Source organism: Mycolicibacterium tokaiense, from assembly GCF_010725885.1.
Taxonomy (GTDB): Bacteria; Actinomycetota; Actinomycetes; order Mycobacteriales; family Mycobacteriaceae; genus Mycobacterium; species Mycobacterium tokaiense.
Map to the genome: position 1 here is coordinate 4,094,237 of NZ_AP022600.1, position 113,566 is coordinate 4,207,802.

At 69.0% G+C, this 113,566-nt stretch carries 114 protein-coding genes (2 of these 114 cut by a window edge); 80 read left to right on the top strand and 34 right to left on the bottom strand.

The genetic code is table 11. The features are described from left to right. The 4 genes in view from G6N58_RS19940 to G6N58_RS19955 are tightly spaced (at most 14 nt apart) and all read left to right on the top strand, a layout consistent with a single transcriptional unit that may run on beyond the window. Positions 1–365, top strand: partial view of a VWA domain-containing protein gene (locus G6N58_RS19940; protein ID WP_115277551.1) — the final stretch only. It extends 601 nt beyond the left edge of the window; only the last 365 of its 966 coding nucleotides appear in the window; its start codon lies off the left edge, out of view; the stop codon is at positions 363–365. A gap of 12 nt (positions 366–377) precedes the next feature. Beyond that, entirely contained in the window at positions 378–1,316 is a 939-nt protein-coding gene (locus G6N58_RS19945; RefSeq protein ID WP_115277550.1) for a S1C family serine protease, read from the top strand. 14 nt (positions 1,317–1,330) lie between these two features. Beyond that, positions 1,331–2,890, top strand: a complete 1,560-nt coding sequence (gene ffh, locus G6N58_RS19950) for a signal recognition particle protein (protein WP_115277549.1) — start codon at positions 1,331–1,333, stop codon at positions 2,888–2,890. 2 nt (positions 2,891–2,892) lie between these two features. Next, complete coding sequence (locus G6N58_RS19955) at positions 2,893–3,960, top strand: amidohydrolase family protein (RefSeq protein WP_163908276.1); 1,068 nt, start codon at positions 2,893–2,895, stop codon at positions 3,958–3,960. Positions 3,961–3,983: 23 nt separating this feature from the next. On the opposite strand, the gene G6N58_RS19960 is transcribed toward G6N58_RS19955, so the two are convergent. The 3 genes from G6N58_RS19960 to G6N58_RS19970 form a co-directional block, all read right to left on the bottom strand. Further along, positions 3,984–4,790, bottom strand: coding sequence for a D-alanyl-D-alanine carboxypeptidase family protein (locus G6N58_RS19960; RefSeq protein WP_115281395.1), 807 nt, complete (start codon positions 4,788–4,790; stop codon positions 3,984–3,986). A 97-nt stretch (positions 4,791–4,887) separates the two neighbouring features. Then, entirely contained in the window at positions 4,888–5,784 is an 897-nt protein-coding gene (locus G6N58_RS19965) for a D-alanyl-D-alanine carboxypeptidase family protein (RefSeq protein WP_163908278.1), read from the bottom strand. A 46-nt stretch (positions 5,785–5,830) separates the two neighbouring features. Then, complete coding sequence (locus tag G6N58_RS19970; protein WP_435406130.1) at positions 5,831–7,372, bottom strand: diflavin oxidoreductase; 1,542 nt, start codon at positions 7,370–7,372, stop codon at positions 5,831–5,833. A 114-nt stretch (positions 7,373–7,486) separates the two neighbouring features. Between G6N58_RS19970 and G6N58_RS19975 the strand changes: the two genes are divergently transcribed. The 5 genes from G6N58_RS19975 (at position 7,487) to trmD (ending at position 9,972) form a co-directional block, all read left to right on the top strand. Continuing rightward, a complete protein-coding gene (locus G6N58_RS19975; protein WP_068916355.1) occupies positions 7,487–7,906 on the top strand; it encodes a nuclear transport factor 2 family protein in 420 nt (139 codons plus the stop codon). A gap of 156 nt (positions 7,907–8,062) precedes the next feature. Then, positions 8,063–8,509 (top strand): 30S ribosomal protein S16, encoded by a 447-nt coding sequence (gene rpsP, locus G6N58_RS19980; RefSeq protein ID WP_068916356.1) that lies wholly within the window; start codon positions 8,063–8,065, stop codon positions 8,507–8,509. Continuing rightward, positions 8,506–8,748: an RNA-binding protein gene (locus G6N58_RS19985; RefSeq protein ID WP_068916357.1), complete on the top strand. Its 243-nt coding sequence runs from the start codon at positions 8,506–8,508 to the stop codon at positions 8,746–8,748. Before rpsP ends, G6N58_RS19985 begins: the two co-directional genes overlap by 4 nt. A gap of 11 nt (positions 8,749–8,759) precedes the next feature. Beyond that, positions 8,760–9,281, top strand: coding sequence for a ribosome maturation factor RimM (gene rimM / locus G6N58_RS19990; RefSeq protein WP_115277547.1), 522 nt, complete (start codon positions 8,760–8,762; stop codon positions 9,279–9,281). 13 nt (positions 9,282–9,294) lie between these two features. Further along, positions 9,295–9,972 carry a tRNA (guanosine(37)-N1)-methyltransferase TrmD gene (trmD, locus tag G6N58_RS19995; protein ID WP_068916359.1) on the top strand — a complete coding sequence of 226 codons (678 nt, stop codon included), beginning with the start codon at positions 9,295–9,297 and terminating at the stop codon, positions 9,970–9,972. 1 nt (position 9,973) lies between these two features. Here the strand turns inward: trmD and G6N58_RS20000 are convergent, their stop codons facing one another. After that, the gene (locus G6N58_RS20000) at positions 9,974–10,918 is read right to left on the bottom strand and encodes a serine hydrolase (protein ID WP_163908280.1); all 945 of its coding nucleotides are present in this window, start codon (positions 10,916–10,918) and stop codon (positions 9,974–9,976) included. 336 nt (positions 10,919–11,254) lie between these two features. Here G6N58_RS20000 and rplS point away from each other — a divergent pair, with 336 nt between their 5' ends. The 11 genes from rplS (at position 11,255) to G6N58_RS20055 (ending at position 20,150) form a co-directional block, all read left to right on the top strand. Then, positions 11,255–11,596 carry a 50S ribosomal protein L19 gene (gene rplS / locus G6N58_RS20005; protein ID WP_068916361.1) on the top strand — a complete coding sequence of 114 codons (342 nt, stop codon included), beginning with the start codon at positions 11,255–11,257 and terminating at the stop codon, positions 11,594–11,596. A 61-nt stretch (positions 11,597–11,657) separates the two neighbouring features. Beyond that, a complete protein-coding gene (gene lepB / locus G6N58_RS20010; protein WP_115277546.1) occupies positions 11,658–12,506 on the top strand; it encodes a signal peptidase I in 849 nt (282 codons plus the stop codon). Continuing rightward, on the top strand, positions 12,507–13,223 hold the full coding sequence (locus tag G6N58_RS20015; RefSeq protein ID WP_068916362.1) for a ribonuclease HII: 717 nt from the start codon (positions 12,507–12,509) through the stop codon (positions 13,221–13,223). It abuts the gene before it with no gap. 43 nt (positions 13,224–13,266) lie between these two features. Continuing rightward, positions 13,267–13,572 carry a DUF2469 domain-containing protein gene (locus G6N58_RS20020; RefSeq protein ID WP_019346355.1) on the top strand — a complete coding sequence of 102 codons (306 nt, stop codon included), beginning with the start codon at positions 13,267–13,269 and terminating at the stop codon, positions 13,570–13,572. 108 nt (positions 13,573–13,680) lie between these two features. Next, complete coding sequence (locus G6N58_RS20025) at positions 13,681–14,058, top strand: YraN family protein (RefSeq protein ID WP_115277545.1); 378 nt, start codon at positions 13,681–13,683, stop codon at positions 14,056–14,058. Continuing rightward, positions 14,058–15,566, top strand: a complete 1,509-nt coding sequence (locus tag G6N58_RS20030) for a YifB family Mg chelatase-like AAA ATPase (protein ID WP_115277544.1) — start codon at positions 14,058–14,060, stop codon at positions 15,564–15,566. The genes G6N58_RS20025 and G6N58_RS20030 overlap by 1 nt, the downstream gene beginning before the upstream one ends. Then, positions 15,563–16,693: a DNA-processing protein DprA gene (dprA, locus tag G6N58_RS20035; protein ID WP_115277543.1), complete on the top strand. Its 1,131-nt coding sequence runs from the start codon at positions 15,563–15,565 to the stop codon at positions 16,691–16,693. Before G6N58_RS20030 ends, dprA begins: the two co-directional genes overlap by 4 nt. 33 nt (positions 16,694–16,726) lie before the next feature. Then, positions 16,727–17,398, top strand: coding sequence for a cytochrome b (locus G6N58_RS20040; RefSeq protein ID WP_115277542.1), 672 nt, complete (start codon positions 16,727–16,729; stop codon positions 17,396–17,398). A 56-nt stretch (positions 17,399–17,454) separates the two neighbouring features. Continuing rightward, complete coding sequence (locus G6N58_RS20045) at positions 17,455–18,300, top strand: siderophore-interacting protein (RefSeq protein ID WP_115281394.1); 846 nt, start codon at positions 17,455–17,457, stop codon at positions 18,298–18,300. A 62-nt stretch (positions 18,301–18,362) separates the two neighbouring features. Beyond that, positions 18,363–19,280 (top strand): tyrosine recombinase XerC, encoded by a 918-nt coding sequence (locus tag G6N58_RS20050; protein WP_115277541.1) that lies wholly within the window; start codon positions 18,363–18,365, stop codon positions 19,278–19,280. Positions 19,281–19,364: 84 nt separating this feature from the next. Beyond that, on the top strand, positions 19,365–20,150 hold the full coding sequence (locus G6N58_RS20055; RefSeq protein WP_232067939.1) for an alpha/beta fold hydrolase: 786 nt from the start codon (positions 19,365–19,367) through the stop codon (positions 20,148–20,150). On the opposite strand, the gene G6N58_RS20060 is transcribed toward G6N58_RS20055, so the two are convergent. Beyond that, complete coding sequence (locus G6N58_RS20060) at positions 20,134–20,625, bottom strand: murein hydrolase activator EnvC family protein (RefSeq protein ID WP_115277539.1); 492 nt, start codon at positions 20,623–20,625, stop codon at positions 20,134–20,136. The genes G6N58_RS20055 and G6N58_RS20060 overlap by 17 nt on opposite strands. Positions 20,626–20,913: 288 nt before the next feature. Between G6N58_RS20060 and rpsB the strand changes: the two genes are divergently transcribed. Then, positions 20,914–21,732, top strand: coding sequence for a 30S ribosomal protein S2 (gene rpsB, locus G6N58_RS20065; RefSeq protein ID WP_068916371.1), 819 nt, complete (start codon positions 20,914–20,916; stop codon positions 21,730–21,732). Between the two features lie 17 nt (positions 21,733–21,749). Further along, positions 21,750–22,565, top strand: a complete 816-nt coding sequence (tsf, locus tag G6N58_RS20070) for a translation elongation factor Ts (RefSeq protein ID WP_068916372.1) — start codon at positions 21,750–21,752, stop codon at positions 22,563–22,565. 94 nt (positions 22,566–22,659) lie between these two features. Here the strand turns inward: tsf and G6N58_RS20075 are convergent, their stop codons facing one another. Then, positions 22,660–23,364, bottom strand: coding sequence for a sensor domain-containing protein (locus G6N58_RS20075; protein WP_163908282.1), 705 nt, complete (start codon positions 23,362–23,364; stop codon positions 22,660–22,662). Positions 23,365–23,419: 55 nt separating this feature from the next. On the opposite strand from G6N58_RS20075, the gene G6N58_RS20080 reads away from it, so the two are divergent. The 6 genes from G6N58_RS20080 to G6N58_RS20105 all read left to right on the top strand — a co-directional run bounded on the left by G6N58_RS20080 (position 23,420) and on the right by G6N58_RS20105 (position 30,994). After that, complete coding sequence (locus G6N58_RS20080) at positions 23,420–24,826, top strand: amidase (RefSeq protein WP_115277537.1); 1,407 nt, start codon at positions 23,420–23,422, stop codon at positions 24,824–24,826. Positions 24,827–24,968: 142 nt separating this feature from the next. Further along, the gene (locus G6N58_RS20085) at positions 24,969–26,141 is read left to right on the top strand and encodes an ABC transporter permease (RefSeq protein ID WP_115277536.1); all 1,173 of its coding nucleotides are present in this window, start codon (positions 24,969–24,971) and stop codon (positions 26,139–26,141) included. Continuing rightward, positions 26,138–26,704 carry an FtsX-like permease family protein gene (locus G6N58_RS20090; protein WP_115277535.1) on the top strand — a complete coding sequence of 189 codons (567 nt, stop codon included), beginning with the start codon at positions 26,138–26,140 and terminating at the stop codon, positions 26,702–26,704. The genes G6N58_RS20085 and G6N58_RS20090 overlap by 4 nt, the downstream gene beginning before the upstream one ends. 7 nt (positions 26,705–26,711) lie before the next feature. Continuing rightward, on the top strand, positions 26,712–27,437 hold the full coding sequence (locus tag G6N58_RS20095) for an ABC transporter ATP-binding protein (protein WP_115277534.1): 726 nt from the start codon (positions 26,712–26,714) through the stop codon (positions 27,435–27,437). A gap of 42 nt (positions 27,438–27,479) precedes the next feature. Continuing rightward, positions 27,480–28,982, top strand: a complete 1,503-nt coding sequence (locus G6N58_RS20100; protein WP_163908284.1) for an APC family permease — start codon at positions 27,480–27,482, stop codon at positions 28,980–28,982. Beyond that, positions 28,979–30,994, top strand: coding sequence for a primary-amine oxidase (locus G6N58_RS20105; RefSeq protein ID WP_115277533.1), 2,016 nt, complete (start codon positions 28,979–28,981; stop codon positions 30,992–30,994). The genes G6N58_RS20100 and G6N58_RS20105 overlap by 4 nt, the downstream gene beginning before the upstream one ends. Here G6N58_RS20105 and G6N58_RS20110 read toward each other — a convergent pair. Genes G6N58_RS20110 through G6N58_RS20130 form a run of 5 tightly spaced genes read right to left on the bottom strand, consistent with a single transcriptional unit; the run spans position 30,991 to position 35,741 of the window. Then, on the bottom strand, positions 30,991–31,581 hold the full coding sequence (locus G6N58_RS20110) for an ABC transporter ATP-binding protein (RefSeq protein WP_115277532.1): 591 nt from the start codon (positions 31,579–31,581) through the stop codon (positions 30,991–30,993). The genes G6N58_RS20105 and G6N58_RS20110 overlap by 4 nt on opposite strands. Next, positions 31,578–32,342, bottom strand: coding sequence for an ATP-binding cassette domain-containing protein (locus G6N58_RS20115; RefSeq protein WP_115281392.1), 765 nt, complete (start codon positions 32,340–32,342; stop codon positions 31,578–31,580). The genes G6N58_RS20110 and G6N58_RS20115 overlap by 4 nt, the downstream gene beginning before the upstream one ends. Further along, complete coding sequence (locus G6N58_RS20120) at positions 32,342–33,163, bottom strand: ABC transporter permease (protein WP_115277531.1); 822 nt, start codon at positions 33,161–33,163, stop codon at positions 32,342–32,344. Before G6N58_RS20120 ends, G6N58_RS20115 begins: the two co-directional genes overlap by 1 nt. After that, entirely contained in the window at positions 33,160–34,164 is a 1,005-nt protein-coding gene (locus G6N58_RS20125; RefSeq protein WP_068916382.1) for an ABC transporter permease, read from the bottom strand. The genes G6N58_RS20120 and G6N58_RS20125 overlap by 4 nt, the downstream gene beginning before the upstream one ends. Continuing rightward, positions 34,161–35,741, bottom strand: coding sequence for an ABC transporter substrate-binding protein (locus G6N58_RS20130; protein WP_163908286.1), 1,581 nt, complete (start codon positions 35,739–35,741; stop codon positions 34,161–34,163). The genes G6N58_RS20125 and G6N58_RS20130 overlap by 4 nt, the downstream gene beginning before the upstream one ends. 204 nt (positions 35,742–35,945) lie before the next feature. On the opposite strand from G6N58_RS20130, the gene pyrH reads away from it, so the two are divergent. From pyrH to rlmN, 4 genes are read left to right on the top strand one after another with little or no spacing between them, the layout of a single operon-like run. Further along, complete coding sequence (pyrH, locus tag G6N58_RS20135) at positions 35,946–36,674, top strand: UMP kinase (protein WP_115281391.1); 729 nt, start codon at positions 35,946–35,948, stop codon at positions 36,672–36,674. 55 nt (positions 36,675–36,729) lie between these two features. Then, a complete protein-coding gene (gene frr, locus G6N58_RS20140) occupies positions 36,730–37,287 on the top strand; it encodes a ribosome recycling factor (protein WP_068916384.1) in 558 nt (185 codons plus the stop codon). 6 nt (positions 37,288–37,293) lie between these two features. Continuing rightward, a complete protein-coding gene (locus G6N58_RS20145; protein ID WP_115277530.1) occupies positions 37,294–38,163 on the top strand; it encodes a phosphatidate cytidylyltransferase in 870 nt (289 codons plus the stop codon). 41 nt (positions 38,164–38,204) lie between these two features. Then, positions 38,205–39,305 carry a dual-specificity RNA methyltransferase RlmN gene (rlmN, locus tag G6N58_RS20150; RefSeq protein ID WP_115277529.1) on the top strand — a complete coding sequence of 367 codons (1,101 nt, stop codon included), beginning with the start codon at positions 38,205–38,207 and terminating at the stop codon, positions 39,303–39,305. Positions 39,306–39,430: 125 nt separating this feature from the next. Here rlmN and G6N58_RS20155 read toward each other — a convergent pair whose 3' ends face one another. Together G6N58_RS20155 and G6N58_RS20160 are read right to left on the bottom strand one after the other, a co-directional pair. Then, positions 39,431–39,685 (bottom strand): DUF2631 domain-containing protein, encoded by a 255-nt coding sequence (locus G6N58_RS20155; RefSeq protein ID WP_068916387.1) that lies wholly within the window; start codon positions 39,683–39,685, stop codon positions 39,431–39,433. A 58-nt stretch (positions 39,686–39,743) separates the two neighbouring features. Next, positions 39,744–41,036: a cryptochrome/photolyase family protein gene (locus G6N58_RS20160; protein WP_115277528.1), complete on the bottom strand. Its 1,293-nt coding sequence runs from the start codon at positions 41,034–41,036 to the stop codon at positions 39,744–39,746. Between the two features lie 80 nt (positions 41,037–41,116). On the opposite strand from G6N58_RS20160, the gene puuE reads away from it, so the two are divergent. Then, positions 41,117–42,034, top strand: a complete 918-nt coding sequence (gene puuE, locus G6N58_RS20165) for an allantoinase PuuE (protein ID WP_115281390.1) — start codon at positions 41,117–41,119, stop codon at positions 42,032–42,034. Between the two features lie 83 nt (positions 42,035–42,117). Here the strand turns inward: puuE and G6N58_RS20170 are convergent, their stop codons facing one another. Further along, positions 42,118–42,699, bottom strand: a complete 582-nt coding sequence (locus tag G6N58_RS20170) for a fasciclin domain-containing protein (protein ID WP_163908288.1) — start codon at positions 42,697–42,699, stop codon at positions 42,118–42,120. Positions 42,700–42,934: 235 nt separating this feature from the next. Beyond that, on the bottom strand, positions 42,935–43,627 hold the full coding sequence (locus G6N58_RS20175; RefSeq protein WP_115281389.1) for a fasciclin domain-containing protein: 693 nt from the start codon (positions 43,625–43,627) through the stop codon (positions 42,935–42,937). A 185-nt stretch (positions 43,628–43,812) separates the two neighbouring features. Between G6N58_RS20175 and dxr the strand changes: the two genes are divergently transcribed. The 10 genes from dxr to G6N58_RS20225 all read left to right on the top strand — a co-directional run bounded on the left by dxr (position 43,813) and on the right by G6N58_RS20225 (position 54,459). Then, on the top strand, positions 43,813–44,988 hold the full coding sequence (gene dxr / locus G6N58_RS20180; RefSeq protein ID WP_115277527.1) for a 1-deoxy-D-xylulose-5-phosphate reductoisomerase: 1,176 nt from the start codon (positions 43,813–43,815) through the stop codon (positions 44,986–44,988). Next, positions 44,985–46,208: a M50 family metallopeptidase gene (locus G6N58_RS20185; protein ID WP_115277526.1), complete on the top strand. Its 1,224-nt coding sequence runs from the start codon at positions 44,985–44,987 to the stop codon at positions 46,206–46,208. The genes dxr and G6N58_RS20185 overlap by 4 nt, the downstream gene beginning before the upstream one ends. A gap of 27 nt (positions 46,209–46,235) precedes the next feature. Then, positions 46,236–47,393 (top strand): flavodoxin-dependent (E)-4-hydroxy-3-methylbut-2-enyl-diphosphate synthase, encoded by a 1,158-nt coding sequence (gene ispG, locus G6N58_RS20190; protein ID WP_068916393.1) that lies wholly within the window; start codon positions 46,236–46,238, stop codon positions 47,391–47,393. A 48-nt stretch (positions 47,394–47,441) separates the two neighbouring features. Next, complete coding sequence (locus G6N58_RS20195) at positions 47,442–48,296, top strand: GNAT family N-acetyltransferase (protein WP_115277525.1); 855 nt, start codon at positions 47,442–47,444, stop codon at positions 48,294–48,296. 55 nt (positions 48,297–48,351) lie between these two features. Beyond that, positions 48,352–50,166, top strand: coding sequence for a penicillin-binding transpeptidase domain-containing protein (locus tag G6N58_RS20200; protein WP_115277524.1), 1,815 nt, complete (start codon positions 48,352–48,354; stop codon positions 50,164–50,166). Between the two features lie 23 nt (positions 50,167–50,189). Beyond that, the gene (locus tag G6N58_RS20205) at positions 50,190–50,765 is read left to right on the top strand and encodes a DUF1707 SHOCT-like domain-containing protein (protein WP_068916396.1); all 576 of its coding nucleotides are present in this window, start codon (positions 50,190–50,192) and stop codon (positions 50,763–50,765) included. Positions 50,766–50,788: 23 nt separating this feature from the next. Continuing rightward, positions 50,789–51,652 carry a type I methionyl aminopeptidase gene (gene map, locus G6N58_RS20210; RefSeq protein WP_115277523.1) on the top strand — a complete coding sequence of 288 codons (864 nt, stop codon included), beginning with the start codon at positions 50,789–50,791 and terminating at the stop codon, positions 51,650–51,652. Further along, positions 51,649–53,148, top strand: a complete 1,500-nt coding sequence (locus tag G6N58_RS20215; RefSeq protein WP_115277522.1) for a cobyric acid synthase — start codon at positions 51,649–51,651, stop codon at positions 53,146–53,148. Before map ends, G6N58_RS20215 begins: the two co-directional genes overlap by 4 nt. Continuing rightward, positions 53,145–53,822, top strand: coding sequence for a hypothetical protein (locus G6N58_RS20220; protein WP_115277521.1), 678 nt, complete (start codon positions 53,145–53,147; stop codon positions 53,820–53,822). The genes G6N58_RS20215 and G6N58_RS20220 overlap by 4 nt, the downstream gene beginning before the upstream one ends. 70 nt (positions 53,823–53,892) lie before the next feature. After that, positions 53,893–54,459 carry an alpha/beta hydrolase gene (locus G6N58_RS20225; RefSeq protein ID WP_115277520.1) on the top strand — a complete coding sequence of 189 codons (567 nt, stop codon included), beginning with the start codon at positions 53,893–53,895 and terminating at the stop codon, positions 54,457–54,459. Positions 54,460–54,467: 8 nt separating this feature from the next. Here the strand turns inward: G6N58_RS20225 and ngg are convergent, their stop codons facing one another. From ngg to G6N58_RS20240, 3 genes are all read right to left on the bottom strand, one after another. Then, entirely contained in the window at positions 54,468–56,249 is a 1,782-nt protein-coding gene (gene ngg / locus G6N58_RS20230) for an N-acetylglutaminylglutamine synthetase (RefSeq protein ID WP_435406129.1), read from the bottom strand. Beyond that, the gene (locus tag G6N58_RS20235) at positions 56,246–58,051 is read right to left on the bottom strand and encodes an N-acetylglutaminylglutamine amidotransferase (RefSeq protein WP_115277519.1); all 1,806 of its coding nucleotides are present in this window, start codon (positions 58,049–58,051) and stop codon (positions 56,246–56,248) included. Before G6N58_RS20235 ends, ngg begins: the two co-directional genes overlap by 4 nt. A 183-nt stretch (positions 58,052–58,234) precedes the next feature. Further along, a complete protein-coding gene (locus tag G6N58_RS20240) occupies positions 58,235–59,803 on the bottom strand; it encodes an amino acid permease (RefSeq protein WP_115277518.1) in 1,569 nt (522 codons plus the stop codon). A gap of 166 nt (positions 59,804–59,969) precedes the next feature. Between G6N58_RS20240 and G6N58_RS20245 the strand changes: the two genes are divergently transcribed. The 10 genes from G6N58_RS20245 to G6N58_RS20290 all read left to right on the top strand — a co-directional run bounded on the left by G6N58_RS20245 (position 59,970) and on the right by G6N58_RS20290 (position 67,938). After that, on the top strand, positions 59,970–61,337 hold the full coding sequence (locus G6N58_RS20245; protein WP_068919756.1) for a glutamine synthetase family protein: 1,368 nt from the start codon (positions 59,970–59,972) through the stop codon (positions 61,335–61,337). Continuing rightward, entirely contained in the window at positions 61,324–62,073 is a 750-nt protein-coding gene (locus tag G6N58_RS20250) for a gamma-glutamyl-gamma-aminobutyrate hydrolase family protein (protein ID WP_068916403.1), read from the top strand. Before G6N58_RS20245 ends, G6N58_RS20250 begins: the two co-directional genes overlap by 14 nt. Continuing rightward, positions 62,070–63,428: an aldehyde dehydrogenase family protein gene (locus G6N58_RS20255; protein ID WP_115277517.1), complete on the top strand. Its 1,359-nt coding sequence runs from the start codon at positions 62,070–62,072 to the stop codon at positions 63,426–63,428. The genes G6N58_RS20250 and G6N58_RS20255 overlap by 4 nt, the downstream gene beginning before the upstream one ends. Before the next feature lie 2 nt (positions 63,429–63,430). Continuing rightward, positions 63,431–64,204: a 3-oxoacyl-ACP reductase gene (locus G6N58_RS20260; RefSeq protein ID WP_115277516.1), complete on the top strand. Its 774-nt coding sequence runs from the start codon at positions 63,431–63,433 to the stop codon at positions 64,202–64,204. 4 nt (positions 64,205–64,208) lie between these two features. Then, entirely contained in the window at positions 64,209–64,940 is a 732-nt protein-coding gene (locus G6N58_RS20265) for a FadR/GntR family transcriptional regulator (protein WP_115277515.1), read from the top strand. Between the two features lie 11 nt (positions 64,941–64,951). Then, the gene (locus G6N58_RS20270) at positions 64,952–65,281 is read left to right on the top strand and encodes an ArsR/SmtB family transcription factor (RefSeq protein WP_407664139.1); all 330 of its coding nucleotides are present in this window, start codon (positions 64,952–64,954) and stop codon (positions 65,279–65,281) included. 100 nt (positions 65,282–65,381) lie between these two features. Next, positions 65,382–66,065, top strand: a complete 684-nt coding sequence (locus G6N58_RS20275) for an energy-coupling factor ABC transporter permease (RefSeq protein WP_115281387.1) — start codon at positions 65,382–65,384, stop codon at positions 66,063–66,065. Continuing rightward, positions 66,062–66,418, top strand: a complete 357-nt coding sequence (locus tag G6N58_RS20280) for a PDGLE domain-containing protein (RefSeq protein WP_115277514.1) — start codon at positions 66,062–66,064, stop codon at positions 66,416–66,418. The genes G6N58_RS20275 and G6N58_RS20280 overlap by 4 nt, the downstream gene beginning before the upstream one ends. A 3-nt stretch (positions 66,419–66,421) precedes the next feature. Next, positions 66,422–67,198 carry a cobalt ECF transporter T component CbiQ gene (cbiQ, locus tag G6N58_RS20285; protein ID WP_068916409.1) on the top strand — a complete coding sequence of 259 codons (777 nt, stop codon included), beginning with the start codon at positions 66,422–66,424 and terminating at the stop codon, positions 67,196–67,198. Further along, a complete protein-coding gene (locus G6N58_RS20290; RefSeq protein ID WP_068916410.1) occupies positions 67,195–67,938 on the top strand; it encodes an energy-coupling factor ABC transporter ATP-binding protein in 744 nt (247 codons plus the stop codon). The genes cbiQ and G6N58_RS20290 overlap by 4 nt, the downstream gene beginning before the upstream one ends. A 20-nt stretch (positions 67,939–67,958) precedes the next feature. On the opposite strand, the gene G6N58_RS20295 is transcribed toward G6N58_RS20290, so the two are convergent. The 5 genes from G6N58_RS20295 to G6N58_RS20315 form a co-directional block, all read right to left on the bottom strand. Then, a complete protein-coding gene (locus G6N58_RS20295) occupies positions 67,959–69,338 on the bottom strand; it encodes an HNH endonuclease signature motif containing protein (RefSeq protein ID WP_163908292.1) in 1,380 nt (459 codons plus the stop codon). A 165-nt stretch (positions 69,339–69,503) separates the two neighbouring features. Next, positions 69,504–69,878, bottom strand: a complete 375-nt coding sequence (locus G6N58_RS20300) for an ArsR/SmtB family transcription factor (protein ID WP_264037758.1) — start codon at positions 69,876–69,878, stop codon at positions 69,504–69,506. A 19-nt stretch (positions 69,879–69,897) separates the two neighbouring features. After that, positions 69,898–71,313 carry a mycothione reductase gene (mtr, locus tag G6N58_RS20305; RefSeq protein ID WP_115277512.1) on the bottom strand — a complete coding sequence of 472 codons (1,416 nt, stop codon included), beginning with the start codon at positions 71,311–71,313 and terminating at the stop codon, positions 69,898–69,900. An 18-nt stretch (positions 71,314–71,331) separates the two neighbouring features. Continuing rightward, positions 71,332–72,327: an alpha/beta hydrolase gene (locus G6N58_RS20310; protein WP_115277511.1), complete on the bottom strand. Its 996-nt coding sequence runs from the start codon at positions 72,325–72,327 to the stop codon at positions 71,332–71,334. Between the two features lie 4 nt (positions 72,328–72,331). Continuing rightward, a complete protein-coding gene (locus tag G6N58_RS20315; RefSeq protein ID WP_163908294.1) occupies positions 72,332–73,267 on the bottom strand; it encodes a TIGR03564 family F420-dependent LLM class oxidoreductase in 936 nt (311 codons plus the stop codon). 88 nt (positions 73,268–73,355) lie between these two features. On the opposite strand from G6N58_RS20315, the gene G6N58_RS20320 reads away from it, so the two are divergent. From G6N58_RS20320 to G6N58_RS20360, 9 genes are all read left to right on the top strand, one after another. Continuing rightward, complete coding sequence (locus tag G6N58_RS20320) at positions 73,356–73,916, top strand: TetR/AcrR family transcriptional regulator (protein ID WP_163908296.1); 561 nt, start codon at positions 73,356–73,358, stop codon at positions 73,914–73,916. Between the two features lie 108 nt (positions 73,917–74,024). Beyond that, the gene (gene mqo / locus G6N58_RS20325) at positions 74,025–75,548 is read left to right on the top strand and encodes a malate dehydrogenase (quinone) (RefSeq protein WP_435406191.1); all 1,524 of its coding nucleotides are present in this window, start codon (positions 74,025–74,027) and stop codon (positions 75,546–75,548) included. After that, on the top strand, positions 75,545–76,015 hold the full coding sequence (locus tag G6N58_RS20330) for a GNAT family N-acetyltransferase (protein WP_068916416.1): 471 nt from the start codon (positions 75,545–75,547) through the stop codon (positions 76,013–76,015). Before mqo ends, G6N58_RS20330 begins: the two co-directional genes overlap by 4 nt. Next, a complete protein-coding gene (locus tag G6N58_RS20335; RefSeq protein WP_115277508.1) occupies positions 76,012–77,853 on the top strand; it encodes a magnesium chelatase subunit D family protein in 1,842 nt (613 codons plus the stop codon). Before G6N58_RS20330 ends, G6N58_RS20335 begins: the two co-directional genes overlap by 4 nt. Before the next feature lie 17 nt (positions 77,854–77,870). Next, positions 77,871–78,485, top strand: a complete 615-nt coding sequence (gene cobO / locus G6N58_RS20340) for a cob(I)yrinic acid a,c-diamide adenosyltransferase (RefSeq protein ID WP_115277507.1) — start codon at positions 77,871–77,873, stop codon at positions 78,483–78,485. A 4-nt stretch (positions 78,486–78,489) separates the two neighbouring features. After that, the gene (locus G6N58_RS20345; RefSeq protein ID WP_115277506.1) at positions 78,490–79,860 is read left to right on the top strand and encodes a cobyrinic acid a,c-diamide synthase CobB; all 1,371 of its coding nucleotides are present in this window, start codon (positions 78,490–78,492) and stop codon (positions 79,858–79,860) included. Beyond that, positions 79,857–81,077 carry a uroporphyrinogen-III C-methyltransferase gene (gene cobA / locus G6N58_RS20350; protein ID WP_115277505.1) on the top strand — a complete coding sequence of 407 codons (1,221 nt, stop codon included), beginning with the start codon at positions 79,857–79,859 and terminating at the stop codon, positions 81,075–81,077. Before G6N58_RS20345 ends, cobA begins: the two co-directional genes overlap by 4 nt. A gap of 82 nt (positions 81,078–81,159) precedes the next feature. Beyond that, entirely contained in the window at positions 81,160–82,731 is a 1,572-nt protein-coding gene (locus G6N58_RS20355) for an MFS transporter (protein WP_115277504.1), read from the top strand. 240 nt (positions 82,732–82,971) lie between these two features. After that, the gene (locus G6N58_RS20360) at positions 82,972–84,723 is read left to right on the top strand and encodes a proline--tRNA ligase (RefSeq protein WP_115277503.1); all 1,752 of its coding nucleotides are present in this window, start codon (positions 82,972–82,974) and stop codon (positions 84,721–84,723) included. A gap of 3 nt (positions 84,724–84,726) precedes the next feature. On the opposite strand, the gene G6N58_RS20365 is transcribed toward G6N58_RS20360, so the two are convergent. Continuing rightward, entirely contained in the window at positions 84,727–85,206 is a 480-nt protein-coding gene (locus tag G6N58_RS20365; protein ID WP_115277502.1) for a ferritin-like domain-containing protein, read from the bottom strand. Continuing rightward, complete coding sequence (locus G6N58_RS20370; RefSeq protein ID WP_232067940.1) at positions 85,203–85,721, bottom strand: hypothetical protein; 519 nt, start codon at positions 85,719–85,721, stop codon at positions 85,203–85,205. The genes G6N58_RS20365 and G6N58_RS20370 overlap by 4 nt, the downstream gene beginning before the upstream one ends. Positions 85,722–85,881: 160 nt before the next feature. Here G6N58_RS20370 and rimP point away from each other — a divergent pair, with 160 nt between their 5' ends. From rimP to G6N58_RS20405, 7 genes are all read left to right on the top strand, one after another. Then, entirely contained in the window at positions 85,882–86,427 is a 546-nt protein-coding gene (rimP, locus tag G6N58_RS20375; RefSeq protein WP_115277501.1) for a ribosome maturation factor RimP, read from the top strand. Next, on the top strand, positions 86,424–87,479 hold the full coding sequence (gene nusA / locus G6N58_RS20380; protein ID WP_068916425.1) for a transcription termination factor NusA: 1,056 nt from the start codon (positions 86,424–86,426) through the stop codon (positions 87,477–87,479). Before rimP ends, nusA begins: the two co-directional genes overlap by 4 nt. Positions 87,480–87,665: 186 nt before the next feature. Next, positions 87,666–87,896, top strand: coding sequence for a YlxR family protein (locus G6N58_RS30845; RefSeq protein WP_232068125.1), 231 nt, complete (start codon positions 87,666–87,668; stop codon positions 87,894–87,896). Positions 87,897–87,997: 101 nt separating this feature from the next. Further along, positions 87,998–90,811, top strand: a complete 2,814-nt coding sequence (gene infB / locus G6N58_RS20390) for a translation initiation factor IF-2 (RefSeq protein ID WP_115277500.1) — start codon at positions 87,998–88,000, stop codon at positions 90,809–90,811. Beyond that, positions 90,811–91,317: a 30S ribosome-binding factor RbfA gene (gene rbfA, locus G6N58_RS20395; RefSeq protein ID WP_068916427.1), complete on the top strand. Its 507-nt coding sequence runs from the start codon at positions 90,811–90,813 to the stop codon at positions 91,315–91,317. Before infB ends, rbfA begins: the two co-directional genes overlap by 1 nt. Then, the gene (locus G6N58_RS20400) at positions 91,292–92,293 is read left to right on the top strand and encodes a DHH family phosphoesterase (RefSeq protein WP_115277499.1); all 1,002 of its coding nucleotides are present in this window, start codon (positions 91,292–91,294) and stop codon (positions 92,291–92,293) included. The genes rbfA and G6N58_RS20400 overlap by 26 nt, the downstream gene beginning before the upstream one ends. Continuing rightward, positions 92,286–93,608 carry an MATE family efflux transporter gene (locus tag G6N58_RS20405; protein ID WP_232067941.1) on the top strand — a complete coding sequence of 441 codons (1,323 nt, stop codon included), beginning with the start codon at positions 92,286–92,288 and terminating at the stop codon, positions 93,606–93,608. The genes G6N58_RS20400 and G6N58_RS20405 overlap by 8 nt, the downstream gene beginning before the upstream one ends. Before the next feature lie 70 nt (positions 93,609–93,678). Here the strand turns inward: G6N58_RS20405 and G6N58_RS20410 are convergent, their stop codons facing one another. Genes G6N58_RS20410 through G6N58_RS20420 form a run of 3 tightly spaced genes read right to left on the bottom strand, consistent with a single transcriptional unit; the run spans position 93,679 to position 96,484 of the window. Continuing rightward, positions 93,679–94,491, bottom strand: a complete 813-nt coding sequence (locus tag G6N58_RS20410; RefSeq protein WP_115281382.1) for an ABC transporter ATP-binding protein — start codon at positions 94,489–94,491, stop codon at positions 93,679–93,681. 13 nt (positions 94,492–94,504) lie between these two features. Continuing rightward, positions 94,505–95,560, bottom strand: a complete 1,056-nt coding sequence (locus G6N58_RS20415; protein WP_115277497.1) for an ABC transporter substrate-binding protein — start codon at positions 95,558–95,560, stop codon at positions 94,505–94,507. Positions 95,561–95,596: 36 nt separating this feature from the next. Then, entirely contained in the window at positions 95,597–96,484 is an 888-nt protein-coding gene (locus tag G6N58_RS20420; RefSeq protein ID WP_115277496.1) for an ABC transporter permease, read from the bottom strand. A gap of 382 nt (positions 96,485–96,866) precedes the next feature. On the opposite strand from G6N58_RS20420, the gene G6N58_RS20425 reads away from it, so the two are divergent. The 3 genes from G6N58_RS20425 to G6N58_RS20435 are packed head-to-tail and all read left to right on the top strand — an operon-like array spanning position 96,867 to position 100,044. Next, the gene (locus tag G6N58_RS20425) at positions 96,867–98,033 is read left to right on the top strand and encodes a Gfo/Idh/MocA family protein (protein WP_068916432.1); all 1,167 of its coding nucleotides are present in this window, start codon (positions 96,867–96,869) and stop codon (positions 98,031–98,033) included. Beyond that, positions 98,030–99,217, top strand: a complete 1,188-nt coding sequence (locus G6N58_RS20430; RefSeq protein ID WP_163908298.1) for a dihydrodipicolinate synthase family protein — start codon at positions 98,030–98,032, stop codon at positions 99,215–99,217. The genes G6N58_RS20425 and G6N58_RS20430 overlap by 4 nt, the downstream gene beginning before the upstream one ends. After that, positions 99,214–100,044: a sugar phosphate isomerase/epimerase family protein gene (locus tag G6N58_RS20435; protein WP_115277495.1), complete on the top strand. Its 831-nt coding sequence runs from the start codon at positions 99,214–99,216 to the stop codon at positions 100,042–100,044. The genes G6N58_RS20430 and G6N58_RS20435 overlap by 4 nt, the downstream gene beginning before the upstream one ends. Before the next feature lie 3 nt (positions 100,045–100,047). Here G6N58_RS20435 and G6N58_RS20440 read toward each other — a convergent pair whose 3' ends face one another. Then, on the bottom strand, positions 100,048–100,800 hold the full coding sequence (locus G6N58_RS20440) for an enoyl-CoA hydratase (RefSeq protein WP_068916434.1): 753 nt from the start codon (positions 100,798–100,800) through the stop codon (positions 100,048–100,050). 43 nt (positions 100,801–100,843) lie between these two features. Here G6N58_RS20440 and G6N58_RS20445 point away from each other — a divergent pair, with 43 nt between their 5' ends. From G6N58_RS20445 to G6N58_RS20470, 6 genes are read left to right on the top strand one after another with little or no spacing between them, the layout of a single operon-like run. Continuing rightward, complete coding sequence (locus tag G6N58_RS20445; protein ID WP_115277494.1) at positions 100,844–101,116, top strand: DUF2277 domain-containing protein; 273 nt, start codon at positions 100,844–100,846, stop codon at positions 101,114–101,116. After that, complete coding sequence (locus G6N58_RS20450) at positions 101,113–101,658, top strand: DUF1802 family protein (RefSeq protein ID WP_115277493.1); 546 nt, start codon at positions 101,113–101,115, stop codon at positions 101,656–101,658. The genes G6N58_RS20445 and G6N58_RS20450 overlap by 4 nt, the downstream gene beginning before the upstream one ends. A gap of 44 nt (positions 101,659–101,702) precedes the next feature. After that, positions 101,703–103,292: a thiamine pyrophosphate-binding protein gene (locus tag G6N58_RS20455; protein ID WP_232067942.1), complete on the top strand. Its 1,590-nt coding sequence runs from the start codon at positions 101,703–101,705 to the stop codon at positions 103,290–103,292. A 41-nt stretch (positions 103,293–103,333) separates the two neighbouring features. Next, positions 103,334–103,987, top strand: a complete 654-nt coding sequence (locus tag G6N58_RS20460) for a DUF8713 domain-containing protein (protein ID WP_163908300.1) — start codon at positions 103,334–103,336, stop codon at positions 103,985–103,987. Positions 103,988–103,995: 8 nt separating this feature from the next. Further along, positions 103,996–105,009: a 3-oxoacyl-ACP synthase III family protein gene (locus G6N58_RS20465; protein ID WP_115277492.1), complete on the top strand. Its 1,014-nt coding sequence runs from the start codon at positions 103,996–103,998 to the stop codon at positions 105,007–105,009. Continuing rightward, positions 105,006–106,037 (top strand): pyridoxal phosphate-dependent aminotransferase, encoded by a 1,032-nt coding sequence (locus tag G6N58_RS20470; RefSeq protein WP_115277491.1) that lies wholly within the window; start codon positions 105,006–105,008, stop codon positions 106,035–106,037. The genes G6N58_RS20465 and G6N58_RS20470 overlap by 4 nt, the downstream gene beginning before the upstream one ends. Positions 106,038–106,090: 53 nt before the next feature. Here the strand turns inward: G6N58_RS20470 and G6N58_RS20475 are convergent, their stop codons facing one another. Genes G6N58_RS20475 through G6N58_RS20495 form a run of 5 tightly spaced genes read right to left on the bottom strand, consistent with a single transcriptional unit; the run spans position 106,091 to position 112,041 of the window. Then, positions 106,091–107,197 carry a methyltransferase gene (locus tag G6N58_RS20475; RefSeq protein WP_115277490.1) on the bottom strand — a complete coding sequence of 369 codons (1,107 nt, stop codon included), beginning with the start codon at positions 107,195–107,197 and terminating at the stop codon, positions 106,091–106,093. Beyond that, the gene (locus G6N58_RS20480; RefSeq protein WP_115277489.1) at positions 107,194–109,413 is read right to left on the bottom strand and encodes an MMPL family transporter; all 2,220 of its coding nucleotides are present in this window, start codon (positions 109,411–109,413) and stop codon (positions 107,194–107,196) included. The genes G6N58_RS20475 and G6N58_RS20480 overlap by 4 nt, the downstream gene beginning before the upstream one ends. 43 nt (positions 109,414–109,456) lie before the next feature. Continuing rightward, complete coding sequence (locus tag G6N58_RS20485; RefSeq protein ID WP_115277488.1) at positions 109,457–109,819, bottom strand: MmcQ/YjbR family DNA-binding protein; 363 nt, start codon at positions 109,817–109,819, stop codon at positions 109,457–109,459. A 3-nt stretch (positions 109,820–109,822) separates the two neighbouring features. After that, positions 109,823–111,430: a CocE/NonD family hydrolase gene (locus G6N58_RS20490; RefSeq protein ID WP_435406128.1), complete on the bottom strand. Its 1,608-nt coding sequence runs from the start codon at positions 111,428–111,430 to the stop codon at positions 109,823–109,825. 29 nt (positions 111,431–111,459) lie between these two features. After that, a complete protein-coding gene (locus tag G6N58_RS20495; protein WP_068916444.1) occupies positions 111,460–112,041 on the bottom strand; it encodes a DUF3558 domain-containing protein in 582 nt (193 codons plus the stop codon). 120 nt (positions 112,042–112,161) lie between these two features. On the opposite strand from G6N58_RS20495, the gene pptH reads away from it, so the two are divergent. After that, on the top strand, positions 112,162–113,124 hold the full coding sequence (gene pptH / locus G6N58_RS20500; RefSeq protein WP_068916445.1) for an ACP phosphodiesterase PptH: 963 nt from the start codon (positions 112,162–112,164) through the stop codon (positions 113,122–113,124). Next, positions 113,121–113,566 carry the 5' portion of a 4'-phosphopantetheinyl transferase PptT gene (gene pptT, locus G6N58_RS20505; protein WP_115277487.1) on the top strand. Its footprint extends 217 nt past the window's final position, so the window shows 446 of its 663 coding nt (coding positions 1–446); it begins with the start codon at positions 113,121–113,123; the stop codon falls past the right edge of the window. The genes pptH and pptT overlap by 4 nt, the downstream gene beginning before the upstream one ends.

The following is a 113,566-nucleotide window of genomic DNA, read 5'->3' on the forward strand; positions in this document are numbered from 1 at the left end:
TGTCCGACGGCAGCAACACCTCCGGCCGCGGCATCGACGAGGCGGCCTTGGCGGCGGTCGCCGCCGGGGTGCCGGTGTCCACCATCGCCTACGGCACCGAGAGCGGGATCCTCGACAGCGGCGGGTACGCGATCCCGGTGCCGGTGGACGCCCGCACCCTGTCCGAGCTGGCCGACGGCACCGGCGGCATCGCCTACACCGCCGAGAGCAGCGACGAACTCGAGCAGGTCTACCGCGACATCGGCTCGTCCATCGGGTGGCGCACCGAGTGGCGCGAGGTCACCCCGTTCGTCGCCGCGTTGGCGCTGGCCTTCGGCATCGTGGCCGCGGGGCTGTCCATGCGCTGGTTCTCCCGACTCATCTGATGAGGAGCCTCGATGTCTGAGTTCGATCTCGGAACCCGTCCGGCGGGGCCGGCCTTCCTGGCGCCGGGCAGCGTGCCGGTAGCCCCGCCCCCCGTCGCCCCGCCCCTGGTTCCCACCCGGATCGGGGGGATCGCCGCGGCCACCGCGGAAAAACAGAAGCCGGTGCCGTCACCCCTTGCGGCACCGGCGGCGCCCCGGCGCTCCCGCGCCGGTCTGGCCCTGCTGGTGACCGCCTGCCTGCTGGGCGGAGGGACCGCGGGCGCCGCAGCCGGGTTGTGGGCGGCGTCGCAGTTCGACGCGGGCATCACATTGCGTCAGAGCCCGCCGGTCGCCGCGCCGGCGGCCGCGGGTGCCGGGGCACCCGACGCCCAATCCGCCGCGGCCGCTCTGCTGCCCAGCGTGGTGCAGGTGGCGGCGGGCAGCAGCCGCGGATCCGGGTTCGCCATCGACGACCAGGGGCGCATCATGACCAACAGCCACGTCGTCGAGGGCTCCCAGCGGGTACTGGTGCGGTTGGCCGACGGCCGGCGCGTCGCCGCGCGGGTGGTGGGCACGGACCCTCAGATGGACGTCGCGGTGCTGCAGATGGCCGGCGACCCGCCGCCACCGGCGGCGCTGGGGATCAGCAGTGGCGTCGCGATCGGTCAGCCGGTGATCGCCGCGGGCGCCCCGCTGGGCCTGGCCAGCACGGTCACCGGCGGCATCATCAGCGCCGTGGACCGGACGGCGCGGCTGGGCCCGCAGCCGGAGCAGCTGTTGTTGCAGACCGACGCGTCCATCAACCCGGGCAACTCGGGCGGGCCGCTGGCCAACCTGGACGGTCAGGTGATCGGGATGAACACCGCGATCGCCACCGTCGGCGGCGCCGAAGCGGGGAACATCGGCATCGGATTCGCCGTGCCGATCGACCGGGCGATCGAGGTGGCCAGGCGGATCATCTCGGGGGGCTGACGTAGGCTTGCGCCGTGTTTGAATCCCTGTCCGATCGGCTCACCGGTGCGCTTTCGGGCCTGCGCGGCAAGGGTCGGCTCACCGACGCCGACATCGATGCCACGGCCCGGGAGATCCGGCTCGCGCTGCTCGAAGCCGACGTGTCGCTACCCGTGGTCCGTGCCTTCATCAACCGGATCAAAGAACGTGCCAAGGGTGCCGAGGTCTCGGGTGCGCTGAACCCCGCCCAGCAGGTCGTCAAGATCGTCAACGAGGAGCTGATCGGCATCCTCGGCGGCGAGACCCGCCAGCTGCGGTTCGCCAAGACCCCGCCGACGGTCATCATGCTCGCCGGTCTGCAAGGCGCCGGTAAGACCACCCTGGCCGGCAAGCTCGCCAAATACCTCAAGGGACAAGGGCATACGCCGTTGCTGGTGGCGTGCGACCTGCAGCGCCCCGGTGCGGTGAACCAGCTCCAGATCGTCGGACAACGCGCCGGCGTGGAGGTGTTCGCCCCGCACCCGGGCACCGCACCCAGCGCGCCGGAAACCGAGGGCTCGGGTCCCGGCGACCCGGTCTCGGTGGCCGCCGCCGGCCTGGCCGAGGCCAAGGCCAAGCACTTCGACGTCGTGATCGTCGACACCGCGGGCCGCCTCGGTATCGACGACGTGCTGATGGCCCAGGCCGCAGGCATCCGCGACGCCGTGCACCCCGACGAGACGCTGTTCGTGCTCGACGCGATGATCGGCCAGGACGCCGTGGCCACCGCCGAAGCCTTCGGGGCCGGTGTCGGCTTCACCGGCGTGGTGCTGACCAAGCTCGACGGTGACGCCCGCGGTGGTGCCGCGCTGTCGGTGCGTGAGGTCACCGGCGTGCCGATCCTGTTCGCGTCCAGCGGGGAGAAGCTCGAGGACTTCGACGTCTTCCACCCCGACCGGATGGCCAGCCGCATCCTCGGTATGGGCGACGTGCTCTCGCTCATCGAGCAGGCCGAGCAGGTCTTCGACGCGCAGCAGGCCGAAGATGCCGCCGCCAAGATCAGCTCAGGCGAGTTGACCCTCGAGGACTTCCTCGACCAGATGCTGGCCATCCGCAAGATGGGCCCCATCGGCAACTTGCTGGGCATGCTGCCCGGCGCCGGGCAGATGAAAGACGCGCTGGCTGCCGTCGACGACACCCAGCTGGACCGCCTGCAGGCCATCATCCGCGGTATGACGCCGGCCGAGCGCGCCGATCCGAAGATCATCAACGCCTCCCGGCGGCTGCGTATCGCCAACGGTTCCGGTGTGACGGTGTCCGAGGTCAACCAGCTGGTGGACCGCTTCTTCGAAGCCCGCAAGATGATGTCGCAGATGGCCGGCCAGATGGGAATGCCGTTCGGCCGCAAGGGAAATACTCGCAAGGCCGCCAAGGGCAAGAACAAACAGGCCGGCAAGAAGAAGGGTCGGGGTCCGACGCAGCCGAAGTCGCCGTTGGGCGCCGGTCTGCCGGGCGGCTTCCCGGATCTGTCGCAGATGCCCAAGGGGCTCGACGAACTGCCGCCGGGGCTGGCTGATTTCGACCTCTCGAAGCTGAAGTTCCCGGGGCAGAAGTAGTCGTGCAGCTGCACCTGCGGGGTGTTGAGCTGCCCGGCGGTGAGCCGGTGGACTGGTGGGTGGTCGACGGTCACCTGTCCGCGGAGCCGGTGGCCGGCGCCGAGACGATCTTCGATGGCGGCTGGATCATCCCCGGCCTGGTGGATGCGCACTGCCATGTGGGCCTGGGGCCGGGGGGTCCCACCTCCGCCGAGGAGGCCGTCATGCAGGCCGAGACCGAGCGCGGCGTCGGCGCCCTGCTACTGCGCGACGCCGGATCGCCCATCGACACCCGCTTCGTCGACGACCGCGACGACCTGCCCCGGATCATCCGGGCCGGTAAGCACATCGCCAAGCCCAAGCGCTACATCCCCGGCCTGCCCATCGACATCGAAGACGAGTCTCAACTGCCCGACGTGGTGGCCACGCAGGCACGCTTCGGCGACGGTTGGGTCAAGCTGGTGGGGGACTGGATCGACCGCGGTGTCGGGGACCTCACGCCGCTGTGGTCCGATGAGATTCTCACCGCCGCGATCGCCGCGGCCCACGCCGAGGGGGCCCGCGTCACCGCCCACGTCTTCGGCGAGGACGCGCTGCCCGGGCTGATCAAGGCCGGTATCGATTGCATCGAGCACGGCACCGGCATCACCGACGAGGTGATCGAGCTGATGCTGGCCCACGGCACTGCCTTGGTGCCGACGATGATCAACACCGAGAACTTCCCGAACATCGCGGCGGCGGCCACCAAGTACCCCACCTACGCCGCTCACATGCAGGACCTCTACGCGCGCAGCGGATCCCGGCTGGCCGCCGCCCATGAGGCCGGCATCCCCATCTATGCCGGCACCGACGCCGGCGGCATGCTGGCCCACGGCCGCATCGCCGACGAGGTGGCCGCGCTGACCACCATCGGGATGAGCGCCGGCGAAGCCCTGGGCGCGGCGTCCTGGACGGCGCGGGAGTGGCTCGGGCGGCCCGGTCTGCAGCACGGCGCCCCGGCCGATCTGCTGTGTTTCCGGGAGGATCCGCGCACCGGCCCGGCGGTGCTGAGTGCGCCGGATGTGGTGATCCTGCGCGGCAGGGTGTTCTAGCCCGGCCGGTGTTCTGACCGGGGCTACCGAGGCTGGGCGAAACCCCAGTCCAGTAGGGCCATGGCCTGGCCGTAAAGGTCGCCGCTGCCCTTCATCTGCACCACCACCAGCCGGCGATCACCGCGCTGCGCCGCCCCGACATAGGTCTTGCCGGCCAGGTTGGTGAAACCCGTCTTGCCTCCCAGCGCACCGGGATAACGCTCCAGCAGCTGGTTCTGGTTGTGGATGGTCTTGACGCCGTCGCGGCTGGGGAACTGTGCCGACGGCGCTGCCATGATCTGGGCCAGCAGCGGATAGGACAGCGCGGCGCGGAAGAGGACGCCGAGATCGCGTGGTGTGGTCAGGGATTCCCATCCGGGTCCGTCCAGACCGGAGGGGGACAGTGCCCGGGTGCTGGTGGCGCCGACGGACTGGGCTTTGGCGTTCATCCGCGTGATGGCCGCTCGGTATCCACCGAGCATGTCGCCCAGCATGTTCGCGGCGTCGTTGCCCGACACCATCAGGATGGCCGCCAGCAGCTGGGTCACGGTGTAGGCCTGGCCGGGCACCAGCCCCGCGCACGAGCACTCCACCCGGGTGTGTACGGGTGCGGCGCGCGCGAAGTTGGCCGGGTCCAGGTGATCGAGCACGGTCATCGCCAGCAACACTTTGATGGTGCTGGCCGGTGCAGACGCGGCTGTGGGGTTCTTACCGGCCAGGATGGTGCCGGTGTCCATGTCGGCGACCATCCAGGACTGTGCCGGGCCGTCGGGGGCGGTGGTCACCGCGCCCACCGGGGGAGCGGCGGCGGCCGGACCGGCCCCCAGCACCGCCACCAGCATCAGAGACATGATCACCGCGAGCGGAGCGAGGGGCACGACCGCCGAGCGTAACCACTGTGGGCGCGAAGCTGATCTCGAAACGGTTGCGAATCAGCAACTTTCGAAATCAGAGCGCGCCGACGCCATTGTTCTGGGCGAAGCCCCAATCCAGCAGGGCACCCGCCTGATCCCAGTAGGTGGGTCCGCCCTCGACCACCAGCCCGAACATCATCGCGATCACCAAGCGGCGCCCGTTGCGGGACGCTGCGGCCACGTAGGTCTTGCGGGCCAGGTCGGTGAAACCTGTCTTGCCGCCGAGCGTTCCGGGATAGCGGTGCAGCAGTTCGTTCTGGTTGACCAGCACCCGTTCACCGGTCTCGGTGGGAAACACCGCGGTGGGCTGGGCGACGATCTGGGCGAACACGGGGTAGGTCATGGCCGAGCGGAAGATGACCGCCAGGTCGTGGGGCGTGGACCAGATGTTGATACCGGGGCCGTCGATGCCGGACGGCGAGCCCGCGCTGGTGCCGCGGGCACCCAGGGAGAGCGCTTTGGCGTTCATCTTGGCCACGGCGGCGTCCGGGCCGCCGACCATGCGCGCCAGGGTGTTCGCGGCATCGTTGCCCGAGACCAGCAGCAGACCGTCGAGCAACTGCCGGGCGGTGTAGGTGCGGCCCGGCACCACACCGACGCAGTTGCACTCGACACGGGTGTCGGCCTCGTCCGCCGCGATGGTGGCGTCGAGGGGGACCTCATCGAGGATCACTTGCGCCAGCAGTGTCTTGATGGTGCTCGCGGGGGCGTAGGTGGTGTTCTCGTTGCGCCCGGCCAGCACCTGCCCGGTGTCCATGTCGGCCACGATCCACGCCTGGGCCGGCCCGTCGGGGACCGGCACCGAACCGGCGGGCTGCACCACGGTCAGGTCGCCGAGGGGCTGGGCGTCCGAGGATGGCGCGAACGCCACCACAGCCAGGACCATCGCCAGACTCGAGGTGATCGCCACACTCGCGAGCAGCTTGCGCATGGAGAGGCAGCCTAACCCCAGACGGCGGCCCGCTCAGAATGGAACGTCAGTACACATCCCGGCAGTAGCGGTGCGCGGTGATGAGCCCACCGACATAGGCGTGGGCGGCGTCGGCGTCCATGGCGCCGGCGGTCCGCACGATCTCGTGCAGGGTGTTGTGCACGTCGCGAGCCATCCGCACCGCGTCACCGCACACGTAGAGATGGGCACCCGCCTGCAGCCAGGCGAACAGCTCGGCGGCCTGGGCCAGCATCTGGTGCTGGACGTAGCCGCCGTCGCTGTCACGGGAGAAGGCCAGATCCAGCCGGGTGAGGACGCCGTCGTGCAGGAAGTCCTGCAGCTCCTGCTCGTAGAGGAAGTCGGTGCCGCGGTGGCGGTGCCCGGAGAACAGCCAGGCTGCTCCGGTGGCGCCGGTGGCCCGGCGCTCCTGCAGGAACGCCCGGAACGGTGCGATCCCGGTGCCCGGCCCCACCATGATGATCGGCACGTCCGGGGCGGGTAGCCGGAAGCCGTCGTTCGGGCACAGACGGACCCGCAGGTCCCGGGCGCGATCCGCCAGGTGCCCGGACGCGACGCCCGAGCGGGCGCGGCCGGCGCGGTGGTGGCGCACCGTGGCCACGGTCAGGTGCAACCGGTCGGGATACACCAGCGGGCTGGACGCGATGGAGTAGTCCCGGCACTGCAGGGGCCGCAGCGTGGTGAGCACCTCGTCGGCGGACAGGTCTACGAGCTCCAGCAGATCCAGCACGTCGCGGTCCGCAGCGGTGGCCGCCTCGGTCTCGGTGGTGCGGGCCGCAACAAGGGCCCGCAGCTCCTGCGACGGTGTGCGGATCTCGACCTGCTCGGTCAGCCAGTGGCCCATCGGTTGGTCCTGACCTGGTGCGGGGTCGTCGGCGCTGCGGCCCAACCGGGTCAGCAATGCCGCCACCAGCGCGGGGTCGTTGACCGGGTGCACACTCAGCGAGTCGCCGGCCCGGTAGGTCAGCCCGCTGCCCGCCAGATCCAGCTCGTGATGCCACACCTCGTCGTGGGAGCCGGCGCCGGTGAGCAGTCGTCGGGACGCCAGTCGCGCGGTGACCGGGGTGTGAGTCCACTGTGATGGGGCCGGCGGTTCGGGGTGGGCGAGGGGTTGGTCGGTGGCGGGGAGCAGGTCGATCACCGCCGCGGTCCAGGCGGCGGCGTCGTCGTCGAAGTCGATGTCGCAGTCGACGCGGGTGGTCAGTCGTTTTGCGCCCAGCGCCTCGAGGCGGGCGTCGAGCAGCTTCCCGGCGTTGGCGAAGTCGATGTAGTACTTGTCGCCGAGCCCGAGCACCGCGAAGGTCAGGTGCTCGCACCGCGGGGCGTCGTCGGCGTGGAGCGACTCCCAGAACAGCGCGGCGTTGAACGGGAACTCGCCCTCGCCGTAGGTCGCGGTGATGGCCACCAGGTGGGTGGCGGCGGCCAGCATGTCGGCATCGATGGCGTTGAGTTCCACCGGGGTGACCTCGAGTCCGAGGGCCTTGGCGGCGACGGCGAACGATCCCGCGAGCCCCTCGGCGCCCCCGGTTTCGCTGCCGTAGCCGACGAGCAGGGAGAACGGTGCAGGCAACAGTCGGCTCCTATCGTGAGGTATCCCTAACTAAGGGCGACCTTACTTGCGTGAGGGCGGGGTGGGATCGTCCCTTCGGGTGATTTTCGCTACGCGCAGTGTTGGAATGTCCTCATGCTCAGCCTCGAGGAGATCTCGGACCGCCTGGAGATCCAGCAGCTGCTGGTCGACTACTCCACCGCCATCGACAACCGCCGCTTCGACGACCTGGACGCGGTCTTCACCGCCGACGCCTACATCGACTACCGCGCCATGGGCGGCATCGACGGCCAGTATCCCGAGGTCAAGGCCTGGCTGGCGCAAGTGCTGCCGCACTTCCCGGCGTATTCGCACATGCTGGGTAACCTGTCGATCACCTTCGCCGGCGACACCGCGTCCTCCCGGGTCATCTGCTTCAACCCGATGGTGCTCGACGGCGAGAGCAAGCAGGTGTTGTTCTGCGGGCTCTGGTACGACGACGAGTTCATCCGGACCGCCGACGGCTGGCGGATGACCCGGCGGGTCGAGACGAAGTGCTTTGACAAACTCGTCTGATTTCTGTTGCGAGTGCTGCCTCTGGCACAATGAGCGGCTGTCTGCCGTACGACTCAGGCTGTGCGGCGGTCACACACGTGAGGCAAAACCGGATCTGGGCGCCGTGTCCTGATCGCTGAATTGCAGCGTGGCACTTCTACAGGAGTTTGTTTTCGCATGGCTGTCAAAATCAAGCTGACCCGTCTCGGCAAGATCCGCAATCCCCAGTACCGCATCGTCGTCGCCGACGCGCGCACCCGCCGCGACGGCCGCTCCATCGAGGTCATCGGCCGCTACCACCCCAAGGAAGAGCCCAGCCTGATCGAGATCGATTCCGAGCGTGCGCAGTACTGGCTCGGCGTGGGCGCCCAGCCCACCGAGCCCATCCTTGCCCTGCTGAAGATCACCGGTGACTGGCAGAAGTTCAAGGGCCTGCCCGGCGCCGAGGGCACCCTCAAGGTCAAGGAACCCAAGCCCAGCAAGCTGGACCTCTTCAACGCCGCGCTGGCCCAGGCCGACGGTGGCCCCGCCAATGAGGCCATCACGCCCAAGAAGAAGAAGGCCCCCAAGGCCGACGAGGCTGCCGAGCAGGCACCGGCCGAGACCGCTGACGCCGCCGAATGAGTGCTGTCGTCGTCGACGCCGTGGAGCATCTGGTCCGCGGAATCGTCGACAATCCCGATGACGTCCGCGTCGACATGGTGACCAACCGCCGGGGCCGCACCGTCGAGGTGCATGTGCACCCCGAGGATCTCGGCAAGGTCATCGGTCGCGGCGGACGCACCGCCACTGCGTTGCGCACCCTGGTCGCCGGTATCGGCGGCCGCGGCATCCGCGTCGACGTGGTGGACACCGACCAGTAGGTCGTACGTTCGTGGAGCTGGTCGTCGGTCGTATCGTCAAGGCGCACGGCATCACCGGTGAGGTGGTTGTCGAGGTGCGCACCGACGACCCCGGCGGCCGCTTCGCGAAGGGAAAAGTGCTGCGAGGCAGAGCTTCTCGCGGCAAGTCCGAGCGCGAGTACACCATCGACAGTGTGCGTGAGCACGGCGGTCGACTATTGGTGCGCCTGGCCGGTGTCACCGACCGCGATGCCGCCGACGCCCTGCGCGGCACCCTGTTCCTCGTCGAATCCGACGATCTGCCACCGATCAGCGAACCGGACGAGTTCTACGACCACCAACTCGAGGGCTTGGCTGTGCGCACGGTGGCCGGCGTCGAGATCGGTACCGTCGCCGAAGTTCTGCACACCGCGGCAGGAGAACTGCTGTCGATCACAACCCCTGACGGTGCCGAGAAGCTGGTGCCCTTCGTGACCGCATTCGTGCCCACCGTGTCACTGACCGACGGTCTCATCGAGATCGACCCGCCAGAGGGACTGCTGGACCTCGACTGAAACGGGGCGCACCGTGCGTATCGACGTCATCACCATCTTCCCGGACTACCTGGCGCCGCTGCGGCAGTCCCTGCCCGGCAAGGCCATCGACAGCGGGCGGATCGAGCTCGGGGTCCACGACCTGCGTCGCTGGACCCACGACGTGCACAGGTCCGTCGACGACTCGCCCTACGGCGGTGGGCCGGGGATGGTGATGAAGGCACCCATCTGGGGCGCAGCGCTCGACGAGATCTGTTCTGCCGAAACTCTTCTGGTGGTACCCACGCCGGCGGGCCGGTTGTTCGACCAGGCCACCGCCACGCGCTGGAGCACCGAGGCGCACCTGGTCTTCGCCTGCGGCCGCTACGAGGGCATCGACCAACGGGTGGCCGACGACGCCGCCCGCAGGATGCGGGTCGAAGAGGTCTCCATCGGTGACTACGTGCTCAACGGCGGGGAGGTGGCCACCCTGGTGATGCTCGAGGCCGTCATCCGGCTGCTTCCCGATGTCATCGGCAATCCCCGCTCCCACCAGGAGGATTCGTTCTCTGACGGACTGCTGGAAGGTCCGAGCTACACCCGGCCGCTGAGCTGGCGGGGCCTCGAGGTGCCCGAGGTGCTGCTCTCCGGCGACCATGCCAAGGTGGCGCGGTGGCGCCGCGAAGCCGCCGAAGAGCGCACCCGGGAACGTCGCCCCGACCTGCTGAGCTGATTCAGACCCGCCCGGTCGGGAAGACGGCCCGGACCGCTGCAGTGATGGTCTCGCGGGCCGCTTCGGCCCCCACCGGCTGCAGCGCGTAGATCACCATGATGTAGCGCCGGTCGGCGCTGAGCACTCCGGTGGACAGATGCATCCAGTCCCCCCCGATGCAGCACATCCAACCCTGTTTCACCGCAACACGTTCAGCGGGCAGGCCCTCCGGGATGCCGAAGCGCTGCGGGTAGATGCCGCCCGGCTGGGTGCCGTCCGGTGCAGTGGGTGTCGAGGCGGCCAGATTGCTCATGATGATGCTGGCGCGTTCCCGCGGGAGCCCGCCGGTGCCGGCCAGCATCATGTCGTAGTACCGCACCAGATCGGCGGCGGAGGTGATGGTGTTGAACCAGCGGCCGTTGTTCGGGGGAGAGGTGTCGCGCAATCCGTAGCGGGCGGTTACGCGGTCCACGATGGCACTGCCCCCGCCGCGGTTCCAGAACGTCTCGGCGGCACTGTCATCCGAGGAGCGCAGCATCACGTCGAGCAACGCCCGATCATCGGGGGAGAGATTCGGCTCCCGCAGCAGCAGATCGTCGGCGATGAACAGCTTGACCACCGACGCAGTGGCCCACCCCGTGATGCGCCCTGCCGACACCTGCTGGCGGGTCTCGCGGTCCAGCACCATCAGGCCGATGTCGGCGCCCTGATCGGCCGCGGCACGCACCGCGTCGTCGGCGCGGCCCTGCAGACCCGTGAACGACATCGGCGGTGCGATGGGTGCGGCTGCTTCGGTTTCCGCCGGCGCCTGCGGAACGACAACCGACATCGGGGAGTCATGACCGGGAGAGCCGTACACGCGGGCTTCGCAGCCGGCACTGCCCGCGATCAGTGCCGCGCTGACGGCGACGACCGTTCCCTTGACGAGGTTCGAGGCCCTCGCCTGGGGGGACGCCGGCGAACGCATGCTTCTCCTCGGGGCGGAAGTGGCGCGGGAATCGGGCTCCGGGACCGGCGTGAACGCCACCCGCCCGGTGGGTTCCAGGGTAGTCGGTTGTTTGCACATGCGCGTAGTTAGGCGGGCTTGCTACCGTGGCGGACACCGCCTCGACGAGGCGATTTCACTGCGTGCGCCGCGTCTGGCACAATTGACAAGTTGTCTGCGCGGGCCGGGAGTACTGCCCTGCTGCGAGACAGACCCAAGGCGCAAGACCGAAAGCCCCATCCATCGGCTGCGGACCGTGCCCGGCACACAGTGTGACCGGGCGTCGACCGTGGCCGCGACCGCAAGGAAGAGTCACCGATGAACACGCTGGACTTCGTCGACCAGGCGTCGCTGCGCGACGACATTCCGGCCTTCGGCCCCGGCGACACCGTGAACGTGCACGTGAAGGTCATCGAGGGCACCAAGGAGCGCATCCAGGTTTTCAAGGGTGTCGTGATCCGTCGTCAGGGCGGCGGCATCCGCGAGACCTTCACCGTTCGCAAGGAGAGCTACGGCGTCGGCGTCGAGCGCACCTTCCCGGTGCACACGCCCAACATCGACAAGGTCGAGGTCGTGACCCGCGGTGACGTGCGTCGCGCCAAGCTGTACTACCTGCGCGAGCTGCGCGGCAAGAAGGCCAAGATCAAGGAAAAGCGCTGAGTGTGCGCGTGAGGCGTTGCCGCATCCGTGCGGTACCGGCAACGCTGACTACGCTGATGCCGTGACCGACACCGAGGACTCGGCCGACCGGGCTGACGAAGTGACCGACCCGGACGTCGATGAGGTAGATCGCACCGGCGACGACGAGAAGCCCAAGAAAAAGAGCTCCGCGCTGCGCGAGGGCGCCATTCTCGTCAGCATCGCCCTGGTCCTGTACTACGTGATGCTGACCTTCGTGGCGCGGCCCTACCTGATTCCCTCGGAATCCATGGAGCCGACGCTGCACGGCTGCCCCGGCTGCGTCGGCGACCGCATCATGGTCGACAAGCTGACCTACCGTTTCACCGATCCGGCTCCCGGCGACGTCGTGGTGTTCAAGGGCCCACCGTCCTGGAGCGTCGGCTACAAGTCCATCCGCTCGGACAACCCGGCGATCCGCGCGGTGCAGGACGCGCTGTCGTTCGTCGGCTTCGTCCCGCCCGACCAGAACGATCTGGTGAAGCGCATCATCGCCGTCGGCGGACAGACCGTGGAATGCCGAGCCGACACCGGGCTGACCGTGGACGGCAAGAAGCTCGACGAGCCGTACCTCGACCCCACCACGATGATGGCCGACCCGGCGATCTACCCGTGTCTGGGCAATGAGTTCGGTCCGGTGACCGTGCCGGAGAACCGGCTGTGGGTGATGGGTGACAACCGGACCCACTCAGCGGATTCGCGCGCCCACTGCACCAGCTCTCCTGCGGACGCGCAGAATGGTCTGATCTGCACCGGCGATCCCACCAACGGCACCATCCCGGTGGAGAACGTCATCGGCAAGGCGCGGTTCATCGCGTGGCCGCCGTCGCGGTGGGGTGGGGTGACCACGGTCAACCCGCAGGAGAATTCGACTGCGTCGCAGGGTGCCTGAGTGCCTGCTGCCTGGCCGCCGCGCACCGTGATCCGCAAATCGTCGGGTCTGCGCACACTGGAGTCCGCGTTGTACCGCAGCGGCCTCGGGCCGGTGGCCGGCGTGGACGAGGTGGGCCGCGGCGCCTGCGCGGGTCCGCTGGTGGTGGCCGCCTGCGTGCTGGGGCCTAACCGGTTGACCAGCCTGGCCCGCCTCGACGATTCCAAAAAGCTCAACGAAAAGGAGCGGGAGCGACTGTTCCCGCTGATCAAGCGGTACGCGCTGGCCTATCACGTGGTGTTCATCAGTTCCACGGAGGTGGACCGCCGCGGGGTGCACGTCGCCAACATCGAAGGGATGCGCCGCGCGGTCGCCGGACTGTCGATGCGCCCGGGCTATGTGCTCTCCGACGGCTTCCGGGTGCCCGGGTTGCCGATGCCGTCGCTGCCGGTGATCTCCGGTGACGCTGCTGCCGCCTGCATCGCAGCCGCGAGTGTGCTGGCCAAGGTGAGCCGGGACCGGCTGATGGTGGCGATGGAACGTGAGCATCCCGGCTACGGTTTCGCCGTCCACAAGGGCTACAGCACCGCCGCGCACACCGAGGCGTTGGCGCGGCTGGGTGCGTCGGTGCAACACCGGCATTCGTTCATCAACGTGCGACGCGTCGCCGGTGTGCAGGTGGTCGAGATGACCGGCGACGCCGATCCTGCGCTGGAGCAGCGCAGTGAACTCGGGTAGGACAGGATGAGGGGACCGATCGACATGAAGGACAGCTGGACCGATGAGCGCTGAGGATCTCGAGAAGTACGAAACCGAGATGGAGCTCTCGCTGTACCGCGAATACAAGGACATCGTGGGGCAGTTCAGCTACGTCGTGGAGACCGAGCGGCGGTTCTACCTGGCCAACAGTGTCGAATTGATCCCGCGGAACTCCGACGGCGAGGTGTACTTCGAGCTGCGGTTGGCCGACGCCTGGGTGTGGGACATGTACCGCCCGGCCCGGTTCGTCAAGCAGGTCCGGGTCATCACGTTCAAGGACGTGAACATCGAAGAGGTCGAGAAGCCGGAGCTGCGGCTGCCGGAGTAGTTCGCAGGTCCTGTGGATGAAGTGCTGACTGTGGACAACTGGGCCGTTTCGGGCTGATTTGTCGGTCGGCGTCTGCGCGGTGTCGGAGGCTGGTCGCACGCTGCGTGCATGACTGGTTGGGATGCGTGGACGCGGGCGCAGTTGGGTGCCTTCGGTGAGCAGTGTGCGGTGGATCATCTGGTGGCCGCGGGGCTGGTGATCCTGAGCCGCAACTGGCGGTGCCGCTACGGCGAGCTGGACATCGTGGCCGCCGACCCGGTGTCCAACACCGTGGTCTTCGTCGAGGTGAAGACCCGATCGGGGGACGGTTTCGGCGGAGTGGCCGAGGCGGTGACGGCCACCAAGGTGCGCCGCTTGCGACGCCTGGCGGCGCTGTGGCTGGCCGCGCAGGACCGGCACTGGGCCGGGGTGCGCATCGATGTCATCGGGGTGCGCGTGGGCCGCTGCCGCGAGCCCGAGCTCTCCTACGTCATGGGAGTTGGCTGATGGCGCTGGGGCGGGCGTTCTCGATGGCGGTGCGCGGGGTGGCCGGGGAGACCGTCGAGATCGAGGCCGACATCAACGGCGGATTGCCGGGAGTGCATCTGGTCGGGCTGCCGGATGCGGTGTTGCAGGAATCGCGGGACCGGGTGCGCTCGGCGATCACCAACAGCGGCGCCACCTGGCCGATGGCGCGGTTGACCTTGGCGCTGTCGCCGGCGACGTTGCCGAAGATGGGCTCGGTCTACGACGTGGCGCTGGCGGCGGCGGTGATGTCAGCCGAAGGCGGCAAGTCCTGGTATCGACTCGAAAAGACAGTGCTGCTGGGCGAATTGGCTCTCGACGGCCGGGTGCGGCCGGTGCGTGGTGTGTTGCCCGCGTTGTTGGCGGCGCAGCGCCAGGGCTGGGCCACGGCGGTGGTGCCGGTCGGCAACCTGGGCGAGGCCAGCCTGGTCGACGGGATCGAGGTGCTGGGCGTGGGCACGTTGAACGAGTTGCGGGCGTGGCTCGACGGCGGTGCGCTGGCCGGTCGGATACAGGTGGTGGCGCCGGCGCCGGAGCCGACGGCGGATCTGGCCGATGTCCTGGGGCAGGCGCAGGCGCGGTTCGCCATCGAAGTGGCGGCCGCCGGGGCGCATCACGTGATGATGACCGGCCCGCCCGGGGTGGGCAAAACGATGTTGGCGCAGCGCCTTCCAGGGCTGTTGCCGGCACTGACCGAAGAAGAATCCCTGGAGGTCACCGCCATCCATTCGGTGGCCGGGGTGCTTTCGGATGCCACGCCGCTGGTCACCCGGGCCCCGTTTGTGGCGCCCCATCCCACCTCGAGTGTGGCAGCGATGGTGGGCGGCGGATCCGGGATGGCGCGCCCCGGCGCCATCAGCCGGGCCCACCGCGGTGTGCTGTTCCTCGACGAATGCGCCGAGATCGGCACCTCGGTGCTGGAGGCGCTGCGGACCCCACTGGAGGCCGGCGAGGTCCATCTGGCGCGCCGCGACGGGGTGGCCCACTACCCGGCGCGCTTCCAGTTGGTGCTGGCGGCCAACCCGTGTCCGTGTGCACCACCGGATCCGCGCGACTGCATCTGCCCGGCCGCGGTGAAACGGCGCTACCTCGGCAAGCTGTCCGGCCCGCTGATGGACCGCGTCGATCTGAAGGTCGAGCTGCAGCCGGTGCGGACCACGGCCTTCGCCGCCGAGACAGGTGAGCCCACCGAGGCGGTGCGGCAACGTGTTTCGGCGGCCCGCGATGCCGCGGCAGCGCGGTGGAGGCGGCACGGCATCCGCACCAATGCCGAGGTGAGCGGACCGCTGCTGCGACTGGAGTACCGGCTGCACGCCGACACCATGCGGCCGCTCAGTGCCGCGATGGGCCGTGGTCTGATCAGCATCCGCGGCGTCGACCGTTGCCTGCGGGTCGCGTGGACGCTGGCCGATCTGGCCGGCCGTGGGCAACCGAACGCCGACGACGTGGCGATGGCGCTGAGTTTTCGGCAGTCGGGGGCGGGACGGTGATCCGGCAGGAGCGGCTGGCATGGGCGTATCTGTCCCGGGTCGCCGAGCCACCGTGCCCGCCGCTGGCCGAACTGGTTCATGCCGTGGGTGTCGTGGAGGCCGCCGACCGGGTGCGCCGCGGTGCGGTACCACCCGAGGTGCTCAGCAGGGTGGAGGCCAGGCAAGAGATGGACTGTGCCGCAGAGGATCTCGAGATTCTGGACCGCCGCGGCGGGCGGTTGATCACCCCGGATGATGACGAATGGCCCGATTTCGCCATGCTCGCATTCACGACCGAGCGGCCCGGCACCACCCGTCGGGCCGAGGATCATCCGCCCCTGGTGCTGTGGGCGGTCGGCCCGGCGACAGCGGCCCAGGTGGCCTACCGCGCGGTCGCCGTCGTGGGCACCCGGGCCTGCACCACTTATGGCGAACAGGTCGCCGCGGACCTGACGGCGGGCCTGGTGGAACGTGACGTGGCCGTGGTCTCCGGTGGTGCGTACGGCATCGACGGCGCTGCGCACCGGGCTGCGCTGGCGTGTGAGGGGGTGACGGTGGCGGTGCTGGCCGGCGGCGTCGACGTGCCCTACCCCGCCGGGCATTCGGCGCTGCTGCACCGGGTGGCCACCCACGGACTCATGCTCAGCGAGTATCCCCCCGGGGTGCGGCCGGCGCGCTACCGCTTCCTGACCCGAAACCGGTTGGTAGCGGGGCTCTCCGGAGCCACGGTGGTGGTGGAGGCGGGACTGCGTAGCGGGGCCGCCAACACCGCGGCCTGGGCCCGGACGCTGGGCCGCACCGTCTGTGTGGTGCCCGGGCCGGTCACCTCGGCGGCGTCGGCGGGCTGTCATCAGCTGCTGCGCAGCAACCCCGCCGCCGTGCTGGTGACCCGAGCGGACGAGATCGTCGAGGAGATGGGCCGGATGGGTGAACTGGCCGAGGAGCCCGAGCACCCCGCCACCGCCCTGGACGCGCTGACCCCGGTGCAGCAGCGGGTGTACGAGGCGCTGCCGGGGCGCGGGGCGCGCACCCTGGAGGAAGTGGCCGCCGGCGCCGGAGTGGCGGTGCCCCAGGTGATGGGCCAGCTGGCCTTGCTGGAACTCGAGGGCCTGGTGCGGCGCGACGACGGGAGGTGGCGGCTGGCCTGACAGATTCCGCTGATCGCCGCGACACTGGTGGGCATGCGTCTGCGCAATGGTCCGCACGGGTACGGGCTCGCCACCTTAGTGCTGCACTGGCTCACCGTTGCCGCGCTGATCGCCCAGTTTGGCGTCGGCCTCACCATGGAAGCCGACGACGCCGCGTTCGACCGCGAAGATGCCCGGATCGACCAGCTCGAAGACCTCGGCGAGGAGGCGGCCGAGCAGGGCGGCGAGGCCGGCGAGGAAGCGTTCGAGGCCTACATCGACAGGCTCGACGACGAACTGGACGCCCGCGAAGACGGGTACGTGGGGGCGGCGCTGAGCGATCTGGCCCGCGGTGACGGGCTGCGCGACGGGATTTCCCTGCCCGAGGCACATGTGTTGCTGGGAGTGACCCTGCTGGCACTGGGTCTGGTGCGGGTGGTGTGGCGGCGCACCACCCCGCTGCCGCCGTGGGCGCCGTACCTCTCGATGCGTGAACGTACGGTGGAGTCTGCGGCCGAGAAGCTGCTGCTTGCTTCGCTGTTCGTGGTGCCGCTGACCGGCCTGCTACTGGTTTGGGTGGGGACGGACTGGCTGTGGCTGCACATTGCTGCGCAACTGGTGTTCCTGGCGGGCCTGGCAGTCCACGTCGGGCTGGTGATGCGCCACACGGTGTTTCGCCGCGACGGTCAGCTGCGCCGCATGCTCGCAGGGGAGCGCCCCGCCTGAACAGCTCCGACTCGTATAGTCGGTTTCGGAGTACGCAGACGACGATGGGAGGCGATGTGGCGGGCCGACCACTACACGCGTTCGAAGTGATCCGCACCGAGCAGCTGGCACCGCACATGGTGCGGGTGGTACTCGGGGGTGACGGTTTCGCGACGTTCACCCCCAGCGAGTTCACCGACTCCTATGTCAAGATCGCCTTCATCCCCTCCGCGGTCGACGTCGCCTCGCTGAAAACACCGTTGACCATGGACAGCTTCAAGAAACTGCCCGCCGTCGACCAGCCGACTCTGCGCACGTACACGGTCCGCAACGTCGACGTACAGGCACGCGAGATCGCGATCGATTTCGTGACCCACGGTGAGCACGGCGTGGCCGGGGCGTGGGCGGGCAAGGCCCGGCCGGGGGAGCCGGTGTACCTGATGGGCCCCAGCGGCGCCTACGCGCCGGACCCGGGCGCCGACTGGCACCTGCTGGCCGGCGACGAGTCCGCCATCCCGGCGATCAGCACCGCCGTCGCCGCACTGCCCGCCGACGCGGTGGGACAGGTGTTCATCGAGATCGCCGGGCCCGAGCACGAGGTGCCGATCGAGGCACCCGAGGGGGTCCGGGTGCACTGGATCTACCGCGGCGGCCGCGCCGACCTGGTGCCCGAAGACACCGCCGGAGACCATGCCCCGCTGATCGATGCCGTGAAGAACGCGCCGTGGCTGCCAGGCCAGGTGCAGGTGTTCATCCATGGCGAAGCGCAGGCCGTGATGCACAACCTGCGGCCCTACGTCCGCAAGGACCGTGGCGTCGACGCCAAGTGGGCGTCGATTTCCGGGTACTGGCGCCGCGGCCGCACCGAGGAGACGTTCCGGCAGTGGAAGGCCGAGCTGGCCAAAGCCGAGGGAAACGGCTAGCAAGTACGGACACGCGGTCCGGGGTCGGCCCGTTGGTCACACCGGTCTGAGACGGTGGGGGAGTGCAGTCCTTCGATGTCGAGCCCGTACTCGACGAGTTCGCCGAGTACCTGGCGCTCGAGCGTGGCCGATCGCCGCACACCCGGCGGGCCTACCTCGGCGATCTGAGGTCGCTGTTCGAGTTCGCCGCGCAGCGTCACCCGTCCGCGGGTCTGACGGCGCTGACGCTGCCGGTGTTGCGTGCCTGGCTGGCTGCCCAAGCCGCGGCAGGTGCGGCGCGGACCACGCTGGCCCGCCGCACCTCGGCGATCAAGACCTTCACCGCGTGGGCGGTGCGCCGCGGGCTGCTCGACACCGATCCCGCCGCCCGGCTGCAGATGCCCAAGGCGCGCCGGACCCTGCCTTCGGTGCTGCGCCAGGATCAGGCGCTGGCCGCGATGGCTGCGGCCGAAGTCGGTGCCCGCGAAGGGGATCCGCTGGCGCTGCGGGACCGGCTGATCGTCGAGCTGCTGTACGCCACCGGCATCCGGGTCAGCGAACTCTGCGGGCTGGACATCGACGATGTGGACCTGCCCCGCCGGTTGCTGCGGGTGCTCGGCAAGGGCGACAAGCAGCGCACGGCCCCGTTCGGTGAGCCGGCCGAGGACGCCCTGCGGGCCTGGCTGGCCGACGGCCGCCCGGCCCTGGTCAACGGCAATTCCGGCCCGGCGTTGCTGCTGGGAGCCCGGGGTGGGCGCCTCGACGCCCGGCAGGCCCGCACCGTCGTACACCAGACCATGAGCGCGGTCTCGGGTGCGCCCGATCTGGGCCCGCACGGTCTGCGGCACAGTGCCGCCACCCACCTGCTCGAGGGCGGGGCCGACCTGCGGGTGGTGCAGGAACTGCTGGGGCATTCCACCTTGGCGACCACGCAGCTCTACACCCATGTGACCGTCGCGCGGCTGCGTGCCGTGCACGACCAGGCACACCCCCGAGCGTAGTCCGTGGTTGCCAGAGCTTCCGTCGAATTGCCCTGGGGCACTGTCTCTTACCTCGAGTGGCCAGGGGAGCCGGCTGCGCGAACCGTGCTGTTGCTGCACGGTGCGGGCGTCGACAGTGCCGAACTGTCCTGGGGCGCACTGGGGTCCGAGTTGGCCGCGGCCGGCCACCGGGTGCTGGCGCCCGACCATCCCGGCTACGGAGCGAGTGCGCCCGGGCCGACGACGCAGCAGGGCCTGGTTGATTACGTCGGCCGGTTCGTCGACGCGCTGGACCTGGGCGCGCATGTCGTAGCCGGGCTGTCGCTGGGTGGCGGACTGGCCATCGGACACGGCCTGGCCCGCCCCGCCGCGGTACGCGGGGCTGTCCTGCTGGGTAGCTACGGGCTGATGCCCCGTCTGAGTGACGGCCCGTTCTCGGTGGTCCGTCAGGTGTGTACCTGGGCGCTGGTCCGCACCGGGTTGCTCGCCGTGTTGTCGCAGGCGATGGTGCACAGCAACGCTGCCCTGGATGCCAGCCTGGCCGCACTGATCCGGGACCCCGCCAAGCGCACCCCGGAACTGTTGGCACAGGTACGCGCTGCAGCGCGCGCCGGCCACGGCCTGGACACCTTCGCGCGGTGGCAGCGTTCAGAGGTCCGTTGGGACCGGTTGGCCTCCGACTACCGCGACCGGCTCCCGGGCTTTCGGCCACCGGCCCTGATCGTGCACGGCGACCGGGATTCCTCGGTGCCCATCGCCCGTGCCGTCGCCGCGCAGGCGCAGATCCCCGGCGCGCGGCTGCGGATCGTCACCGGCGCGGGCCACTGGGTACAGCGCGACCAGCCGGGAGCTGTGCTGGCAGCGATGCGGGAGTTCATGGCATCGGTTTGAGGCGCACCCGGGTGGACCTCAGCAGGTCCCGCGGGTCGATGTAGTCGGCCCGGGCCGACGGCCCCCACATTGCGCCCCAGTGCAGGCAGGCCGGCGCTCCGCAGCCCGCATGCCCGGGCACCAGGGTGCCGATCGGGGTGCCGCCATCCACCCGCTGACCTGCGCGTACCCCCGGCTGCACCGGCTGATACGTCGTCCGCAGGCCGCCCGGGTGCTCCAGCGAGACCAGCGGACTGCCCGCCAGGGTGCCGGCATAGACCACCCGCGCGGGTGCCGCGGCCAGCACCGCCTGCCCGTCGGCGCCGGCCAGATCCACGCCGCGGTGCCCCGGTGTCCAATTCGGGCGGGGTGCGTCGAAGCCCCGCAGCACCGCCGGGGTGGGCCGCAGCGGCCACTGCAGCCGGGTGGTCTGCGCGCCCGCCGAGGCGGTGCCGAGGGTGGCCACGACGGCGAGGATCACCAGGACAAGGCGCATACGTGCAGTTCATCGGGTGTGCGCAGCGCCGCGCCAGTCACTGCGCCCGAAGCTGGGGATGAGCTGCGCTGTGTGGACAAAGCACCTGTTCCGACGGTGTAAACTTCTACCCGCAACTCGCTTCGGTGAGTTGACTTCGCGCGCCTGCGACGCAGCCCCGTTCCACCAAGGCTGCAACCCCTGTGCCGACGGTCCCGTGTTTTCACGGGTTCGGCATGGGCGCAGGCGCCAGGGTTCGGCATCACCCGATGCCGGGCGAACAACCGAGATACAGAGGTATGGCCAACCATGGCTGTTGTAACCATGAAGCAGCTGCTCGACAGCGGCGCGCACTTCGGGCATCAGACCCGACGCTGGAACCCCAAGATGAAGCGGTTCATCTTCACCGACCGCAACGGCATCTACATCATCGACCTGCAGCAGACGCTGACCTACATCGACAAGGCGTACGAGTTCGTCAAGGAAACCGTCGCCCACGGTGGCACCGTCCTGTTCGTCGGCACCAAGAAGCAGGCGCAGGAGTCCATCGCCGATGAGGCCACCCGCGTCGGCATGCCGTATGTGAACCAGCGCTGGCTGGGCGGCATGCTCACCAACTTCTCCACCGTCCACAAGCGTCTGCAGCGTCTCAAGGAACTCGAGGCCATGGAGCAGACCGGCGGTTTCGAAGGTCGCACCAAGAAGGAAATCCTCATGCTCACGCGTGAGAAGAACAAGCTCGAGCGCAGCCTCGGCGGTATCCGCGACATGGCCAAGGTGCCCTCGGCCATGTGGGTGGTCGACACCAACAAGGAGCACCTGGCCGTCAACGAGGCGATCAAGCTGGGCATCCCGGTGATCGCCATCCTCGACACCAACTGCGACCCGGATCAGGTGAACTACCCGATTCCGGGTAACGACGACGCCATCCGTTCGGCCGCCCTGCTGACCAAGGTGGTGGCCTCCGCGGTCGCCGAGGGTCTGCAGGCCCGCGCCGGTGGCGCCAGCGCCGACGGCAAGCCCGAGGCTGCGGCCGGCGAGCCGCTGGCCGAGTGGGAGCAGGAGCTGCTGGCCTCTGCGACCACCGGTGCCGAGCCCGCTGCTGAAACCTCCACTGACGCTTCGTAATTCGAAGGAAGAACTACATGGCTAACTACACCGCTGCCGACGTCAAGCGCCTGCGGGACTTGACCGGTGCCGGGATGCTCGACTCCAAGAACGCTCTCGTCGAGGCCGAAGGCGACTTCGACAAGGCCGTCGAGCTGCTGCGGATCAAGGGCGCCAAGGACGTCGGCAAGCGCGCTGAGCGCGCCACCGCCGAAGGTCTGGTGGCGGCCAAGGGCGGCGCGCTGATCGAGCTGAACGCCGAGACCGACTTCGTGGCCAAGAACGCCGAGTTCCAGGCGCTCGCGGACAAGATCCTCGAGGTCGCCGTGGAGTCCAAGGCTGCCGACGTCGACGCCCTCAAGGGCGCCAAGATCGGTGACAGCACTGTCGAGCAGGCCGTCGCCGACCTGTCGGCCAAGATCGGTGAGAAGCTCGAACTGCGCCGCTCGGTGTTCTTCGACGGCACCGTCGAGACCTACCTGCACAAGCGGGCCGCGGACCTGCCGCCGGCGGTCGGCGTGCTCGTCGAGTACACCGGCTCCGATGCCGGCGCAGCGCACGCGGTGGCTCTGCAGATCGCCGCGCTGAAGGCCAAGTACCTGACGCGTGACGAGGTGCCTGCCGACATCGTGGCCAACGAGCGCCGCATCGCCGAGGAGACCGCCAAGTCCGAGGGCAAGCCGGAGCAGGCGCTGCCCAAGATCGTCGAAGGTCGCCTCACCGGGTTCTTCAAGGACGTCGTGCTGCTGGATCAGCCGTCGGTGTCCGACAGCAAGAAGTCGGTCAAGGCGCTGCTCGACGACGCCGGCGTGACCGTGACCCGCTTCGTGCGGTTCGAGGTCGGCCAGCAGTAGCAGACCCGAGCGGCGCACCCACCGCTCGATTGCAAGAGACCCCGCGTCCGGGGCCGGTGATCCCGGCCGGCGCGGGGTTTCTTCGTCTCAGGGCTCAGGGGATCTTGCCGACGATCTCGGCCACGATGTCCGCGCTGGTGCCCGCGTCGACGTCATCGCCGCACACCGCCACGTCCGCGACCACATTGGACCGGGCGGCCAGCGAGCGTGAGCAGGCCCAGCCATCGCCGCCCTCCTGGTAGTTCAGTACCGAGACGACGTTGTTGTCGGTGACGGTGTCGCCGATCGTCCAGGTGTCGGTGACCGTGTCGGATTGTTTGATGCTCACCGGGTTGCCCGCGCAGGCCCGCCAGGCGACCTCGGATTCGCGGACGAAGCGCTGCGCCCCGCCGGCTCCCGGGTAGAGCGCAACGAACTGGAACGCGATGTAGTCGGCGCTGTCGTCCGGTTGCGTGACGCGCTGGCCGAGCGCCGTGACGTATCCCGTCCCGCGATACACATCGGCCATCGCCGAGAACGCCGCGCCCAGGCAGCCGGCGTCGCCGGTGACCGTCTGCCCCGGGTCCAGGGCCACCGCGCGCTCGGAGGTGTCGCTGATGGTCATGTTCGTGGTGCCCAGGATCTCGTCGAAGTCGCCCGGCTTGAGGAGAAGGTCGGGCAGATCGTTGACGGTCACATCCCGAAACGACGTGCCCGTGCCGCCGGCCGCCACGGGGGTGCCGGCCACGGTGGTGCTGCAGCCGCTGATCACGCACGCACACAGGGCCGCCGACCATCCGATGACCTTGCTGGGACGCACGACGACACCGTACGCGCCCTTCTTATTAGACACATGTATTGCTAGCGTGCTGGGAATGACCCGTGTCCGCGCGTTCGGTGATGACGCTCTGTCCGATCTCGACGCCATAGGGGTGGTGCACGCGCTGCGTAGTGGCACGGTCAGCCGGGTCGAACTGGTCGAAGCGGCCATCGCCCGCGCCGAGGCGGTCAACGCCGCCCTCAACGGCGTGGCGTACCGGGCCTACGACAGCGCCAGGACCCGCGCCGCGGCCCGCACCCGGTACGGCGGCTTCTTCGACGGGGTGCCCACCTTTGTCAAGGACAACGTCGCCGTCGCCGGCATGCCCACCATGGAGGGCGCCGATGCCTGGCATCCCCGGCCGGAAGCAGCTGACGGCGACTTCGCCCGGGATTATCTGGCCACCGGACTGCTGCCGCTGGGCAAGACGCAGATGTCGGAGTTCGGCTTCAGTGCCTCCGCAGAGCACCCGCGGTTGCGCCCGGTGCGCAACCCGTGGGACACCGACCGCACTGCCGGGGCGTCCTCCTCGGGTGCCGGTGCCTTCGTCGCGGCGGGTGTGGTGCCCATCGCCCATGCCAATGACGGCGGGGGTTCCATCCGGATACCCGCCTCCTGCAACGGGCTGGTGGGCCTCAAACCCACCCGCGGCCGACTCCCGCTGGACCGCACCGTGCGCCAGATGCCCATCCGCATCGTCGCCAACGGCGTCGTGACCCGCTCGGTGCGTGACACCGCGGCGTTCTTCCGCGAGATGGAGCGCATCCGTCCGGCCCGCACGCTGCCACCGATCGGCGACGTCACCGGTCCGGGACGCGCCCGGCTGCGGGTGGTGGTGTTCACCTCGTCGCTGAAACGGGAGTGCGCACCCGAAGTCCGGCAGCGCACCTTGGACACCGCCGCGCTCCTCGAACGACTGGGACACCGGGTGGAGGTGCGCGACGAACGGCCGCCGGTCCCGGCCACATTCGCCGACGACTTCGTTCTGTACTGGGCGCTGCTGGCCATGGCGCTGGTGCGCGGCGGCCGTCGCCGGTTCGGGGACTCCTTCGATCGCAGTCGGCTGGACAATCTGACCCTCGGCCTGGACCGCCACGCCGCCCGCAATCTGCACCGGCTTCCGGGCGCGCTGGCCCGACTCGCCCTGACCCGCAGACAGAGCGAACCGATGATGCGTGACCACGACGTGGTGCTCACCCCCACCCTGACCGAGGAGCCGCCGCGGATCGGGCATCTCGATCCGATGGCGGACTACCCGCAGATCATCGGCCGGCTCGAGGACTGGGTGGCGTTCACCCCGCTGCAGAACATCACCGGCGACCCGGCCATCTCCCTGCCACTGGCGCAGTCGGAGGCGGGACTGCCGATCGGCATGATGTTCACCGCCAGGGCGGGGCAGGAGGCCATGTTGTTGGCCCTGGCCTTCGAACTCGAAGAGGCGCAACCGTTCCCGAGGCTGTGAGGTAACTGTGCGCCGATCGGCCGGGACGCAACGAAATCCGTAGTCGGGCGACACGCGTACTTAACTCGGACCTCTGCGAGTTAACGCATTCGACATTCCCGGCGGCTACTGCCGGAAACAGGGCGCTCCCACCATTCCTGCTGTGGAGACCTCTGCACCTGCAGCGACCCCATCCCGCACACCGGACATCGCCGCCGCCGCTTCCGGGAACACCTTCCTGTGCCTGGTGCGGTTCGCGCTGGCCAACATCCGGCGCCGACCGGAACGGTTCGTGTTGTCGGTCCTGGGTATCGCGCTCGCCATCGCCTGTGTCGTCGTAGTCCGCACCATCGCAGCAAGTTTCGCGATCACCGGGGCGGACTCGGTGAGCGACGTGCTCGGCGAGTCCCCGCTGTGGGTGGTACCCGCGGCGGGCGTGCACTTCGACCAGGACGCGCAGGCGCTGGTCGCCGACGGCCCGGCCCCGACGATCACCCTGCCGGACGGCTGGCGCGGATTGCGCACCGTCTCGGGTGTCACCGACGTCGACGGGCAGGCGGTGTCACTGCGCGGTAGCGACGACATCGACTCCGGGCGAGCAGTTCTGGGGTCCGAGCTGGCCACCCGACTGGGTGTGACCCCGGGTGGGACCGTCACGGTGGGGGGCCGTGACCTCGCCGTCGACATCGCCGGAACCGGACAGTCGATGCTGGTGACCACCGACGTCGCGGAATCCGTGGTGGGCGACAACGGATGGTGGACCGTCGATGCGCCCGCCGGCGAGCAGTCCCGCCGCGATCTGGCCCAGGTGCTCGGTGCGGCGACCGGCCTGCCGTCCACCCCGGATCCGGCCGTCGCACCCGATCCCGCCGGTGCCGGGCTGATCTACGACACCGTCGGCGGCTCCGGCCCGCTGACCTTTGAGCAGAAGTTCTCGGCGCTGTTCTCCGGCGAGGTCACCAGTTCCACCCTGGGGTTGATCTCCATTGTCGGACTGGGGCTGGGCTTCGTGATCGCGGTGTCGTCGTTCCTGGCCGCCGTGCAGGAACGCAAACGCGAATTCGGCATCATGAGCAGCATCGGCCTGGCCGACGAGGTGCTCTATTTCTTCCTCGTCGAATCGTTCCTGGTGTTCATCGCCGCCTACCTGGTCGGCGTGATCGGCGCCGGTGCCGCGGTGGCGCTGGTGATCCCGGGCATCGCCACCGTCACCGCCTGGGGGCAGGCCTCGGCCATGGTGGCGGCCTTCCTGCCGGCGATGGCCATCGTCGGCGCGCTGGTCCCGGTCCACCGGCTGCTGCAGCAGCGTCCCGTCGCCCTTCTGGAGGCTCGATGATCAGCAAAGGTCTTGGCTACGGCTGGCTTTCGGCCCGGCGGCGGATCTCGGAGATGGTGTTACCGATCGTGACCACCGCTACCGGGGCATTTCTGGTGGTGCTGGTGTTCGGGATGTCCGCTGGCATCAGCGCCCAGTCCGCCACCCTGGGCCACGCCGAGGAGATCAACCGCGCCGTCATCCTGATCGCCGTCACCGTCCTGCTGGTGGGCGTGGTGGAGGTGGCGGTGGCCACCACCCGCACGATCGCCCATCGCACCCGTGAACTCGGCGTGCTCAGCGCCAACGGCATCCCACGTGGCCCCGTGGTGGCCGCACTCCTGGTGGAACCTGTTGTCGCAGCGGTGCTCGGCGCCCTGGCCGGTGCCGCCCTGGCGGCGGTCGCCGCCGTGGTGCTGGCCGCGGTGGGCCTGGTCGGCACCGGCATCTCCTACGGAGGCCTGCTCGCCGGGGTGCTGATCGCGATCGTGGTCAGCATCCTGGCCGCCGTCGCCACCAGCATCGTGCCCACCTGGAACGCGGCGTCGCATCCGCCCATCCGTTCTCTGACCGCAGGAGGCTAGACACACCATGACCGCACTGAACGAGTCATCGGCATCCGGCACCGACACCGGGGCGGGGAGCAAGCCGGTCATCGAGATCACCGACGTGTGGAAACTGCACAAGCTGGGCGACGAGGTGGTCAAGGCGCTGGTGGCCGCCGAACTGACAGTCATGCCAGGCGAATTCGTCTGTCTGATGGGGCCCAGCGGCAGCGGCAAGTCCACCCTGCTGAACATCATCGGCGGCCTGGACCGGCCCACCAAGGGCACCGTGATGCTGGCCGGACAGGACACCTCGACGCTGAGTGAGAGCCAGTTCGCGGCACTGCGCCACGACACCATCGGGTTCATCTTCCAGAGCTACAACCTCATCCCGTTCCTCTCGGCGGTGGAGAACGTGGAACTGCCACTGATGTTCGAGCCCTACGACCGCAAGGCGTTGCGCAAGCGCGCCACCGAACTGTTGGAGCTGGTGGGTCTGGGCCACCGCATCAACCACCAGCCCACCAAGATGTCCGGTGGGGAACAACAGCGCACCGCGATTGCGCGGTCGCTGATCAGCAACCCGACGCTGGTGCTCGCCGACGAGCCCACCGCCAACCTGGACCACCGGACGGGGGAGACGGTGGTCCGCATGCTGCGTGACCTGTGCTCGACACTGGGCGTCACGGTGGTCGCCAGCACCCACGATCCCACGGTGGCCGACGAAGCGAGCCGTGTCGTCCGCATGAAAGACGGACAGATCATCAACTGAAGCAACCTTTTTCGTCCTGATGGCTACCCCCTTGGAGACCCGATGACACAAGCTGAAGCCGCGCCGCCGGCCGACCGCGACAAACTGATGACCACCGAGCTGGTCCCCGAACAGATCCTGCCGAAGGTGATGAGTACCTTCGGTCTCACGGCCGCCTACGTCTTCATCATCTGCTGGGTCACCGGGTCGTCCATCATGGCCGCGGGCGGCTGGACGGCCATCCCGATGTGGGTGCTGGGGATCCTGACGTTCCTGGTACCGGCCGGCATGGCCGTCGTCGAACTCGGCAACCTGTGGCCCGGCCAAGGTGGGGTGTACATCTGGGCGTATCGCACCATGGGGGAGACCTGGGGCTTCATCGGCGGCTACCTGTCCTGGGTGCCGGTCATCCTCAACGCCGCGTCGTCCCCGGCGGTGGTGTTGCAGTTCCTGCTCCTGGCCTTCCACACCGAACTCGGCCTGACCACCAGCATCATCTTGCAGCTGGTGATCCTGTGGACCGTGATCGGACTGGCGCTGGCGAAGCTGGCCGCCAACCAGAAGATCATGAACATCGTCTTCGTGGTGTACGGAGTGCTGACGCTGATCATCTTCATCAGCGGCCTGATGTTCGCCGTGGAGAACGGCTCCGCCACCCCGTTCAGCTGGGCCGAGGCCACCATCCCGAACTTCGCGGTCGCGGGTTTCCTCTACGGCACGGTGCTGCTGTACCTGCTCGGTGTCGAGACGCCCTACAACATGGGCGCGGAGTTCCTGTCGGTGCGTCGCAGCGGACCCAGGATGATCTTGTGGGGCTCAACGGCTCTGGTGGCCATCTACCTGTTGACCACACTGGGCACCATGATGGCGCTGCCCACCGACGAGATCGACCCGGTGACCGGGATCATCGGCATGCTCGACGTGGCCGGCTTCCCCGGTCTGATGGAGATCTGCGCCGTCGTGCTGGCGTTCATCATCATCGTGGCGCTGATGACCTACCAGGTGGCGTATTCGCGGTTGATCTTCGTCTCCGGCCTGGAGCGCCACCTGCCGCGTATCTTCACCCACCTGAACCCGCGCACCCGCAACCCGGTGACCGCCATCCTGATCCAGGGCGTGCTGTCCTCGCTGATCCTGGTGGGCCTGTACTCCCAGAGCAGCATGGCCAACGTGACGATCTACCTGCAGGGTGGCCTGAGCACGGTCTGGCTGCTGTCCGGATTCTTCTTCCTGATTCCGGTGGTGGTGGCGCGCAAGCGGTATGCCGACCGGTATGCCAACGAGAAGTTCTGGCGGATCCCCGGCGGTATGGCCGGTGTCTGGGCGGTCGTCATCGTGGGCTCCATCGGCACCATCGGCGGCATCTACTACTCGTTCGTCACACCCTGGATCGACGTCCCGCAGGCCACCTGGATGACCTGGGTGGGCGGCATCAGCCTCGGAATGTTCGCCCTCGGCCTGGTGGTCTACATCTTCGGACGCCGGTCGGCGCGCAAGACCAGCCAGGAAGACTCCCTGGCACACCTGGCCGTGTTCGATCTGAACAAGGAGGACAACCCCGCATGACGATGGACAGCACGGTGCTGAGCACCCCGGGTGCCGGTGATTCAGTCAGCTATCCACTGGACCCGCTGTCCGGCGCAGAGATCGAGACGGCGGCGCGGATCATCACGGAGTCCGAATACGGCACTCCCACCTTGAAATTCGTGATGATCCAGCTGGCCGAGCCGGACAAGACCCCCGAGCTGACCTTCGCCGGTGCCGAGGTCTCTCGTCAGGCGTTCGTCACCATGTACGACGGGGCCGCCAAGATGATCTACGAGGCTGTGGTCGACGTCGTGGCCGGCACCATCGACGCCTGGAAAGCCGTTCCGGGCCGCTTCCCCTCCTACCTGGTGGAGCACATGACCGGCGTCGAGGAGAAGGTGCGCCAGGACCCACGGTGGCAGGAGGCCATGCGCAAGCGCGGCGTCACCGACTTCAGCCTGGCGATGATCGATCCGTGGCCGGCCGGGTACTACGGCCAGCAGGACCACTACGACAACTCGCCGCTGATCTGTCGTCCGCTGACGTTCATGCGGGCGGCACCGTCAGAGCACGGCTACGCCCGCCCGGTGGAAGGTCTGATCGTCACCTTCGATCTGGACGCCATGGAGGTCGTCGACATCGAGGACCACGGCGTGGTGCCGCTGCCGCCGAAAGCCGGCAACTACGACCCGCGCTTCATGTTCGACCCGGACAACCGGCCGGCATTCACGCACTTCCGCGACGGTGTCAAACCCATCGAGATCACCCAGCCCGACGGACCGAGCTTCACCGTCGACGGCTGGAACGTGCAGTGGCAGAAATGGTCTCTGCGGATCGGGTTCAATCCACGCGAGGGCCTGACCATTCACGAGGTCACCTACACCGACCGCGGCGAGACCCGCCCCATCCTCTACCGGGGATCGCTGTCGGAGATGGTGGTGCCCTACGGGGACAGCTCGCCGACGCACTGGAACAAGAACGTCTTCGACATGGGCGAGGTGGGCATGGGTTTTTCGGCGAACCCGCTGACCCTGGGCTGCGACTGCCTGGGGGAGATCCACTACTTCGACGGCACGGTCAACGATTCCAGCGGCAACGCGGTCACCATCCCGAACGCCATCTGCATGCACGAGGAGGACTACGGGATCTCCTGGAAGCACACGGATTTCCGCACCGAGGAAGTGGAGGTGCGCCGCTCACGCCGGCTGGTGATCTCGATGATCTGCACCGTCGGCAACTACGAGTATGGCTTCTTCTGGTACTTCTACAACGACGCCTCCATCGAAGTGGAAGTGAAGCTCTCCGGCGTGCTGACCACCGGGTCGATCCCGGAGGGCGAACTGCCCCGGTGGGGCAAGATGGTGGCCCCGGGCATCTACGGCCCCAACCACCAGCATTTCTTCAACTTCCGCCTGGACATGAGCATCGACGGCCCGGGAAACAGTGTCTATGAGGTGGATTCGGTCCCCGAGCCGGATCCCGCACTGAATCCGCACAAGAACGCCTGGATCACCCAGGACACGTTGGTGGCTTCGGAAGCCGAGGGGGCCAGGGACTGGAACTGGTCCACCGGCCGGTACTGGAAGGTGGCCAATCCCTCCAAGGTCAACGAACTGGGTGCCCCCACCGCCTACAAGCTCACCCCGAAAGAGGTGGTGCCGGTGATGGTGCAGGAGGGGTCCTACATCTACGACCGGGCCCGCTTCGTCCAGCACAACCTGTGGGTCACCAAGTACGACCCGGCGGAGATGTTCGCCGCCGGCGACTACATGTACCAGTCGGCCGACGTCCAGGGGTTGCCGGAGTTCATCGCCGACGACGCACCGCTGGAGGACACCGATGTGGTGCTCTGGTACACCGTGGGCGCCCACCACGTGGTGCGCCCGGAGGACTGGCCGGTGATGCCATGCGCCTACGCAGGGTTCCACCTCAAGCCGGTCGGCTTCTTCGACGGCAACCCCGCACTGGACCTCCCGCCCAGCCCGCCGGCGGCCTGCCACTCGGCGCATCATGCGGGACTGCCGGTGGCCGAACGGGCCCGGGAGTCCTAAGAGGGTCCCAATTCGAGGACGTCGCCGGTCAATCCGGCGACGATCCTCGGATCATGGCTCACCACCACCACTCCCGCACCGGTGTCGGCCATCTGACAGATGAGCTGCACCACGGCCGCGGCGGCGATCGGGTCCAGCATCGCGGTGGGCTCGTCGCACAGCAGGAACGTCGGCCGGGCCACCAGCGCCCGGGCCAGGCAGGCCCGCTGCAACTGGCCGTCGCTGACCTGCGCCGGGTAGCGATCCAGCAGCGCGGGGTCCAGGCCCACCCTGGTGATCACCTCATCGAGATCAACGCCGGAGCGGCGGATCCTGGCCGGCTCGGTGATCACCGCCCGCAACGGCCAGCGTGGATTGCACACCAGGCGCGGGTGCTGGGCCAGCATGCCGACAGACCCCTCGCGGTGCACCGTGCCGCCGTCGGGTGCCTGCAGACCGGCCAGCACCCGCAGCAGCGTGGTCTTGCCGCAGCCGGAGGGACCGGTGACACCCACGATGCTCCCCGCGCGCACGGTGAGGCTGACCCCGCTCAGCGCGGTCCGTCCGGCGTAGCCGACGGTGACGTCCTGCGCGCAGAGCCGGGTCATGTCCGCACCCCCGCGAAGAACCGCCGGCTGTAGTCGTCGGTGGCATCGGTGATCTCGGGCCACGGCCCCTGGGCCACCACAGTGCCGTCGCGCATGAAGGCCACGTCGTCACAGACCTCGGAGTCCGCCAGGGTCATCAGGTCGTGGGTGATCGCCAGCACGCCGGCGCCCGCCGCCGCGGCCGCGCCCAGCAGCGCCCAGATCGCCCCGGCATGTCCGGGGTCCAGCGCCGAGGTGGGCTCGTCGGCGATCAGCAGGGGCGGGCGGGCGGCGATGGCCGCCGCGATGGCCGCCCGCTGAGCCATGCCGCCGGACAGTTCATGCGGATACCGTGCGCCGGTGTCCGGCGGCAACTGGGCAGCGGCCAGCAGTTCGGCGGGATCCCGGTCGGCCCCGACGCGCCGGCACACCTCGGCGAGTTGGGCGCCGACGGTTCGCACTGGGGTGAACGACGTCGCCGCCGACTGCGGCACGAAGCCGATTCCGCGGCCGCGCACCGGACGCCATCGGGCTTCGGCCGCGGTGCTGAGATCCTCCCCACCGATCAGGATCCGCCCCTGCGTGCGGGAACCCGGGGGCAACAGCCCGCACAGCGCGGCGGCCACCAGGCTCTTGCCGCAACCGGATTCACCGATCAGCGCGGTGACGCGGCCGGCGGGCACGCTCAGGTGGACGTCGTGCAGTGGGCGCACCACCGGGGCGCCCCGGCCGCCTCGGGTGGCGATGTCGACGGTGAAGCCTTTCAACTCGGCAGCAGCCATCACCACACCCGCTCTGTCGGAGGCTCGTGGCGGCGCCGCAGCGCCGAGGCGGATGCGGCGAACGTCCACGCGGTCACGATCAGCGCGCCGGCCGGCACCACCAGCGTCCACCAGGCCCCGGAGAGGATGTCACCGCGGGCCTGCCCCAGCAGGGTGCCCAGGCTGGCCTGGTCCGGGGACAGTCCCACTCCCAGAAAGGACAGGGTGGACTCGTGCCACACCGCGTGCGGCAGCAGCATGACCATCGCCACCACCGCCTGACCGGTGACGGCGGGTACCAGGTGATGCCGCGCCACGAACCAGCGGGATCCGCCTGATAATCGGGACATCTGGACCCAGCCGGCGTCGGTGACGGCCAGCAACTCGGCGCGGACCACCCGGGCAACGGCCGGCCAGTGGGTGAGCCCGATGGAGGCGATGATGGCCAGCGGCTCGCCGCGCCACATCGCGGCGATCACGATCCCCACCACCAGATGCGGCAGCGCATTCACCCCGTCCACCACCCGCATCACCGTCGCATCGACCCAGCCGCCGGCCAGCACCGACCCGATGCCGATGACCGCCCCCAGCACCGTTGCCACCACCGCGCACGTCGCGGCGATCACCAGCGAGATCCGCAGTCCCTGGGCAGATCTGACCGCCAGGTCGTATCCGGAATGGTCGGTGCCGGCCAGGTGCGCCGGACCCGGTGGCTGCAACGCGCGGCCGAAGTCGGCCAGCTCATCTCCGGCCAGCAGTGGAATCAGCGCCGCCGCAGCAACAATGGAGGCCAGCAGCAGCCACGGCCACGGCAGCAGGCGCGCCCGCACGGGCGTGCTCACGCGCGCATTCCGATCCGGGGGTCGAGCGCCACCGCCGCGGCGTCGGACAGCGCCGAGCCCAGCAGCACCGCCAGCGCGGCGCCGACGGTCAGCGCCGCCATCAAAGCGAAGTCCAGTGCCGCTGCCGAATCCACCAGCACCGCCGCCACACCGGGCCAGCCGAACACGGTTTCGACAATGGCGGCACCGGCGATCAGCTCGGGCAGTCGGGTGCCCAGCAGAGCGAGCGTCGGCAGCACCGACACCGGCGCGATGTGCCCCCGCAGCAGCGGCCAGCCGTCGATACCGCGGGCGCGCGCCGAGCGCACCGCATCCGAGTCTCGCGCCGTGAGGACCTCGGCCCTGGTGGCCAGCAGCAGCCACGGGATCTGCGACAGCACCAACGCCGTCAAGGGCAGCAGCCCGTACGTCAGCAGCCCGGCCACGGTGTAGTCGGTACCGGGCGGGCGCGCACCCGAGGTGGGCAGCCAGCGCAGACCGACGGCGAACACCGTCACCAGGGACAACGACACCACGAACGGGGGCACCGCGGCGAAGGTGACGGCAAAGGCGTTGCACAGCCGGTCGATGAGCCCGCCGCGCATCCCCGCGACCGCACCCAGGGTCAGTGCGATCACCGCGCCGAGCACCAGGGCGGTGCCCGACAGGGCCAGGGTGAACGGCATCCGTTCGGCCAGCACGGTGCTCACCGGCTGGGACTGGGTGGACGACCAGCCCAGGTCGCCGGACAGGGCGGCCGACAGCCAGTGCCACCAGGCCTGCCACCACGGCTGGTCCAGATCGTAGGCGGCGCGCATGGCCTCACGCTGGGACTGGGTGGCGAACTGGTAGTTGCCGCCCAGATACGCCGCCAACGGGTCGAACGGGGACAGTGCGGCGACGAAGAACATGCCGACCGACACCGCGGCGGCCACCGGGATCGCGATCACGGCACGAATGCCGAGCAGGCGGGCCGCCGGGCCGATCCGATTGCGCCGCCACGTGCTTCGGTCGGTTGTCATCGGGTCCAGGCGTCCATCTGCCACCACGGCCCCCAGGTGACGCCGTGTGAATGCGGCTCCAGGATGGGTGCGGACTGGTTCCAGCCGAGGTCCCGGTAGGCGTAGGTGTGGTCCAGGAAGGCCAGGAACACATGCGACGGCTCGGCGATGTAGGTGGTCTGGATCTCGCGGTACAGGGCGTCTTTGCCTGCACCGGTGGCGGATTCGCGGGCCCGGTCCAGCAGCTTGTCCAGCCCGGGGGCGGTGAAGTTGCCCGGGTTGGCATACGGGGAGGAGTCCGGCAGGCGGGTGTGCAGCGTGTCATAGACCTGCGAGTCGATGCTGTAGGGCGTGGACCCGCCGCCGAGCAGTACCGCGGCGGTGTCGAACCGGGTATCGATCTCGTCCCAACTGGTCCCCCGCGGATTGACCTGGATGCCCAGCGGTTGCATGGCGGAGGCGAAGGCCACCGACAGATCGCGGCGCAGGGTGTCGGCTGCGTTGTACAGCAGCTCGAACTCGGCACGCGCCCCGCCCTTTTCGCGGACCCCGTCGCTGCCGAGCGCCCAGCCGGCCCGGTCCAGTACGGCGGTGGCCGCACCGGTGTCGAAGGCGAAGGAGGCCTGCGGAGAGTAGGCGGGACCGTAGACATCGCCGATGGGGGTGTCGGCGGGGCGGCCGTGGCCGTCGAGCACATCGCGGATCACCGCGGCGCGGTCCACGCCCAGGTTCATCGCCAGCCGGGCCTGCGGATCCGCGGTGAACGCGAGCCCGGCCGGGAACGAAACACCGCGCCAGTCGGCGGATTTGACCGCGACGGTGCGCACGTCCGCCGACTCCACCGAGCCGACCAGTTTGGGCGGGAGGTTCGCCCCGTCGACCTCGCCTGTGGTGATGCGCTGGGCCCGGGTGTTGTCATCGGGGGTGTAGGTGTACACCAGCCGGGTGACCTGCGGCCGCTGGCCCCAGTAGTCATCGCGGGCCACCAGTACCGCCTGATCGGGACGCAGGCTGTCCAGCCGGTAGGGACCGGTGCCCACCGGTTCGGTGTTCAGGGTCCAGTCCGCAGCCGGGGCGTCCTGCACCCGTTCGGACGGCACGATCCCGGTGAGCAGGTACGGCGACGGGTCGGTGTCGGTGTTCACCTCGACGATGACCGCCTGCGGGCCGTCGGCGGTGACGGCGGTGACAGGGGCGACGTTGGTGGCGATGTCGGAGGCGACGGCCGGGTTCTTCAGCGCGGCGTAGGTGGCCACCACGTCGGCGGAGTCCAGCGAGCTGCCGTCGGAGAACGTCACGCCGTCGCGCAGTGCCACGCGCCAGCGGCGTGGTGCCACCGGTTCGGGGGCTGACGCGGCCAGCGCCGGAACCAAGTCGGGGATCTGGGCGTCGGAGTCGGCCTGCGGGCGCAGCAGCCCTTCGTAGATGGGGGAGACGCCGAGCTCGCCGTAGCTGACGAAGGGGCTGTAGCCGCCCAGTTCCTGCCCCTCGGCGAGGATGATCTGGTCGGGCTGCTGCCGGTCTGCGGCGGGGCCCGCGCACCCGGTGGCGATCAGCAGGGTCGTCACCAAGGCCGGCCCGATCCACCTCGACGTCATCGATCCTCTTCCGCTCATCTGTTCAATTGGTCAGGCGAGACCCTACCTGGCAATCGGCTGTGTGCCATCGGGCGGCGGCGTGGCCAACTTCCGTGGTGGGCACTCCGGCGAACAACCCATGAGGCAGGATGGAGCCAGCCGTCCAGGCCAGCGCCCGGATGGCGCTTGCATGTCCGGGAAAGGTTTGGGCCGATAGGGGTGGAGATGACGACGGCGGCGATTCCGCGCCCGAAGTACGCACGGGTGCTCCTCAAGCTGGGCGGCGAGATGTTCGGCGGCGGACAGGTCGGTCTCGATCCGGATGTGGTGTCCCTGGTGGCCCGACAGATCGCCGAGGTGGTCCGCGAGGGTGCGCAGGTCGCGGTGGTGATCGGCGGCGGCAACTTCTTCCGCGGTGCGCAGTTGCAGCAGCGCGGGATGGAACGCACCCGCTCGGATTACATGGGCATGCTCGGCACCGTGATGAACAGCCTTGCGCTGCAGGATTTCCTGCAGAAAGAGGGCATCGACACCCGGGTGCAGACCGCCATCACCATGGGGCAGGTGGCCGAGCCCTACATCCCGCTGCGCGCGCGGCGCCACCTCGAGAAGGGCCGCGTCGTCATCTTCGGCGCCGGCATGGGGCTGCCGTACTTCTCCACCGACACCACCGCCGCGCAGCGGGCCCTGGAGATCGGGGCCGAGGTGGTGCTGATGGCCAAGGCCGTCGACGGCGTGTACACCGACGACCCGCGGACCAACCCGGACGCCGAGCTGCTGACCGCGGTCACCCACCGCGAGGTCCTGGACCGCGGCCTCAAGGTGGCCGATGCCACCGCATTCAGTCTGTGCATGGACAATGGCATGCCGATCCTGGTTTTCAACTTGCTGACCGACGGCAATATCGCCCGTGCCGTCGCAGGTGAGAAGATCGGAACACTGGTCACCACGTGACGCCCGCGGACAGGGGCAACCGGCCAGGCGAACTACGTGACGGGAGACGACAACCGTGATCGACGAGGCGCTCTTCGACGCCGAAGAGAAAATGGAAAAGGCCGTGACGGTGGCCCGCGATGACCTGGCGTCCATCCGCACCGGCCGTGCCAACCCCGGCATGTTCTCGCGGATCAGCATCGAGTACTACGGCTCGATGACACCGATCACCCAGCTGTCCAGCATCAACGTGCCCGAACCCCGGCTCGTGGTCATCAAGCCCTACGAGGCCTCGCAGCTGCGCCACATCGAGGATGCGATCCGTAACTCCGACCTCGGCGTCAACCCCGGCAACGACGGCAACGTCATCCGCGTCGCCATCCCACAGCTCACCGAGGAGCGTCGGCGCGAGCTGGTCAAGCAGGCCAAGGCCAAGGGCGAGGACGCCAAGGTGTCGGTGCGCAACATCCGGCGCAAGACCATGGACGAGCTGAGCCGCATCAAGAAGGACGGCGAAGCCGGCGAGGACGAGGTGACCCGGGCCGAGAAGGACCTCGACAAGAGCACCCAGACCTACGTCAGCCAGATCGACGACCTGGTGAAGCACAAAGAAGGTGAGTTGCTGGAAGTCTGACTTCCAGTGAGCACCCCCGTGGCCAACACCGACACCGGCAGCGAGCCGACCCCCAAGGCGTCGCGCGCTGGGCGCAATCTGCCCGCCGCCATCGCCGTCGGGTGCGCTCTGGGGTTCGGTCTGATCGCCATCCTGCTGTTCGCGCCGTACGTGTGGATCGGCGTGGTGGCGATCGCCATGGTGGTCGCCACTCTCGAGGTCGGTGCCCGGCTGCGGGAAGGCGGATACGTCATCCCGATGGTGCCGCTGCTGGTGGGCGGGCAGGCCACCATCTGGTTGACCTGGCCGTTCGGCGCCGCCGGTGCGTTGGGTGGTTTCGGTGGCACGGTACTGGTGTGCCTGATCTGGCGGTTGCTGGCCCACGGTCTGAAAACCGCGCCCACCAACTACCTGCGCGACGTGTCGGTCACGGTCTTCCTGACGGCGTGGATCCCGTTGTTCGGAGCGTTCGGCGTGCTGCTGATCTATCCGGAAGACGGCTGGGCGCGGGTGTTCTGCATGCTGCTGGCCGTGGTGTTCTCCGACGTCGGCGGCTACGCCGCGGGCGTGCTGTTCGGCAAACACCCGATGGTGCCCGCGATCAGCCCCAAGAAGTCGTGGGAAGGGTTCGTCGGATCGCTGATCGGCGGTGTCACCGCGGCCGTGCTCGCCGTGACCTTCCTGCTGGAGCAACCCGCCTGGGTCGGCATCCCGCTCGGTATCTTCCTGGTGATCACCGGGACCCTGGGTGACCTGGTGGAATCACAGGTCAAACGCGATCTGGGCATCAAGGACATGGGCACCATGCTGCCCGGGCACGGTGGCCTGATGGACCGCATCGACTCGATCCTGCCGTCGGCTGCGGCCACCTGGATCGTGCTCGCCGTGCTCGCCTGATTCGGGTTTCCCGCCGTGGAGGCGGATACTGGATCTCGATCATGAATCTTCCGCTGGTTTTCGAGGCGCCGCGCCGGGCACTGCCCCCGCGGCATTTTGCCGATCTCGACGGTGACGCCCGGGCCGCCGCGGTGACGGAGTTGGGCCTGCCGGCCTTCCGCGCCAAGCAGCTCGCGTCGCAGTACTACGGGCGGCTCATCGCCGACCCGGAGCAGATGACCGATCTGCCCGCCGCGCTGCGGACGCCGCTGAGCGAGTCGCTGTTCCCCCGGCTGCTCACGGTGGCCAACCAGATCCAGTGTGATGCGGGAGAGACCCGTAAGACCCTGTGGCGGGCCGTCGACGGCACCACCTTCGAGTCGGTGCTGATGCGCTACCCCGACCGCAACACCGTCTGCATCTCCTCGCAGGCCGGCTGCGGGATGGCGTGCCCGTTCTGCGCCACCGGACAGGGTGGCCTGATGCGCAACCTGTCCACCGGCGAGATCGTCGAGCAGGTGCGCGCCGCGGGTGCGGCCGTGCGCGACGAGTTCGACGGGCGGCTGTCCAACGTGGTGTTCATGGGCATGGGCGAGCCGCTGGCCAACTACAACCGCGTGGTGGCCGCGGTGCACCGCATCATCGACCCCGCGCCGCTGGGGTTCGGCATCTCGGCCCGGTCGGTGACGGTCTCGACCGTCGGGCTGGCCCCGGCCATCCGCAAGCTGGCCGACGAGAAGCTGGGCGTGACGCTGGCGCTGTCGCTGCACACCCCCGACGACGAGTTGCGCGACACCCTGGTGCCGGTGAACAACCGCTGGAAGATCGAGGAGGTGCTCGATGCGGCGCGGTACTACGCCGATCGCACCGGGCGCCGGGTGTCGGTGGAGTACGCGCTGATCCGCGACGTCAACGATCAGCCGTGGCGCGCCGATCTGCTGGGCAAGAAGCTGCACGCGGCATTCGGGCGGCTGGTGCACGTGAATTTGATCCCGCTGAATCCCACACCCGGTAGCGAATGGGACGCCAGTCCCAAACCGGTGGAGCGGGAGTTCGTGAAACGGGTGCGCGCCAAAGGCGTGTCGTGCACGGTGCGCGATACGCGCGGACGCGAGATCGCCGCCGCGTGCGGCCAGCTGGCGGCCGAGGGACGAGGCCGGTAGCTGGAGCGCACGCGTTTCAGCACAGCGTGCGGCCAGCTGGCGGCCGAGGGACGAGGCCGGTAGCTGGAGCGCACGCGTTTCAGCACAGCGTGCGGCCAGCTGGCGGCCGAGGGACGGGCCAGCGGCTAGCGCAGCCAGCCCTTCTGGCGGCCCCACCAGTCGCGCACCAGGAAGAACGTGGCGATGATGGCGAAGGCGATCAGGAAGTAGTCCTCGACGTGACCGACGTGGTTGCCGTGCAGCATCAGCAGCAGGAAGCCGATGATGAACAGGCCGGTCAGGTGCCAGGTGCGGTAGTTGATCTTGCTCCAACCCCACTTGGCGGACGGCACATCGGCCGGATCGACGTCGTCGTAGCGCTCGACCTCGGTGCTGACCACTGCTGAGCTCCTCACGGATCGGGGCGGAAAACCTGCCGCCATTCTGGCATACGCCGTTTCAGCTCAGCGCGTTGTACCGCCGCAACGCCTCGGCGCGCTCGGCGCCGTGGTCGACGATGGGGTCCGGGTACTCGTCGGTGCCGAACTCCGGGACCCACCGCCGCACGTAGGCCTGTTCGGGGTCGAACTTCTTGCCCTGGGTGTCGGGGTTGAACACCCGGAAATACGGCGCGGCGTCGGTGCCGCAGCCCGCCGCCCACTGCCACCCGTGCTGGTTGCTGGCGATGTCACCGTCGAGCAACTGCTCCAAGAACCACTTCGCCCCCCACTGCCAGGGCAGGTGCAGATCCTTGACCAGGAACGACGCGGTGATCATCCGCACCCGGTTGTGCATGAAGCCACTTTCGCTCAGCTGCCGCATCCCGGCGTCGACGATGGGGAATCCGGTGCGCCCCTCCTTCCACGCCGTGAACGACTCGTCGTCGTCATCGACCTCGATGGCGTCGAAGTCGCTGTTGAAGTTCCACCAGGCGCTGCGCGGCCACTGCGCCAGCACGCTGGCATAGAAGTCGCGAAAGGCCAGCTCGCGCAGATAGGCCGCCGGGCCTTCGGCGGTGCCCAGGTCCGCCGCCAGGGTGCGGGGATGGATGTTGCCGAAGTGCAGGTAGGCCGACATCCGGCTGGTGGCGTCCAGATCCGGGCGGTTGCGGTCCGCCGAGTACCCCTCCAGGCCCTGGTCGACGAACTTTTTCCACCGGCGCCGCGCCGCCTTCTCTCCGGCCGGATACGGCAACTCGGTACCCGGGTCCGGGATGTCGAGGTTCTTGCCGGCGCCGGAGACGTCGGCGGGGTCGATCCAGCGCGCCGACTTGGGCCCGGTCTTGGCGGGTGCCCGCCAGCCACGCTCGCGCCAGCGCCGGAAATAGGGCGTGAACACCTTGTAGGGGGAGCCGTCGTCCTTGGTGACCCGGCCGGGTGACACCAGGTACGCCGAGCCGGATTTCTCCAGGGGGATGTCGCCCAGCGCCGCGGCCACCTTCTCGTCGCGCGCCTGGGCGAAGGGGGTGAACTCCTCGGAGATGTGCACGGCGGTGGCGCCGACGGCCTTGGCCACCGCGGGGATGCGGGTGTCGGGGCGACCTCGGGTGACCAGCAGTCGGCCGTCCAGGGCGTCGCGCAGTTCGCGCAGAGAGTCGTAGAGGAACTGCTCGCGCCGCGGCCCCGCCGAGGCCGTCAACCGCGGATCGAGCACATAGCAGGCGAGCACCTCGGCGTCATCGGCACCGGCGTCCAGCAGCGCGGGCAGATCGCCCAGTCGGAGGTCACGCCGGAACCACAACAGCCGAGTCATGTCTGTGATGCTGCCCCATTCGCGGTCGCGGGAAACTTCTCGGCCGGTGACAGCTCTCTGACGCTGACACAATGACCGGCATGACGCTGCCCGAGTATCCGCGTGACCTGGTGGGCTACGGCCCCCACCCGCCGCATCCCCAGTGGCCCGGCGGCGCCCGCATCGCCGTGCAGTTCGTGCTGAACTACGAGGAGGGCGCCGAGAGCAACGTACTGGACGGCGACCAGGGATCGGAGACGTTCCTCTCCGAAGTCATTGGGGCGCAGTCGTATCCCAACAGGCACATGAGCTTGGAGTCACTGTACGAGTACGGTTCGCGGGCCGGTCTGTGGCGCGTGCTGCGGGTGTTCGAGCGGCGCGGACTGCCGCTGACCATCTTCGGGGTGGCGCTGGCGCTGGCACGCAATCCGGAAGCGGTGGCGGCCTTCACCGAACGCGGTGACGAGATCGCCTGCCACGGCCTGCGCTGGCTGAGCTATCAGATGGCTGACGTGGACGTCGAGCGTGAACACATGGCGCACGCGGTGGCGCTGCTCACCGAGCTGACCGGCAGCGCGCCGCTGGGGTGGTACACCGGCCGCGACTCGCCCCGCACGCGGGAGCTGGTGGTCGAGCACGGCGGTTTCCTTTACGACTCGGATTCCTACGCCGACGACCTGCCGTACTGGACCACGGTGGCCGGCCACGACCATCTGGTGGTGCCCTACACCCTGGACACCAACGACATGAAGTTCGTGTCCACCAGCGGATTCCCGTCCGGCACCGAGTTCTTCACCTATCTGCGTGACGCGTTCGACGTGCTCTATGCCGAAGGGGTGGCCGGCGCGCCGAAGATGCTGTCGGTGGGGCTGCACTGCCGGCTGGTGGGCCGACCCGCCCGCGTCGCTGCGCTGGAACGCTTCCTCGATCACGTGCAGTCTCATGACGCGGTGTGGATCGCCCGCCGGGTGGACATCGCGCGGCACTGGGTGCACAATTTTCCGCCGCCGGGCAGGTGATCGACACCAGATATCTTGGCGCACAAGCGATGACGAGCGGCACACCGACCAGTGGCCGGTGTGCCGCTCGCGGGGGGAACTGATTACATCGCCGGCGGCGGCATCAGCACGGTGTCGATGAGATAGACCGTGGCGTTGGCCGTCTGCACGCCGCCGCAGACCACGGAGGCGTCGTTGACCATCAGGTGGTCGGCCGGGCCCTCCACCGTCAGCGGAGCGCCCTGCACGGTGACGTGGGTGCCTGCCACCTGGTCAGGGTTCACGCGACCCGGAACGACGTGGTAGGTAAGGATGTTGGTCAACAGCGGGGCGTCGGTCTTGAGCGTGTCGATGGTGGCGGGATCGATCTTGGCGAATGCCTCATCGGTGGGTGCGAAGATGGTGAACTCCCCGCCGTCGAGGGTGCTGACCAGATTGACCTCGGGATTGAGCTGCCCGGAAATGGCCTGGGTGAGCGTCGTGAGCATCGGGTTGCTGGCCGCGGCCACCGAAACCGGGGCGGGGGCCATGCCGTTGATCGAGCCCGGACCGACGGGGTTCTGCTGGGCGTAGGCGGCGCAGCCGGGGCCCACCGGGCCCATCGGTTCGGCGACGGCGGCGGGGGCGACCGCAAGGCCCATCACAGCGGCAGCGATACCGGTGGCGGCGAGCAGGTGTGTCTTCATGGGTGGTCGACTCCTTGTTGTTGAGTGTGCGGATGCTTATGATTCGTTGTGGAACCGCATCTGGATGGGTCGGAATGTTTTTGTGCTGAAAACTATTTCGACTCTGAGGTGGCGAAATTCAAGACGCGAGAGTCTTTTTGACGAGCATCGCAGGGGAATGTCCACGCCCGCGGATTGTCGAGAGGCAAGGCAGCCCGGTCGGGGGGTCGGGCTGCCCTGCCAGTCTCGGTTGCCGTCAGGAAGCCGGCGGCATCAACACAGTATCAATCATGTACACCGTCGCGTTGGCGGTTTTCACTCCGCCGCAAACCAGTCCGGCGTCGTTGACCCGCAGTTCCTCACCCTCTCCGGTGACGGTCAGCGGAGCGCCCTGCACGGTGACGTGTTCGCCCACCACCTGATCGGGAGCAGCCTGTCCCGGGACCACGTGATAGGTCAGGATCGACGTCAGCAGATCGGAATCGGTCTTGAGGGTCTCGAGAGTGGCCGCATCCAGCTTGGCGAAGGCATCGTCGGTGGGTGCGAACACGGTGAACTGATCGCCGTCGAGGGTGTCGACGAGGTTGACGTTCGGATTCAGCTGGCCCGAGATCGCTTGCGTCAGGGTCTTGAGCATGGGGTTGTTGGACGCCGCCACGCTCAGCGGCGCCTCGGCCATGCCGGCCACCGAACCGGGGCCCTCGGGAACTTCCTCCGCGTAGGCGGCGCAACCGGAGCCCACCAGGTTGGCGGCGGGATCGGCCATGGCGCTGGTGGTGGTGGCCTCGGAGGTGGTCTCCTCGCCGGTGGCCGCCTCGGCGGCTGAGGAGGCGGCGCTGGTTGCCGACGAAGCGGTGTCGCTGGCTTCCTCACTGGAACAGGAGGCCAGGGCGAGGGCGGCGGCTGCGGCGAACCCGGCGGCGAAGACTCGGTGCTGAATCGTGTGCATATCGTCGACTTCCTTGTCTGCTTCGATGAACAACGGGCAGGAACCCGTCCGGCTCCTGTACCCACGATTCGGACGCCGAAGAGTCTCAGACCGGCTCGGACGGCCGGACGTCACGGTTGTGTCATCATTCGGCCCCGTCTCGGACGTGTCGACCACGGCGCGGATTGACGCGGCACAATGGATCGGTGGTCAACAATCGCGTGCGGGTACTGATCCTCGGCAGCACCGGGTCCATCGGCACCCAGGCGCTCGACGTGATCGCCGCCAACCCGGACCGCTTCGAGATCGTCGGACTGGCAGCCTTCGGCGGCAACCCCGAGCTGCTGGCGCAGCAGGCGCAGCAGACCGGGGTCACCAACATCGCGGTGGCCGATGCCGCCGCCGCGCAGCGGGTCGACCAGCTCGGCGTCGCGGTGCGCTACTCGGGTCCCGACGCGGCCACCCGCATCGTCGAGGACACCCCGGCCGACGTGGTGCTCAACGCACTCGTCGGCGCGCTGGGCCTGAAGCCCACGTTGGCGGCCCTGCGCAGCGGTGCCCGGCTGGCGCTGGCCAACAAGGAGTCGCTGGTGGCCGGGGGGCCGCTGGTCCTCGACGCGGCCGCACCCGGTCAGATCGTGCCCGTGGACTCCGAGCACTCCGCGCTGGCGCAGTGCCTGCGTGGGGGCACCGCCGAGGAGGTGGCCGCCCTGGTGCTGACCGCCTCCGGCGGACCGTTCCGGGGCTGGCGCGCCGAGGACCTCGAGGCCGTCACCCCCGAGCAGGCGGGCGCCCATCCCACGTGGTCGATGGGCCCGATGAACACCCTGAACTCAGCCTCGTTGGTCAACAAGGGCCTGGAGCTGATCGAGACGCACCTGCTGTTCGGCATCCCGTACGACCGCATCGAGGTGGTGGTGCATCCGCAGTCGATCGTGCATTCCATGGTCACGTTCTGCGACGGCTCCACCCTGGCGCAGGCGTCGCCGCCGGACATGAAACTGCCGATCGCGCTCGCTCTGGGCTGGCCCGCCCGGGTGCCGGCGGCGGCCGCCGCCTGCGACTGGAGCACCGCCTCCACCTGGGAGTTCGAGCCGCTGGACAACGCCGTCTTCCCGGCGGTGGACCTTGCCCGGCACGCCGGAACCATCGGCGGTGCCATGACGGCGGTCTACAACGCCGCCAACGAAGAGGCCGCCGCGGCCTTCCTGGCCGGGCGCATCTCGTTCCCGTCGATCGTGGCGACGGTGAGTGAGGTGCTGCACGCCGCGGGTCAATGGGCAGCTCCACCGGCTACCGTGGACGACGTTCTCGACGCTGAACGCTGGGCCCGGGAAAAGGCCGGCGAAGCGGTTTCACGGAAGGTCCTGACCACACGATGATGTTCACCCTGGGGATCGTGCTGTTCGCCCTGGCCATCCTGGTCTCGGTGGCGCTGCACGAGTGCGGGCACATGTGGGTGGCGCGCGCCACCGGCATGAAAGTGCGCCGGTACTTCGTGGGGTTCGGCCCGACGGTGTGGTCCACCCGCCGGCCCAACCGCCTCGGTGAGACCGAATACGGCCTCAAGGCCATCCCGCTGGGCGGGTTCTGCGACATCGCCGGCATGACGTCGGTGGAGGAGCTCGCGCCCGAGGACCGTAAGTACGCGATGTTCCGGCAGAAGACCTGGAAGCGGGTCGCGGTGCTGTTCGCCGGCCCCGGGATGAACTTCATCATCGGGCTGGTCCTGATCTACGCCATCGCCGTCATCTGGGGGCTGCCCAACCTGAACCCGCCCACCACCGCGATCGTCGGCCAGACCGCCTGTGTGGCACCGGAAGTCGCGCGCGGGGAGCTGGGGGAGTGCACCGGTGACGGTCCGGCGGCCCAGGCGGGCATCCAGTCCGGCGACACCATCGTCAAGGTCGGCGACACCCCGGTTGCCAACTTCGACGAGATGGTGACCGCCGTGCGCGAATTGAACGCGCCGACGCCGTTCACCGTGGAGCGCGACGGCACGCAGTTCACCACGGTCGTGGACGTCACCCAGACCCAGCGCATCACCACCGGCGCCGACGGTGGCCAGCAGACCATCGACGTCGGTGCCATCGGTGTGGCCGCCGCCCAGTTCGGGCCCACCCAGTACAATCCGCTGTCCGCGGTGCCGGCCACCTTCGCCTTCACCGGCGACCTGTCTGTGCAACTCGCCAAGGCGCTGGCGAACATCCCCACCAAGGTGGGTGCGCTGGTCGACGCCATCGGCGGCGGGGAGCGTGACCCGGAGACCCCCATCAGCGTGGTGGGCGCGTCCATCATCGGCGGTGACACCGTCGACGCCGGGCTCTGGGTGGCGTTCTGGTTCTTCCTGGCGCAGCTCAACTTCGTCCTCGGCGCGGTCAACCTGGTGCCGCTGCTGCCGTTCGACGGCGGCCACATCGCGATTGCCCTCTACGAGAAGATCCGCAATATGCTCCGTTCGGCGCGCGGCAAAGTGGCCGCCGCCCCCGTCAACTACCTCAAGCTGATGCCCGCCACCTACGTAGTCTTGGTGGTGGTGGTCGGCTACATGCTGCTGACCGTGACCGCAGATCTGGTCAACCCGATCAGATTGTTCCAGTAGTCGGCCGTAGTGAGAAAAGGACAAGCGATGACCTCGATCGGCCTGGGTATGCCGGCGGCCCCGGCGCCCACGCTCGCCCCGCGGCGCACCACGCGCCAGCTGATGGTGGGCGATGTCGGCATCGGCAGTGAGCATCCGATCGCGGTGCAGTCGATGTGCACCACCAAGACCCACGACATCAACGCGACGCTGCAGCAGATCGCCGAGCTGACGGCCTCCGGGTGTGACATCGTGCGCGTCGCCTGCCCGCGCCAGGAAGACGCCGACGCGCTTCCTGTGATCGCCAAGAAGGCGAACATCCCGGTGATCGCCGACATCCACTTCCAGCCGAAGTACATCTTCGCCGCCATCGACGCCGGCTGCGCGGCGGTCCGCGTGAACCCCGGCAACATCAAGGAGTTCGACGGCCGGGTCAAGGAGGTCGCCAAGGCCGCCGGAGACGCCGGCATCCCCATCCGGATCGGCGTCAACGCGGGATCGCTGGATCCGCGGCTGCTGCAGAAATACGGCAAGGCCACCCCGGAGGCGCTGGTCGAGTCCGCACTGTGGGAGGCGTCGCTCTTCGAGGAGCACGGCTTCGGCGACATCAAGATCAGCGTCAAGCACAACGACCCGGTGATCATGGTGGCCGCCTACGAGCAGCTGGCCGCCCAGTGCGACTACCCGCTGCACCTCGGCGTCACCGAGGCCGGGCCGGCGTTCCAGGGCACCATCAAGTCGGCCGTCGCCTTCGGGGCGCTGCTGTCCAAGGGCATCGGTGACACCATCCGGGTGTCGCTGTCGGCGCCGCCGGTCGAGGAGATCAAGGTCGGCAACCAGATCCTGGAGTCGCTGAACCTGCGTCCGCGCGGGCTGGAGATCGTGTCCTGCCCGTCGTGCGGTCGCGCGCAGGTCGACGTCTACACCCTGGCCAATGAGGTCACCGCGGGCCTGGAGGGCATGAACGTACCGTTGCGGGTGGCCGTGATGGGGTGCGTGGTGAACGGACCGGGGGAGGCCCGGGAGGCCGATCTGGGTGTCGCGTCCGGAAATGGCAAGGGCCAGATCTTTGTTCGCGGTGAGGTGATCAAGACGGTGCCGGAGGCGCAGATCGTCGAGACCCTGATCGAGGAGGCGTTGCGAATCGCCGAGGAGCGTGGCGAAGACGCAAGTGCCAGCGGAGCGCCGGTGGTGACCGTAAGCTAGGAACGGTATGCGGCTGTCCGGGAGCCGCGGTCGTGAGAGAGAGTCCTGATGTCGGCTCCACCTCTGTTTCGTCTGGTCGACGAGCGGCGGGTGTCCGTGGTGCGCGATGCCGCGGCCGTGCAGCGGGTGTTCGACGACGATCCGGTGGGTTCCTGCATGGTTGCCGCGCGGGTGGCCGACCACGGCATCGACCCCGCGGCCATCGGCGGTGAGCTGTGGACACGCCGGCGGGCCGAGGAATCGCTGTGCTACGCCGGGGCCAATCTGATCCCGTTGCGCGGTGCAGCCGCTGACCTGCATGCCTTCGCCGACAAGGCGATGAGCAGCGCGCGCCGGTGTTCGTCCCTGGTGGGCCGGGCCGAACTGGTGATGCCGATGTGGCGGCGACTCGAAAGTGCTTGGGGCCCAGCGCGGGACGTCCGGGACCGGCAGCCGCTATTGGCGCTGTCGTCGCCCCCGGCCTGCGCGGCGGACCCTCTGGTGCGACGGGTGCGGATCGACGAGTTGGACGCCTACCTGGTGGCGGCCATCGACATGTTCATCGGCGAGGTGGGGATCGATCCTCGCCTGGGCGACGGCGGGCGGGGTTACCGCCGCCGGGTGGCCGGGCTGATCGCCGCCGGGCGGGCCTGGGCCCGCTTCGAGCACGGTGAGGTGGTGTTCAAGGCCGAGGTGGGATCGCAGTCGCCTGCGGTGGGCCAGATCCAGGGCGTCTGGGTGCACCCCGAGCGCCGCGGCCGGGGCCTGGGGGCGACGGGCACGGCGGCACTGGCCGCCGCGGTGGTGGCCGGCGGCCGGGTGGCCAGCCTGTATGTCAACGATTTCAACGCCGTGGCCCGGTCGGCCTATGCGCGGGTGGGGTTCACCGAGGTGGGCACGTTCGCCACCGTCCTGCTCGACTGATTTCTGCGGTGTGCCTCCGCAACGACGCGCAGTCACAGCTCTAACATCAACCCCAATGGTCACAAACAGATCACTGGTAACACGCATAACAGCAACGCTGGCTGTCGCGGGGTTCACCGCTGGGCTCACCGCCTGCACGCCGCGACCCGACGGACCCGCTCCGGCGGCCGAGCAGTTCTTCGCGGCGCTGGCCACCGGCGACACCACCGGCGCGGCCCAGTTCACCGACAAACCCGACGAGGCCCGCGCGGCGCTCAACGCCGCCTGGGGTGGACTGCAGGCCGACCATCTCGACGCTCAGGTCACCGGCGCGAAGTACACCCAGGACATCGGCAGCGTCAACTACCGCTACACCTGGCACCTGCCCCGGGGCCGCACCTGGTCCTACGACGGCCAGCTGAACATGGTCCGCGACGAAGGACAGTGGGAAGTGCGTTGGGCCGCAACGGGTCTGCATCCCAAGCTGGGGGAGAACCAGACATTGCAATTGCGCTCGGACCCGCCGCGGCGCGCCTCGGTCAACGAGCTCGGGGGCAGCGACGTGCTGGTGCCGGGCAACCTGTACCACTACCAGCTCGACGCCGCCCAGGCCGGCCGCGACCTGATGAACACCGCGCGCTTCGTCACCGACGCGCTGCGCCCGTTCATTCCCGCGCTGGACCCCCAGCGCCTCGCCGAGCAGGCCAGTTCCGCACCCGGTGCGTTGAGCCTGATCACGCTGAACAAAGCCGACAACGACCGCATCGCCCCCGCTCTGGAGAAGCTGCCCGGTGTGGTCATCACCCCGCAGGCCGACCTGTTGCCCACCGACCCCAGCTTCGCCCCGGCCATCGTCACCGAGGTGAAGAAGGCCGTCGTGGACGAGCTCGACGGCGATGCCGGCTGGCGGGTGGTGAGCGTCAACCAGAACGGCCTGGACGTCGACATCTTCAAGGAGGAAGCACCCGCTCCGGCACCGTCGATCTCCATCACCCTGGACCGCGCCGTGCAGAACGCCGCCCAGAACGCGGTCAACGGCCAGGGCCAGAAGGCGATGCTGGTGGTGCTGCGGCCCTCGACGGGGGAGATCCTCGCCGTCGCGCAGAACGGCGCCGCGGACGCCGACGGCCCGGTGGCCGCCACCGGTCAGTATCCGCCCGGCTCGACGTTCAAGATCGTCACCGCCGGTGCGGCGATGGACCGCGACATGGCGACCCCGAACACCCTGCTGGGCTGCCCCGGCACGGCCGAGATCGGCCACCGCGTTGTGCCCAACTACGGGGGCTTCGACCTCGGAGTGGTGCCGATGTCGCGGGCCTTCGCCAGTTCGTGCAACACCACCTTTGCCGAGCTGGCCAGCCGGATGCCGCGCGACGGCCTGACCGTGGCCGCCGCGCAGTACGGCCTGGGCCAGGACTACGAGATCGACGGGCTGACGACCTTCACCGGTTCCGTGCCGCCGACGGTGAACCTGACCGAGCGCATCGAAGACGGCTTCGGCCAGGGCAAGGTGCTGGCCAGCCCGTTCGGTATGGCGCTGGTGGCCGCCACGGTGGCGTCGGGCAAGACCCCGGTGCCGCACCTGATCGTGGGCCACGAAACCAAGGTCACCGGCCAGGCGCGGCCCATCAGCCCGGAACTGCTCGACGGGCTGCGGTCGATGATGCGACTGGTGGTCACCAACGGCACCGCCAAGGACCTGGCCGATACGGGCATGGTCTTCGGCAAGACCGGCGAGGCGGAGTTCGCCGGCGGTTCGCACTCGTGGTTCGCCGGTTACCGCGGTGACATGGCCTTTGCGTCGCTGATCGTCGGCGGCGGCAGCTCGGAGTACGCGGTGCGGATGACCAAGCAGATGCTCGACAGTCTGCCGTCTGATTATCTGACCTGACTGGCGGTACCGTGGGTAGCGCCATGACAGTCGACGACCACGCCGCCCCGATGCGCGTCTCCGATGCCGATCGCAACGGCACGCTGCGCCGGCTGCACAACGCCGTGGCGCTGGGCCTGATCGACATCGAGGAGTTCGAGGAACGCTCGGTGCAGGTGTCCTCGGCGCGGATGCGCTCCGAGCTGGACAGACTGGTCGACGACCTGCCCGGCCCGGGCGCCATCGTCACCTCGGCTGCCGACCGGGTGGAGCTGCGGGGCGTCCTGGGCTCACTCAAGCGCCACGGCGAATGGACCGTGCCGACCCGGCTGGCCCTGGTGCGCCGGATGGGCTCGGTGGACCTGGACCTGACCCGCGCGAAGTTCGGCGGCCCCATCGTGGTGATCGAACTCGACCTGCGCTTCGGGGGTCTGGACCTGCGGCTGCCCGACGGCGCCAGCGCCTCCATCGACGACGTCGAGGTGATCATGGGCAGTGCCCACGATCACCGCAAAGACGCTCCCGCCGAGGGTAATCCGCACGTCATCCTCACCGGAAAGGTGGTGTGCGGCAGCGTGGACATCCGCGGCCCTCGCAAGGGCTGGCGTCGCCGTGGCTGACATCTGCCCGCTACCCTGACGTCATGTCCGTTCGCTCCGCGCTGCGCGCCGGTGACGTGTCCCCGACACTGCCGGTTCCCAAGTCGATACCCCGGCCCGAGTACGCCTGGAAGTCGACCGCCAGAGAAGGCAGCGAGCCCTGGGTGCAGACCCCCGAGGTGATCGAGAAGATGCGGGTGGCCGGTCGCATCGCCGCCGACGCGCTGGCCGAGGCCGGCCGTGCGGTGGCCCCGGGGGTCACCACCGACCATCTGGACCGCATCGCCCACGAGTACATGATCGACCATGGGGCCTACCCGTCCACGCTGGGCTACAAAGGTTTTCCGAAGTCCTGCTGCACGTCGCTGAACGAGGTGATCTGCCACGGCATCCCGGATTCCACGGTGATCGCCGACGGGGACATCGTCAACATCGACGTGACGGCCTACATCGACGGTGTGCACGGCGACACCAACGCCACCTTCCTGGCCGGCGACGTCACCGAGGAGCACCGGCTGCTGGTCGAGCGGACCCGCGAGGCCACCCTGCGCGCCATCAAGGCGGTCAAGCCGGGCCGGCAGCTCTCGGTGGTGGGCCGGGTCATCGAAGCGTATGCGAACCGGTTCGGCTACAACGTCGTTCGGGATTTCACCGGCCACGGGATCGGCGAGACCTTCCACAACGGACTGGTGGTGCTGCACTACGACCAGCCGTCGGTGGACACGGTGCTCGAGCCCGGTATGACGTTCACCATCGAGCCGATGATCAACCTGGGTGGGCTGGACTACGAGATCTGGGACGACGGCTGGACCGTGGCCACCAAGGACAAGCGTTGGACCGCACAGTTCGAGCACACCCTGGTGGTCACCGACGACGGAGCCGAGATCCTGACGCTGCCCTCGGCGTGAGCGGAGCACTGCTCGTCGCCGGCACCACCTCCGACGCGGGCAAGTCCATGGTGGTGGCCGGGCTCTGCCGGCTGCTGGCGCGGGCAGGCGTGCGGGTGGCGCCGTTCAAGGCGCAGAACATGTCCAACAACTCGGCGGTGACCGCCGACGGCGGCGAGATCGGCCGCGCCCAGGCCATGCAGGCCCGGGCAGCGGGACTGGCGCCCAGCGTGCGGTTCAACCCGGTGTTGCTCAAACCCGGCAGCGACCGCACCTCACAACTGGTGGTGCGCGGCGCGGTCGCCGGGACGGTGCGCGCCGCGGACTACATGACGCAGCGCGAACAGCTGGCCGCCGTGGTGGCCGACGAACTCGCCGGGCTGCGTGCCGAGTTCGACGCGGTGATCTGTGAGGGCGCCGGATCGCCGGCCGAGATCAACCTGCGCGCAACGGATCTGGCCAACATGGGGCTGGCTCGGGCCGCGGACCTGCCGGTGATCGTGGTCGGCGACATCGACCGCGGCGGGCTGCTGGCGCACTTCTTCGGCACGGTGGCGGTGCTGGCACCCGAGGACCAGGCGCTGATCGCGGGATTCGTGGTCAACAAGTTCCGCGGTGACCGCAGCCTGCTCGAGCCCGGGCTGGACCAGCTGCTGGCCCTGACCGGCCGGCCCACCTACGGCGTGCTGCCCTTCGTCGAGGGGCTCTGGCTCGACACCGAGGACTCGCTGTCGGTGGTGACGAACCGCATGGTCGGGGTGCCGTTGCCGCCACGCGGCTCCCGGTCGCTGAGCGTGGCCGCCCTTCGGCTGCCGCGCATCTCCAATTCCACCGACATCGAGGCGCTGGCCTGCGAACCCGGGGTGGTGGTGCACTGGGTCAGCGACGCCGCCGACGTGACCGACGCCGACGTCATCGTCATTCCGGGCTCCAAGGCGACGGTGGCCGACCTGACCTGGCTGCGCAGCCGTGGCCTGGACACGGCGATCGCCGCGCATGCCGCGGCTGGGCGCACCGTGCTCGGCATCTGCGGTGGCTTCCAGATGCTGTGCCGCCGCATCGTCGATGACGTCGAATCCGGGCAGGGCACCGTGCCGGGCCTCGGGCTGCTGGACGCCGACATCGAGTTCGCACCGGCCAAGACGCTGCGGCACTGGGAGTCGCCGCTGACCGGGTACGAGATCCACCACGGCCAGGTCAGCCGCAGCGACGCCGAGGACTGGCTGGGCGTGGGACTGCGCAGCGCAGCCGTGTTCGGCAGCCACTGGCACGGTCTGATGGACAACAACGACGTGCGCCGCGACTGGCTGACGGCCGCGGCGGCGGCCGCACACCGCGACGGCTTCGAGGTGGCGCCCGACGTCGACGTGCCCGGGCGCCGCGACGCCCAGTTGGACCTGATGGCCGACGTGCTGAGCGCCCACCTGGATCTCCACGCCGTCCGCGCGCTGCTGGAGCACGGTGCCCCACCACGTCCGGTCGTCACGTCGGCGCTGGCCGGTAGCCTGAACCGGTGACGAACCGGTCGGCGATCCTGGGCGTGTGTGCCCTGGTGGCGGCGCTGCTCTCGGCGTGCAGTTCGGTGGTCCCCGGCACCCCGACCTGGCCGGGAGCCACGCTGGAGAAGGTGGTGCTGGGCCCGGCCGACCTGCCCGACGGTGTGCAGTACGACCGCGTGGAGTTCCAACCCGGCCGACCCGACGGCGCGGGCGGGCCGCCGGCGATGCTGTCCAAGCCCCCCGGCTGCAGCGACGGCCTGACCAACGTCATCGCCTCGTCGGCGCAGCGCGGACCGGGCAGTGCCGTGCAGTACAGCGCCGGCTTCGACGGCGCGCGGATCGTGATCACCGTGCTGTCCTGGCATCTGGATCTCGACGAGCTGGCGCAGACGGCGCAGCGGTGTGAGACCTTCCAGACCTTCTTCGACCCCGCGTCCGAGGGCATCCCCATGACCACCACCGCGCTCGCGGACCCGGTTCCGGGTGCCGACGACGCCTTGCTGTACCAGCAGACGATGAACCTCCGCGGCGCCGAGAGCAGCGTGTACATGGCCTTCGCCAACATCGGGCCGATGGCCATGATCGGTCTGAGCCTGCCGGTGGACAATCCCGACATCCGCGCCAAAGCCACACTGCCACAGACGTTCCTGGACGTCGTGGGTTCGCAGTCGGAACGGATCGCCGCCGCCTGATTCGCCCAGAGATGAATCGAAACACGACGAAAGTGCCCATGGCTGCGGGTGCGAGCTGTAGCGTGACGCAATGCCTGCGACGATGATCCCGACCGTCGAGGGTTTTGCCGTTCCCGTCGACGTGTCCGGTCCCGACAAGGGAGCGGTGGTGGTGTTGCTGGCGACGGCGAAACTCGCCACGGCGGCCTACGACGGGGTGTGCGCCCGGCTGCACACCGCGAACCTGCGCACGGTGGTGGTGGGTTCGGATCCCCGCCTGACGCCGAAATCGGTGCTCGGCGTGCTCGACGTCATCGGCGTGCGCTGGGCCGTTCTGGTCGGTGACCGCTGGGGCGCCGAACTGGCCTGGGAGCTCGCGGCGTCCCGGCTGGACCGTTTCACCGGTCTGGTGGTGGTCGACCGGGGGCATCCCCGTGTGCCGGACACCTCCGGGGTGGTGCGCCTGGCTGATTGCCCCGCCGTCGAGATGAACACCACCGCGTTGGTCAGCACCGCGGCATCGCGGGCGGTGGTGCAGGCCAGCCAGCGGTTCGTCTACGGCGACTACCGGGTGGTCGAGATGCTGGCTCGGCGCAACGCGCAGGAAGCCACCGCGCAACTGGCAGCTGAGATAGTCCTGCGTACCAGCACCTGGTAGCTACTCGGTTACTGCTCCGCCTCGTCCGGCGTCCACGCCTGCGGCAACCCCGGCTGACCGGGGAACAGGAAGTCGATGAACGCCGCGGCGGTGGGCTGCGGCTCGTGATTGGCCAACCCGGGACGCTCGTTGGCCTCGACGAACACGTACTCCTCACCGGTCACGTCGGGGACCAGCAGGTCGATACCGGTGACCGGGATGCCGATGGCCGCAGCAGCGGTCACCGCCACGCGGCACAGCTCCGGGTTGACCTCCGCGGTGACGTCGTGGATGGTGCCGCCCTGGTGCAGGTTGGCGGTGCGGCGCACCCGCAGCCGCTGTCCCTCCGGTAGCACGTCGTCAAACGACCACCCCGCCTCGGCGACCGTCGCCCGGGTGACCTCGTCCATCGGGATCACCGACTCGCCGCCGGTGGCCGCGGCGCGGCGACGGCTCTGGGCCTCGATCAGTGCCTCGATGGTGTGGGTGCCGGTGCCGATCACCTCGGCGGGTTTGCGCAGCGCGGCGGCCACCACCTTGCCGTCGATGACCACCAGCCGCAGGTCGTCACCGGGGGCGCGCTGCTCGATCAGGACCTCGGGGTGCTGTTCGCGGGCGCGGGCCAGCGCGTTGTCGAGCTCCGCGTCGTCGGCGATGCCGACGGTGATGCCCTTGCCCTGCTCGCCCCGCGTCGGTTTCACCACCACGTCACCGACCTCGGCGAAGAACTCGTGATCACCGGCGTCGAAGGTGGCCAGCCGCCCGCGCGGCACCACCACGCCGGCCTCGCTGACGATGCGCCGGGTCAGACGTTTGTCGTCGCACCGACTCATCGCCACCGCAGAGGTGTACTCGGACAACGACTCCCGTGTCACCACACTGCGCCCGCCATGCGACAACCGGACCTCACCGGTCTCGGCGTCGAGCACCTCGACGTGGATGCCGCGGCGCATCGCCTCGTCGGCGATGATGCGGGCGTAGGGATTCAGGTCGTCGACGGTCTCGGGCGCCGGGGTGAACAGCGGCTCGTTGATCGCGTTCTTGCGCTTGACCGCCAGCACCGGCACCCGCTGGAAACCCAGCTTCTCGTAGAGCTTGATGGCGGCGCTGTTGTCGTGGGCGACCGACAGATCCATGTAGGCGCGACCGCGTTCGGCGAAGATCGCGGCGAGTGCCCGCGTCAGCGCCTCGCCCACCCCGGGCACGCTGGCGGCGGGATCGACGGCCAGAGTCCACAGGCTCGAACCCTGCTCGGGATCGGAGAACAGCCGTGCGTGGTCCACCCCGGTGACCGTGCCGATCACGGTGTCATCGTCTTCGCGCACCGCCACCAGATACTCCACCGCGTCGGCGTTCTCGTGGTTGTCCCAGATGAGGTCGGTGGGTGCGGGCACCATGCCGCAGCGCACGTAGACGCGGTTCATCGCGTCGGCGTCGGCGGCGCTGCGCAGCGACCGCACCGTGATCGCCACCGGGGCGGCGGCCGCAGCCGGATCGTCACCGGTGAACCGCAGCCGGTAGGTGTGACTGGGGTCGATGAACAGTTCGTGGGGCGCCATTGCGACCAGGACGTGTGACTCCCTGGCGTAGATGCAGATGTCGCGGCGGCCCGGACCCTCGCGGCGCAGGGCCTCGGCCAGCACTTCCGGTTCGGCAAACGTCTGCCCGAAGATCAAACGGCCCCAGCCCAATTCGAGTTCCACGTTGGTGGCCATCGCGTCCACCAGATGCTGCGGGGAGGCGTCGTGCAGACCGAGGGTGATGGCCTCGGTGGCTTCCGGCTGTTCGGAGTCGCTCAAGGTCATGCTCATGCCGCCGGCCCGCTGATACCGTGCTTCTGCAACCACAGTTCCAGCAGGGCGATCTGCCACAACTCATTGCCGCGCAGGGGCGTCAACCTCCCGTTCGGATCGGCCAGCAGTCGTTCCACCGCGTCGGGGCGGAACAGATCACGTTCCTTGGCGGCCGGGGTGAACAGGGCGTCGCGCACCATGTCCAGATAGGGGCCCTCGAGGTGGGTCAGCGCGGGTACCGGGAAGTAGCCCTTGGGTCGGTCGATCACCTCGGCCGGAATGACTTTGCGCGCAGCTTGTTTCAGTACGCCCTTGCCGCCGTGGGCAGTCTTGAGTTCAGGCGGACAGGTGGCGGCCAGCTCCACCAACTCGTGATCGAGGAACGGCACGCGGCCTTCCAGTCCCCAGGCCATCGTCATGTTGTCGACTCGCTTCACCGGGTCGTCGACCAGCATCACGGTGGTGTCCAGCCGCAGGGCGCGGTCCACCCCGGTCTCGGCCCCCGCGGCACCGAAGTGCTCGGTGACGAACAGCCCACTGGGATCGCCGTCGGCGGCGAAGGCCGCGGAGATGAGGCTGTGCACGCCCGCGGCGTCCCGGTCGAAGAATGCGGAGCGGTACGCCGCCACCGAACCGTCCACCGACGCCGCCTCCGGCGCGCCCATCGGGGGATACCAGTGGTAACCGGCGAACACCTCGTCCGCGCCCTGACCGGACTGCACCACCTTGACGTGCTTGGCCACTTCCTGGCTGAGCAGGAAGAACGCCACGCAGTCGTGGCTGACCATCGGCTCGCTCATGGCGCCGATGGTGTCGCCCAGCGCGGGCAGCATGCGCGCGGTGTCGATGCGGATCTGGTGGTGGTCGGTGCCGAAGCGTTTGGCCACGATGTCGCTGTAGACGAACTCGTCACCGGCCACGCCGTTGACCGACTCGAACCCGATCGAGAACGTCTTGAGTCCGGTCTGGCCGGCCTCGGCCAGCAGACCGACGATCAGGCTGGAGTCCACACCGCCCGAGAGCAGGCAGCCCACCGGCACATCAGCGACCAGTCGGCGCTTGACGGCCAGGCGCAGCGACTCGAGAACGGCGTCCTCCCAGTCGTTCTCGGTCCAGTCGGCGCGCTCGGCGGACCGGGAGAAGTCGGGAGTCCAGTACGTGGTGGCGACGCGGCGGCCATCGGGCTCGATGGCCAGAAGCGACGCCGGCGGCAGCTTGCGGATCCCGCGCAGAATGGTCAGCGGGGGCGGCACCACCGAGTGGAAGCTCAGGTAGTGGTTCAGTGCCACCGGGTCGATGCGGGTGTCGACGCCGCCGCCGGCCAGAAGTGCCGGCAGGGAGGAGGCGAATCGGATGCGCTTGCCGTCCTCGGTGAGGTACAGCGGTTTGATGCCGAGGCGGTCGCGGCCCAGCAGTACGCGGCCGCTGTCGCGTTCGACGATCGCGAAGGCGAACATTCCCTTGAGGTGGTCGACGAAGCGGTCGCCCCAGTGGTGGTAGCCCTTGATCAGGACCTCGGTGTCACTGTGGGAGAAGAACCGGTAGCCGTGCGACGTCAGCTCCGTGCGCAACTCTTCGTAGTTGTAGATGCAGCCATTCCACGCCACGGAGATCCCGAGTTCGGCGTCGACCATGGGCTGGGCGCCGGCTTCGGAGAGGTCGATGATCTTGAGGCGCCGGTGGCCCAGAGCCACCCTGCCCTGGGACCACACCCCGGCAGAATCCGGGCCGCGCGCGACCATGACCTCCGCCATCGCGGCAACGGCACTGACATCTGGGGTTCTTCCGTCGAGGCGTACCTCGCCGGTGGCTCCACACACGTGTTCGACCCTACTCCGTTTCGAATGCTCGTCTGTTTCGTTGCATGTCGCACGGCAGGCCAGGCGACTGACTGCCTATTAACCAGTCCGTCACCGGATCAAACCGGGCGAGACCGTCGTCACACGGCCCGCGCCCCTCGGTCGGGGACTCGAGGGGCGCGGGGGTTCAGGTGTCGGAGACCGTCAGGACACCCCCTCGAGAGTGTCGCCGGGGGTGTCCACCTGCTTGATCGGGCCCGTGAACCAGTGCTTGACGGACACATGCCAGTAGACGAACAGCAGCACCAGGACACCGCCGACCAGCAGCGGGGTGTAGTTGACGAACTTCCACTCGAAGCTGGGATCCCAGGGCATACCGCCGAGGGACGTCGGGAACATCGCGATGATCGAGGTGACGACGATCTCGATGAGCGCGATCGGCGCCAGCCAACGGTGGTGTCCGCGCAGGTTCCAGCGGCCGACCTCGAACGCATCGCCCATCCGCCACCGTAGGTAGATCGGCACCGCGAAGCACAGGTACAGCCCCACCACCCCGATGGAGACCACTGCGAAGAACGCCACCGGCACCGGGGCGCCGTTGATGTCCACCTCCACCAGCGCGGGCAGGGTGATCAGTGCAGCCAGCACCGCCGTGACCACCACGGCATTGGCGGGCACCCGGGCGTGGTTGACCTTCGACCACAGCTGGTGGCCCGGGACCGCGCGGTCCCGGCTGAAGGCGAACAGCATGCGCGAGGCGCTGGTCTGACAGGCGGTGGTGCAGAACAGCTGCCCGGCGGTGGAGATCAGCAGCACGATGCCCACCCATGAGGAGTCCATCGCCTGGGTGAAGATGGTGACCACGGCACCGCCACCGGCCGAGACCGCGTCGGCGTCCTGCACCGCGAACAGGAATGCCAGCAACAGGATCCAGCCGCCGATGGCCGAGTAGAAGATGGACCGCCAGATGCCTTTGGCGGCTGCGTCGGCCGCACTGTGGGTCTCCTCGGACAGGTGCGCCGACGCGTCGTAGCCGGTGATCGTGTACTGCGTGAGGATCGCGGCGATGGGCAGCACGAACAGCAGCCAGCCGATGTTCTTCTCACCGCCGAAGATGCCCGAGTTGTTGATGGTCTGGGCGAACACGTCGGAGAAGCTGGCGTGTTGCTCGGGTACCAGGAACAGGATCAGGATCACCGCCGCGGCGCCGGCGACATGCCACCACACCGAGATGTTGTTGATCACCGCCAGCAGGTGCGACGAGAAGATGTTGATGATCGCCACCGCCGCCAGGATCACCACGAACATCACGAACGTGCGGGTCAGGCTGTAGCCGGCCAGCCAGTCCTCGCTGAAGGTGCCCAGGGTCAGGTCCAGGAAGGTGGCGCTGCCGTAGGCCACCGAGGCCAGGATGGCGATCAGGCCGATGAGGTTGAGCCAGCCGGTGTAGAAGCCGGCCTTGGGACCGCCGAGTTTGGCCGCCCACCAGTAGATGCCGCCGGAGGTGGGGAAGGCCGACACCAGTTCGGACATGCACAGCCCGATCATCAGGATGAAGACCGAGACGATGGGCCAGCCCCACGCGATGGCCGCGGGGCCGCCGTTGTTCCAGCCCAGGCCGAACGAGGTGAAGCAGCCGGCCAGGATCGAGATGATGGAGAACGAGATGGCGAAATTGGAGAAACCGGACCAGGTGCGCGAGAGCTCCTGGGTGTAGCCCAGCGTGGCGAGGTGTCGCTCGTCCTCGTTGAGGTATTCGTGGCCTTCGGGCACCGTAAACCCTCCTTGGTGTACAGGTGGAGGCCCTGTGACCCGGGTCTCACTGAAGGGCACGATAAGCCCGCCAATGGTCTGGTGTCCTACCTTTGGGTGACACAAATCGGTGAAATTTCGGGGTGAATCAGGCGGTGATCGTTATCCAATGGTTGACTTTGCGGTCATGGGCGTGAATTCAGGACTGTTGTCCCAGCGCGAGCTGGAAGAGCTGGTGGCTGCCGGCGACATCGACACCGTGATCGTGGCGTTCGCCGACATGCAGGGCCGGCTGACGGGCAAGCGGATCTCGGCGCGGCTGTTCGTCGATGATGTCGCCGCGCACGGGGCCGAGTGCTGCAACTACCTGCTGGCTGTGGACGTCGACAACAACACCGTCGACGGGTACGCCATCTCCAGCTGGGAAACCGGGTACGGCGACATGGTGATGACGCCGGACTTCTCCACCCTGCGCCTGCTGCCGTGGCAACCCGGTACCGCCCTAGTGATGGCCGATCTGTCCTGGACCTCCGGCGAACCGGTGGTGCAGGCCCCGCGCAGCATCCTGAACACGCAGTTGGCCCGCCTCGCCGACCGCGGACTCGACGCCGTGGCCGCCACCGAGCTGGAATTCATGGTCTTCGACAACACGTTCCGGGACGCCTGGAAAGCGGGCTACCGGGGGCTGACGCCGGCGACGGACTACAACATCGACTACGCGATGCTGGCGTCCACCCGCATGGAGCCGCTGCTGCGCGACATCCGCCTCGGCATGGAGGGGGCGGGTATGTACTGCGAGGGCGTCAAGGGGGAGTGCAACCTCGGTCAGCAGGAGATCGGTTTCCGCTACGACCATGCCCGCACCACCTGCGACAACCACACGATCTACAAGAACGGCGCCAAGGAGATCGCCGACCAGCACGGCAAGAGCCTGACGTTCATGGCGAAGTTCGACGAGCGTGAAGGCAACAGCTGCCACATCCACATCTCGTTCCGGGGCACCGACGGTTCGGCTGTGTTCGCCGATGACGCCGACCCGCTGGGCATGTCGTCGATGTTCCGCAGTTTCGTCGCAGGCCAGCTGGCCACGCTGCGCGAGATGACGCTGTTCTACGCGCCGAACATCAACTCCTACAAGCGTTTTGTCGACGGGAGCTTTGCGCCCACGGCCATCGCCTGGGGGCTGGACAACCGCACCTGCGCTCTGCGCGTGGTGGGTCACGGCCCGGGCATGCGGATGGAATGCCGAGCACCGGGAGGAGACGTCAACCAGTACCTGGCCGTGGCCGCCCTGATCGCCGGTGGCCTGCACGGGATCGACGCCGGCCTGGAACTCGAGGAGCCGACGTCGGGCAACGCGTACACCGGCGGGGCGGACCGGCTGCCCACCACCCTCGGTGAGGCCGCGGCGTTGTTCGAACAGTCCACGGTGGCGCGCGAGGCCTTCGGTGACGAGGTGGTGGAGCACTACCTCAACAACGCCAGAGTGGAGCTGAAGGCCTACAACTCGACAGTCACCGACTGGGAGCGGGTGCGTGGTTTTGAACGTCTCTAAACCTGTACTCGGACTGACCACCTACCTGCAGCAGGCCCAAACCGGGGTCTGGGATGTACTGGCCAGCTTCCTGCCGGCGATCTACCTCGAGGGCGTCACCCGGGCCGGCGGGATTGCCACCCTGCTGCCGCCGCAACCGGTCGACGAGACGGTGGCCGCGCGGGTGCTCGACGGCCTCGACGGGCTGATCATCACCGGCGGCCGGGATGTGAACCCGGCTGCCTACGGCCACGGCGCCCACCCCACCACCGATGCGCCCGCGCTGGAACGCGACGCCTGGGAATTCGCGCTGCTGCGTGGGGCTTTGGCGCGCAACATGCCGGTGCTGGGCATCTGCCGCGGCGCCCAGGTGCTCAACGTCGCACTCGGCGGCACGCTGCACCAGCACCTGCCCGATGTGCTGGGCCACACCCGCCACCAGGCCGGCAACGCGGTGTTCACCACCTCGACGGTGCGCACCGTGCCCGGCACCCGGACAGCCGCGCTGATCGGGGAGTCCACCGACGCCCAGTGTTATCACCACCAGGCCATCAACACGCTGGCTCCCGGGCTGCTCATCAGCGCCCAGGACACCGCCGACGGGGTGATCGAGGCCGTCGAGGTGGACCCCGCCCTGTACCCGCATGCCTGGGTGGTGGGCGTGCAGTGGCACCCGGAGGAACGGCTCGACGATCTGCGGCTGTTCGCCGGGGTGGTGGCGGCAGCCAGGGAGTACTCAACAGAAAGGGTGTCATGAGCACGTTGATCAACCCGGCCACCGAGGAGGTGCTGCGCGACGTCGAACAACTCGACGCCGACGCGGTGGACGACGCGGTGGCGCGGGCGCAGGTGGCCCAGAAGGCCTGGGCCGCCGCCGCACCGGCAGAACGGGCCGCCGCCCTGCGCGCGTTCGCCGCCGCAGTTGATGCGCACGTCGGCGAACTCGCAGCCCTCGAGGTGGCCAACTCCGGGCACCCCATCGGAGCCGCCGAGTGGGAGGCCGGTGCCGTCCGCGATGTGCTGCAGTTCTACGCAGCCAGCCCGGAACGCCTGTCCGGCAGCCAGATTCCCGTCGCCGGTGGGCTCAACGTGACCTTCAACGAGCCCATCGGGGTGGTCGGGGTCATCACCCCGTGGAATTTCCCGATGCCCATCGCGTCCTGGGGTTTCGCGCCGGCGCTGGCAGCCGGCAACGCCGTGCTGATCAAACCCGCCGAATGGACGCCGCTGACCACCATCCGCCTCGGCGAACTGGCCCTCGAGGCCGGGTTGCCCGCCGGTCTGTTCCAGGTGCTGCCCGGCAAGGGCTCGGTGATCGGGGAGCGCTTCGTCACCCATCCGGATGTGCGCAAGCTCGTCTTCACCGGCTCCACCGAGGTGGGCACCCAGGTGATGGCCAAGGCCGCGAGCCAGGTCAAGCGGGTCACCTTGGAACTCGGCGGCAAGAGCGCCAACATCGTGTTCGACGACTGCGACCTCGAGCGTGCTGCGGCCACCGCCCCCTACGGCGTGTTCGACAATGCTGGTCAGGACTGCTGCGCACGCAGTCGGATCCTGGTGCAGCGCAACGTCTTCGACAAGTTCATGGAGCTGCTGGAGCCGGCCGTCAAGGGTGTGGTCGTCGGCGATCCCGCCAACCGGGACACCGAGATGGGCCCGCTGGTGTCCAAGAAGCACTGGCAGTCGGTGGCCGGGTACGTGCCCGACGACGCACCGGTGGCGTTCCGCGGCAGCGCGCCCAGCGGCCCGGGCTACTGGTTCCCGCCGACCGTGCTGACCCCGCAGCGCACCGACCGCACGGTCACCGAGGAGATCTTCGGACCGGTGGTGACGGTGCTGCCGTTCGAGGACGAGGCCGACGCCATCGCGCTGGCCAATGACACCGAATACGGTCTGTCCGGCTCCATCTGGACCGACAACCTGTCCCGGGCGCTGCGGGTGTCGCGTGCCGTCGAGGCGGGCAACCTCAGCGTCAACTCGCACTCCTCGGTGCGGTACAACACCCCCTTCGGCGGGTTCAAGCAATCCGGTCTCGGTCGCGAGCTGGGCCCGGACGCGCCACTGCATTTCACCGAAACCAAGAACGTCTTCATCGCGATCGGAGAGAAGTAACGATGGATCTGACCCAGCGACTGGCCGGCAAGGTCGCCGTCATCACCGGCGGCGCCAGCGGAATCGGTCTGGCCACCGCCAAGCGGATGCGGGCCGAGGGGGCCACCATCGTCATCGGGGACATCGACCCGTCGACCGGCAAGAGTGTGGCCGAGGACCTCAATGGGACCTTCGTCAAGGTCGACGTGTCCGATCAGGCCGAGGTCGACGCCCTGTTCGACACCGCGGCCGAGACGCACGGCTCGGTGGACATCGCGTTCAACAACGCCGGCATCAGCCCGCCCGAGGACGACCTGATCGAGGTCACCGGGATCGACGCCTGGGACCGGGTGCAGGACATCAACCTCAAGTCGGTGTTCTTCTGCTGCAAAGCCGCTCTGCGGCACATGGTTCCGGCGCAGAAGGGCGCGATCGTCAACACCGCCTCGTTCGTCGCGGTGATGGGGTCGGCCACGTCCCAGATCTCCTACACCGCGTCCAAGGGCGGGGTGCTGGCGATGTCGCGCGAACTCGGGGTCCAGTACGCGCGGCAGGGCATCCGGGTCAACGCGCTGTGCCCCGGGCCGGTGAACACCCCGTTGCTGCAGGAACTCTTCGCCAAGGATCCCGAGCGGGCCGCCCGCCGGTTGGTGCACGTGCCGGTGGGCCGGTTCGCCGAGCCGGAGGAGCTGGCTGCCGCGGTCGCCTTCCTGGCGTCTGACGATGCGTCCTTCATCACCGCGTCGACGTTCCTGGTCGACGGCGGGATCAGCGGCCACTACGTCACCCCGCTCTGACGACATGAGCGCCGACCCGGACGTCCCGTACTCAGCAGAGGCCAGCGACGCCCTGCTGCGTCCGGTGCGTCCGGGCAACGCGTTCGAGGACACCGTGGAGCGGCTGCTGCAGACCATCCGGCTCGGCGTGCTGGCGCCGGGGGAGTCGCTGCCGCCGGAGCGTGAACTCGCGGTGCGCCTGGGCGTCAGCCGCGACACCGTGCGTGAGGCCATCAAGTCGCTGGCCGAGGCCGGTTACCTGGTGTCGCGACGTGGTCGCTACGGCGGTACGTTCCTGGCCGAGCAACTGCCTGCACTGCCGGACCGGCACCCCCGGGTGGGCCGTGACGAGATCGATGACGCCCTGCGCCTGCGCGAGATCCTGGAGTCCGGCGCCGCCCGGATGGCCGCCGCCCGCACCCTGACGGCCACCGAACGCGAGGAACTGTGGGGCCGGCTGACCGACGTCCGCGATGCTGCGCTGGAGGACTACCGGAGGCTGGACTCGCGGCTGCACCTGGCGATCGCCGCGGCGGCCGGGTCACCGTCGCTGGTGCCGCTGGTGGCAGAGAACCGGATGCGGATCAATGTGCTGCTGGACCAGATCCCGCTGCTGGCCCGCAACATCACCCACTCCAATGAGCAGCACGAAGCGATCGTGATCGCCATCCTGGCCGGTGACGAGGATCGCGCCGCGGAGGCCATGCGCGCGCATGTCGCGGGCTCGGCAGCCCTGTTACACGGATTCTTGGACTAAATTTGATACCCGTGACCTCCCCGGGTGATCAGACGCCGATGCACAGGGCATCGTCCGCGCTGGCCGACGTCGACATCTCGGGGTGGACCCTGCGCTTCGATCTGTTGTCGGACCCGAACCGGTTGGAGATCCTGCTGGCGTTGCACCGGGCGCCGGGAATCTGTGTGGGTGACCTGGCAGCGGCGCTGGGGCGCTCGGAGAACGCGGTGTCGCAGGCGCTGCGGATCCTGCGGCAGCAGGGCTGGGTCACCTCCACCCGGGTGGGTAGGCAGGTCAGCTACAAGCTGGAGGACCACACCGTGCACGACCTGCTGCACTGGATAGGTGCGGCGCACGGCTGAGCTGCCCGATCGGGCAGGTTGGCGTCCTGTTCATATGTACAACTAGACAGGTGTTCCCGGTCGGTCTTAGGCTCGCTCGGTGACCATCGTCAACCAGGCCATGCACATGAGCGACGGGATCGTCAACGCTCCCGTGTCCATGGGCTTCATCGTGATCGCCGTCGCGGCGCTGGTGGTGTGCGCGTGGCGGGCCCGGACCGAGCTTGATGAGCGCACGGTGCCGCTGGCCGGCCTGGTGGCGGCCTTCGTCTTCGCCGTCCAGATGGTCAACTTCCCGATCCTGCCCGGCGTGAGCGGTCACCTGCTCGGCGGGGCGCTGGCCGCAATCCTGGTGGGGCCGTTCACCGGCGCGCTGTGTATCGCCATCGTGCTGGTGGTGCAGGCACTGCTGTTCGCCGACGGCGGCGTCACCGCACTGGGGACCAACATCGTGAACATGGCGGTGATCGGCGTGGCCGCCGGGTACGGCACCGCCGCCCTGCTCTACGCCGTGGTGAAACGGCGCCACGCCGGTTCGGTGCCCGCCATCGGTGCCATCGCCTTCGTCTCTGCGGTGGTCGGAACGGTCTGCGCAGCACTGGGATTCGTGCTGGAGTACGCCGTCGGCGGGGCCGCGCAGGCGTCGCTGGGCACGGTGGCGGCCTACATGTCCGGCACCCACGTGCTGATCGGAATCGGTGAAGGCGTGATCACCGCGCTGACGGTGATGGCGGTGGTACGGGCCCGCCCCGATCTGGTGTACCTGCTGCGCGCGGCCCGCCGGGACCAGAAGGTCGACGCATGACCACGACCGCACGCGCGCAGGGCAAGACATTCTGGATCGCCTTCGCGGTGGTGACCCTGCTGATCGCCGGTGTGGTCTCCTACTTCGCCAGCTCGCAGCCCGACGGCCTGGACTCGGCCACGCTGCAGGGCTGTGAGGTGGTGCAGACCGCCGAGGGTGAGGAGCTCACGGGCTCCTGCATCGCGCAGTCGGCCACCGACCACTCCCTCGAGCATTCACCGCTGGCCGACTACACGGTCGCAGGCGGGGAGAACACCGGCGGGCTGGCCGGGATCATCGGGGTGGCGGTCACCCTGACCCTGGCGTTCGGGGCGTTCTGGTTGATCGCCCGCAGCCGCAAGTCGAAGGGCTGAGCGGTGGGCGCGGGCCACGCTCACCCGCTCTACCGGCACGCCGGCGGGCCGCTGCACCGGTTACCGGCCGAGGTCAAAGTGGTGGCCCTGGTGGTCTTCGTCCTGGCCGTCGTCGCCGCCCCCCGGCAGATGCTCTGGCCCTATGCGATGTTCGCGGCAGTGCTGGTGGCGGTGTGGGCGGTGGGCCGGATCCCGCTGCGCTGGATCCTGCCCCGAATGCTGATCGAGGCGCCGTTCGTGGTGCTGGCGGTGCTGCTGCCGTTCTCCGAGGGCGGCGAGCGCATCACGGTGGCCGGCCTGCAGCTGTCCGTTGCGGGGCTGTGGGCGGCGTGGGGGATCGTCATCAAGGGCACCCTGGGTGTGGCGGCGTCGCTGACGCTGGCTGCCAGCACCACCGCTGCCGAGCTGCCCCTGGCGCTGAGCCGGTTGGGGGTGCCCGCCATGATGACCTCTGTGCTGGTGTTGATGATCCGCTACGTCGATCTGCTGGCGGCCGAGCTGGCCCGGATGCGGATGGCGCGGGTGTCGCGGGGCGACTCGCCGCGCGCGCTGCATCAGGCCGGCGCCATCGCCAAGGGCGTGGGGGCGCTGTTCCTACGGTCCTACGAGCGCGGTGAGCGGGTCTACGTGGCCATGCTGTCGCGCGGATTCGACGGGCGGATGCCGGAACTTGCCGGGGTCGCGGCGGTGCCGAGAGCCACCACCACGCAGTGGACGTTGGCGCTGCTGCCCGCGGCCGCCGGGGTGGCCGTGGCAGGCAGTGCGTGGGTGCTGCGATGACGCCCGCGGTGCGCGTGCGCGAGCTGCATTACGCCTATCCCGACGGCCATCCCGCCCTCGACGGCGTGGATCTCACGGTGGCCGCAGGCGAGCGGGTGGCGCTGCTGGGCCCCAACGGAGCGGGCAAGACCACGCTGATGCTGCATCTGAACGGCGTGCTCACCGCAGCGTCGGGGAGCGTGGAGATCTCCGGTGTTCCGTTGTCACGCAAGACGGTCCGCGACATTCGCCGCCGCGTGGGGCTGGTTTTCCAGGACCCCGACGATCAACTGTTCATGCCGACGGTCGCCCAGGACATCGCCTTCGGACCCGCCAACTTCGGGCTGACCGGTGCGGAGCTGGCGCAGCGCGTGCGCACCGCATTGCGGGCTGTTGACCTGACCGAGCTCGCCGACCGCAGCCCGGCACACCTGTCCGGCGGACAACGGCGCCGCGCCGCCCTGGCCGCGGTGCTGGCGTGCGAACCCGAGATCCTGGTGCTCGACGAGCCGTCGGCCAACCTCGACCCGGTGGCCCGCCGGGAGTTGGCGCAGACCCTGCAGCAGTCGACGACCGAGCGGACCATGCTGCTGGTGACCCACGATCTGCCGTACGCCGCGCAGCTGTGTGAGCGGGCCGTCATCATCGACCACGGCCGGGTGGTCGCCGATGGGGACATCCGGTCGGTGCTCGGGGATGCCGCGCTGCTGGCGCAACACCGCCTCGAATTACCCTGGGGATTCGAGGTTCCCGCGCGCTGACCGCGTTGTTCCGCGGCTCATCACGGGTCGTGGTCGGGGTCGATGATCCGTTCGGGGTGGTGCAGGTTGTTGGTGCGGGGTTGGCCGCGGTCGAGCTCGGGTGGTGGGGTCCATTCGGTCACCCCGTCTGTGGGGCGGTTGCGTGTTGACCATCCCAGGGCATCGACCATCCTGTTGTCCGGCCCGCAGGCCAGGGTGAGCTCGTCGATGTCGGTCTGTCCGCCGTGTTGCCAGTCTGTGTTGGCGTGGTGGACCTGGGAGCGGTAGGCGCTGGCGGTGCAGCCGGGCATGGTGCAGCCGCGGTGTTTGGCGAGCAGCATGAGGCGCTGGGCCATCGAGGCGGTGCGTCGGGAGCGGCCGAAGTGCAGGGGCAGGCCGTTGCCGTCGAACAGGGCGAGCCACGGGCGGGAGTGGGCGGCGAGTTTGAGGACATCGGAGATCGGCAGGCGGGTGCCGCCGGCGGTGATGCCGTGTCCGGTGCCTTGTTCGAGGTCGGTGAGGTTGGCGACGATGATGACGTTGGCGGGTAAGCCGTTGATGGTGCCGACGGGCGTGGTGCTCAGGAGCTGGCGGCATATCCACATCAGGGCATCGTGGTTGCGCTGCCCCTGGGTGCGGGTGTCGGCGCGGGTCTGCTCCTCGCTGGGGGTTCCGGTGACGCAGGGGTTCTCGTCGGTGGGGTTGCACATGCCGGGGGCGGCGTGCTGTTCGATGATGGGTTCCATCAGCGCCCAGGCTTCTGGGGTGAGCTTGCCTTTGACCGGGATCAGGCCGTCGGCGTCTTGCTTGCCGTGGTGGAAATAGCTTTGGGCGACGCGATCTGCATCGGAGAATATGCCGTCCTGGTTGAGCAGGTAGGCCAGGTGGTTGGCGGCGGTGACGAATCCGTCGACGGTCAGCCTGCAGGCGTGTTTGGCCAGTTCGGTTTCGGCGCCGTCACGGGTCGGGGCATCGATGGCCTGGGGCAGCTTGTGGAAGAACGAGGTGATCTTGGTGATGTGCTCGGTGCTGATCAATCCGTCGGCTTGGCCGTGGGCCACCGTCGGCCATAGCGGGGCCAGGGGTTCGCCGGTCAATCCCACGCGGGGGCCCAGCAGGGCGGCGTGCTTGAGGCGTCGTGACGCTTCGGCGGCACTGATGCGTAACCGCGTGGACAGCACCTTGGTGAAGCTTTTTGCGCCCAGCTGTTTCGGCGTGCACTCGGTTGTGAGGCGTTGATAGACCTTGTGATCGATGACGGGTTGTTGCCAGGACAGGGTTTCTCGACGCTGTTGCAAGTCCAGCAACTCCAGAGGGGTGAAGGCGTCGATTGACAACGAGTTCATCTGGGCCTGAGGGGTTTCCATCTGGGTCAGGGCAGCCAGCATCGCCTCTTTGTCCTCGAGTGCGGAGCTGCCCATGCCTCGAACATACGGATCGCCACTGACAAGAATCGGCGCGGTGTGACACCAGATGCTCAAGTGGCGCAGGGGTTTAGGTGCCCATCGCAGGCTACGCCGAGACCGACGAAATACCGGATCGCACTCGCGCAAATGGGCCCGTGTGTCGGTATGGGCGAGAAGGAGCTACCCCGTCTCGCCGGGGAGCGGCCGGACATGAGAGTCATGGCGGTGGTGCCCCGGGACGCCGGGCCCGGCGTGTTCGGCGTTGTACACGGCATCGACCACCAGTTGGCGCACGTGCTCGTTTTCCAGGCGGTAGATCACCTGCGTCCCCTCGCGACGGGTGCGCACCAGCCGCGCCATGCGAAGCTTGGCCAGGTGTTGGGACACCGAAGGGGCGGGCTTGCCGACGTGCTCAGCCAGGTCGTTGACCGAACGTTCTCCCGTCGTCAACGCCCAGAGGATCTGAATGCGGGTGGTGTCGGCCAACATCCGGAACACCTCGACGATCAGGCCGGCCTGATCGTCGGGCAACCGATCCTGATCACCTGCGCTCACAACCCGACCCTAGCGAATCTCAGTGCCGCTTGGGCGGCGGCCACGCGGGCTCACCACACAGGGCCAGCAGCGCGTTCTCGATCACCTCGGGCAGGGCGGGATGGATCCAGTACTGCCCGCGAGCCATGTCCTGGCCGCCCAACCCGAAGCTCATCGCCTGGATCAGCGGCTGGATCAACGACGATGCCTGATGGCCCATGATGTGGGCACCGAGGATCGTCCCACTGTCCTGGTCGACGACGATCTTCACGATACCGGTGGTGTCCTCCATCGCCCAGCCGTAGGCCACGTCGCCGTAGTCCTGCACCTTGGCGCCGACGTTGTATCCCGCTGCCCTGGCCTCGTTCTCGGTCAGCCCGACCATGGCGATCTGCGGATCGGTGAACACCGCCGAGGGCACGTACCGATGGTCGGAGGCCACCAGCGTGTCGGTGTCATCCCAGTCGGCCAGCAGGTTGTGGCGCACCACGCGCGCCTCGTGATTGGCGACGTGCTTGAGCTGGTATGGCGAGCTGACATCGCCGAGGGCGAAGATCCCGCGGGCGGTCGTGCGCTGGTACTCGTCCACCCGGATCAAGCCGTCGTCGTCGAGTTCGACGCCGGCCAGCTCAGCAGACAGCAGGTCCCCGTTGGGAATTCGTCCGGTCGCCACCAGAAGTGCATCCCCGGCCAGCACGGATCCGTCGTCGAGTTCGAGTTCGACGCCCGAGTCGCACGGACGGGACCCGATGACGTTGCGGCGGCTGTGGATCTCCCACTTCTTGCCGGCCACATCGGTGAACCGCTCGCAGATCGTGTCATCGCAGTGTGTCAGCAGCGCGGACCCGCGGATCACCATCGAGATCCGCGTACCCAGCGCCGAGAAGACGTGGGCGAACTCGGCGGCCACGAAACCGCCGCCGACGATGACCAGATGCTCGGGCAGATCGGAGATCCGCATGATGGTGTCGCTGGTGTAGTACTGCACGCCGCACCCCGCGATGGCCTCCGGCACCGAGGCGCGCGCACCCGCGGCGATCACCACCTGATCGGCGGTGAACTCGTCACCCGCTTCGGTGCGCAGCAGGTGTCTGCCGTCGCTGCGGGTGGGGCCGAAGCGGGTGTGGCTGTCGTACACGGTGACGTTCGGAGACGAGCGCCGGTAGCGTTCACCGCCCAACGCGATCGGATCGATGCGGCCGAAGACCCGCGACACGATGTCGCTCCAGCGCACCTTGTCGATGTGGGCGTCGATGCCGAATCGCGCCGAATCGCGAATGGTGGCAGCCACTTCCGCGGCGTAGACGAACATCTTGGTGGGGATGCACCCGACGTTGAGGCAGGTGCCGCCGAAGGCGCCCTGCTCGCAGATCGCCACCTTCTTCCCCGCGTAGCGCTCGTCGAGGATGCTGTTGCCCGAACCGGTGCCGATGATGGCGAGATCGAAGTGTTCCATGTACGCAGTCCTGTTCGGTCAGCTGACGGGGGAGGTGTCGACGTAGAGGTCCAGCCACCGCTCCAGCTCGCGGTAGGCCGCGGCCCGCGGTGCCGAGAGGGACAGGAACACATCGTGTTTGGCGTCGACGATGGGTGCCACGGTGGTGTGGGTGCCACCGACACACCCGGCCCAGCGGGCGATCTGCGCCACGTCCAGCACGGCGTCGCCGGTCTCCAGCGACGCCGCGTTCCGGGACTCGGAGATGCTGTGGTCCGAACGCAGGATCAGATTGGGCACCCCGACGTCCAGCCCGCGGTGCAGTCGCGCGTGGCCCCGGCGGATCGCGTTGATCCAGCCGAAGGTGACCGGGAAGCCGCCCACCGGTTTGAGGGCCAGGTCGTAGTCGAATTCACCGGCGTAGTCCCGGTGCAGCGAGGTGCCGTAGCCACCGGGGGTGGGTTTGCGTATCACCTGCCGCTTGCGCAACCGGGCCAGGCCCCGCAGCGCCGCACCCGTCGGTGGAGTCCGCAGGATCGACGGGCCGTGCAGGTCGAAGAACGGGCTGTTGAGCACCAGTGCGCCGATGCCCAACGCAGCGGTCGCGTCCCGCCGGCGTACCCGGTCCAGCCACAGTGTGACGATCAGCCCACCCGCGGAGTGGCCGTACACGCACACGGTGGCGTCCTCGGTCTCTCGGCGGATGATGGTGAGCGCGCGTTCCAGTTCGGTGTCATAGCTTGCCAGGTCGGTGGTGAAATGCGGGGTCTGGCCCTCTCTCCAGGATCTGCCGCACTTGTTCAGATCCAGGGCGTAGAACGCGAATCCCCGGTCGGTGAACCGCTCGGCCAGTTCGGTGTGGAAGAAGTAATCGGTGTAACCGTGCACCGCCAACACCGCGTGCCGGGGCGTGCCGCTGCTCTGCGCGGGCCGCACCAGGGTCGAGAAGAGGTCGCCCTCGCCGTGCGGATCGGCGCCCAGCTCGATCGTGGTCTGCACGAACCCTGGCAGGACGTCGGGATCCCATGCCGTCACGGGTTCACTGTAGCGGCGCCGGCTCCCGTTGCAGACCGGCGAGCAACGCACTGGTGCGGCGCATCGTGTCGGGGTCGCCGACGAGGAATCCGACGAACTCGGTGACCCCGATGTCGGAGAACCGGCGCAGCTGCGCCGCCACCTGCTCCTCGTCGCCCACAACGGCTACCCCGCCCACCCCGTCGACTCCTTCGCGGTCCAGCACGCCCCGGTACGAGGGCATCTCCGCGGTGTAGCTGAAGGCCTCCGACAGCGAGTGTCGAACCCCATCGACGTCGTGGGTGACGACCACGGGCAGCGCGGCGATCACCTCGGGAGCGGGCCTGCCGAGGTGTGTGGCGCGGGTGGTGATCCGGGGGACGACGTGCTGTTCCAGCGTTCGGGGGCCGGTCCAGGTGGTGACGGTGCCGTCGGTCAGCTCGGCGGCGAGGTCGAGCATGCGCGGTCCGAGTGCGGCGATGACCACCCGCGGTGCCGGTGCGGCCAGCTCGACACTGCCGACGGCTGTCAGCTGGCTGCCGTGGTAGTCCACGGCGTCGCCGGCCATCGCCGGGATGAGGATCTCCAGGAATTCGCGCATGTACTGCGCGGGCCGGGTGAAGGGCTGCCCCAGCGCTTCCACCATCGTCTGATGACCGGTGCCGATACCGAGCGTCAGTCGCCCGTCGACCGCGGTGTTGGTGGTCATCGCCTGACGCGCCAGCGTCAGCGGGTGCTGGTGATAGGCGACGTTGACGCTGGTGCCCAACTCGATGCGGCGGGCGTGCTGTCCGGCCAGCGCCAACGCTGTCAGCGCGTCCCACGGAGCCAGGCCCGGCACCGGCGGCAGCTGCGGCAGCCAGGCGCGGTGGAAGCCGCCGGCGTCGGCCTCGGTGACGGAACCGAGCACCGTGGTGAGCGTGATGGTGGCGTCGGGCAGAGCCATGGCGGAGATGTGCACGGTGATGCTCCTCGGGGTGACGGATAGTATTCGGAGAGTGTCTCCGCTCAATATATGGAGACTGTCTCCGCTTGTCGACAGGAGGGTCATGCGCGCTGACGCCGCACGCAACCGACGGCGGGTGCTCGAGGCCGCCCACCAGGCCTTCGCGAGATCCGGGGTGTCGGCCTCGCTGGACGACATCGCCCGCGCGGCCGGGGTGGGTCCGGGCACGCTGTACCGGCATTTCCCCACCCGCGACCTCCTGGTGCTGGGCGTCATCGCCGACGGCCTGCACGACCTGGCCGACCGCGCCGCCGGGCTGCTCGACCACCCGGACCCGGCGGAAGCGCTCCAGATCTGGTTGCAGGCGTACGTCGAACAGGCCGGGCTCTTCGACGGGCTGGCGCGCAGCCTGGTGGCCCCGCCCGACGGTGGCGAGGGCAAACAGGCCTGTGATGCGGCCAGTGCCGCCGGCGCAGCCCTGCTGCAGCGCGCCGTGGACGCCGGCGCGCTGCGGCCCGATACCGGCGCCGGCGACGTGCTGGACATGGCGGCGGCGATCGCATGGGTCAGCGAGCAGCCCGACCGTGACGTCGACCAGCGCAACCGGCTGGTGCGGATTCTGGTCGACGGACTGCGTGCCCCGTCACATTCCCACGCGGGCTAACCTGGGACCACAGCCTGCTCGAACAGGCAGGGCTCGACTTCGGAGGACGGACGGGTGTCAGACTCGAACATCACCAAGACGGACGTCGTACTCGTCGGCGCCGGAATCATGAGCGCCACCCTGGGTGCACTGCTGCGCATCGTGGAGCCCAACTGGTCGATCACCTTGATCGAGCGTCTCGATGGCGCGGCGGCCGAGAGCAGCGACCCGTGGAACAACGCGGGCACCGGACACTCCGCGCTGTGTGAGCTCAACTACACGCCGGAGAAGTCCGACGGCACCATCGACATCACCAAGGCCGTGGCCGTCAACGAGCAGTTCCAGGTGTCCCGGCAGTTCTGGGCGCACGCCGTCGAGAAGGGCATCCTTCCCGACGTCCGCAACTTCTTGAACCCGGTGCCGCACGTCAGTTTCGTCGAGGGCGCCGACCGGGTGGAGTACCTGCGCAAGCGGCGGGACGCATTGGCGTCCAACCCGCTGTTCGCCACCACCGAATTCATCAACGACGCCGACGAATTCGCCCGGCGGCTGCCCTTCATGGCGGCCAAGCGCGACTTCGCCCAGCCGGTGGCGCTGAACTGGACCACCGACGGCACCGACATCGACTTCGGATCGCTGGCAAAGCAACTCATCGGCTTCGGCGTGCGCAGCGGCACCAGCGCGATGTTCGGCCACGAGGTGCGCGATGTCAGCCAGCAGTCCGACGGCAGCTGGAACGTCAAGGTGACCAACCGGCGCACCGGCGCCAAGCGCACGTTGAACTCCAAGTTCGTCTTCGTCGGCGCCGGGGGCGACGCCCTGCACCTGCTGCAGAAGTCGGGCATCAAGGAAGCCAAGGGCTACGGCGGTTTCCCAGTGGGTGGCCAGTTCCTGCGGGCCTCCAACCCGGCCGTCACCAGCGGGCACCGCGCCAAGGTCTACGGCTTCCCGCCGCTGGGCGCCCCGCCGATGTCCGCGCCCCACCTCGACACCCGCATCATCAACGGCAAGCCGTGGCTGCTGTTCGGGCCGTTCGCCGGCTGGTCGCCCAAGTTCCTCAAGCAGGGCAAGGTCACCGACCTGCCGCTGTCGGTCAAACCGGACAACCTGACCTCCATGCTGGGCGTCGGTCTGTCGCAGATGAGCCTGGTGAAGTACCTGATCGGACAGCTGATGCTCTCCGAGGGCGACCGGGTGGACGCCCTGCGGGTCTTCGCGCCCAGCGCCGTCGACTCCGACTGGGAGCTCACCCTGGCCGGCCAACGTGTGCAGGTGATCAAGCCGGCCAAGGGCAAGGGCGGCACCCTCGAATTCGGGACCACGGTGCTGGCCGCCGCCGACGGCAGCATCGCCGGCCTGCTCGGTGCCTCCCCGGGCGCCTCCACCGCCGTCCCGGCCATGCTGGACGTGATGGAGCGCTGCTTCGGCGACCGCTTCCAGGCGTGGCAGCCGCGGCTGAAGGAGATGATCCCCTCGCTGGGCACCGAGCTGTCACACGAGCCCGAACTGTTCGCCGAGGTCTGGGACTGGGGCACCAAGGTGCTGGGTCTGGAATCCGGTGCCGACGCCGGCGCCGCCGCCCTGTCCGCCGGAGCGGACACCTCGGTGTCCCCGTCCGAAACCGAAGATCCCGAACCTGCAGGAGTGGTGTGACGGTCGCTCTGCGCCGCAAATGGGCCCAGGACCTCAGCGCGGCAACGCTGTACGAGCTGCTGAAGTTGAGGGTCGAGGTGTTCGTCGTCGAACAGGCCTGCGCCTACCCGGAACTCGACGGCCGTGACCTGCTGCCCGAGACCCGGCACTTCTGGCTCGATCTGCCCGACGGCGAGGTGATCGCCACGCTGCGGCTGATGGAGGAGCACACCGGCGGCGCCAAGTCGTTCCGGATCGGGCGGGTGTGCACCAAACAGGCCGCCCGCGGGCAGGGCCACACCACCCGGCTGCTGCAGGCCGCGCTCGCCGAGGTGGGCGACTACAGCTGCCGCATCGACGCGCAGACCTACCTGGTGGAGATGTACTCCGCGCACGGCTTCGTCCGCGACGGCGAGGAATACCTCGACGACGGCATCCCGCACGTGCCGATGCTGCGACCGGGGAGCCGGACCGAGGACCAGGCGTGAGCGCTGCGGTCTACCCGTTCAGCGCCATCATCGGACACGACCAACTGCGACTGGCCCTGGTGCTGTGCGCGGTGCGCCCGGATATCGGCGGTGTGCTGATCCGCGGCGAGAAGGGCACCGCCAAGTCCACGGCGGTGCGCGCCCTGGCCACCATCCTGGCCGAGGTCGACGACGGCCGCCTCGTCGAGTTGCCCATCGGTGCCACCGAGGACCGGGTGGTGGGGTCGCTGGATCTGCAGAAGGTGCTCCGCGACGGGGAGCACGCCTTCTCGCCCGGTCTGCTGGCCCGCGCCCACCGCGGGGTGCTCTACGTCGACGAGGTGAACCTGCTGCACGACCATCTGGTCGACGTGCTGCTCGACGCCGCGGCGATGGGCCGGGTGCACATCGAGCGGGACGGTGTGTCCCATTCGCATGACGCGCGATTCGTGCTGATCGGCACCATGAACCCCGAAGAGGGCGAGCTGCGCCCGCAGTTGCTGGACCGCTTCGGGCTGACCGTCGACGTGCGGGCCTCGCGGGATGTCGACGTGCGGGTGCAGGTGATCCGCGCCCGGATGGACTACGAATCCGACCCCGCCGGTTTCGCGGCACGCTACGCCGACGCCGACGCCGAGGTGGCCCGCCGCATTGCGCAGGCCCGGGCGCGGGTACCCGCGGTGGAGTTGAGCGACACCGCGTTACGCAGCATCGCCGCGGTGTGCGCGGCTTTTGACGTGGACGGGATGCGGGCCGATCTCGTGGTGGCCCGCACCGCCGTGGCACACGCCGCGTGGCGGGGGGCCGAGGCCGTCGACTCCGAGGACATCAAGGTGGCCGCGGAACTGGCGCTGCCGCACCGCCGCCGCCGCGACCCGTTCGACGACCCCGGGCTCGACCCCGGCGCCCTGGACGAGGCGCTGTCGCAGTCCGAGGCTCCCGAGCCCGACGCCGACCCTGATCCGGACCCCGAACCCGACCCGTCCGGCGGTGGGGGAGCTCCGTCGCCATCGGAAACCCCGCAGCAGCAATCTGATTCGTCGTCGGGCGGCGCGGCGGCCAAACCCAGTGCACCGCCGGCGCGGCCGTTTCGGACCCGCGCCCTGCGGGTGCCCGGCATCGGTGAGGGCGCGCCGGGGCGCCGATCACGGGCCCGCAACCGCACCGGAGCCGTGGTGGGGGCAGCCGACCCCGCGTCGGGCGACGGTCACGGACTGCATCTGTTCGCCACCGTTCTGGCCGCCGCCCGCCGGGCCGCGCCGGTGCGGCCCGGCGCCGAGGACCTGCGCACCGCCGTCCGCGAGGGCCGCGAGGGCAATCTGGTGATTTTTGTTGTCGACGCATCCGGATCGATGGCCGCGCGGGACCGCATGTCGGCCGTCAGCGGGGCGGCGCTGTCGCTGCTGCGTGATGCCTATCAGCGCCGGGACACAGTGGCCGTGGTGACGTTCCGCCAGCGCGGCGCCGCCGTGGTGCTGCCGCCCACCTCCTCGGCCTACATCGCCTCGCGGCGGCTGGCCAGTTTCGACACCGGAGGCAAGACGCCGCTGGCCGAGGGCCTGCTGGCCGCCCGCGACCTGGTGACCCGCGAGAAGGTGCGCGACCGGGCCCGCAGGCCGCTGGTCGTGGTGCTCACCGACGGCCGGGCCACCGGTGGACCGGACCCGCTGGGCCGCACCCGGGTTGCGGCGGCTCGGCTGGTGGCCGAAGGTGCCGCGGCTGTGGTCATCGACTGCGAGACCTCGTACATCAGGCTGGGTCTGGCGGCCACGCTGGCCGGCCAGCTCCACGCCCCGGTGCTGCGGCTCGAGCAGCTGCGCGCCGAGAATCTGACCCAGGCTCTGCGCGACGTCGCCTGAGCGGAAGGAGACACACCATGCCGCAGGGAGTCCCCGCCGTCGTCCCCCGGGACGGGCTGACCACCCGCGCCCGCCGCAACACCCCCGTGCTGGCTGTGCACACCGGGCCCGGCAAGGGCAAGTCCACGGCCGCCTTCGGAATGGCGTTGCGCGCGTGGAATTCCGGGTTGAGCGTGGCGGTGTTCCAATTCGTCAAGAGCGCCAAGTGGAAGGTCGGCGAGGAGGCCGCTTTTCGGCGACTCGGTGAATTGCACGAGCAGCACGGGGTGGGAGCACCCGTGGAGTGGCACAAGATGGGCTCGGGGTGGTCCTGGACCCGCAAACAGGGCGACGAGGCCGATCACGCCGACGCGGCGGCCGACGGCTGGACCGAGATCGCCCGCCGGCTGGCCGCCGAGCAACACGACTTCTACGTGCTCGACGAGTTCACCTACCCCCTGAAGTGGGGGTGGGTGGACACCGCCGAGGTGGTCGACACCTTGACGCGGCGCCCCGGCATGCAACACGTGGTGATCACCGGCCGGGACGCGCCGGCGGCGCTGGTCGAGGCCGCCGACCTGGTGACGGAGATGGCCAAGGTCAAACACCCCATGGACGCGGGGCGCAAAGGTCAGAAGGGCATCGAGTGGTGAGCCGATGACAGCGCCCGCGGTCGTGATCGCCGCACCCTCGTCCGGAAGCGGAAAGACCACGGTGGCAACGGGTCTGATGGGTGCCCTGCGCGCTGCCGGACATTCGGTGGCCCCGTTCAAGGTGGGACCCGACTTCATCGATCCGGGCTATCACGCCCTGGCCACCGGACGGCCCGGCCGCAACCTCGACCCCGTGCTGGTGGGCGAGGATCTGGTGGACGCGCTGTATGCCCACGGCCGCGGCGGTGCCGACATCGCCGTCATCGAAGGAGTGATGGGACTGTTCGACGGCCGGGTCGCCGACGGGGTGCAGGTGCCGGCCCCCGGATCCACCGCACACGTCGCCGCACTGCTGCGGGTGCCGGTGGTGCTGGTGGTCGATGCCCGTGGTCAGAGCCAGAGCATTGCAGCTCTGCTGCATGGCTTTTCGACCTATGACAGCGGCACGCGGCTGGCCGGGGTGATCCTCAACCGGGTGGGATCGGCCCGCCACGAGCAGATCCTGCGCGCGGCCTGCGACACCGTGGGACTGCCCGTGCTGGGCGCCATTCCGCGGCACGCCGAACTCGAGGTCCCGTCGCGGCACCTCGGCCTCATCACCGCCGTCGAACACGGGTCCGCCGCCGGCGCCGCCGTCGCGGCCATGACCGCGTTGATCGCCGAGCACGTGGACCTGCAGGCGGTCACCCGAATCGCGGCCGCCGCGACCACCCCGGTCTACGCATGGTCACCCGACATCGTGGGGGAGCCGGTGGCAGGGGATCCGGTGGTGGCGGTGGCCGCCGGGCGGGCATTCAGTTTCAGCTACGCCGAGCAGGTCGAACTGCTGACCGCCGCAGGCGCTCAGGTCGTGCCGTTCGATCCGTTGACCGAGTCGTTGCCACCCGACACCTCCGCACTGGTGCTGCCGGGTGGCTTCCCGGAGCAGTACCTGATGGAGCTCTCGGGCAACTCCGCACTGCGCGAACAGATCCGGACGCTGGCCCAGCGCGGCCCCGTGCACGCCGAGTGCGCGGGTCTGACCTACCTGATGGGCGACCTCGACGGCCACCCGATGTGCGGTGTCTTCCAAGGGTCGGCACGCTTCACCCCACGGCTCACCCTGGGTTACCGCGAGGCGGTGGCTCTCGGGGACTCCGCGCTGCACGCCGCGGGAACCCGGCTCGCCGGTCACGAATTCCACCGCACCACAGTCGAATTCACCAGCGAGTACCCGCCTGCGTGGGGCTGGCGGATGCCTGACGGATCCACCCGTCGTGACGGTGCGGTGCATGCCGGCGTGCACGCGTCCTATCTGCACACCCATCCCGCCGCCGATCCGCAATCCGTGCGCCGCTTCGTTGCGCACGCCGCACCCTCTAAGCTCGCCGGGTGACCGAGAACGCCTACCTCGTCGGACTCCGCCTCGCCGGCAAGAAGGTCGTCGTGGTCGGTGGGGGATCGGTGGCGCAGCGCCGCCTGGGCCTGCTCGTCGACTCCGGGGCCGATGTGCACGTCATCACCCGTGCTGCCACCCCGGCCGTGGAGGCGATGGCCGGGATCACCGTGGAACTGCGCGACTACCGTGCCGGTGATCTCGAGGGTGCCTGGTACGCCATTGCTGCGACCGACGAACCGCACACCAACGCGGCGATCGTTGCCGAAGCCGACAGCAGGCGGATCTTCTGCGTGCGCGCCGACATCGCCGTCGAAGGCTCGGCGGTGACGCCGGCCACCCTGGACCACGCCGGGTTGTCGGTGGGCGTGCTCGCCGGCGGAGAGCATCGCCGCTCGGCGGGCATCCGCACCGCGATCCAGGAGGCATTGCAGACCGGCGTCATCTCGTCGCGGGAGGAGCTGGCCGAGACGTCCAACGACCTGCGCGGCAGTGTTGCGCTGGTAGGCGGCGGCCCGGGTGATCCCGAACTCATCACTGTGCGCGGCCGGCGGTTGCTGGCGCGCGCTGATGTGGTGGTGGCCGACCGGCTGGCGCCGGCCCAGCTGCTCGACGAATTGCCGCCGCACGTCGAGGTGATCGATGCCGCCAAGATCCCGTACGGCCGGGCCATGGCTCAGGAGGCCATTAACGACGTTCTCATAAACCGAGCCCGGTCCGGCCACTTCGTTGTCCGGCTCAAGGGCGGCGATCCGTTCGTCTTCGCCCGCGGATATGAGGAAGTTCTCGCCTGCACCGCCGCTGGGATCCCGGTCACAGTGGTGCCGGGGATCACCAGCGCCATCGCCGTTCCGGCGGCGGCCGGTGTGCCGGTCACCCACCGTGCGGTCAACCACGAGTTCGTCGTCGTCAGCGGGCACTTGGCCCCCGACCATCCCGAGTCGTTGGTCAACTGGTCCGCACTGGCGGCCTTGAAAGGCACGATCGTGCTGCTCATGGCGGTGGAGCGGATCGAGTTGTTCGCCCGGGCGCTGCGTGAGGGCGGCCGCCCGGCGCATACCCCGGTGCTGGTGGTTCAGCACGGGACAACATCGGCGGAACGGGTGGTCCGGGCCAGCTTGGCCGATGCGGCCGAGGTGATCCGGGCCGAGGGGATCAGGCCCCCGGCGATCATCGTGATCGGTGCCGTCGTCGACGTCGGAGCCCCGTCGACCTAGGCCGCACGGGTCCCGCCTCGGGGGGTTCTGTGACCATTCCGAGCTTTAAACAACTCTTAAGATTACTGTAGGGTAGCTCGGTATGACGGCACTCAACGACGCCGAGCGGGCACACGCGGAAGCACGCGCTGCCGGTTCGGACCGCGCGCTGCCGGTGAAGGTGGACAAGACGCCACGTGCGGGCAAGATCCCCAGCTGGTTGCCGTCGCGGCGGTTCATCTATGCAGTGATCGCCATCGGCGGGATGCAGCTGCTCGCCACCATGGACAGCACCATCGCCATCGTCGCGCTGCCGCAGATCCAGGACGAGCTGGGGCTCTCCGACGCAGGACGCAGCTGGGTCATCACCGCCTACGTCCTGACGTTCGGCGGTCTGATGCTCCTCGGCGGCCGCCTCGGCGACACCATCGGACGCAAGCGCACCTTCATCGTGGGCGTCGCCCTGTTCACCATCGCCTCGGTGCTCTGCGGAATCGCCTGGAGTGAGGGCACTCTCGTGGTGGCCCGGCTGCTGCAGGGCGTGGGCGCGGCCATCGCCTCGCCCACCGGGCTGGCTCTGGTGGCCACCACGTTCCCCAAGGGTCCGGCCCGCAATGCCGCCACCGCCGTGTTCGCCGCGATGACCGGCGTGGGCTCGGTGATGGGCCTGGTGGTCGGTGGCGCACTCACCGAGGTGTCGTGGCGACTGGCGTTCCTGGTGAACGTCCCGATCGGCCTGCTGATGCTGTACCTGGCCTACACCACCCTGCGTGAGACCAACAAAGAGCGGATGAAGCTCGACGCGGCCGGCGCCCTGCTGGCCACGCTGGGCTGCACCGCCGCCGTCTTCGGATTCACCCAGGGGCCGGAGAACGGCTGGCTGGCCCCGATGACCCTCGGTGCGGGCGTCGTCGCGCTGCTCGCCTTCGTGGGATTCGTGATCGCCGAACGCAGCGCCGAGAACCCCGTGGTGCCCTTCTCGCTCTTCCGGGACCGCAACCGGGTGGCGACGTTCTACGCGGTGTTCCTCGCCGGCGGCGTGATGTTCACCCTGACCGTGCTGATCGGCCTGTATGTGCAGGACATCATGGGCTACAGCGCGCTCAAGGCCGGCATCGGTTTCATCCCGTTCGTCATCGCCCTGGGTATCGGACTCGGGGTCTCCTCGGTACTGGTGTCGAAGTTCCCGCCGAGGATCCTGGTCATCGGCGGCGGTGTGCTGGTGCTCGCCGCCATGCTCTACGGCAGTACCCTGCACGGCGACATCCCGTACTTCCCGAACCTGGTGCTGCCGATCACGGTCGGCGGTTTCGGTATCGGCATGATCGTGGTGCCTCTGACGGTCTCGGCCATCGCCGGTGTGGGCTTCGATCAGATCGGCCCCGTCTCGGCGATCGCGCTGATGCTGCAGAACCTCGGTGGCCCCGTGGTCCTGGCCATCATCCAGGCGGTCATCACCTCCCGGACGCTGTACCTCGGTGGCACCACCGGGCCGGTCAAGGACATGAACGAGGCGCAACTGAACGCTCTCGACGCCGGCTACACCTACGGCCTGCTGTGGGTGGCCGCGGTCGCGGTCCTGGTCGGGTGTGCCGCTCTGTTCATCGGTTACACCGCCAAGCAGGTGGCGCACGCTCAGGAAGTCAAAGACGCCATCGATGCGGGCGAGTTGTAGGACCGGGAATCACCCGGAAAAAGTATCCGTTGGAGTGGTTTGAGCTTGTTCACCCCTGGGTATGAGCATCGCATCACAGTCCCTGTGCGCCCCGCAGCGGTGCACGGGACGATCCTGGCGGGGAAATCACACCGATGTCATTCATCCCCAGCTGTGCACAACCACTGTGGATGAATCCACAATCGGACGCCTGAACCCGCAGCCACCGCACGCCATGGGCACTGAGTAGGCTCTCCCGTCGTGATCACCCGCATGTCGGAGCTGTTCCTCCGAACCCTCCGTGACGACCCGGCCGATGCCGAGGTCCCCAGCCACAAGCTGCTCATCCGCGCCGGCTACGTCCGGCCGGTGGGCCCCGGCCTGTACAGCTGGCTGCCGCTGGGCCTGCGGGTGCTGCGCAAGATCGAGGCGATCGTCCGCGACGAGATGGCTCACATCGGGGGGCAGGAGATCCTGTTCCCGGCGCTGCTGCCGCGCGCGCCGTACGAGGCCACCAGCCGCTGGACCGAATACGGTCCCAACCTGTTCCGCCTCCAGGACCGCCGGCGCAACGACTACCTGCTGGCGCCCACGCACGAAGAGATGTTCGCGCTGACGGTGAAGGGGGAGTACAGCTCGTACAAGGACTTCCCGGTCATCCTCTACCAGATCCAGAACAAGTATCGCGACGAGGCACGACCGCGCGCGGGCATCCTCCGCGGCCGCGAGTTCCTGATGAAGGACTCTTACTCCTTCGACGTCGACGACGACGGCCTCAAGAACGCCTACCACGCGCACCGCGAGGCCTACCAGAAGATCTTCGCCCGGCTGGAGCTGGACTACGTGATCGTCTCGGCGGTCTCCGGCGCCATGGGCGGCAGCGCCTCGGAGGAGTTCCTCGCCGAGAGCGAGGTGGGCGAGGACACCTTCGTTCGGTGCCTCGAGTCGGGCTATGCCGCCAATGTCGAAGCCGTCGTCACCCAGGTGCCCCCGCCGCTGCCCATCGAGGGTCAGCCCGACGCGGTGGTCCACGAGACACCCGACACCCCCACCATCGCCACCCTGGTGGACTGGGCCAACGGCGCCGATCTCCCACAGTTCGACCGGCCGGTGACGGCCGCCGACACATTGAAGAACGTGCTGCTGAAGACCCGTGAGCCCGGCGGTGAGTGGGAACTGCTGGCTGTCGGCGTGCCCGGTGATCGCGAGGTCGACGAAAAACGGCTGGGCGCGGCGCTGGATCCGGCCGAATACGTCCTGCTCGGTGACGCCGACTTCGCCAAGAACCCCTTCCTGGTCAAGGGCTACGTCGGCCCGAAAGCGCTGCTGGACAACGGCGTTCGTTACCTGGTGGACCCGCGGGTGGTGGACGGCACCGCATGGATCACCGGGGCGGATGCGCCCAACCGGCACGTCGTCGGCCTGGTGGCCGGCCGCGACTTCACCGCCGACGGCACCATCGAGGCCGCCGAGATCCGCGACGGTGACCCGTCACCGGACGGAGCGGGGCCGCTGGTCTCGGCGCGCGGAATCGAGATCGGCCACATCTTCCAGCTGGGCCGCAAGTACACCGATGCATTCACCGTGGACGTGCTCGGCGAGGACGGCAAGCCGGTGCGGCTGACCATGGGCTCCTACGGCATCGGTGTCTCCCGCCTGGTCGCCGTCATCGCCGAGCAGCAGCACGACGGTCTCGGGCTGCGCTGGCCGGCGTCGGTGGCTCCGTTCGACGTGCATCTGGTGATCGCGAACAAGGACGCCGAGGCGCGCGCCGGGGCGACGGAGCTGGCTGCCGCCCTGGATCGGCTGGGATTCGATGTGCTGCTGGATGACCGGACGTCCTCACCCGGGGTGAAGTTCAAGGACGCCGAGCTGCTCGGGATGCCCTGGGTGGTGGTCGTCGGCCGTGGGTGGGCCAATGGCGTGGTGGAACTGCGCAACCGGTTCAGCGGCGAGACCAGCGAGGTGTCGGTGGACTCGGCGGCCACCGACATCGCGGCGGCCCTGGGCTGATCCCTACTCGGGCCCACCCGGGAAGGCAGTGGAGATCGGCCACTCTCCGAGGATCTGCTGCCACCGGGCGGCCAGCACGGCACTGCGGGTCAGTGCCTGCACCGCGTAGGTCCGGTCCTGCGGGGACGGTGACTGCTCCAGGACGGCTCGCCACGCGACCGCGCTGTCGTTTTCCATCTGGACGGCCAGCGCGGCGGCCGCGTCGGGGTCGTTGACCACCGACGGCAACTGGTACCCCGGCGCCGCCAGCGGGGGTTGGACCTGCTGCGCCGCGAGCATGTCGAGCAGGGCCTCCCGTTGTTCGCGGTGTCCGGCGATGGCCTCGGAGACCAGCCAGTTTTCGTCGGGGGTGGAGTGTGCCGAGACGATCCCGTAGCCCCAGATGGTGGCGTGCTCGCCGGCCAGGGCGTCGTACAGGGCGGCCGCGGCGGGGGCTGATGGGCGGTCGGCATCGCCGCCGGGTGCAGGTTCGGTAGACGTCACGACGGTGTGCTCCGCTGGGGTAGGAGCACCGTGTGGCCCGTGGTGCAGGCGGCTGCGATGGACCCCAGCAGCCCGGCCCGGTACCCGGCCTCGGTGGCGGCGTAACGGGCCGCCGACTCGGCGGATTCCCGCAGTGCTGCGGACACGGCGTCGACACCGGGGGGCCGCGCAGGGGCGGGGGTGCCGGTGGTGGTGGACGTGCCGGTCACCGGCGTGGCGGGCACCAATGTGCCCAGGGTCCGGGACATCTCGCCGGCCAGCACGTCGGCGTGCCGGGACCGTTCGGCAGCGATCTGCAGCAGCGCGGGTTGCACGGCACGGCCGGCACCCGTAACGGCCGCCCGCGCGAGTTGACTGTCGGCATTGGCGCGGTCCAGCTGGGCCTGCAACTGACTGACGTCCGGCGGCGGGGGCTCGCTGCACCCCGCCAGGGCCAGCGCGGTCAGCCCGAGGGCGCCGACCAGCACCTCCCGCCGTCGCAGCGGTCCGCCGGAGCGGTCGTCGAGGCCGAGCACCGCCCCATCCTGCCATCCGCCTCCCGCGACCTCGCGGGAGGCCGTTTGGGTTTGTGCACCGGTGTCCTGGCGTATCGTGAATGGCTGGCTCGGCGCCACTGGAGGCCGGGCGGACGCGCTGGAACGAACTGACCGGACAACTCAAGATGAGGAGCTCGCCGTGACCGAGCGGTCCAGGGGACTGCCTTCACCGCCCCAGGTGATCGAGCTGCTCGGCGCTGAGTTCCTCCGTGCCGGTTACGAGATCGAGGACGTGCGGGTGGACGGCGCGTCGAACCCGGCGCGGATCGTCGTGATCGCCGATGGCGAAAGCCCGCTGGATCTCGACACCGTCGCCGACTTGTCGCGCACGGCTTCGCAGCTGCTCGACACCCTGGCGGACGCGTCCGACCCCTACGTGCTGGAGGTGAGCTCGCCGGGCGTGGACCGGCCGCTGAGCACCGAGAAGCACTTCCGGCGGGCCCACGGCCGCCGGGTGGAGCTGCAGCTGAGTGACGGTTCGCAGGTCATGGGGCGGATCGCCGGTGTGCAGGCCGGGACCCTGCGGTTGGTGGTGGCCGCGGGAAGCAAGGGTGCCGCCCGCTGGTCCGTTCGCGAGGTCGAACTCGCTGATGTTGCGAAAGCTGTTGTACAAGTAGATTTTTCGCCGCCCAGCCAGCAAGAGCTGGACCTGGTCGGCCAGGCTGGAACGGAGGCCGGAACATGAACATCGACATGGCCGCGCTGCATGCCATCGAGGTCGACCGCGGCATTCCCGCAGGAGAACTCCTCGAGACCATCAAGTCGGCGCTGCTGACCGCCTACCGGCACACCGAGGGCCACTCCGCCGACGCCACCATCGACATCGACCGCAAGACCGGTGAGGTCAAGGTGATGGCGCGGGAGCACGACGCGGACGGACAGGTGATCAGCGAGTGGGACGACACCCCGGAGGGGTTCGGCCGGGTGGCGGCCACCACCGCCCGGCAGGTGATGCTGCAGCGGTTCCGCGACGCCGAGAACGAGAAGATCTACGGCGAGTTCTCCGCCCGCGAAGGAGACATCGTCAACGGCGTCATCCAGCGCGACGCCCGCGCCAACGCGCGCGGGGAGGTCGTGCTGAGGATGGGCAGTGAGACGAAGTACTCCGAAGGGATCATCCCGGCATCCGAACAGGTCCCCGGGGAGCGTTACGAACACGGCGACCGGCTGCGCTGCTTCGTCCTCGGCGTCACCCGCGGAGCCCGCGAGCCGCAGATCAGGCTGTCGCGCACGCACCCGAACCTGGTGCGCAAACTCTTCTCGATGGAGGTACCCGAGATCGCCGACGGCTCCGTCGAGATCGTGGCCGTGGCCCGCGAGGCCGGCCACCGCTCCAAGATCGCCGTCGCCTCCCGGCTGCCGGGCCTCAACGCCAAGGGCGCCTGCATCGGGCCGATGGGGCAGCGGGTGCGCAACGTCATGAGCGAGTTGTCCGGCGAGAAGATCGACATCATCGACTTCGACGAGGATCCGGCCCGGTTCGTGGCCAACGCGCTGTCCCCGGCGAAGGTGGTGTCGGTGACCGTCATCGACGCCGCGGCCCGTGCCGCGCGGGTGGTGGTGCCCGACTTCCAGCTGTCGCTGGCGATCGGCAAGGAGGGGCAGAATGCCCGCCTGGCCGCCCGACTGACGGGATGGCGGATCGACATCCGCAGCGACGCTGCGCCGGACGCAGACCACCCCGGCGACGGTCAGCATCCACCCCGGCGTTCGCACGACGCGCCGCATCCGCGCTGATCGGACCGGCCTGCCCGGCTGATTTAGAGGCAGCCGACGGTGACGGTAGACTGAGCCGTGATCCAGCGCGAGATTTCCGTCGCCGACACCCGACAACCGGAATCCCTCCCCGAGGGAAAGCACCACCCGGTTCGGACGTGTGTCGGGTGCCGGAAGCGAGAGTTGGCCGTCGAACTGCTTCGGGTGGTGGCGGGGTTTCGAACGAACGACACGGGAACAGATGTCCCCGCGGTGATCGTTGACACCGCCGGTAACCTTCCGGGGCGGGGTGCTTGGTTGCATCCCGATCTGCAATGTGTGGAGGCAGCGATTCGACGGCGAGCATTCGTCCGAGCGCTGCGGATCAGCGGTCCATTGGACACCTCCGCGGTGGCCGAGCACGTCAGTGCGAGGTCACCCGGGCAAGAGAACAGGTAGCGAAGAACATGAGCACACCGTGAAGTCCCGATGACCATGCGTCATAGCTAAACCCGAGGCGCGGCGCCAACCACCGCTGTCGCCTCCAGACAGGAGATGTAGTGGCAGGTAAGGCCCGCGTGCACGAGTTGGCTAAGGAACTCGGTGTCACCAGTAAGGATTTGCTCGCGAAGCTGAAAGAGCAGGGCGAGTTCGTCAAATCGGCGTCGTCGACGGTGGAAGCACCCGTCGCGCGCCGTCTTCGTGAATCACTCGGCGGCAATACGTCCTCCGACAGCGCTACCGCGCCCAAGCCGGCCGCGGCCAACGGCCGTCCCGCCGGCAACGGCGGCTCCGGCTCGCCGGTACCCGGTCCCAGGCCCAGCGCCCCCAAGCCGGCTGCCCCGGCCCCGGTGGCACAGAGCGCCCCGCCGGCGGCACCCGCTCCTGCGGCGCCCGCACCCGCGGCGCCGCCGGCTCCCCCTGCCGCCCCCCAGGCTCCCGCCGCCAGCGCTGCTCCCGCGGCTCCGGCTGCCCGACCTGGCCCCGCGCCGACCCCCGGTGCCCGGCCCGGCCCTGCGCCGACCCCCGGACCCCGGCCTGCCCAACCGCAGAGCGGCGGACCCAAGCCCGGCGCTCCGCGTCCCCCGCGGGTGGGCAACAACCCCTTCTCATCGCAACAGCCGGTGGATCGTCCGGCTCCGCGCCCACAGGCACGTCCCGGCGCAGGCCCAGGTGGCCCGCGTCCCGGTGGCACCCGGGCCACGCCCGGCAACATGCCCCCGCGTCCGGCCACCGGTGCGCCCGGAGCCCGCGGACCGCGTCCGGGGCCCCGCCCCGGCGGCGGGCCCCGTCCCGGTGCCGGTGGTGGCGGTCGTCCCGGCGGTGCCGGTGGCGGCGGTAACTACCGCGGCGGCGGTGCCGGCGCGGGTGCAGGTGCCGGTGGTGGCGCAGGAGCCGCAGGTGGTTTCCGCGGTCGTCCTGGTGGCGGCGGTGGTCGTCCCGGTCAGCGCGGCGGTGCCGCAGGTGCCTTCGGCCGTCCCGGCGGCGCCCCTCGCCGCGGTCGCAAGTCGAAGCGCGCGAAGAGGGCCGAATACGAGAACATGCAGGCCCCGGTCGTCGGTGGTGTGCGGTTGCCGCACGGCAATGGCGAGACCATCCGGTTGGCCCGCGGCGCGTCGCTGAGCGATTTCGCCGACAAGATCAACGCCAACCCGGCGTCGCTGGTGCAGGCGCTGTTCAACCTCGGTGAGATGGTCACCGCCACGCAGTCGGTGGACGATTCCACGCTGGAACTGCTGGGCAGCGAGATGAACTACGTCGTCCAGGTCGTCTCCCCGGAAGACGAGGACCGCGAGCTGCTGCAGTCGTTCGATCTCACCTACGGCGAGGACGAGGGCGGCGAAGAGGACCTCGAGTTCCGCCCGCCGGTGGTCACCGTCATGGGTCACGTCGACCACGGCAAGACCCGCCTGCTCGACACCATCCGCAACGCCACCGTCCGCGAGGGCGAGGCCGGCGGCATCACCCAGCACATCGGCGCCTACCAGGTCCTCACCGAGCTGGATGGCAACGAGCGCCTGGTCACCTTCATCGACACCCCTGGTCACGAGGCGTTCACCGCCATGCGTGCCCGTGGTGCGAAGGCCACCGACATCGCGATCCTCGTGGTGGCGGCCGACGACGGCGTGATGCCGCAGACGGTGGAGGCCATCAACCACGCGCAGGCGGCCGACGTGCCGATCGTGGTGGCGGTCAACAAGATCGACAAGGAAGGCGCCGACCCGAGCAAGATCCGGGCCCAGCTCACCGAGTACAACCTGGTGGCTGAGGAGTACGGCGGCGACACCATGTTCGTCGACATCTCCGCCAAGCAGGGCACCAACATCGATGCGCTGTTGGAAGCGGTGCTGTTGACCGCCGATGCGTCGCTGGATCTGCGGGCCAACCCGGACATGGAAGCTCAGGGCGTCGCGATCGAGGCGCACCTCGACCGTGGCCGTGGCCCGGTGGCCACCGTGCTCATCCAGCGCGGCACGCTGCGGGTCGGCGACTCGGTGGTGGCCGGCGATGCCTATGGCCGCGTGCGCCGCATGGTCGACGAGCACGGCGCCGACGTCGAAGAGGCGCTGCCGTCGCGTCCGGTCCAGGTCATCGGCTTCACGTCGGTGCCTGGTGCCGGTGACAACCTGCTGGTTGTCGACGAGGACCGCATCGCCCGCCAGATCGCCGACCGGCGAAGTGCCCGCAAGCGCAACGCGCTGGCGGCCCGCAGCCGCAAGCGGATCAGCCTGGAGGACCTGGATTCGGCATTGAAGGAGACTTCACAGCTGAACCTGATCCTCAAGGGCGACAACTCCGGCACCGTGGAGGCGCTCGAGGAAGCCCTGCTGGGTATCGAGATCGACGACGAGGTGGAACTGCGCGTCATCGATCGCGGCGTCGGCGGTGTCACCGAGACCAACGTCAACCTGGCGTCGGCGTCGGATGCCATCATCATCGGCTTCAACGTCCGCGCCGAGGGCAAGGCCACCGAGCTGGCCAACCGCGACGGGGTGGAGATCCGGTACTACTCGGTGATCTACCAGGCCATCGACGAGATCCAGGCTGCGCTCAAGGGCATGCTCAAGCCGATCTACGAAGAGAAGGAGCTGGGCCGCGCCGAGATCCGGGCCATCTTCCGGTCGTCCAAGGTCGGCAACATCGCCGGTTGCCTCGTGCAGTCGGGCATCATGCGGCGCAACGCCAAGGCCCGCCTGCTGCGCGACAACGTGGTGGTGGCCGAGAACCTCACGGTGTCCTCGCTCAAGCGGGAGAAGGACGACGCCACCGAGGTGCGCGAGGGCTACGAGTGCGGTCTGACGTTGACCTACAGCGACATCAAGGAAGGTGACGTGGTGGAGACGTACGAGCTGGTCGAGAAGGCCCGCACGTAGTGGCTGATCCAGCACGCGCACGGCGTCTCGCCAAGCGCATCTCCACCATCGTCGCCTCGGCGATCGAGTACGAGATCAAGGATCCCCGGCTGGCCTTCGTGACCGTCACGGACACGAAGGTCACCGGAGACCTCCACGACGCCACCGTGTACTACACCGTGCGGGGGCAGAGCCTCGACGATGCTCCGGACGTGGCGGGCGCCGCTGCGGCGCTCGACCGCGCCAAGGGTGTCCTGCGCACGAAGGTCGGTGCCGGGACCGGTGTCCGGTACACCCCGACGCTGTCCTTCGTGCTGGACACTGTGCCCGAGGCCGCAGCTCACATGGAGGAGCTGCTGGCCCGGGCAAGGGCGGCCGACGCCGAGGTGGCGCGGGCCCGGGAGGGTGCGACGCCGGCCGGCGAGGCCGACCCGTACCGTGTACCGGGGGAGGACGAAGACCGGGGGCGGGCAGAAGTTCCAGAGCGACCTGAGGACGCCGGTGACCGCAATCGACCCGAAGACTGACCAGAATCTGATCGGTCGGCGCGTGGGCGCCGAGGGTGCCGTCGAGGTGCTGTCCCACGCGCACAGGGTCGTGGTGGTGTGCCACATCTTCCCCGATGCCGACACCATCGGCGCGGGGCTGGCGCTGGCGCAGGTGCTCGACGGGCGCGGTAAGCGTGTCCAGGTGAGCTTCGCGGCGCCTGCCGCGCTGCCGGACTCACTGCGGACGCTGCCCGGCGGAGACCTACTGGTCAGCCCGGCGGAGGTGGATCCACACCCCGACCTGGTGGTGACCGTCGACATCCCCAGCCCGAACCGGCTCGGTGGCCTGCAGGACGTGCTGGCCGACCCCGAGGTCCCGGTGCTGGTCATCGACCACCACGCGTCCAACCAGCTGTTCGGCACGGCCAACTACGTCGACCCGTCGGCGGATTCCACCACGATGCTGGTGGCCGAGCTGCTCGACGCGTGGGGATTGCCGATCGACGGTCCCGTGGCGCACTGTCTCTACGCCGGTCTGACCACCGACACCGGGTCGTTCCGCTGGGCCAGCGCCCGCGCGCACCGACTGGCCGCCCGCCTGGTGGAACTCGGCGTCGACAACGCCGCCATCAGCCGGACTCTGCTGGATACCCACCCGTTCGCGTGGTTGCCCATGTTGTCGCGGGTGTTGTCGACTGCGCAGTTGTGCAGTGACGCGCTCGGCGGCCGTGGGCTGGTCTACACCGTGGTGGCGCACCAGGAGTGGGCGGCGGCGCGGCCTGAGGAGATCGAGAGCATCGTCGATATCGTCCGTACCACTGCGCAGGCCGAGGTGGCTGCGGTCTTCAAGGAGATCGAGCCCGAGCACTGGTCGGTGTCCATGCGCGCCAAGGCTTTTGATCTCACACCGGTGGCCACCGGCTTCGGCGGGGGCGGGCACCGGCAGGCGGCGGGCTACTCGGCCACCGGCCCGGCAGACCAGGTGATCGCCGACCTCCGCGCTGCACTTGGCTGACACCACTCCGCCGCCGCCCACCAGTCGCACCATCGCGGGGCTGGCGCTGCCTGCGCTGGGCGTGCTCGCCGCGGAGCCGCTGTACCTGTTGTTCGACATCGCGGTGGTCGGTCGCCTCGGTGCCCTGGCATTGGCGGGGCTGGCCATCGGTGGCCTGGTTCTCGGACTGGTGGCCTCCCAGGGCACCTTCCTGTCGTACGGGACCACGGCTCGCGCCGCCCGCTTCTACGGTGCGGGTGACCGCGGTGCCGCGGTGCGCGAGGGCGTGCAGGCCACCTGGTTGGCCATCGGGCTCGGCCTGCTGATCATCGCTGTGGTGCAGGCCGCCGCGGTGCCCATCGTGACCGCGATCGCGGGCAGCGACGGCATCGCGGACGCCGCATTGCCGTGGTTGCGAATCGCCATTCTGGGCGCCCCGGCCATCCTGATCTCGTTGGCCGGCAACGGTTGGATGCGCGGCGTGCAGGACACCGTGCGCCCCCTGCGGTATGTCATCGCCGGCTTCGTGGTCTCTGCCCTGCTGTGCCCACTGCTGGTCTACGGCTGGCTGGGTTTCCCGCGATGGGAACTCGAAGGGTCGGCGGTGGCCAATCTGGTGGGCCAGTGGCTGGCGGCGCTGCTGTTCTGCCGGGCGTTGCTGGTGGAGCGGGTGTCGCTACGGGTCGACGTCGCGGTGCTGCCCACACAACTGGCCATGGGCCGTGATCTGCTGATCCGAAGCCTGGCGTTCCAGGCCTGCTTCGTCTCGGCGGCCGCGGTGGCCGCACGCTTCGGCGCGGCCTCGGTGGCCGCCCACCAGGTGGTGCTGCAACTGTGGAGTTTCCTTGCGCTGCTTCTCGATTCGCTGGCGATCGCCGCGCAGTCACTGGTCGGCGCGGCCCTGGGCGCGGGACATCTGCCACACGCCAAGACGGTGGCCTGGCGGGTGACGGTGTTCTCGACGGTAGCTGCTGCCGCCCTGGCCGGGGCTTTCGCACTGGGGTCCACGGTGGTGCCCCGACTGTTCACCGACGATGCCGCGGTGCTGAGCGCCGTCTCCGTGCCGTGGTGGTTCCTGGTGGCCCAGTTGCCGGTGGCGGGCATCGTGTTCGCGCTGGACGGCGTGCTGCTCGGCGCCGGCGACGCGAAGTTCATGCGTAACGCGACGCTGGCCAGCGCGCTGCTGGGGTTCCTGCCGCCCATCTGGCTGTCTCTGGCCTACGGGTGGGGGCTGTTCGGCATCTGGTCGGGTCTGAGTCTGTTCATGGTGCTGCGTCTGTTGTTCGTCGGCTGGCGAACGGTGTCGGGGCGCTGGCTGGTGGGCGGCACGTCGTAGCCCGGCGGCAGAAACGGACTCGCCCGGTGTGCGGGGCACACCGGGCGAATCGTCGAGCTGAGGAACCGGATCAGTCGGCGGCGGACGAACTGCCGAGCAGGTCGCGAACCCGGTTGGCCACCGTGATGAATTCAGGCCGTTCCATTGTCTCGGCATAGTTGCGCTCGGCAGGCAGGTCCACGTCGATGGTCTCGACGATCCGGCCCGGGCGGGGGCTCATCACCACCACCCGGTTGGCCAGGTACACCGCTTCGGCCACCGAATGGGTCACCAGCACCACGGTGGTGCCCGTCTCACGCCAGATCCGGTGCAGTTCGATGTTCATCTTCTCGCGGGTCAGCGCGTCGAGAGCGCCGAAGGGCTCGTCCATCAGCAGCACCTGCGGTTGGTGCAGCAGCGCCCGGCACAGCGACACCCGTTGTTGCATGCCGCCCGAGAGTTCGTGGGGCAGTGCGTTTTCGAATCCGGTGAGACCGGTCATCGCCAAAAGGTGGTCACAACGTTGCTGTGCCAGCGCCCTGGGCATGCCGCGCATCTCGGCCTGCAGCAGGATGTTCTTGCGCACCGAGCGCCATTCCAGGAGCGCGGCGCGCTGGAAGACGTAGCCGATCTCGCGCTGCGGGCCACGTACCTGCTTGCCGCGCAGGCGGACGTCACCTGCGGTGGCGTCGGTCAACCCGGCGACCACCTTCAGCAGCGTCGACTTGCCGCAGCCGGACGGGCCCGCGATGGTGACGAATTCGCCCTCGCCCACCCGCAGGTCGATGTCGTCGAGTGCGGTGGTGGTGCCCCGCTTGGACGAGAACGTCACCGTGAGGTTCTCGATCGAGATGGTGTCGGCGGTGACGGTGGTGCCCGGCGGGGCGATGCTTGCCGTGGTCATGTCCCGGTGCTCCTTACTGTCCACCGTTGGGCACGAACGTCGACGCCCAGTATTCGGCGGGGTCTTTCGCGCTCTCCAGCAGACCGGCCTCGCTGAGGGTGGCGATCGTGGAGGTCCAGTCCTCCTCGGCGTTGGTACCCGGGGCCTTGCCCTCGGTGGCCGGCGTGCTCAGCAGCGGGATGGTCTGTTCCCACTGCTGCAACAGCACGTTCTCCGGCGGCGTCTGGGGATCGACGCCCACCATGGCTGCCGCGGCGGCTTCGGGATTCTCGATGGCCGCGGCGTAGGACTCACTGGTGGCATCCAGCATGGCCTGCACCAGCTCCGGGTCGTTCTCGATGGTGGAGCTGTGGGCGATCAGGCCGTTGCTGAAGAAGTTCAGCCCGGCGTCGGAGTAGCGGAAGTACCGCATCTCGCGCCCGCTCTTGTTGGCCAGGTTCGGGCCCTGGTCGTGCGCGAAGCCGATCAGGCCGTCCACCCGGCCGGCCAGCAGCGCGGCCATCTTGCCGGCGGAATCCAGGTTCTGCTGGTTGATCTCGTCCGGGTTGAGGCCCACGTCGGCGAGAAACATCGGGAAGGTGGTGGTGGGCGCGTCACCGGCAGATACCGCAATGGTGCGCCCGGCCAGGTCGGCGGGCTCCTCGATGCCGGAATCGGCGAACACCTGGACCGCCGACGGGGTGGTCTGCAGGAAGACCCCGACGCTCTTGATGTCGACGCCCTGGTCGATGTTGCTCAGCACAGCGGCGGTGTCGGACCAGCCGAAGTCGACCTGCTGGCCGCCGACGGCTTGGGCGGTCCTGGTGGATCCCTGTCCGCCGTCGATGGTCAGGTCGATGCCGTGCTCGGCGAAGATGCCTTCTTTGAGTCCGTAGTAGAGCGGGGCGTGCTCGCCGTAGGGGTACCAGTTGAGCATCAGTGTCACGGGGGTCGAGCCCTGCGCGCCCTCGGCGGCGGGGGAGTTCTCGGCAGGCCCGTTGCTGGTGCCGCCGCCGCCACAGGCGGCCAGCGTCAGCATGGCGGTGGTGGCGGCCAGCGCGGCTCTGGCGCGCGTGCGGAAGACAGTCATGGTGGGTCTCCTCAAGGGGTGAGCGGGACGGGTGGATCAGACGGCGTTGGTGGAGGACGAGTTGGTGACACGGCGGGAGGCGTGCCAGGGGATCAGCAGCTTCTCGGCGATCTCGATGATCATGAACAGGACGATGCCGAGGATCGACATGATGATCAGCGCGGCGAACAGCATTGCGGTGTCCAGGTTTCCGTTGGCCTGCAGGATCACATAGCCCAGACCTTCGTTGGCTCCGACGAACTCACCGACCACGGCGCCGGTGACCGCCAGGGTGGCCGCGACCTTGAGCCCGGACATCAGCTGCGGCAGCGAGGCGGGGAACCGGATCTTCATGAAGGTCTTGAACCGGCTGGCGCCCATGGTGGAGGTCAACTCAAGGATCTCGGGGTCCACCGAACGCAGGCCGGCCAGCCCGGAGATGACGATCGGGAAGAAGGCCATCAGCACGGCCACCAGGATCTTCGGTGATGGCCCGAAGCCCAGCCACACGATGAACAGGGGAGCGATGGCGATCTTGGGAATCACCTGGGCGAACAGGATCAACGGGTAGACGGTCTTCTCCAGACTCGACGAGTAGACCATCATCACTGCGACGAAAACGCCCACCAGGGCCGCGATCACGAACCCGATGACGGTCTCCCAGGTGGTCACCCAGGTGTTCGCGGCCAGGTACGCGGCGTTCTCGGAGGCGGCGCGCCAGGTGTCGCCGGGCGAGGGCAGGATGTACGGCGCGACGAGTTCGTTCTCGGTGAGCGCCCACCAGCCGGCCACCAGTACGGCCACCAGCAGCAGAGGCCGCCAGCTGCCGGCAGCGGTGCGTCGCACCGAGAAGGTGGGCAGCGGGACGCGGGGCCGTCGCGGCGGCGTGGGCTCCGAGGCGGACGCCCCCGAGGGCCGCACGCCGGCCGGTGCGGTCAATGACATGGAATGTCCTCTGGTTCGCAGTGACACGGGCCTGCTGAAGAAATCCGGACCCGATCTGGAATGCGCTTTCCGAAGCGACTCGACCATAACGTGATGCAGCGCACAGTGTCAACGACCCTGCGGCCTGGCGCGCATCGCTGCAGGTGACGGACGCCGCGCCGGGGAGTCGCACAAGAGAGTCGTGCGACGCCGTCGCGCAGGGTCACGTGATGCGGGTGGCCCGTGAGGGGTTGACCGAGGTGAGGTCGGGCACCTAGTGTGGAAAGCGCATTCCGAAGTGCGCTTACCGCATGCTGCCAACGTCGGCCGCGGTGCGCCCCTGCTCACGGCCTTCGCCGGATCTGGCCTCGTCTGCCGCCGGCTCACAGACAAAGGAACTTCGATGACTTCAGCATCCGGTGCGTCCCGGAGAACTCTGCGGATCGCGATGAACGGGGTGACCGGGCGGATGGGATACCGCCAGCACCTGCTCCGCTCGATCCTGCCGCTGCGTGACACCGGTCTGACCCTCGAGGACGGGACCCGCGTCGACGTCGAGCCGATCCTGGTGGGCCGCAACGCCGACAAGATCGCCGAGCTGGCCGCCGAGCACGGCGTCGAACAGTGGACCACCGACCTGACCGCGGTGATCGCCGACCCGACCATCGACGTCTACTTCGATGCCCAGGTGACCTCGCGCCGGGTGGAGGCGCTCTCGGCGGCCATCAAGGCCGGAAAGCATGTCTACACCGAGAAGCCCACTGCCGAAACACTCACTGAGGCAATCGAACTGGCGCGCATGGCAGAGAACGCCGGGGTGGTGGCCGGCGTGGTGCACGACAAGTTGTATCTGCCCGGTCTGGTCAAGCTGCGGCGGCTGGTCGACGAGGGGTTCTTCGGCCGCATCCTGTCGCTGCGTGGTGAATTCGGTTACTGGGTCTTCGAGGGCGATGGTCAGCCCGCGCAGCGGCCCAGCTGGAACTACCGCGCCGAAGACGGCGGCGGCATCGCCGTGGACATGTTCTGCCACTGGAACTACGTGCTCGAAGGACTCCTGGGTGCGGTCGAGTCGGTGACGGCGCGGGCAGTCACCCACATCCCGACCCGGTGGGACGAATCCGGCGCGCCGTATGCCGCCACCGCCGACGATGCCGCCTACGGCATCTTCGAGATCGCAGGCGGCATCATCGCCCAGATCAACTCGTCCTGGGCGGTCCGGGTCTACCGTGACGAGCTCGTCGAATTCCAGATCGACGGCACCCACGGCTCCGCGGTGGCCGGCCTGCGCAAATGTGTGGCCCAGCAACGGGCCCACACGCCGAAGCCGGTGTGGAACCCCGATCTGCCCGTCACCGAGAAGTTCCGTGACCAGTGGCTGGAGGTTCCGGCCAACGCGGACCTGGACAACGGGTTCAAACTCCAGTGGGAGGAGTTCCTGCGCGACGTGGTGGCGGGGCGGCCGCACCGGTTCGGGCTGCTCTCGGCCGCCCGCGGCGTGCAACTGGCCGAACTCGGGCTGCGCAGCTCAGCCGAAGGCCGTCGCCTCGAGGTGCCGGAGATCGTGCTGTGACCGCCACCATCGCACTGTCCCTGGAGCTCCCGATCGACGGCGAACTGCGCCGACACACAGTCGGTGCGCCTCGGGCGTGGACACACCCCGACGCGCCGATCACCTCCCGGATCGCTTATGCCGCAGCACATGTCATCCCGCGTCCGCTGGCCGACAACACCCCCGGGGTGCCGGCCGACCTGGATTGGGACACCACCATGGCCTACCGCCACGAGTTGTGGTCCTACGGTCTGGGCGTGGCCGAGGCCATGGACACCGCCCAGCGCGGCATGGGACTGGACTGGGCCGCCACCCGGGAACTGATCCGGCGCTCCGGTCGGGAGGCCGCAGGCACCGGTGGCCGACTGGCTTGCGGCGCGGGCACCGATCAGCTGAACCCGGCCGACGTCCCCTCCGGGGCGCGGGGACTGTCGGTGATCACCGACGCGTACCGCGAACAGATCGCCGTGGTGCGCGACGCCGGTGCCCGGGTGATCATCATGGCCTCCCGGACGCTGGCCGCAGTCGCCACCTCACCCGCGGACTACCTGCGCGTGTACGGCGACCTGTTGACCGACGCGGACCAGCCGGTGATCCTGCACTGGCTGGGCGACATGTTCGATCCCGCGCTGCGCGGCTACTGGGGTGACGCTGACATCGACGCCGCTACAACCACTTTCCGACAACTGATCGGCGAACACGCCGACAAGGTGGACGGCGTCAAGGTCTCGCTGTTGGATGCCGCCCACGAGATAGCCCTGCGGCGGGCCCTGCCCGCCGGGGTCCGGCTCTACACCGGTGACGACTTCAACTACCCGGAGCTCATCCTCGGTGACGAGCAGGGGTACTCCGATGCGCTGCTGGGCATCTTCGCCGCGATCTACCCCGCGGCGTCGACGGCGCTGCAGCACCTGGATGCCGGCGATCCCGCCACCGCACGCGACATCCTGGATTCCACGCAGGCGCTGGGGCGTCACATCTTCACCGCGCCGACATCGTTCTACAAGACCGGTGTCGCGTTCCTGGCCTGGCTGAACGGGCACCAGCCAGGGTTCTCCATGGTCGGCGGGCTCAGCAGTGGGCGGTCGGTGCAGCATCTGGTCCAGGCGTTCGTGCTCGCCGACCGGGCCGGGCTGTTGACCGATCCCGAACTGGCCGTGGCGCGGATGCGCGCATTCCTCACCGTGAACGGAGTGCACACGTGAGCGAGTTCTCGCGGTTGTCGTTGAACACGATGACGACCAAGACCCTCACCCTGCGGCAGGCGGTGCAGGCCTGTGCCGCCGCGGGGCTGCCTGCCATCGGGGTCTGGCGCGACCGGGTCGCCGAAGCCGGTCTGGACGCGGCCGACAAGCTGATCCGCGATCATGGGCTGCGCGTCTCCTCGTTGTGTCGAGGGGGCTTCCTGACCGGCGTTGCGGATGGCGCGGCCGCGCTGGACGACAACCGGCGCGCCATCGACGAGGCCGCCACTCTGGGAGCTCCGGAGCTGGTGATGGTGGTCGGCGGCGTCGTGGACCGCGATCTGCCCGGCGCCCGTGCCCGGGTGGCCGACCGGCTGGCCGAGCTGGTGCCGTATGCGGCCGCCCGCGACGTGCGGCTGGCGCTGGAACCCCTGCACCCGATGTTCTGCGCCGATCGGGCGGTGATCTCCACCCTGCGCCAGGCGCTGGACCTGGCGGCACCGTATCCCGCCGCCACCGTCGGCGTCGTCGTGGACACCTTCCACGTGTGGTGGGATCCCGACCTGGCCGAACAGGTTGCCGAAGCGGGCGCCCAAGGCCGCATCAGCTCCTATCAGGTGTGCGACTGGCTGGTTCCGATGGCCGCCGACCCGCTGTTGTCGCGCGGGATGATGGGCGACGGGGTGATCGATTTCGGTGCTGTGACCGCCCTGGTGGACGCCGCGGGCTACCGCGGGGACATCGAGGTCGAAATCTTCAACGAGGCGGTGTGGGCCACCGACGGCGCCATGGTGATCAACACGATGAAGCAGCGCTACCGCGACCTGGTGTTGCCCGCGTTGTCCTAGGGGCTACCGCACCTGGCTGCGACCGCGTTCGATGACGGACGCGCGGCTGGTGGCGATGTCGTCACCGGAGGTCGAGCGCATCCAGGCCCGGGCGGCTTCCGCCTCCAGCCACAGTGCGCCGTCGGTGTATGCGCCGTCGATGCGGTGATAGGACTCCAGCAGCGCACGCACCGCCTTCTGGTTGTTGCCGACGATCGACGCGGCCACCGCGCGGGCCGCGCCCAGCAGCTGATCGTGGGGCACCACCTCGGTGACCAGGCCTGCCCGCAGTGCGTCGGCCGCCGACAGGTAGTCACCGGTCAGGCTCATCCGCCGGGCCAGCCCCACGCCCACCTTCTGCGGCAACCGCACGCTCAGGCCCCAGGTCGGCAGCAGGCCCACCCGGGCGTGGGTGTCCGCGAAACGCGCCTGCTCCGAGGCGATCAGGATGTCGCAGTACAGGGCCAGTTCCAGACCGCCGGTGACGGCGGCGCCGTTGATGGCACCGATGACGGGCTTGGCCATCGCAGGCCACTTGGGCGAGATGTCCGGTAGCTCGGTGGTGTCGCCGAGTTCCTTGAGATCCAACCCCGCGCAGAACACCGGGTCGGCGCCGGTCACGATCACGACATCCACGGCGTCGTCGGCCTCGGCGTCGGCCAGTGCGGCGAAGAACTCGCGCCGCAACTGTGCCGAGAGCGCGTTACGCGCCTGCGGGCGGTTCAGTGTCAGAGTGCGAATGCGGTCCTCGGTGTCGATCAGCAGCACGTCGCTCATCGCTTCACCGTAGCGGGGCCGTTTTCGCGCCTATCGTGGAGGCATGTGCCGGAACATCACCGAGCTCCGCGGGCTCGATCCCGCAGCCACGCCCGAAGAGATCGAGGCGGCGGCGCGCCAGTACGTCCGCAAGGTCAGCGGCATCACGCGCCCTAACGAGGCCACGGCCGAGGCCTTCGAGACCGCCGTGAACGAGGTCGCCGCCACCACCGCACGGCTGCTGGGTGCGCTGCCGCCGCGCCGTCAGCCTCCCAAGACCGTGCCGCCGCTGCGCCGCCCCGAGGTCAGGGCGCGCATCGCCGACCGCATCAGATGACCGCCGCGCTCAAGGAGTGGTCGGCCGCTGTCCATGCGATGCTCGACGGTCGCCAGCGGGTGCTGCTCCGCAAGGGCGGCATCGGTGAGAAACGCTTCGAGGTGGCCGCACCGGAGTTCCTGTTGTTCCCCACCGTCGCGCACAGTCACGCCGAACGGGTCCGGCCCGAGCACCACGATCTGCTCGAACCCGCGCGTCCGGACAGCACCGACACCGAGGTGACCCTGCGGGCCGCAGCCCGCGTCGCGGCCGCCGTCGCCGTCAACCGCGTCGAAGGGCTTGCCGACATCGGCGACCTCCACATCTGGACCGAGGCCTCGGTCCAGGCGGACCGGCTGGACTTCCGTCCCAAGCACCGACTGACAGTTCTTGTGGTGCAGGTCTTTCCACTCATCGAACCGGTCCGGCTACCGCGGTTGCCCGAATACCGCGGGTGCACCAGCTGGGTGCAGGTTCCGTCGGCGCCGCAGTTGGGCGCAGCGGTACACGACGACGCCGCCACCGCGGACGTGATCCGGAGGGTGAGCGCCGCGGTGGCCTGAACCACAAACCGAATACTTTTGACGCCCCTTGCGTAAATACCTGTGTGATCATCGATTACCTCGCCTCGATCGGCGTCCGACACGTATTCGGTGTCGGCGGCGCGAACATCGAGGATCTCTACGACGCGGCACACCACCGCGCTGACGTCACCGCCGTCCTGGCCAAGCACGAGTTCTCCGCTGCGGCGATGGCCGACGGGTACAGCCGCTCCGGCGCCGGACTCGGCGTGGTGATGGCGACCTCGGGCGGGGGGTCGCTGAATCTGGTTGCCGGGCTCGGGGAGTCGCTGGCCAGCCGAATCCCCGTCCTGGCTCTGGTGGGTCAACCGCCCAGCACCGGGGACGGTCGCGGCAGCTTCCAGGACACCAGCGGACTCAACGGCTCGCTGGACGCGCATGCCCTCTTCTCGGCGGTCTCTCTGCACTGTGAACGCGTCGTCGACCCCGCCGATACATTGGCCGCTCTGGCACGTGCCGTCAGTGCGGCACGCACCGGTGGCCCCGCCGTTGTGCTCCTGCCCAAAGACATTCAGCAGACCCGCGCCGCATCCGGTACGCCGGCACCCCTGCCCGCGGTCCGATCGGGATCGGTTGACCTGCCTGATCTGGCCCGCGACCTCGGCGCGGCGTCCGGGGCCGTGACGATCCTCGCCGGCGCGCAGGTATGCCGCGACGACGCCCGGGCCGAGTTGGAACAGCTGCGCCTGGCACTGGGTGCACAGCTGGCCACGGAGCCCGACGCCAAGGACGCCGCGGGCACCGCGACGCTGGGCGTCACGGGTGTCATGGGGCATCCGTCGGTGCCCGACGCGGTGCGCCGCAGCGGGCTGTGCCTGCTGGTCGGGGCACCCCTGGCGGCCACAGCCCGCGCGGGGCTCGAGGACGCGCTGGCTCAGGTGCCCACCCTGTCGATCGGTGCTCAGATGCCGTATGTCCCGGCCGACCACACCCCCGCGCACGATTTGCGCACCGCATTGCGGGGGATCACATCGCTTCTGCCGCAGCCAGTTCCGGCCCCCGCCCCGCGCGCCGCGCCGCGCCGGCTTCGCACGCCCGCCCACCGGGGACCCGGGATCCGGTATCGGCAGGCGATGCGCGCATTGGACGAGGCGCTGCCCGACGGAGTGGACGTCGTGGTCGATGCGGGCAACACCGGCGCCGCGGCCGTCCACGACCTGCCGGTCCGCAGGGACGGGCGGTTCGTGCTGGCGCTCGGGATGGGCGGCATGGGATACAGCTTCGGAGCGGCGGTCGGTCACGCGTTCGGCCGGGGGCGGCGCACTGTGGTGATCGCCGGCGACGGGTCGTTCTTCATGCACGGCAGTGAGATCCACACCGCCCGCGAATACGGATTGCCGATCACCTTCGTCCTGCTGAACAACAACGCGCACGCCATGTGCGTCACCCGCGAGCAACTCTTCTTCCCGGATGACTACAGCTACAACCGGTTCCGGCCGAGTCATCTGGGCGCAGGCCTGGCAGCGATGTTCCCCGGGCTGCCCTCGGTCGACGTCTCCGAGATGGACCGGCTACCAGCTGCGCTCGCCGCGGCGCTGGCCGTGGACGGGCCAGCGGTGGTGAGCATCGAATGCTCCGCCGACGAGATCCCGCCGTTCGCCCCCTTCATCATCTGAACCACCACCACTGCAACACATCCGACACACCGAGGAGATCCATGACCACGTCACTGCCTGCGCTCGAGGACATCACCGGGCCACTGGAGGGCGTCACCAGAATCGAGACCAGCTCACGCTTGCAGGCCACCCCGGTCATCATGGAGATGATGCGTTCGGTCTATCCGCACGATCAGGTGTTCGGCCAGTACTGCACCGTCAACGAATACATCGACTGCCCACCTGACGAGCTCTTCGCCTACCTCTCCGACACCCGCAGTCTCGAAGAGTGGACCTACAGCCTGCGGGGTTTCACTCCGGTGGATTCCTCGGGCCTGTGGCTGGCCTATGACCGCCTGGGCGAAGAGACCGCAATCTACACCCGCACCGTCGCCAACGCCGACGCCCGCACGGTGGACTACCACTGTGCATGGGACCAGGGTGAGCACCTCTGGATGATCTACCTGATGCGGGTGGTCGACGCCCAGACGGTGTTGAACAAGCCCGGCTCGGTGGTGCTGTGGACCAACTGCCGCCACCCGTTCTACAACCACAACCCCTACCCGGAGACCGCCCCCGAGGGCCGTCCCGTCTGGGTCGGCGACTTCTGGGACATGTTCGGTCCCGGCCATCAGCTCGAGATGCAGAACCTGAAGGCCATCGCGGAGTACCGCCACCACAACGGCCTGCCCATCACCCCCGACTGGATGAAGTGAGGACCCCGATGAACACCGTGAGCCTGGTCGATGTGTCGACCTACCTGCCCCGAAACCGGGTCCCGGCAGACTATTACGCGCACTTCGCCGGCACCGACGACCTCCGGGAGAACCTGATGTTCCGGGCACCGGAATATCGTCACCACGCCGCCCCGGATCAGACCAACACCGACATGGTGGCCCGGGCCTGCGCCGGTCTGGTGTCACGCCACGGCTCAGACGTGCTCGCCGACGTCGACATCCTGCTCACCCACTCGCAGCTGCCGGACCTTCCGATCATGGGCGCGGGCGGCGAGATCGCCCACCGGCTCGGCATGAACCCCGAATGGATCATCGATGTCCACAACGGCGGTTGCGCCTCTTTCGTCCTGATGCTCAAGCTCGCCCGTCAGATGCTGGCCGCCGGTGCCGGCCGCACCGCCCTGATCGCCGTCTCACAGACCTGCGCGGGCAAGGTCTTCGACCAGACCGAGGTCCGCACCAAAGCGCAGTCGTCGGTTCCCGGCGACGGCGCCGCGGTGGGGCTCCTCGAGGTGTCCGACCGCTCACCCATCCTGGACGTGGAGTGCCGCTACTACGGCGAGCACGCCGGTGACATGACGCTGGCCGCTGACCCGCCCCGGCAGTGGTGGCAGGCGGGCACCGGGCAGGGATACGTCAGTTTCACCGAAGCCAAGATCACCCAGGTGCTGGCCCGGGGCAACAGATTGGTTCCCGAGGTGGCTTCGGCGGTCTGCGACCGCATCGGCGTCAAGTCGAGGGACCTCGATCTGCTCGTCACCAATCAGCCGAACCGGGTGTTCCTGCGAAACTGGAACGAGGCTCTGGAGGTGCCGCGGGAGCGTCACCGCGACACGTTCCACCAGTGCGGCAACCTCTTCGGCGTCGGGATCCCGGTCAACTTCGAGGCCGCCATCAACGACGGTCAGGTCACCGCCGGTGACACCGTGATGATGGCGGGCTTCGCCCACGCCGGTGACTTCGCCGGGGCGGCCGCCGTCCGCTGGGGAGGCCGGCCATGACCGGGGCGCTGCGCCTCGACCTCGGCCAGGACGAGCAGCCCATGCCTGTCGACCCGACGGCGTTGTCGCTCAACGAGAATCCGTTCCCGCCGTTGCCCAGTGTGCGCGAGGCGATCGACAACGCCGTGCGGGCTGCCAACCGTTATCCGGAGTTCCTGCCCGAGCGCCTCCGGCGGGTGATCGGGTCCCACATCGGCGTCGACGCGGGGCAGGTGGTGATCGGCGCCGGTGCGACGGGCGTGGCGATGCAGGTGCTCTCCGCAGTCACCAGCCCGGGTGATCAGATCGTGCTGAGCACACCGACGTTCGACGGCTATCCGATCCTGGCGAGGATGGCCCGCCTGAGCCCCGTGGTCATTTCCCTCGACCGGCGCGGACACCACGATCTGGACGCCATGGCCGACGCGGCCGCCGGCGCCAGGGTGGTGGTGCTGTGCCGGCCGCACAATCCCACCGGCACCCTCGAAACGCCCGCCGACGTCCACCGCTTTCTGCTGCGGGTGCCCGCGGAGACCGTCGTGCTGATCGACGAGGCCTACATCGAGTTCGTGGCGCGGCAGCTGCGCCTGGACACCCGGGTGATCATCGCACAGTTCCCGAACGTGGTTGTGGTGCGCACCTTCTCGAAGGCCTACGGGCTGGCCGGGATCCGGGTGGGATACGGCTTCTGCGCACCGGAGCTGGCCCGCACACTCTGGGCGATGCAGATGCCGTTCGGGACCGCCAGCACCGGGGTGGCCGCGGTCACGGCGTCCTACGCGGCCGAGGACCAGCTGCGGCGCCGGGTGGCTGCGGTGTCCGCCGAGCGGAACTTCCTGCGCTCGCAGCTCAGCAATCTGGGAGTCGTCAGCACCAGTTCACACGCCAACTTCCTCTACCTGCCCCGGCGCGACATACCGTGGCCAGAGGTCTTCGCCGACAGCGGACTGCGGGTGCGGTCCTACGGCGACGGTGGGGTCCGGATCACCGTCGGTGAGCGCACGTCCAGCCGCGCTGTGCTGCGGGCGGTGCGAGCAGTTGCGCAGTAGCGCGGACAACACGAGGGAGGCACCGGTTTCGGTGCCTCCCTCGTGTTGTTGTGTCAGCAGCCGACGGCTTCGATGATGGAGACATGGCTGGCGGTCGGGATCAGCCGGTTCAGCCGGAAACCGTGAGTGCCCAGCAGCTTCTCGTATTCTGCGGCGGTGCGCTCGCGGCCGCCCGCGAAGATCAACATGTCGAGGTCCAGGAATTTGCCCAGGTGCGGCCGATTACCGGCAGGCAGCACCGCCTCGATGACCAGCAGCCTGGCCCCGGGTGCCATGGCGGCGCGCACCCGGCCCAGGATCCGGCCGGCGTCGGCGTCGTCCCAGTCGTGCAGGATGTGCTTGAGTACGTAGACATCACCGCCGTGGGGCACCGTGTCGAAGAACGAGCCGGTGCGCACCTCGCTGCGGTCACCGAGCCCCTCGGCCCGGAGATGGGCGCGACCTTCGGTTTCGGTGCCGGCCAGGTCGAACAGCACTCCGCGGGTCAGGGGAGCGGCGCGCAGGATCGCCGAGAGCAGCCTGCCGTTGCCGCCGCCGATGTCCACCACCGTGCCGGCATCGGTGAAGTCGTAGGCCGCCAGCAGCGGCGGGGTCACCAGTGCGCTGGTACACGTCATCGCATCGTTGAAGACCTGTGCGACGTCGGGCTCGTGCTCGAGGCACTCGAACAGTGGCATCCCGTATGCCGCTTGAAGACTGGAGTCACCGGTGCGCACCGACTCGGCGAGACGGCCCCAGTGTTCCCAGTACAACGGGTGGCTGAGCATCAGCAGCAGCGGCCGCACCGACATCGGCGAATCACTGCGCAGTGCCTGTGCGGTGGCGGTCAGCTGGTAGGTCCCGTCACGGCGACGGGTGAAGACCGACTGCATGGTCAGGGCCCGCAGCAGCCGCTCCGTCGCGCCGGGATGGGTTCCGATGCGCGCGGCGATCGCCTCGGCGGTCAGCGGGCCGTCGGCCAGGGTATCGGCGATGCCGAGCTGCGCCGCGGCGTAGATCGTCTGGGCGCCGGCGACGCTTCCCATGGTGGCGTCCAGGATTCCGACCGGTGGCGGCACGGATTTCAGGTTGGCCTTACGCAGCCCGTTGCGGACCGCTTCGACCGAGCGGGCCAGCCATACCGGCGGCACTCGGCGAACAGCCCTGTCGGAGAAAGTCATCGGGAGATCCTTCGCGTGTTGGGGGTGATCGTGCCGGGTCCTGGTGCACGGGCCTCGTCGCCCATGCCGAGGCGCCGGCGCAGTGTCATCAAGCTCGTGGGCGCCCACCAGTTCCACCGGCCCAGCAGGTGGATGAAAACGGGCACCAGGATCATCCGCACCAGCGTCGCGTCCACCAATACCGCCACGGTCAGTCCGAGGCCGAACATGCGGAGGAAAGACACCTCCGCGGTGGTGAGCGCGGCGAAGGAAATGGACATCAGCAGTGCGGCTGCCGTGATCACCCGGCCGGTGTGGGCCAGCCCCAGTGCCACACTCTCGTCGTTGTCGGCCCGGGTTCTGCCGCTGACGAGCCAGAATTCGCGGATCCGTGAGACCAGGAACACCTCGTAGTCCATGGAGAGCCCGAATGCAATGCAGAACAACAACACCGGAATGTTGGCCACCAGCGTGCCGGTGGATGTGGTGCCCAGGGCCCCCAGGTGGCCGTCCTGGAAGATCCACACCAGCGCCCCGAAGGTGGCCGACAGCGACAAGACGTTGAGCACCAGCGCCTTCACCGGCAAGACGACGCTGCCGGTCAGCAGGAACAGCAGCGTCAGCGTGACCACCGCGATGAGCCCGAGGACCCAGGGCAGATGCGCGGTGATGGCCGCGACACTGTCGCGGTTCACCTGGGCGACACCGGCCAGCTCCACGGTCCGCCCGGCCGGGCCCGCCACGGCGTGCAACCGGTCGAGTTGGCGCTCGGAGGCCTCGGAGAACAGCGGTGCGGTGCTGTCGACGGTGAGGTACACACTGTCGGCGCTCTTCCCGGCGGGGGCGGCCGGTGGCCCGGCCCGGACACCGGTGACGAAGGTCGCGGTGGTGGTGGTCACGGCTGCCACGTCCGGGACCAGCGACAGGTCGACGGCATACCGGTCGACGTCCGCCGGTGTGACACCGCGGGCCTCGGTGATCACGACGGTCACCGGGTTGCTGATGGGGGATTGGGTGCGCAGTTGGTCGCCGACCTGGTGTGCCGACGCCGAGGCCGGGAGCACGCGGTCGTCGGGGAAACCCCATCGGACACCGGCGAAAGGGGCGCCGACCAGCATCAGCACCGCGACCGCCGTGATGCCCAGGACGATGGCGTGGCGCATGGCGAAGCGTGCGCTGCGGTACCAGAACCGGTCACCGACGCGGCCCGGTGCTGCGGGGTTCAGCCGCAGGGCGCGGCGCACCGGGGTACGCACGTCGAAGCGGTCCAGTCGTGGGCCCAGCAGAACCAGTGCCGCGGGCGTGACGACGATCGCCGCGAGCGCGGCGAAGAACACGGTGGCAACTCCGGCGTAGGCCAACGACTTCAGCACCTGCATGGGGAACAGCGCCATCGCCGCCATCGACAACACCACCGTGACCGCGGAGAAGATGACGGTGTGTCCCGCGGTGGCCATGGTGCGCACCAGCGCGCGTTGTGGGATCTGGCCGTCAGCGAGCTCATCGCGGTAGCGGCTGACGATCAGCAGCGTGTAGTCGATGGCGAGTGCGAAACCCAGAGCGGTGCAGAGGTTCAACGCGAGGACGGAGACATCGGTGACCAGCGCGAGCAGCCGCAGCACCGCCATCGATGCCACGATGCACAACGCCCCGACGGCGATCGGAACCGCTGCCGCCAGCAGACCTCCGAAAACCCACACCAGCACCACGGAGCTCACCGGCAGGGCGACGAGTTCCATCATCACCAGGTCACGCTGGGTCTGTTCGTTGATCTGGGCGTATACCAGGGCGGACCCGCCGGCGCGTACCGTGACGTCCGGCGGGAGGGGAGCCAGCGCGGAATCGATCGAATCCGCCAGCTGCCGAGCATGTTCGGGGGCGTCGGTGTCGTCGCCGTCGATCTCGGCGATGATCACCCCGGTCCGGGGCGAGACCACCGAGAGCACGTCGGGGCTGGTGTCCAGCAGCCGGCTGACGGTCAGTGCGGTATCCCGGGTGGTCGTGCTGTCGGCGGCGCCGGTCACGGTCATGATCAGTTGCATGTCGCTGCGGCCGAACGTGTCGCGCAGCAGCTCACCGGCGCGCGCCGATTCCGAGTCCGGATCCTCGAATCCGCCGCTGGACAGACTGTTCGCCGCGGGGATCCCGAAGATCGCCGCGGCGGCCATCACCAGTGCGACAAGTGCGATGACGCGCCGGGGAGCGGTGAGCGCCAGCGTGGCGGATCGGTGCAGCACACCTTCAACAACGGGTGCGGCGACCGATTGCTTCGCCGGTGGCTCAGTGCGGCAACCGGTCGGCGCGGGCGATCACCAACGGTTCCGGTGCCGTCAACCGCCATGCCTCGAAGGTCAGCTCGGCCAGCTCGTCGCGCCGCACTTTGTTCAGGTGCACCACCACCCACCCGAAATCACCCGAGGTGAACTGGATTTCGAACGTCGCCGGCCGCTCGGCCACCAGAGCCAGCTGTTCGGCGATGGTCTGGCGCAGTCCGACGGTGCTGGTCTGCGGCCACAGGTAGGCGAAGGTCTTCGCCGACACCGTGAACTTGGCGTAGTTGCGGTGGTTGCTGCGGGCGACCTCGTCGAGCTGACCCACCAGGTCGGTGAAGTCCTCGATGGTGCAGCGGGCGCGCCGGGCCATGGGTCAGGGGAGGGTCGGTTCGGCGGGCAGCGACACCCGCGACGGGCGTAGCTGCAGGGTGTGCGTGGCGGCCGCAGTGGTGCCGGAACCCACGTTGCGGGCGAACCGCGGGACCCAGCCGCCGGCGACGAGCAACCGGATGGCCGAGCCTGGCGCGAACCGGTGCGCGATCGGGTCGAGGTCGACCGTCACCCGCTGTGATCCCTGCGACGCATCGAGGCGCACGTAACCGTCGCTGACATTGCGGGAGCGGCCCTTGGCGTCCACCTCGCTGATCCGGACGAAGAGATCGACGTGCGCGAGGTCGGCACTGTGCTCGATCTCGGCGACCGGGGTGCCGATCACCACCAGCTCGGACTCCAGCGTGGGCCCGGTGAAGGTCGCCACGTCGCAGCGGCGGGCCAGGCGGTCGTCGCGGCGGCGCCCGCTGCTGGCGGAGAGCAACCGTCCACCGATCGTCGGGGTGGGGTCGCGCGGATCGAAGGTGAACTGCGCGGCGGCTGTGTCGTCGGGTTCCGGTTGGTCCGACAGTCGGCCACCGGCGCGCAGATGCAGCACCGCAGGGGACAGCGCCGGTGGCCAGTCGGGCAGCTCGCGCCACCCGCCGCCACCGGTCACGCAGATGCGCACCGGGCTGCGCGGCGACTCCGGGCGGCCGCCGACGTGGCTGTTCAACCATTGCAGCGATTCCCGCAGTACCGGCCCGGCGGCCTTGCCCACCATGTGTGAGTGCGTCCACGGGCCCACGGTCAGAGCCACGTCGACGTCGCGGTCGCGCAGTGCCCGGTACTGCGCCAGGGTCTGCTCGAGGAACAGGTCCTGCCAGCCTCCGATGACCAGCACCGGCACCCGGGATTCGTCCAGGGCCCGCGGCCAGCGGTACCGGTCCCAGAACTCGTCGGCCGGGTCCGGGTGGTCCACCCAGGACTCCCACCACGGGGCGCCGTCGCCGAGGAGCCGGCGTCCGGCCGGCCCCGTCGGGACCTCGGCGACGGCCCGCGCCACGGTGCGCCGGGCCCCCAGCTGGCGCACCAGTGATCGCAGCCGGTTGGGATCCTCCTGGTTGGCCACCAGATAGCTCCAGCCCAGGAAGTCGTTGGCCGCGAACGACCCGGTGCCCCAGGTGGTGGCGGCGAAGTCGTGGGGGCCCACCACGATGACCGCGGCGGACATCTCCGGCGGCGGATCCTGCAGCAGCGCCCACTGGGTGGCACCGAGGTAGGACAGCCCGACAGTGCCGAAGGATCCGGTGAACCAGGGCTGTTCGCGCAACCAGGCGGCAGTGTCGGCGCCGTCGGCCGCCTCGTCGACCACCGGGTCGAACTCTCCGCCGGATCCGAAGGTGCCGCGCACGCTCTGCAGGATCACGTGGTAGCCGCGGGCCGCGTACACCGCCGCATAGAGGGCGGTGAACGGCCAGCGTCTGCCGTAGGGGCCGCGCACCAGCAGGGTGCCGATCGGGGTGGCGGGTGCGTAGTGGTCGGCCAGCAGTGTCACCCCGTCCCGCATCGGGATCGGGATCCCGCGGGTCACCTGGTACGACGTGCTGGGCGGCGGAGTGCCCGCAACGCGGCTGAGTGCGGAACCGAACAGGCGGGCCAGGCGAGTCACCGCACCGAGGCTAGCGCGCGCCCGGTAAGTCAGTAGACGTAGTGCGGGGCCAATTCGTTGGCCCGGCGCATGTTCTCCGCCATGCAGTCGACGTCCGGTTCGGAGTAGATGGGGGAGTAGAACAGGGACTGCTGGATCAGCCCATAGCTGGTCTTGAAGGCCACCATGCAGGTGAACCACCAGCGGTTGTTCCAGTCGGTGGGCTTCATGATCCAGTACTGCGCGGCCCGGTGCCCGGCGATGTCGAGTTCCACGGCATCCGGCGGCAAGGTCTGTTCGAAGCTGCGCCAGACCACCGCTTCGACGGCCATCTGATAGTTGCCCGCATCCAGCTTGCAGCGGTTGATGGTCTCGATCTCAGGTGGGGTGAACGCCAGACCGATGGTGTCGAGAACGTCGATCGGCAGGTCGCGGCACGGTTCGAAGGGGGAGGGGTCGGTGGTCTCGAGTACCGGCCACTTGATGGTGGTGGTGGCCAGCGGGTACGGCGCGCCGGTACCGCGCAATGCCACATCGGTGGCGATGGGAGCGGGTGCGGGGTTGCCGACCATGATGACCACCGCGGCGAACACGGCGCCCAGTGCTGCGAGCAACCGCATCCTGGTGAGCATCCCATCCCCTTCTTTCGACGAGCGTTGAGTGTACAAGTCGCCGTGAGAACCTGTTCTAGTTTCGCGTGCGGGGGCGTCGGCGTTACGGCCACCCGGGCGACTTCATTAGGCTGGAGCGTTGTGTCGACCCATGACCTGCCAAGCCGCAACCGGCCGACCCTGTGGGCGATCAGCGACCTGCACACCGGACACACCGGCAACAAGCCGGTCACCGAGTCGTTGTACCCGTCCTCCCCGGATGACTGGCTGATCGTCGCCGGCGATGTCGCCGAGCGCACCGACGACATCCGGTGGTCGCTGGATCTGCTGCGCAAGCGGTTCGCCAAGGTGATCTGGGTGCCCGGCAACCACGAGCTGTGGACCACCGGTAAAGACCCGATGCAGGTGTTCGGCCGTGCCCGCTACGACTACCTGGTGCAGATGTGCGACGAGATGGGCATCGTCACCCCGGAGCACCCGTTCCCGGTGTGGACCGACGAGGGTGGCCCGGCCACCATCGTGCCGATGTTCGTGTTGTACGACTACACGTTCCTGCCCGCCGGCGCGGCCACCAAGAGCGAGGGCCTGGCGATCGCGCGCGAGAACAACGTGGTGGCCACCGACGAGTTCCTGATGTCCAGCGAGCCCTACGCCACCAAGGACGCCTGGTGTCGAGACCGGTTGGCGCACACCAGGAAGCGGCTCGAGGACCTGGACTGGATGACCCCCACGGTGCTGGTGAACCACTTCCCGCTGGTGCGCGAGCCCTGCGACGTGTTGTTCTACCCCGAGTTCGCGCTGTGGTGCGGCACCACCGAGACCAGGGACTGGCACACCCGCTACAACGCGCTGTGCTCGGTGTACGGGCATCTGCACATCCCCCGCACCACCTGGTATGACGGCGTCCGCTTCGAAGAGGTGTCGGTGGGTTACCCGCGGGAATGGCGGCGCCGCAAGCCGTATCGCTGGTTGCGCCAGATCCTGCCCGACCCCAGGTACGCGCCGGGGTACCTCAACGACTTCGGCGGGCACTTCGAGATCACCCCCGAGATGAAGGCGCAGTCCGAACAGCTGCGCGAACGTCTGCGCACTAGGAAGTCATGACCAAACTGCTCGATGTGGTGGTGCCGGAGACGGTCCGCTCCGCCGAGGTCTACGCCGACCCCCCTGATCTGCAGCCGCTGCCCGAGGAGGCGCCGCTGGTGGCCAAATCGGTGGCCAAGCGGCGCAACGAGTTCGTCACGGTGCGCCACTGCGCCCGGCTGGCACTGGCCGAGCTCGGCGAACCCGAGGTGCCGATCCTCAAGGGAGACAAGGGCGAACCCTGCTGGCCCGACGGGGTGGTGGGTAGCCTGACCCACTGCACGGGTTACCGCGGCGCGGTCGTGGCGCACCGTAGCGCGGTGCGCTCGCTGGGCATCGACGCCGAGCCGCACGACGTGCTGCCCGACGGGGTGCTGGGCGCCATCAGCCTGCCGGTCGAGCGCGCCGAGATCTCCCTGCTACGCGGTGGACTGCACTGGGATCGAATCCTGTTCTGCGCCAA

Bases quoted from the DNA above. Each gene is read 5' to 3' on its own strand.
- nusA (WP_068916425.1), top strand. From the start codon at position 86,424: ATGAACATCGACATGGCCGCGCTGCATGCCATCGAGGTCGACCGCGGC.
- G6N58_RS20225 (WP_115277520.1), top strand. From the start codon at position 53,893: ATGCCTGCGACGATGATCCCGACCGTCGAGGGTTTTGCCGTTCCCGTC.
- G6N58_RS20410 (WP_115281382.1), bottom strand. From the start codon at position 94,491: ATGACCACGGCAAGCATCGCCCCGCCGGGCACCACCGTCACCGCCGAC.
- G6N58_RS19945 (WP_115277550.1), top strand. From the start codon at position 378: ATGTCTGAGTTCGATCTCGGAACCCGTCCGGCGGGGCCGGCCTTCCTG.
- G6N58_RS20450 (WP_115277493.1), top strand. From the start codon at position 101,113: ATGACCGCCGCGCTCAAGGAGTGGTCGGCCGCTGTCCATGCGATGCTC.
- G6N58_RS20160 (WP_115277528.1), bottom strand. From the start codon at position 41,036: ATGACTCGGCTGTTGTGGTTCCGGCGTGACCTCCGACTGGGCGATCTG.
- G6N58_RS20415 (WP_115277497.1), bottom strand. From the start codon at position 95,560: ATGACTGTCTTCCGCACGCGCGCCAGAGCCGCGCTGGCCGCCACCACC.
- G6N58_RS20125 (WP_068916382.1), bottom strand. From the start codon at position 34,164: ATGACAACCGACCGAAGCACGTGGCGGCGCAATCGGATCGGCCCGGCG.
- G6N58_RS20320 (WP_163908296.1), top strand. From the start codon at position 73,356: ATGCGCGCTGACGCCGCACGCAACCGACGGCGGGTGCTCGAGGCCGCC.
- G6N58_RS20355 (WP_115277504.1), top strand. From the start codon at position 81,160: ATGACGGCACTCAACGACGCCGAGCGGGCACACGCGGAAGCACGCGCT.
- G6N58_RS19985 (WP_068916357.1), top strand. From the start codon at position 8,506: ATGAGTGCTGTCGTCGTCGACGCCGTGGAGCATCTGGTCCGCGGAATC.
- G6N58_RS20030 (WP_115277544.1), top strand. From the start codon at position 14,058: ATGGCGCTGGGGCGGGCGTTCTCGATGGCGGTGCGCGGGGTGGCCGGG.
- G6N58_RS20265 (WP_115277515.1), top strand. From the start codon at position 64,209: ATGAGCGCCGACCCGGACGTCCCGTACTCAGCAGAGGCCAGCGACGCC.
- mqo (WP_435406191.1), top strand. From the start codon at position 74,025: ATGAGCGCCACCCTGGGTGCACTGCTGCGCATCGTGGAGCCCAACTGG.
- G6N58_RS20170 (WP_163908288.1), bottom strand. From the start codon at position 42,699: ATGAAGACACACCTGCTCGCCGCCACCGGTATCGCTGCCGCTGTGATG.
- G6N58_RS20105 (WP_115277533.1), top strand. From the start codon at position 28,979: ATGACGATGGACAGCACGGTGCTGAGCACCCCGGGTGCCGGTGATTCA.
- G6N58_RS20245 (WP_068919756.1), top strand. From the start codon at position 59,970: ATGGGCGTGAATTCAGGACTGTTGTCCCAGCGCGAGCTGGAAGAGCTG.
- G6N58_RS20275 (WP_115281387.1), top strand. From the start codon at position 65,382: ATGCACATGAGCGACGGGATCGTCAACGCTCCCGTGTCCATGGGCTTC.
- G6N58_RS20495 (WP_068916444.1), bottom strand. From the start codon at position 112,041: ATGCTCACCAGGATGCGGTTGCTCGCAGCACTGGGCGCCGTGTTCGCC.
- rpsB (WP_068916371.1), top strand. From the start codon at position 20,914: ATGGCTGTTGTAACCATGAAGCAGCTGCTCGACAGCGGCGCGCACTTC.
- ngg (WP_435406129.1), bottom strand. From the start codon at position 56,249: ATGAGCATGACCTTGAGCGACTCCGAACAGCCGGAAGCCACCGAGGCC.
- G6N58_RS20000 (WP_163908280.1), bottom strand. From the start codon at position 10,918: ATGCGTTCGCCGGCGTCCCCCCAGGCGAGGGCCTCGAACCTCGTCAAG.
- G6N58_RS20470 (WP_115277491.1), top strand. From the start codon at position 105,006: ATGACCGGGGCGCTGCGCCTCGACCTCGGCCAGGACGAGCAGCCCATG.
- map (WP_115277523.1), top strand. From the start codon at position 50,789: ATGTCCGTTCGCTCCGCGCTGCGCGCCGGTGACGTGTCCCCGACACTG.
- G6N58_RS19965 (WP_163908278.1), bottom strand. From the start codon at position 5,784: ATGCGCAAGCTGCTCGCGAGTGTGGCGATCACCTCGAGTCTGGCGATG.
- G6N58_RS20100 (WP_163908284.1), top strand. From the start codon at position 27,480: ATGACACAAGCTGAAGCCGCGCCGCCGGCCGACCGCGACAAACTGATG.
- rlmN (WP_115277529.1), top strand. From the start codon at position 38,205: ATGAATCTTCCGCTGGTTTTCGAGGCGCCGCGCCGGGCACTGCCCCCG.
- G6N58_RS20115 (WP_115281392.1), bottom strand. From the start codon at position 32,342: ATGGCTGCTGCCGAGTTGAAAGGCTTCACCGTCGACATCGCCACCCGA.
- G6N58_RS20175 (WP_115281389.1), bottom strand. From the start codon at position 43,627: ATGCACACGATTCAGCACCGAGTCTTCGCCGCCGGGTTCGCCGCAGCC.
- tsf (WP_068916372.1), top strand. From the start codon at position 21,750: ATGGCTAACTACACCGCTGCCGACGTCAAGCGCCTGCGGGACTTGACC.
- mtr (WP_115277512.1), bottom strand. From the start codon at position 71,313: ATGGAACACTTCGATCTCGCCATCATCGGCACCGGTTCGGGCAACAGC.
- G6N58_RS20185 (WP_115277526.1), top strand. From the start codon at position 44,985: ATGATGTTCACCCTGGGGATCGTGCTGTTCGCCCTGGCCATCCTGGTC.
- G6N58_RS19975 (WP_068916355.1), top strand. From the start codon at position 7,487: ATGCTCAGCCTCGAGGAGATCTCGGACCGCCTGGAGATCCAGCAGCTG.
- rpsP (WP_068916356.1), top strand. From the start codon at position 8,063: ATGGCTGTCAAAATCAAGCTGACCCGTCTCGGCAAGATCCGCAATCCC.
- G6N58_RS20295 (WP_163908292.1), bottom strand. From the start codon at position 69,338: ATGGGCAGCTCCGCACTCGAGGACAAAGAGGCGATGCTGGCTGCCCTG.
- G6N58_RS20260 (WP_115277516.1), top strand. From the start codon at position 63,431: ATGGATCTGACCCAGCGACTGGCCGGCAAGGTCGCCGTCATCACCGGC.
- G6N58_RS19960 (WP_115281395.1), bottom strand. From the start codon at position 4,790: ATGTCTCTGATGCTGGTGGCGGTGCTGGGGGCCGGTCCGGCCGCCGCC.
- G6N58_RS20420 (WP_115277496.1), bottom strand. From the start codon at position 96,484: ATGTCATTGACCGCACCGGCCGGCGTGCGGCCCTCGGGGGCGTCCGCC.
- G6N58_RS20460 (WP_163908300.1), top strand. From the start codon at position 103,334: ATGACCACGTCACTGCCTGCGCTCGAGGACATCACCGGGCCACTGGAG.
- G6N58_RS20060 (WP_115277539.1), bottom strand. From the start codon at position 20,625: ATGCGCCTTGTCCTGGTGATCCTCGCCGTCGTGGCCACCCTCGGCACC.
- pyrH (WP_115281391.1), top strand. From the start codon at position 35,946: ATGACGACGGCGGCGATTCCGCGCCCGAAGTACGCACGGGTGCTCCTC.
- G6N58_RS20465 (WP_115277492.1), top strand. From the start codon at position 103,996: ATGAACACCGTGAGCCTGGTCGATGTGTCGACCTACCTGCCCCGAAAC.
- G6N58_RS20200 (WP_115277524.1), top strand. From the start codon at position 48,352: ATGGTCACAAACAGATCACTGGTAACACGCATAACAGCAACGCTGGCT.
- G6N58_RS20425 (WP_068916432.1), top strand. From the start codon at position 96,867: ATGACTTCAGCATCCGGTGCGTCCCGGAGAACTCTGCGGATCGCGATG.
- G6N58_RS20445 (WP_115277494.1), top strand. From the start codon at position 100,844: ATGTGCCGGAACATCACCGAGCTCCGCGGGCTCGATCCCGCAGCCACG.
- G6N58_RS20440 (WP_068916434.1), bottom strand. From the start codon at position 100,800: ATGAGCGACGTGCTGCTGATCGACACCGAGGACCGCATTCGCACTCTG.
- puuE (WP_115281390.1), top strand. From the start codon at position 41,117: ATGACGCTGCCCGAGTATCCGCGTGACCTGGTGGGCTACGGCCCCCAC.
- G6N58_RS20485 (WP_115277488.1), bottom strand. From the start codon at position 109,819: ATGGCCCGGCGCGCCCGCTGCACCATCGAGGACTTCACCGACCTGGTG.
- rplS (WP_068916361.1), top strand. From the start codon at position 11,255: ATGAACACGCTGGACTTCGTCGACCAGGCGTCGCTGCGCGACGACATT.
- G6N58_RS20090 (WP_115277535.1), top strand. From the start codon at position 26,138: ATGATCAGCAAAGGTCTTGGCTACGGCTGGCTTTCGGCCCGGCGGCGG.
- G6N58_RS20255 (WP_115277517.1), top strand. From the start codon at position 62,070: ATGAGCACGTTGATCAACCCGGCCACCGAGGAGGTGCTGCGCGACGTC.
- G6N58_RS20080 (WP_115277537.1), top strand. From the start codon at position 23,420: ATGACCCGTGTCCGCGCGTTCGGTGATGACGCTCTGTCCGATCTCGAC.
- G6N58_RS20025 (WP_115277545.1), top strand. From the start codon at position 13,681: ATGACTGGTTGGGATGCGTGGACGCGGGCGCAGTTGGGTGCCTTCGGT.
- G6N58_RS20095 (WP_115277534.1), top strand. From the start codon at position 26,712: ATGACCGCACTGAACGAGTCATCGGCATCCGGCACCGACACCGGGGCG.
- G6N58_RS20040 (WP_115277542.1), top strand. From the start codon at position 16,727: ATGCGTCTGCGCAATGGTCCGCACGGGTACGGGCTCGCCACCTTAGTG.
- ispG (WP_068916393.1), top strand. From the start codon at position 46,236: ATGACCTCGATCGGCCTGGGTATGCCGGCGGCCCCGGCGCCCACGCTC.
- G6N58_RS20130 (WP_163908286.1), bottom strand. From the start codon at position 35,741: ATGACGTCGAGGTGGATCGGGCCGGCCTTGGTGACGACCCTGCTGATC.
- G6N58_RS20110 (WP_115277532.1), bottom strand. From the start codon at position 31,581: ATGACCCGGCTCTGCGCGCAGGACGTCACCGTCGGCTACGCCGGACGG.
- cobO (WP_115277507.1), top strand. From the start codon at position 77,871: ATGCCGCAGGGAGTCCCCGCCGTCGTCCCCCGGGACGGGCTGACCACC.
- G6N58_RS20195 (WP_115277525.1), top strand. From the start codon at position 47,442: ATGTCGGCTCCACCTCTGTTTCGTCTGGTCGACGAGCGGCGGGTGTCC.
- G6N58_RS20280 (WP_115277514.1), top strand. From the start codon at position 66,062: ATGACCACGACCGCACGCGCGCAGGGCAAGACATTCTGGATCGCCTTC.
- G6N58_RS20205 (WP_068916396.1), top strand. From the start codon at position 50,190: ATGACAGTCGACGACCACGCCGCCCCGATGCGCGTCTCCGATGCCGAT.
- G6N58_RS20020 (WP_019346355.1), top strand. From the start codon at position 13,267: ATGAGCGCTGAGGATCTCGAGAAGTACGAAACCGAGATGGAGCTCTCG.
- G6N58_RS20290 (WP_068916410.1), top strand. From the start codon at position 67,195: ATGACGCCCGCGGTGCGCGTGCGCGAGCTGCATTACGCCTATCCCGAC.
- G6N58_RS20475 (WP_115277490.1), bottom strand. From the start codon at position 107,197: ATGACTTTCTCCGACAGGGCTGTTCGCCGAGTGCCGCCGGTATGGCTG.
- G6N58_RS20345 (WP_115277506.1), top strand. From the start codon at position 78,490: ATGACAGCGCCCGCGGTCGTGATCGCCGCACCCTCGTCCGGAAGCGGA.